This window comes from Rhizobium phaseoli, from assembly GCF_010668805.1.
GTDB lineage: Bacteria > Pseudomonadota > Alphaproteobacteria > Rhizobiales > Rhizobiaceae > Rhizobium > Rhizobium phaseoli_A.
The window spans coordinates 1-115343 of record NZ_WUFT01000012.1 but is presented as its reverse complement, the minus strand read 5'-3'; the positions used below and the strand labels follow the sequence as shown (position 1 = coordinate 115343).

General features: G+C 62.8%; 100 protein-coding genes and 3 pseudogenes (1 of these 103 running past the window's edge). 73 read left to right on the top strand and 30 right to left on the bottom strand.

Annotated features, from left to right (window positions below; translation table 11 throughout):
- The 4 genes from GR197_RS19655 to GR197_RS19640 form a co-directional block, all read right to left on the bottom strand.
- A protein-coding gene (locus tag GR197_RS19655; RefSeq protein WP_164012514.1) for a hybrid sensor histidine kinase/response regulator crosses the window boundary here: on the bottom strand, nt 1–1556 show its 5' portion. 373 nt of this gene lie to the left of the window's left edge; 1556 of the gene's 1929 nt are visible here — the first part of the coding sequence; it begins with the start codon at nt 1554–1556; its stop codon lies beyond the left edge, outside the window.
- Nucleotides 1557–1625: 69 nt separating this feature from the next.
- Entirely contained in the window at nt 1626–3032 is a 1407-nt protein-coding gene (locus GR197_RS19650; RefSeq protein WP_164012512.1) for an FAD/NAD(P)-binding protein, read from the bottom strand.
- A gap of 292 nt (nt 3033–3324) precedes the next feature.
- On the bottom strand, nt 3325–3942 hold the full coding sequence (locus GR197_RS19645; RefSeq protein ID WP_164012510.1) for a flavodoxin family protein: 618 nt from the start codon (nt 3940–3942) through the stop codon (nt 3325–3327).
- Nucleotides 3933–4118 (bottom strand): hypothetical protein, encoded by a 186-nt coding sequence (locus GR197_RS19640; RefSeq protein ID WP_164012507.1) that lies wholly within the window; start codon nt 4116–4118, stop codon nt 3933–3935. Before GR197_RS19640 ends, GR197_RS19645 begins: the two co-directional genes overlap by 10 nt.
- Here GR197_RS19640 and GR197_RS19635 point away from each other — a divergent pair.
- From GR197_RS19635 to GR197_RS19620, 4 genes are all read left to right on the top strand, one after another.
- Nucleotides 4067–6028, top strand: coding sequence for an ABC transporter ATP-binding protein (locus tag GR197_RS19635; RefSeq protein ID WP_204330300.1), 1962 nt, complete (start codon nt 4067–4069; stop codon nt 6026–6028). The two genes, GR197_RS19640 and GR197_RS19635, sit on opposite strands and share 52 nt — an antisense overlap.
- A 219-nt stretch (nt 6029–6247) precedes the next feature.
- Nucleotides 6248–8146 (top strand): ABC transporter ATP-binding protein, encoded by a 1899-nt coding sequence (locus tag GR197_RS19630; RefSeq protein ID WP_164012505.1) that lies wholly within the window; start codon nt 6248–6250, stop codon nt 8144–8146.
- 112 nt (nt 8147–8258) lie between these two features.
- Nucleotides 8259–8582 carry a hypothetical protein gene (locus tag GR197_RS19625; RefSeq protein ID WP_164012503.1) on the top strand — a complete coding sequence of 108 codons (324 nt, stop codon included), beginning with the start codon at nt 8259–8261 and terminating at the stop codon, nt 8580–8582.
- Nucleotides 8583–8933: 351 nt separating this feature from the next.
- Nucleotides 8934–9971, top strand: coding sequence for a LacI family DNA-binding transcriptional regulator (locus GR197_RS19620; protein WP_164012500.1), 1038 nt, complete (start codon nt 8934–8936; stop codon nt 9969–9971).
- Nucleotides 9972–9978: 7 nt separating this feature from the next.
- Here the strand turns inward: GR197_RS19620 and GR197_RS19615 are convergent, their stop codons facing one another.
- Nucleotides 9979–11271: an MFS transporter gene (locus tag GR197_RS19615; protein WP_164012498.1), complete on the bottom strand. Its 1293-nt coding sequence runs from the start codon at nt 11269–11271 to the stop codon at nt 9979–9981.
- Between the two features lie 252 nt (nt 11272–11523).
- Complete coding sequence (locus GR197_RS19610) at nt 11524–12723, bottom strand: multidrug effflux MFS transporter (RefSeq protein ID WP_164012496.1); 1200 nt, start codon at nt 12721–12723, stop codon at nt 11524–11526.
- 173 nt (nt 12724–12896) lie between these two features.
- Between GR197_RS19610 and GR197_RS19605 the strand changes: the two genes are divergently transcribed.
- Entirely contained in the window at nt 12897–13637 is a 741-nt protein-coding gene (locus GR197_RS19605; protein ID WP_164012494.1) for a TetR/AcrR family transcriptional regulator, read from the top strand.
- A gap of 23 nt (nt 13638–13660) precedes the next feature.
- Here the strand turns inward: GR197_RS19605 and GR197_RS19600 are convergent, their stop codons facing one another.
- Nucleotides 13661–14107: a response regulator gene (locus GR197_RS19600; RefSeq protein ID WP_164012492.1), complete on the bottom strand. Its 447-nt coding sequence runs from the start codon at nt 14105–14107 to the stop codon at nt 13661–13663.
- Nucleotides 14108–14389: 282 nt separating this feature from the next.
- On the opposite strand from GR197_RS19600, the gene GR197_RS19595 reads away from it, so the two are divergent.
- Nucleotides 14390–14929, top strand: a complete 540-nt coding sequence (locus GR197_RS19595; protein WP_164012489.1) for a L,D-transpeptidase family protein — start codon at nt 14390–14392, stop codon at nt 14927–14929.
- 79 nt (nt 14930–15008) lie between these two features.
- On the opposite strand, the gene GR197_RS19590 is transcribed toward GR197_RS19595, so the two are convergent.
- On the bottom strand, nt 15009–15470 hold the full coding sequence (locus GR197_RS19590; RefSeq protein ID WP_164012487.1) for an anthrone oxygenase family protein: 462 nt from the start codon (nt 15468–15470) through the stop codon (nt 15009–15011).
- A gap of 59 nt (nt 15471–15529) precedes the next feature.
- Nucleotides 15530–15898: an antibiotic biosynthesis monooxygenase family protein gene (locus GR197_RS19585; protein ID WP_164012485.1), complete on the bottom strand. Its 369-nt coding sequence runs from the start codon at nt 15896–15898 to the stop codon at nt 15530–15532.
- A gap of 97 nt (nt 15899–15995) precedes the next feature.
- Between GR197_RS19585 and GR197_RS19580 the strand changes: the two genes are divergently transcribed.
- Both GR197_RS19580 and GR197_RS19575 read left to right on the top strand, forming a co-directional pair.
- Nucleotides 15996–16472, top strand: coding sequence for a MarR family winged helix-turn-helix transcriptional regulator (locus GR197_RS19580; RefSeq protein ID WP_164012483.1), 477 nt, complete (start codon nt 15996–15998; stop codon nt 16470–16472).
- Complete coding sequence (locus GR197_RS19575; RefSeq protein WP_164012481.1) at nt 16453–16983, top strand: cytochrome b; 531 nt, start codon at nt 16453–16455, stop codon at nt 16981–16983. Before GR197_RS19580 ends, GR197_RS19575 begins: the two co-directional genes overlap by 20 nt.
- Before the next feature lie 150 nt (nt 16984–17133).
- On the opposite strand, the gene msrA is transcribed toward GR197_RS19575, so the two are convergent.
- Nucleotides 17134–17838, bottom strand: coding sequence for a peptide-methionine (S)-S-oxide reductase MsrA (gene msrA, locus GR197_RS19570; RefSeq protein ID WP_164012479.1), 705 nt, complete (start codon nt 17836–17838; stop codon nt 17134–17136).
- Nucleotides 17839–18038: 200 nt separating this feature from the next.
- Between msrA and GR197_RS19565 the strand changes: the two genes are divergently transcribed.
- The 5 genes from GR197_RS19565 to cueR all read left to right on the top strand — a co-directional run bounded on the left by GR197_RS19565 (nt 18039) and on the right by cueR (nt 31296).
- Complete coding sequence (locus GR197_RS19565; protein ID WP_164012477.1) at nt 18039–23504, top strand: alpha-2-macroglobulin family protein; 5466 nt, start codon at nt 18039–18041, stop codon at nt 23502–23504.
- On the top strand, nt 23504–25585 hold the full coding sequence (pbpC, locus tag GR197_RS19560; protein ID WP_164012475.1) for a penicillin-binding protein 1C: 2082 nt from the start codon (nt 23504–23506) through the stop codon (nt 25583–25585). Before GR197_RS19565 ends, pbpC begins: the two co-directional genes overlap by 1 nt.
- A gap of 58 nt (nt 25586–25643) precedes the next feature.
- The gene (gene treY / locus GR197_RS19555) at nt 25644–28253 is read left to right on the top strand and encodes a malto-oligosyltrehalose synthase (RefSeq protein WP_164012473.1); all 2610 of its coding nucleotides are present in this window, start codon (nt 25644–25646) and stop codon (nt 28251–28253) included.
- A gap of 121 nt (nt 28254–28374) precedes the next feature.
- Entirely contained in the window at nt 28375–30897 is a 2523-nt protein-coding gene (locus tag GR197_RS19550) for a heavy metal translocating P-type ATPase (protein WP_164012471.1), read from the top strand.
- A 9-nt stretch (nt 30898–30906) separates the two neighbouring features.
- Nucleotides 30907–31296 carry a Cu(I)-responsive transcriptional regulator gene (gene cueR / locus GR197_RS19545; protein ID WP_164012469.1) on the top strand — a complete coding sequence of 130 codons (390 nt, stop codon included), beginning with the start codon at nt 30907–30909 and terminating at the stop codon, nt 31294–31296.
- Nucleotides 31297–31319: 23 nt separating this feature from the next.
- Here the strand turns inward: cueR and GR197_RS19540 are convergent, their stop codons facing one another.
- Complete coding sequence (locus tag GR197_RS19540) at nt 31320–31625, bottom strand: hypothetical protein (protein ID WP_164012466.1); 306 nt, start codon at nt 31623–31625, stop codon at nt 31320–31322.
- Nucleotides 31626–31779: 154 nt separating this feature from the next.
- Here GR197_RS19540 and GR197_RS19535 point away from each other — a divergent pair, with 154 nt between their 5' ends.
- Genes GR197_RS19535 through GR197_RS19525 form a run of 3 tightly spaced genes read left to right on the top strand, consistent with a single transcriptional unit; the run spans nt 31780 to nt 33804 of the window.
- On the top strand, nt 31780–32319 hold the full coding sequence (locus GR197_RS19535) for a sigma-70 family RNA polymerase sigma factor (protein WP_164012465.1): 540 nt from the start codon (nt 31780–31782) through the stop codon (nt 32317–32319).
- Complete coding sequence (locus GR197_RS19530; RefSeq protein ID WP_164012463.1) at nt 32306–33073, top strand: anti-sigma factor family protein; 768 nt, start codon at nt 32306–32308, stop codon at nt 33071–33073. Before GR197_RS19535 ends, GR197_RS19530 begins: the two co-directional genes overlap by 14 nt.
- 20 nt (nt 33074–33093) lie before the next feature.
- On the top strand, nt 33094–33804 hold the full coding sequence (locus GR197_RS19525) for a Bax inhibitor-1/YccA family protein (protein ID WP_164012461.1): 711 nt from the start codon (nt 33094–33096) through the stop codon (nt 33802–33804).
- A 178-nt stretch (nt 33805–33982) separates the two neighbouring features.
- On the opposite strand, the gene GR197_RS19520 is transcribed toward GR197_RS19525, so the two are convergent.
- The 4 genes from GR197_RS19520 to repA form a co-directional block, all read right to left on the bottom strand.
- On the bottom strand, nt 33983–35116 hold the full coding sequence (locus tag GR197_RS19520) for an RHE_PE00001 family protein (protein ID WP_164012459.1): 1134 nt from the start codon (nt 35114–35116) through the stop codon (nt 33983–33985).
- A gap of 179 nt (nt 35117–35295) precedes the next feature.
- Entirely contained in the window at nt 35296–36510 is a 1215-nt protein-coding gene (repC, locus tag GR197_RS19515; RefSeq protein ID WP_164012457.1) for a plasmid replication protein RepC, read from the bottom strand.
- Nucleotides 36511–36663: 153 nt separating this feature from the next.
- Complete coding sequence (repB, locus tag GR197_RS19510; RefSeq protein ID WP_164012455.1) at nt 36664–37659, bottom strand: plasmid partitioning protein RepB; 996 nt, start codon at nt 37657–37659, stop codon at nt 36664–36666.
- A complete protein-coding gene (gene repA, locus GR197_RS19505) occupies nt 37656–38852 on the bottom strand; it encodes a plasmid partitioning protein RepA (protein ID WP_164012453.1) in 1197 nt (398 codons plus the stop codon). The genes repB and repA overlap by 4 nt, the downstream gene beginning before the upstream one ends.
- A gap of 202 nt (nt 38853–39054) precedes the next feature.
- On the opposite strand from repA, the gene cobF reads away from it, so the two are divergent.
- The 5 genes from cobF (at nt 39055) to GR197_RS19480 (ending at nt 43397) form a co-directional block, all read left to right on the top strand.
- Nucleotides 39055–39819, top strand: a complete 765-nt coding sequence (cobF, locus tag GR197_RS19500; protein ID WP_164012451.1) for a precorrin-6A synthase (deacetylating) — start codon at nt 39055–39057, stop codon at nt 39817–39819.
- Between the two features lie 71 nt (nt 39820–39890).
- Nucleotides 39891–41273 (top strand): precorrin-3B synthase, encoded by a 1383-nt coding sequence (cobG, locus tag GR197_RS19495; protein ID WP_164012449.1) that lies wholly within the window; start codon nt 39891–39893, stop codon nt 41271–41273.
- A 2-nt stretch (nt 41274–41275) separates the two neighbouring features.
- Nucleotides 41276–41908: a precorrin-8X methylmutase gene (locus GR197_RS19490; RefSeq protein ID WP_164012447.1), complete on the top strand. Its 633-nt coding sequence runs from the start codon at nt 41276–41278 to the stop codon at nt 41906–41908.
- Nucleotides 41905–42636: a precorrin-2 C(20)-methyltransferase gene (locus GR197_RS19485; protein WP_164012445.1), complete on the top strand. Its 732-nt coding sequence runs from the start codon at nt 41905–41907 to the stop codon at nt 42634–42636. The genes GR197_RS19490 and GR197_RS19485 overlap by 4 nt, the downstream gene beginning before the upstream one ends.
- The gene (locus GR197_RS19480) at nt 42633–43397 is read left to right on the top strand and encodes a precorrin-3B C(17)-methyltransferase (RefSeq protein WP_164012443.1); all 765 of its coding nucleotides are present in this window, start codon (nt 42633–42635) and stop codon (nt 43395–43397) included. The genes GR197_RS19485 and GR197_RS19480 overlap by 4 nt, the downstream gene beginning before the upstream one ends.
- Here the strand turns inward: GR197_RS19480 and GR197_RS19475 are convergent.
- Nucleotides 43361–44131 (bottom strand): cobalt-precorrin-6A reductase, encoded by a 771-nt coding sequence (locus tag GR197_RS19475; protein WP_164012441.1) that lies wholly within the window; start codon nt 44129–44131, stop codon nt 43361–43363. The two genes, GR197_RS19480 and GR197_RS19475, sit on opposite strands and share 37 nt — an antisense overlap.
- Between GR197_RS19475 and cbiE the strand changes: the two genes are divergently transcribed.
- Both cbiE and cobM read left to right on the top strand, forming a co-directional pair.
- Complete coding sequence (gene cbiE, locus GR197_RS19470) at nt 44130–45362, top strand: precorrin-6y C5,15-methyltransferase (decarboxylating) subunit CbiE (RefSeq protein WP_164012439.1); 1233 nt, start codon at nt 44130–44132, stop codon at nt 45360–45362. The genes GR197_RS19475 and cbiE overlap by 2 nt on opposite strands.
- A 4-nt stretch (nt 45363–45366) precedes the next feature.
- Nucleotides 45367–46125 carry a precorrin-4 C(11)-methyltransferase gene (gene cobM / locus GR197_RS19465; RefSeq protein ID WP_164012437.1) on the top strand — a complete coding sequence of 253 codons (759 nt, stop codon included), beginning with the start codon at nt 45367–45369 and terminating at the stop codon, nt 46123–46125.
- Between the two features lie 47 nt (nt 46126–46172).
- Here the strand turns inward: cobM and GR197_RS19460 are convergent, their stop codons facing one another.
- Both GR197_RS19460 and GR197_RS19455 read right to left on the bottom strand, forming a co-directional pair.
- The gene (locus tag GR197_RS19460; protein ID WP_164012435.1) at nt 46173–46985 is read right to left on the bottom strand and encodes a TIM barrel protein; all 813 of its coding nucleotides are present in this window, start codon (nt 46983–46985) and stop codon (nt 46173–46175) included.
- A 163-nt stretch (nt 46986–47148) separates the two neighbouring features.
- Nucleotides 47149–48177 carry a LacI family DNA-binding transcriptional regulator gene (locus GR197_RS19455; RefSeq protein WP_164012433.1) on the bottom strand — a complete coding sequence of 343 codons (1029 nt, stop codon included), beginning with the start codon at nt 48175–48177 and terminating at the stop codon, nt 47149–47151.
- Nucleotides 48178–48310: 133 nt separating this feature from the next.
- Between GR197_RS19455 and GR197_RS19450 the strand changes: the two genes are divergently transcribed.
- The 13 genes from GR197_RS19450 to GR197_RS19395 all read left to right on the top strand — a co-directional run bounded on the left by GR197_RS19450 (nt 48311) and on the right by GR197_RS19395 (nt 61411).
- Nucleotides 48311–49399 (top strand): fatty acid desaturase family protein, encoded by a 1089-nt coding sequence (locus tag GR197_RS19450; RefSeq protein ID WP_164012431.1) that lies wholly within the window; start codon nt 48311–48313, stop codon nt 49397–49399.
- A gap of 21 nt (nt 49400–49420) precedes the next feature.
- A complete protein-coding gene (locus tag GR197_RS19445) occupies nt 49421–49735 on the top strand; it encodes a MocE family 2Fe-2S type ferredoxin (RefSeq protein ID WP_028758296.1) in 315 nt (104 codons plus the stop codon).
- An 11-nt stretch (nt 49736–49746) separates the two neighbouring features.
- Nucleotides 49747–50973, top strand: coding sequence for an FAD-dependent oxidoreductase (locus GR197_RS19440; RefSeq protein ID WP_164012429.1), 1227 nt, complete (start codon nt 49747–49749; stop codon nt 50971–50973).
- Between the two features lie 42 nt (nt 50974–51015).
- On the top strand, nt 51016–51828 hold the full coding sequence (locus GR197_RS19435) for a 3-methyl-2-oxobutanoate hydroxymethyltransferase (protein ID WP_164012427.1): 813 nt from the start codon (nt 51016–51018) through the stop codon (nt 51826–51828).
- A 197-nt stretch (nt 51829–52025) separates the two neighbouring features.
- Nucleotides 52026–52922, top strand: a complete 897-nt coding sequence (locus GR197_RS19430; RefSeq protein ID WP_164012425.1) for an NrtR DNA-binding winged helix domain-containing protein — start codon at nt 52026–52028, stop codon at nt 52920–52922.
- A 69-nt stretch (nt 52923–52991) separates the two neighbouring features.
- The gene (gene nadA / locus GR197_RS19425) at nt 52992–53963 is read left to right on the top strand and encodes a quinolinate synthase NadA (protein WP_164012422.1); all 972 of its coding nucleotides are present in this window, start codon (nt 52992–52994) and stop codon (nt 53961–53963) included.
- Complete coding sequence (locus GR197_RS19420) at nt 53960–55501, top strand: L-aspartate oxidase (RefSeq protein ID WP_164012420.1); 1542 nt, start codon at nt 53960–53962, stop codon at nt 55499–55501. Before nadA ends, GR197_RS19420 begins: the two co-directional genes overlap by 4 nt.
- Nucleotides 55479–56402, top strand: a complete 924-nt coding sequence (nadC, locus tag GR197_RS19415) for a carboxylating nicotinate-nucleotide diphosphorylase (RefSeq protein ID WP_204330299.1) — start codon at nt 55479–55481, stop codon at nt 56400–56402. The genes GR197_RS19420 and nadC overlap by 23 nt, the downstream gene beginning before the upstream one ends.
- Before the next feature lie 358 nt (nt 56403–56760).
- Nucleotides 56761–58713, top strand: coding sequence for a BTAD domain-containing putative transcriptional regulator (locus GR197_RS19410; protein WP_164012415.1), 1953 nt, complete (start codon nt 56761–56763; stop codon nt 58711–58713).
- 103 nt (nt 58714–58816) lie between these two features.
- Nucleotides 58817–58960: a hypothetical protein gene (locus GR197_RS32065; protein WP_165504814.1), complete on the top strand. Its 144-nt coding sequence runs from the start codon at nt 58817–58819 to the stop codon at nt 58958–58960.
- 13 nt (nt 58961–58973) lie between these two features.
- Entirely contained in the window at nt 58974–60338 is a 1365-nt protein-coding gene (locus GR197_RS19405; RefSeq protein WP_246724632.1) for a YcaO-like family protein, read from the top strand.
- On the top strand, nt 60335–61078 hold the full coding sequence (locus GR197_RS19400; RefSeq protein WP_164012412.1) for a TfuA-like protein: 744 nt from the start codon (nt 60335–60337) through the stop codon (nt 61076–61078). Before GR197_RS19405 ends, GR197_RS19400 begins: the two co-directional genes overlap by 4 nt.
- A 66-nt stretch (nt 61079–61144) precedes the next feature.
- Nucleotides 61145–61411, top strand: coding sequence for a hypothetical protein (locus GR197_RS19395; protein WP_164012410.1), 267 nt, complete (start codon nt 61145–61147; stop codon nt 61409–61411).
- Nucleotides 61412–61442: 31 nt separating this feature from the next.
- On the opposite strand, the gene GR197_RS19390 is transcribed toward GR197_RS19395, so the two are convergent.
- From GR197_RS19390 to GR197_RS19380, 3 genes are all read right to left on the bottom strand, one after another.
- Nucleotides 61443–61847, bottom strand: a complete 405-nt coding sequence (locus GR197_RS19390) for a helix-turn-helix domain-containing protein (protein ID WP_003594961.1) — start codon at nt 61845–61847, stop codon at nt 61443–61445.
- A gap of 202 nt (nt 61848–62049) precedes the next feature.
- Nucleotides 62050–62886, bottom strand: coding sequence for an amidohydrolase family protein (locus GR197_RS19385; RefSeq protein WP_164012408.1), 837 nt, complete (start codon nt 62884–62886; stop codon nt 62050–62052).
- A 75-nt stretch (nt 62887–62961) separates the two neighbouring features.
- Nucleotides 62962–63747, bottom strand: a complete 786-nt coding sequence (locus tag GR197_RS19380; protein ID WP_164012406.1) for an IclR family transcriptional regulator — start codon at nt 63745–63747, stop codon at nt 62962–62964.
- A 309-nt stretch (nt 63748–64056) separates the two neighbouring features.
- Here GR197_RS19380 and GR197_RS19375 point away from each other — a divergent pair, with 309 nt between their 5' ends.
- The 15 genes from GR197_RS19375 (at nt 64057) to GR197_RS19305 (ending at nt 80552) form a co-directional block, all read left to right on the top strand.
- Nucleotides 64057–64791, top strand: a complete 735-nt coding sequence (locus GR197_RS19375; protein ID WP_164012404.1) for an SDR family oxidoreductase — start codon at nt 64057–64059, stop codon at nt 64789–64791.
- Nucleotides 64792–64869: 78 nt separating this feature from the next.
- Entirely contained in the window at nt 64870–66147 is a 1278-nt protein-coding gene (locus tag GR197_RS19370; RefSeq protein WP_164012402.1) for an L-fuconate dehydratase, read from the top strand.
- Nucleotides 66148–66393: 246 nt separating this feature from the next.
- A complete protein-coding gene (locus GR197_RS19365; protein ID WP_164012400.1) occupies nt 66394–68973 on the top strand; it encodes a caspase family protein in 2580 nt (859 codons plus the stop codon).
- The gene (locus tag GR197_RS32405; RefSeq protein WP_348643290.1) at nt 68937–69635 is read left to right on the top strand and encodes a tail fiber domain-containing protein; all 699 of its coding nucleotides are present in this window, start codon (nt 68937–68939) and stop codon (nt 69633–69635) included. The genes GR197_RS19365 and GR197_RS32405 overlap by 37 nt, the downstream gene beginning before the upstream one ends.
- Nucleotides 69636–69652: 17 nt before the next feature.
- Nucleotides 69653–70915 (top strand): isoprenylcysteine carboxylmethyltransferase family protein, encoded by a 1263-nt coding sequence (locus GR197_RS19355; RefSeq protein WP_164012398.1) that lies wholly within the window; start codon nt 69653–69655, stop codon nt 70913–70915.
- Between the two features lie 245 nt (nt 70916–71160).
- On the top strand, nt 71161–71979 hold the full coding sequence (locus tag GR197_RS19350) for an SDR family NAD(P)-dependent oxidoreductase (protein ID WP_164012396.1): 819 nt from the start codon (nt 71161–71163) through the stop codon (nt 71977–71979).
- Between the two features lie 81 nt (nt 71980–72060).
- Nucleotides 72061–73359, top strand: coding sequence for an ABC transporter substrate-binding protein (locus GR197_RS19345; protein ID WP_348643289.1), 1299 nt, complete (start codon nt 72061–72063; stop codon nt 73357–73359).
- A 125-nt stretch (nt 73360–73484) separates the two neighbouring features.
- Nucleotides 73485–74216, top strand: coding sequence for an ABC transporter ATP-binding protein (locus GR197_RS19340; RefSeq protein ID WP_204330296.1), 732 nt, complete (start codon nt 73485–73487; stop codon nt 74214–74216).
- A complete protein-coding gene (locus GR197_RS19335) occupies nt 74213–74941 on the top strand; it encodes an ABC transporter ATP-binding protein (RefSeq protein ID WP_164012392.1) in 729 nt (242 codons plus the stop codon). The genes GR197_RS19340 and GR197_RS19335 overlap by 4 nt, the downstream gene beginning before the upstream one ends.
- Nucleotides 74928–75785, top strand: coding sequence for a branched-chain amino acid ABC transporter permease (locus GR197_RS19330; protein ID WP_164012389.1), 858 nt, complete (start codon nt 74928–74930; stop codon nt 75783–75785). Before GR197_RS19335 ends, GR197_RS19330 begins: the two co-directional genes overlap by 14 nt.
- Before the next feature lie 4 nt (nt 75786–75789).
- A complete protein-coding gene (locus GR197_RS19325; RefSeq protein ID WP_348643288.1) occupies nt 75790–76839 on the top strand; it encodes a branched-chain amino acid ABC transporter permease in 1050 nt (349 codons plus the stop codon).
- Complete coding sequence (locus GR197_RS19320) at nt 76836–77849, top strand: zinc-dependent alcohol dehydrogenase (RefSeq protein WP_164012387.1); 1014 nt, start codon at nt 76836–76838, stop codon at nt 77847–77849. Before GR197_RS19325 ends, GR197_RS19320 begins: the two co-directional genes overlap by 4 nt.
- A gap of 24 nt (nt 77850–77873) precedes the next feature.
- Nucleotides 77874–78653 (top strand): alpha/beta fold hydrolase, encoded by a 780-nt coding sequence (locus GR197_RS19315; protein ID WP_164012384.1) that lies wholly within the window; start codon nt 77874–77876, stop codon nt 78651–78653.
- A 61-nt stretch (nt 78654–78714) separates the two neighbouring features.
- Nucleotides 78715–79941, top strand: coding sequence for an acyl-CoA dehydrogenase family protein (locus GR197_RS19310; RefSeq protein WP_164012382.1), 1227 nt, complete (start codon nt 78715–78717; stop codon nt 79939–79941).
- Complete coding sequence (locus GR197_RS19305) at nt 79938–80552, top strand: flavin reductase family protein (protein ID WP_204330295.1); 615 nt, start codon at nt 79938–79940, stop codon at nt 80550–80552. The genes GR197_RS19310 and GR197_RS19305 overlap by 4 nt, the downstream gene beginning before the upstream one ends.
- A 36-nt stretch (nt 80553–80588) precedes the next feature.
- Here the strand turns inward: GR197_RS19305 and GR197_RS19300 are convergent, their stop codons facing one another.
- Nucleotides 80589–81539: a LysR family transcriptional regulator gene (locus GR197_RS19300; protein ID WP_164012380.1), complete on the bottom strand. Its 951-nt coding sequence runs from the start codon at nt 81537–81539 to the stop codon at nt 80589–80591.
- Between the two features lie 80 nt (nt 81540–81619).
- Between GR197_RS19300 and GR197_RS19295 the strand changes: the two genes are divergently transcribed.
- The 9 genes from GR197_RS19295 (at nt 81620) to GR197_RS19255 (ending at nt 90953) form a co-directional block, all read left to right on the top strand.
- Nucleotides 81620–82480 (top strand): dioxygenase, encoded by an 861-nt coding sequence (locus GR197_RS19295; RefSeq protein ID WP_164012378.1) that lies wholly within the window; start codon nt 81620–81622, stop codon nt 82478–82480.
- A complete protein-coding gene (locus GR197_RS19290; protein ID WP_164012376.1) occupies nt 82477–83541 on the top strand; it encodes a maleylacetate reductase in 1065 nt (354 codons plus the stop codon). The genes GR197_RS19295 and GR197_RS19290 overlap by 4 nt, the downstream gene beginning before the upstream one ends.
- A 24-nt stretch (nt 83542–83565) precedes the next feature.
- Entirely contained in the window at nt 83566–84843 is a 1278-nt protein-coding gene (locus tag GR197_RS19285; RefSeq protein WP_164012374.1) for an ABC transporter substrate-binding protein, read from the top strand.
- 91 nt (nt 84844–84934) lie between these two features.
- Nucleotides 84935–85654: an ABC transporter ATP-binding protein gene (locus GR197_RS19280; protein ID WP_164012372.1), complete on the top strand. Its 720-nt coding sequence runs from the start codon at nt 84935–84937 to the stop codon at nt 85652–85654.
- Nucleotides 85654–86364, top strand: coding sequence for an ABC transporter ATP-binding protein (locus GR197_RS19275; protein ID WP_164012370.1), 711 nt, complete (start codon nt 85654–85656; stop codon nt 86362–86364). The genes GR197_RS19280 and GR197_RS19275 overlap by 1 nt, the downstream gene beginning before the upstream one ends.
- Nucleotides 86361–87224: a branched-chain amino acid ABC transporter permease gene (locus tag GR197_RS19270; RefSeq protein WP_164012368.1), complete on the top strand. Its 864-nt coding sequence runs from the start codon at nt 86361–86363 to the stop codon at nt 87222–87224. The genes GR197_RS19275 and GR197_RS19270 overlap by 4 nt, the downstream gene beginning before the upstream one ends.
- Before the next feature lies 1 nt (nt 87225).
- Nucleotides 87226–88314 (top strand): branched-chain amino acid ABC transporter permease, encoded by a 1089-nt coding sequence (locus GR197_RS19265; RefSeq protein ID WP_164012366.1) that lies wholly within the window; start codon nt 87226–87228, stop codon nt 88312–88314.
- Nucleotides 88307–90061, top strand: a complete 1755-nt coding sequence (locus GR197_RS19260; RefSeq protein ID WP_164012364.1) for an FAD-dependent oxidoreductase — start codon at nt 88307–88309, stop codon at nt 90059–90061. The genes GR197_RS19265 and GR197_RS19260 overlap by 8 nt, the downstream gene beginning before the upstream one ends.
- Nucleotides 90062–90068: 7 nt before the next feature.
- The gene (locus GR197_RS19255) at nt 90069–90953 is read left to right on the top strand and encodes an intradiol ring-cleavage dioxygenase (protein WP_164012362.1); all 885 of its coding nucleotides are present in this window, start codon (nt 90069–90071) and stop codon (nt 90951–90953) included.
- Nucleotides 90954–91018: 65 nt separating this feature from the next.
- Here GR197_RS19255 and GR197_RS19250 read toward each other — a convergent pair whose 3' ends face one another.
- A complete protein-coding gene (locus tag GR197_RS19250; protein WP_164012360.1) occupies nt 91019–92011 on the bottom strand; it encodes a LysR family transcriptional regulator in 993 nt (330 codons plus the stop codon).
- Nucleotides 92012–92179: 168 nt separating this feature from the next.
- On the opposite strand from GR197_RS19250, the gene GR197_RS19245 reads away from it, so the two are divergent.
- Nucleotides 92180–93136 (top strand): VOC family protein, encoded by a 957-nt coding sequence (locus GR197_RS19245; RefSeq protein WP_164012358.1) that lies wholly within the window; start codon nt 92180–92182, stop codon nt 93134–93136.
- Between the two features lie 10 nt (nt 93137–93146).
- Nucleotides 93147–93791: an alpha/beta hydrolase gene (locus tag GR197_RS19240; protein WP_164012356.1), complete on the top strand. Its 645-nt coding sequence runs from the start codon at nt 93147–93149 to the stop codon at nt 93789–93791.
- 4 nt (nt 93792–93795) lie between these two features.
- Here GR197_RS19240 and GR197_RS19235 read toward each other — a convergent pair whose 3' ends face one another.
- Nucleotides 93796–95400, bottom strand: a complete 1605-nt coding sequence (locus tag GR197_RS19235) for a hypothetical protein (RefSeq protein ID WP_164012354.1) — start codon at nt 95398–95400, stop codon at nt 93796–93798.
- A gap of 180 nt (nt 95401–95580) precedes the next feature.
- Here GR197_RS19235 and GR197_RS19230 point away from each other — a divergent pair, with 180 nt between their 5' ends.
- From GR197_RS19230 to GR197_RS19195, 8 genes are all read left to right on the top strand, one after another.
- Nucleotides 95581–96171, top strand: a complete 591-nt coding sequence (locus tag GR197_RS19230) for a hypothetical protein (RefSeq protein ID WP_164012351.1) — start codon at nt 95581–95583, stop codon at nt 96169–96171.
- A 167-nt stretch (nt 96172–96338) separates the two neighbouring features.
- A complete protein-coding gene (locus GR197_RS19225) occupies nt 96339–96716 on the top strand; it encodes a hypothetical protein (RefSeq protein ID WP_204330294.1) in 378 nt (125 codons plus the stop codon).
- 211 nt (nt 96717–96927) lie between these two features.
- On the top strand, nt 96928–98880 hold the full coding sequence (locus GR197_RS19220) for a DUF4384 domain-containing protein (RefSeq protein ID WP_164012347.1): 1953 nt from the start codon (nt 96928–96930) through the stop codon (nt 98878–98880).
- Nucleotides 98881–98902: 22 nt separating this feature from the next.
- Nucleotides 98903–100519 carry a caspase family protein gene (locus GR197_RS19215; protein ID WP_164012345.1) on the top strand — a complete coding sequence of 539 codons (1617 nt, stop codon included), beginning with the start codon at nt 98903–98905 and terminating at the stop codon, nt 100517–100519.
- Nucleotides 100516–103086 carry a trypsin-like serine protease gene (locus tag GR197_RS19210; RefSeq protein WP_164012343.1) on the top strand — a complete coding sequence of 857 codons (2571 nt, stop codon included), beginning with the start codon at nt 100516–100518 and terminating at the stop codon, nt 103084–103086. Before GR197_RS19215 ends, GR197_RS19210 begins: the two co-directional genes overlap by 4 nt.
- Before the next feature lie 14 nt (nt 103087–103100).
- Nucleotides 103101–104285, top strand: a complete 1185-nt coding sequence (locus GR197_RS19205; protein WP_164012341.1) for a serpin family protein — start codon at nt 103101–103103, stop codon at nt 104283–104285.
- Nucleotides 104286–104315: 30 nt separating this feature from the next.
- Complete coding sequence (locus GR197_RS19200) at nt 104316–106721, top strand: protein kinase domain-containing protein (protein WP_164012339.1); 2406 nt, start codon at nt 104316–104318, stop codon at nt 106719–106721.
- 227 nt (nt 106722–106948) lie between these two features.
- Nucleotides 106949–107260: a DUF982 domain-containing protein gene (locus GR197_RS19195; protein ID WP_164012337.1), complete on the top strand. Its 312-nt coding sequence runs from the start codon at nt 106949–106951 to the stop codon at nt 107258–107260.
- A 999-nt stretch (nt 107261–108259) separates the two neighbouring features.
- On the opposite strand, the gene GR197_RS19190 is transcribed toward GR197_RS19195, so the two are convergent.
- The 6 genes and pseudogenes from GR197_RS19190 to GR197_RS19170 form a co-directional block, all read right to left on the bottom strand.
- The gene (locus GR197_RS19190) at nt 108260–108871 is read right to left on the bottom strand and encodes an ATP-dependent Clp protease proteolytic subunit (protein ID WP_164012335.1); all 612 of its coding nucleotides are present in this window, start codon (nt 108869–108871) and stop codon (nt 108260–108262) included.
- A 45-nt stretch (nt 108872–108916) separates the two neighbouring features.
- Entirely contained in the window at nt 108917–109276 is a 360-nt protein-coding gene (locus GR197_RS19185; RefSeq protein ID WP_164012333.1) for an SRPBCC family protein, read from the bottom strand.
- Nucleotides 109273–109587, bottom strand: a complete 315-nt coding sequence (locus GR197_RS32400) for an ArsR/SmtB family transcription factor (RefSeq protein ID WP_246724635.1) — start codon at nt 109585–109587, stop codon at nt 109273–109275. The genes GR197_RS19185 and GR197_RS32400 overlap by 4 nt, the downstream gene beginning before the upstream one ends.
- Nucleotides 109588–109662: 75 nt before the next feature.
- Nucleotides 109663–109761 (bottom strand): annotated as a pseudogene (locus GR197_RS32665) (tautomerase family protein); the annotation flags it as partial.
- Nucleotides 109762–109868: 107 nt separating this feature from the next.
- A complete protein-coding gene (locus tag GR197_RS19175; protein ID WP_164012329.1) occupies nt 109869–111638 on the bottom strand; it encodes an adenylate/guanylate cyclase domain-containing protein in 1770 nt (589 codons plus the stop codon).
- A 336-nt stretch (nt 111639–111974) separates the two neighbouring features.
- Nucleotides 111975–112175 (bottom strand): annotated as a pseudogene (locus GR197_RS19170) (4-oxalocrotonate tautomerase); the annotation flags it as partial.
- A 110-nt stretch (nt 112176–112285) separates the two neighbouring features.
- Between GR197_RS19170 and GR197_RS19165 the strand changes: the two are divergent.
- From GR197_RS19165 to GR197_RS32390, 3 genes and pseudogenes are all read left to right on the top strand, one after another.
- Nucleotides 112286–113170, top strand: a complete 885-nt coding sequence (locus GR197_RS19165; RefSeq protein WP_164012325.1) for a LysR family transcriptional regulator — start codon at nt 112286–112288, stop codon at nt 113168–113170.
- Nucleotides 113171–113522: 352 nt separating this feature from the next.
- Nucleotides 113523–114824 (top strand): hypothetical protein, encoded by a 1302-nt coding sequence (locus GR197_RS19160; protein ID WP_164012322.1) that lies wholly within the window; start codon nt 113523–113525, stop codon nt 114822–114824.
- Between the two features lie 386 nt (nt 114825–115210).
- Nucleotides 115211–115343 (top strand): annotated as a pseudogene (locus tag GR197_RS32390) (IS5/IS1182 family transposase); the annotation flags it as partial.

The window sequence follows — 115343 nt, the reverse complement described above, 5'->3', positions numbered from 1 at the left end:
GGCAGGCCGACAGCGACCTCGGCTGCCCGCTCGACAGCGACGACCGGGAACCACAATTCAGCCGTGGTGCCTTCGCCAAGACCGCTCTTCAGCATGAGGCGGCCGCCGGACTGGGACGCAAGGCCCTGCACCATGGAGAGCCCGAGACCGGTCCCCTTGCCGACGCCCTTGGTGGTGAAGAACGGCGTTGTTGCCTGCTCCACCGTCTTTGCATCCATGCCCTCGCCTTCATCGATCACTGCGATTCTTACATAGCGGCCAGGCGGCAGCGGACCCTTGCCTGACGGCACGGATTCCTCCGAAGCGCGAAGCACGATCCGGCCGCCGGACGGCATGGCGTCGCGGGCGTTGACGACGAGGTTGAGGATCGCCATCTCCAGCTGGTTCGGATCGGTAAGGATCGTCGGCAGCCTGACGGGGAAAGAGGTCTCGATCCTGGTGAGGGGGCCGAGCGAACGGCTCAGCATGTCCATCATGCCGCGCACCAGGCCGGAGACGTCGATCGGCTCCATGTGCAGTTCCTGCCGGCGGGAAAAGGCAAGCATACGCTGCGTCAACGCCGCACCGCGCTGAGCGCCCTGCATGGCATTGTCAACCAGCGATGTCAGCGACAGATCCTGCGGCATGCGTTTCTTCAGGATTTCGAGACTGCCGAGCACCGCCATCAGCAGATTGTTGAAGTCATGGGCGATACCACCGGTTAATTGCCCGATCGCCTCCATCTTCTGCGACTGGAAAAGTTCTTCGCGCGCCTGCTCGAGCGCCCGCTGGGTTTCCATCTTCTCGGTGATATCGCGAGTGATTTTGGCGAAACCGAGCACACCGCCTTCGTCGTCGCGGATGACATCGATGACGACGCTGGCCCAGAAACGGGTGCCGTCCTTGCGAACGCGCCAGCCTTCCCTCTCGAACCGGCCTTCGGCGCGCGCGATGGCGAGCGCCGTCTGCGGCACGCCGGCAGCGCGGTCCTCTGGGGTATAGAAGGTCGAGAAATGCCGGCCGATGATTTCTTTCGGTCGATAGCCCTTGATCCGCTCGGCGCCGAAATTCCAACTGCTGACATTGCCGTCGGGATCGAGCATATAGATCGCATAATCCGAGACGCCCTGAACCAGCCGGCGGAACTGTTCCTCGCTCTGGCGAATCGCATTTTCGGCGGCTCTGCGTTCGGTCAGGTCACGGGTGATCTTGGCATAGCCGATCAACTCGCCGGAGGGATGCCGGATCGGATCGATGATCACATGCGCCCAGAAGCGGGTTCCATCCTTGCGCTGGCGCCAGCCTTCGCCCTCGAATCGGCCGTGCTCCTTCGCGGTCGCGAGCGCGCGCTCCGGAATACCCGCAGCGCGGTCCTCTTCCAGATAGAAACGCGAAAAGTGCTCGCCGAGAATTTCGGAAGGTTTGTAACCTTTGAAGCGCTGGGCGCCGGTATTCCAGCTGGTGACGATGCCTTCGGGACTGAGCATATAGATGGCGTAGTCGGTGATGGCACCGACCAGTAGACGAAAGCGCCCCTCGTCGTTAAGGGGCGTATCTTGTCGATTCAGCACTTCCATCTGCCCCTCTTACTCACCAGCGCTATATAACGCAGTGGGGGCCGGATGGTTCCGAAGCACCTCGAATATTCAAACGGCCTTGACCTGCGGATAGAATTGCGCGCCGACACTCTCGGCAGCGGCGTAGGCCTGCGAGACGATCTCCGGCACCAGATCGATATCGGGCAGGCTGCCGAGGCCGAGGGGGCCGACGGCAAAGAGCCCGGCGACGGTCGAACCGTCCTCGAGGAAGGGCTCGCCGCGCGCATTGACCGCCAGCCCAAGCGAGAGTTCGTCGGGCATGGCGAGGCCGGCGGAAAACAGGCTCTCAATCAGCGGCGCCGAAAGATCCGGCGCCTGACAGCGGCAATCGATGATGCGCTCGGCATGGATGACCTCTTCGACAGAGGAACCGGCTGGCGTGAAGAACAGGCCGCTCAGGCCCCGGCGGCCGGCCCGCCCGCGGCGCAGCACCGTGCGGCCCTCGGCAAGCTCGCGTTTCAGGCGCAGGTGCATCGCCTCCGGCAGGCGGTTGCGATGGCTGTCGTAGATCGCCCTTAAATGCCGGTTGAACTGATGTTTGTCGCGTGCCGGCAGCGAGCGCCAGAGCGAGCGGGCATGTTTCCTGAGCCCGTTCATCACCGATTGCCAGCTTCGGCCCTCATCCTCCGCCTCGCGACAGGCCTGGCGGATGAAGCGCACGATCTCCGGCAGGCTCTCGGGCAGCGCTTCGGCGGGGAACAGCGGATCGGCGGAATTCGGCGTATGGCTCTGGGGCAGGAAGCCGCGCCGGGAAATGACCGTCACCTGGCCGGCATAACCGGCATCGCGCAGCTGCAGCAACTGGTCGACGACGCGGATGCCGCTGCCGAGCAGCACCGCATGCGGCCGTGCCAGGAGGCGCTGGGCCCTCACCGGCGAAACCTCCTCAACGCCGGTATCCTGATCGTTCAGGCCGTAGCCGGTGGCCAGCATCACGGTATCGAACAGCGGATTTGCGGGATTGGCGCTTTCGAGCAGGAAACGGTTGCCGTGGCTTCTGCGGATCGCCACCACCGGATCGTTGCAGACCTGGACGGTAATGTCTCTGCGCGCGGCAAGCGCTTCCGAAAACCGCTGGTAGACATAATCGCTGAAGATTTCCTTCGGCACGAAGATCTGCCTGAAACCGGGAATGGCGGCCGGCACGGCGGCGCGAAAGGCGGCGTTGCTGCAGAGCCAATCATTGAAATCGTCGCTGTCGCCGACCGAGACCGAGAGATCGCGCACGCGGGTGTTGAGGATCGTCGAGGCGCGCACTGACGCCAGCGCCTGCCCGCCGCTGACCGACGAATTCGGATCGAACAGCTGCAGATGGAACGGCGCGCGCAGCGTCTTCATCAGCGCGATCGCCGTCATCATCCCGGAAAAACCGCGCCCGACGATGGCGATACGCGGCACCGCCGATATCTGCGCCGCCGCATTGGCGCGCGCCGAAAAAAGTCCCTGAACCGTCATCGCAACTCCTTTGCGGTTTCATCCGCACCGTGGGTCGATCGAGGTTTCAACGCATAAAACAGCGGATCATGCGTTGATGAGGTTCATGCGGCCATTCACGACAGCTGCCGCAGGATTGAGGTCCGAGCCGGAAGCCCCGGACATGCACAAGCGGAACAATCACGCTTGTCTATAGTCTATTAAACTAGTCGTGTATGAAAGCGCTAAAAAGCGGACATGGCAAGAGGTTTATTGCCACGGCAATTCAAGCCATTGAAAGATAAGTTGGTTTAGAACGTCGATGCGGTGCGCTTCAGTCACCCTCGCCCGGATATTGCTTCGCCTTCAGCAGGCCGGCCAGATGCGCGGTGTTGCGCGCCAGCATGTCGACGGCTGTCGTCACCACCTTCGGAACCTTGTCGAGGTCGACGAAATTGGTGGAACCCATCGCCTCGCCGACCCAATAGGCGACGGCGCTGGCCGGAATGGTGAAGCCGACATCGTTCAGCGCCTGGAAAAGCTCGGCCGACACATGATGGGCGCCGTCCTCATTGCCGACGACGGCAACGGCCGCGACCCTGCCATAGGAAACCATGCGGCCCTGATCGTCGGTCTCGTCGAGGAAGGCATCCATACGCTCCAGCGCCCGCTTGCAGACGCTGGAGGGCTGGCCGAGCCAGATCGGCGTCGCCATCAGCAGGATATCGGCGGCAAGCACCTTGGCGCGGATATCAGGCCAGTCATCGCCTGCGCCTTCGTCGGAGGTGACGCCTGGCTTGACGTTGAAATCGGCAAGCCGGAGCACTTCGGTCTTGACGTCATAGGCCGACAGCGCCTTGTCGATGAGAGCGATCATCCGGCCGGTCGAAGACGCCTCCTTGGCATCGCTGGTCTTCAGTGTGGCGTTAAGAGCGAGGGCTTTCAGCGGCATGGTTTTTCTCCGGTAACGGTTGCCCGATAGGGTTTTGCCTGCAGCAACCAACCCACGCGGCGATTGTTCCCGCCGGCGCGCGAGGAGACCTCACGTAAAAATAACCAGTTGGTGAATTCTTTACTTGAACCCCCAATTGGAATCGGCAAAAGTGAAGGTGCAATCAATCCCTTCATGGATTTGCCGTCTTTTCGGGCCAGCGTCCGACCACACATCTATTGGAAAAAATACCGTGAGCAGCGATGCGTTAACACGCGCGACGAAGCCTTCGGCTTCGATGGCGCTTGCAACTGCGGCAGGCTGGGGCCGAGGCCTCTTCACATTGGTGCGTATCACCATGATGGCCTTCCGCCACCCCTGGCAATCCGGCTTTGCGATCGGCGCCACGCTGGTCGCTTCCACCTTCCAGCTGATGATCCCCCGCCTTCTCGGCCAGGCGGTCGACCACACACAGATGGCGATGAGCGGTGGCGCGGCGGGCCAAGCGGCGCAGGACGCGCTTTTGACCACGGCGCTGCTCCTGCTCGGCGCCAGCGTGCTGCGCGGCCTCTTCACCATGGTCCAGAACTATTACAGCGAAGCCGTCGGCCATCACATCGGCTACGAATTGCGGCTCGCCTGCTATGAGAAGATCCAGCGGCTCTCCTTCAGCTTCCATGACACCGTACATTCCGGCGACCTGATCACCATCGGCCTGCTCGATCTCGAAGGGGTGCGGATGTATTTTTCCACGGCACTCGTCAGGATGATCCTGCTGTCGATCCTGATTGGCATCGGCGCCTATATGCTGCTGTCGACAGATATAGTGCTCGGCCTGCTGGCGCTCTCCTTCGTGCCCTTCGTCGGCTGGCGCTCGTCGGCGACGCAGCTCAGGCTGCGGGCCACCTGGCTCGACCTGCAGGAGCGGCTGTCGGTTCTGACCCGCATCATGGAGGAAAATCTCGGCGGCATCCGCGTCGTGCGCGCCTTTGCCGCACAGGATCACGAGCTGTCGAAATTCGAGGCGGCCTCGAAGAATGCATTGGCGCTCGCGCATCAACGCGTCGGCATCCGCGTCCTCAATACCAGCGCCATGACCTTCTCCTTCTTCCTGGCGATGGGCCTCGTGCTCTTTGTCGGCGGCGGCAAGGTGACCTCGGGCGAGATCACTGTCGGCACGCTCGCCTCCTTCCTGACCTTCATGACCATTTTGCAGATGCCGGTGCGCCAGCTCGGCCTGATGGTCAATGCCTTTGCCCGCGCTTCCACCTGCGGCTCACGCCTCTTCAGCCTGCTCGACCTCGACATCGCGATCAAGGACGCACCGGATGCCAGGGAATTGGCGGTGACCGACGGCGTGCTGCGCTTCGAGAATGTCAGCTTCGCCTATCCCGGCTCGGAAAAACGCACCGTGCTCCACGATGTCTCCTTCGAAGCCAGGCGCGGCCAGACGATCGGCATCGTCGGGCCTCCCGGCAGCGGCAAGTCGACGATCGCCCATCTCATTCCCCGCTTCTACGACGTTAGCGGCGGCAAGATCACCATCGACGGCCAGGATATCCGCAAGGCGACGCTGCAATCGCTGCGCCGGGCGGTTGCCGTCGTGCAGCAGGATTCCTTCCTGTTCACGACGACGATCGAAAACAACATCGCCTATGGCGACCCCTGGGCAAAGGAAGGCCGCATCGAACGCGCCAGCGAAAGCGCCCAGCTGCACAATTATGTGCTCGGCCTGCCCACCGGCTACGACACCGTCGTCGGCGAGCGCGGGGTTTCGCTGTCCGGCGGCCAGCGGCAACGTCTGTCGATCGCCCGGGCGCTGATGCTGAAGCCGGCGGTGATGGTGTTCGACGATTCGACGGCGGCGATCGACGCGGCCACCGAGCAGCGCATCCGCAGCGCCATGCGCCGCTATGCCGCCGACCGGGTGACGATCATCGTCGCCCATCGCCTGAGTTCGCTGATGCATGCCGACCAGATCCTGTTCGTCGAAGACGGCCGGATCGTCGAGCGCGGAACACATCAGGCGCTGCTGTCGCTCGGCGGGCGCTACAAGGCGCTCTACGACCTGCAGGTCCGGCCGGGCGACGAGGTGCTGAGCGCCTAACTCCCCTCTTCTCCCCATCGGGGAGAAGTGCCGAGCAAGACGAGGCGATGAGGGGGCGCGGCGCGGTGGCGACGAGTGTGCTGAGCGGAAGCGAAGGGCAAATAGGGCGTGCCGTGTGGCCCCCTCATCCGCCCTTCGGGCACCTTCTCCCCGCTGGGGAGAAGCGGACAAAGAATTCACGCGCGGACCACCCCAAGTGATGGCCGCAGGAGGAACGAGATGGCCGAGGAACTGGAAACCGAGCGTTCTGACGTTCGCGAGGATGGGCGCCGCCCGCCGCGGGCGGTGGTCGGCTCGCATCGCGTCGAGGAGGAGATGTTCGGCAAGGCCTTCGACGGCAATATCGTCAAGCGTATCTGGGCTTTCGTGCGTCCCTATCGCCGCCAAGTCCTCTTCTCGGTCGTCGCCGTCCTGACCTTCACGATGATGCAGCTGCTGATCCCGCTGATCATCCGCTATGCCATCGACCACGGCATGTCGCCGGGCGGCAACTCTTCGGCCTTGCTCTGGTCGATCGGCGCCTTCGCGATCGCCATATCAATCAACTATGCGGCAAGCTACGCGCAGGAGACGCTGGTCGGCGGCGTGGCGGAAGACGTGCTCTTCGATATCCGCCGGGCGATGTTTTCGCATCTGCAGCGCGTTTCGCTCTCCTTCATGGACAAGACCGAGGTGGGCCGGCTGATGTCGCGCCTGCAGGGTGACGTCAACTCGATGCAGGAATTCCTCGAAACCTCGGTTCTCTCGGTCGGCGACATCGTGCTGCTCTTCGGCATCGTCTTCGTCATGCTCTATCTCGATTTCAAGCTGGGGCTGCTGACGCTTTCGGTGCTGCCGGTGCTGTTCATCGTCCGGCTGTTCTGGCTGCCGCTCGCCCGCAAATCCTTCATGGCCGCGCACGAGACCAATTCGGTGGCCAACGGTGCCCTTGCCGAAGCCATCCACGGGGTGCGCGCCGTCCAGAGTATGGACCGGCAAGGTGTCAACTTCACGCTTTACGACGACAAGGCGCATGCGAACCTCAGAACACATCTGACGGCGGCGCGTTATGCGCAGGTGATGGTGCCGATCGTCGACAGCCTGACCGGCGTCGCGATGGCGCTCGTCATCGTCGTCGGCGGCGCCCGCGTTCTCAACCAGGCGCTCGATGTCGGCGTTCTCGTCGCCTTCCTGTTTTACATCCAGCGCTTCTTCGACCCGATCCGTTCGCTGACGCTGCAATATTCGGTTATGCAGCGCGCCATGGCCTCCGGCCAGCGGCTGACCGAGGTGCTCGACGTGCCTGTTGATATCAAAGACGCGCCGAATGCCAAAGCGCTGTCGCGCGATATGGACGGCTCGGTCGAATTCAACGACGTCGTCTTCGGCTACAATCCGAAACATCCGGTGCTGAAACATGTGAGTTTCAAGGTCAATCCCGGCGAGACGGTGGCGCTGGTCGGACCGACCGGTTCCGGCAAATCAAGCTGCATGTCGCTGATCCACCGCTTCTACGACGTGCAGCAGGGCCAGGTGCTGGTCGGCGGCCACGATGTGCGTGACCTGACGCAGGATTCACTTGGAGCCCAGATCGCCATGGTGCTGCAGGAACCCTTCCTCTTCACCGGCACCGTCTTCGAAAACATCCGCTACCACAAGGCGGAAGCGACGCGCGAACAGGTGATCGAGGCGGCGAAAGCCGTCGGCGCGCATGAATTCGTCATGCGCCTGCCCGATGGTTACGACAGCATCCTCGGCGAGCGCGGCGGCAATCTTTCGCTCGGCCAGCGCCAGCTTTTGAGCTTTGCCCGCGCGCTTGTGGCGGACGCGAAGATCCTCGTCCTCGATGAGGCGACCGCCAATATCGACAGCTACACCGAGATGCTGATCCAGAAGGCGCTGGTGAAGCTGCTCGAAAATCGCACCGGCCTCGTCATCGCCCACCGCCTGGCGACCATCCGCGAAGCTGACCGCATCATCGTGCTGCAGAACGGCGAAATCATCGAGAGCGGCAACCACCGCCAGCTGATGAAAAACGGCAAACTCTATTCCAAGCTCTATAACCTCAATTACTCCTCCTTCGACGATATTCCCGAAGACGTCCTGGAAGAGACGACGGCGACGCAGTCGGCGACCTGACCCACGGGGGAAAATGGCATCAATTAACGCCTGTCGCAAAGATTGATCGAACAAACGATTTGCTGCCGCATTTCTCTCTTATCGGGGGACGAGTGCCACTGAGGAGAATGACATGAAGAGAATTATTAGCAGCCTGTTGATCGCGACGGCCCTTGTTGGATCGGCTATTCAGCCTGCTGCCGCGCGTGACCACCATCATCATCACGATAATACCGGCCGCATCATCGCCGGCGGCGTTGCCGCGGGTGTCGTCGGCGGTCTGATCGGCGGCGCACTCGTCAATGGCGGTGGCCCTCGCTACGTTGATGAAGGCCCTCGTTATGTCGAGAGCCCCCGTTATGTCGAACCCCAGCCGAGATGCTGGTATGAGGACCGGGACGTGCGCAACCGCTATGACGGCGGCTACCACGCCGAAACCGTCCGGGTCTGCGAATAGGCCTGGGCATTTTGCAGTGGTCGTCAGTACCGCTCAAACGTCAGCCGAGGCTGCGGTCCGTAGCTTCGGCTTTCTTGTTTTAATATCAATGACTTGCCTGCCGGGAGAGAGCCCCTCATCCGGCTGCCGCCACCGACCGGGGTCGAGACCAGCGGTTCGACCCCGGTTGCGTTAGGGTGAGGGTCAGCATTCGACGCCAACGGGGTACCAACGCCCAGTCCTCTTCGATCAAGCGCGTCAATCCCAAACCGGTCATCAACCGCAACCTCTACCACGGCTTTTCGCAGGCGCTGTCCTGTGGCAAGAAGGGTTGTGACGCGCGGCGCTGAACGGGGAGGAAGATCGATAACGATGAAGGGAATTCGCCAGCTCGCCGAGCATCTCGACATTTCGATCGGCACCGTGTCCCGTGCGCTGAACGGCAAGCCCGACGTCAACGAAGAAACGCGCCGGCGCGTGCTCGCTGCTGCCGAGGAGCTCGGTTACGTCGCCAACCAGTCGGGCCGCAGCCTCCGCCAGGGCATGACCAACGTCATCGGGCTGATGCTTGAGGTCAGCCGCGAGACGGTCGAAAACAGCGATGACTTCTTCCTCGGTGTCACCGACGGGCTGCAGAGCGTCTTTTCCCGTCACAAGCTCGATCTGGTCATGCTGCCCTGCCCCGATGACGAGGATCCGCACGAATATTTAAAGCGCATGGTGGCGCGCCGCCTTGTCGACGCGATGATCATTTCAGCGACCCGACGCACCGACCGGCGCATCGAACTGTTGGAAAAGGTCCGAATCCCATTTGTGGCGCTCGGCCGCAGCGCCTCCGGCGGCAGCTATACGTGGATGGATCTTGATTTCGAAGGCGTGGCGGCGCGCGGCGTCGACCGGCTGGTCGCCAAGGGTCACCGGCGGATCGCGGTGGCGGCCCCCTCTTCCGACATTAATCTCGGCTATATCTTCCTCGACAGTTACCGCCAGGCGCTGAAACGCCACGGTATTGCCTTCGACCCGGCCCTCGTTATCCGGGTCAAGTCGAGCGAACAAGGCGGTTATCAGGCTGGGCACGAACTGCTGATGATTAAAGAGCGGCCGACGGCGATCATCCTGATCCACGAACTGATGGCGATCGGTCTCTACCGGCGGCTTGCCGAGGCCGGCATCGTTCCCGGCCGCGACCTCGCCGTCGTCGGTTTCCGCGAGGAGCCGCGCACGCATTTCCTGCAGCCGTCGCTGACCTCCTTCCGGATGTCGCTGCGCGATCTCGGCGCCCAGCTCGGCGAAACCCTGCTCGCCACCATGCCGACCTATGCCGAGCATTATCCGCAAGGAGCCCGCAGCCGGATCTGGCCGCTGGAACTTGTTCCCGGCGAAAGCGATGCTTTCACGCTGACGGGCTGAGCTTCCCTCACACCCGGCTCGGCGCCGCCGGCGGCTCCCGGCTCGACAGTTGACGCGTGACGAAGAAGACCAGCAGGGCGCCGACAGCAAGGCAGGCGGCGAGGAAGAATATCGGCGCGATCGTGCTGCCGCTCGCCTCCTTGATCCAGGGCACGACATTCTGGGCGACGAAGCCGCCGAGATTTCCAACCGAATTGATGGCGGCAAGGCCGGCGGCGGCACCGGCCCCTTTCAGGAAACGTGAGGGCAGGCTCCAGAACACCGGCTGCGGTGCGAAGATGCCGGCAGCGGCGACGCAGAGGAAGGCGAATTGCAAGGCGTGGTTCGGGATCAGCGCCGACAGCAGCAGGCAGGCGGCGCCGATCAAGGCCGGAATGACGATATAGGGCGTCTTCGACTGTGCCTTGTCGGCCATGGTGGGAACGGCATAGAGCGCGACCGCAACCAGCAGCCAGGGAATGATGTTGAGGAAACCGTTCACCGTATTGCTGACGCCGAAGGCTTGGACGATGGTCGGCAGCCAATAGCTCAGGCCATAGGCCGAGAGCGGAAAGGCGATATAGCAAAGCGCCATCAGCAGGACGCGCGGGTCGATCAGCGCCTTGAAGCCGTTTCCCGCATTTTCGCCCATGCCGGCATTTTCCGAGGCGAGCCTTCGTTCGAGCCAGTCCTTCTCCTCGCCATTCAGGAAACTTGCGTTTTCAGGCCGGCCGGGAAGATAAAAGAAGGTGACGATGCCGGCGATAACGGCTGGAATGCCGGTCGCCAGGAAGACCCACTCCCAGCCGGCAAGGCCGTAAAGACCGTCGAGGTCGAGCAGCACGCCGCCGAGCGGTGCGCCGACGGCATTGGCGATGGCGCTGAAGATCATGAACAGCCCGACCATCCGGCCGCGATAGGCCGAGGGGAACCACAGCGTCAGCAGATAGAGCACGCCCGGAAAGAAGCCGGCCTCGCAGACGCCGAGCAGGAAGCGCAGGATATAGAACATCGTCGCATTCTGCGTGAAGGCGAGCGCGACGGTGACGAGGCCCCAGGAGACCAGGATGCGGGCGAACCAGACACGGGCGCCGAGCCTCTCGAGGAAGAGGTTGCTCGGTACCTCGAAGAGAAAATAGCCGATGAAGAACAGCGAGGCGCCGAGGCCGTAGGCATATTCGCTCATGCCAAGGGCATCGACCATCTGCAGCTTGGCAAAGCTGACATTCTGCCGGTCGATATAGGCGATGAGATAAAGGATGCCGAGAAACGGCATCAGCTTCCAGGTGATTTTCGAGATCAGCCGCTTCTCATCGACCATGCATATTCTCCGGAATGACCATGATTTGGTCAAAGGATAGATAGCGCCGCTCGCCAATATTCAATTGCGCGAGGTATTTTCTCCGATGCCGCAACCCTGATTGGTGGCCGCACCCGGAAACCGGTGCGGCTTAGAACAGGATGATTTTAGGCCGGTTGGCCTAAAATCTGAATCCTGTTCTAAATTAAAGAGTTAGAGCATGATGTCGTCCGAAAACCGCTCACACTTTTCGGCATCAGGCTCTAGCCTTGATCATTCGGCAGCGGCAACGGCGGCGCGGCGGCCGATCGTTGCCTGGGTCAGCACGAAGGCGAAGAAGGCGCAGAGCGCAATGCCGGCGGCCATCGGAACGGCGGTGCCGTCGAAGAACAGGCTCGATATCACCATGGCGACGGCGGCGATGACGAAATGCAGCGTGCCCATCAGCGATGAGGCGGTGCCGGCAATCGCGCCGTGATCCTCAAGCGCCAGCACGGCGCTCGTCGGGATGACGAGGCCGAGGAAGCCGTAGCCGATGAACAGGAAGGTTGCCATGACGGGCAGCTGGTTGAAGCCTGAAGCCATCACCACCGCCATGACCACCATGGCAAGCGCGAAGGCGCTGACCGCGATCCGCATGACGCGCACCAGGCCGAAACGCTCGCCGAGCCAGCCGGTCGCCTGCGACACCGCGAAGAAGGAGACGGCGTTGATCGAGAAGGCGAAGCTGTATTCGGTCGGCGTCAGCCCGTAATGCTGGATCAGCACAAAAGGCGAGTTGGCGAGATAGACGAGGAAGCTCGAAATGCCGAGGCCGCCGATGAAGGTCAGCGTGAGGAAATTGCGGTCGGAAAGCAGCAGCCGGTAGGCCGTCATGGCGCTCTTGAGGCCGCTGCCGCTACGCTCCTTGGCCGGCCGGGTTTCCTCGAGCTGGGTGGCAAGCAGGACAAGGCCGATGAAGGCGGCAATCGTCACCGCCCAGAATACGCCGCGCCAGCCGTAGAATTCGATGACGGCGCTGCCCGTCAGCGGCGCCAGGATCGGCGAGATCGAGAAGACCAGCATCAGCAGCGACATCAGGCGTGCGGCCTGCACGCCGGTATGCATGTCGCGGACGATGGCGCGCGGAATGACCATGCCGGCAGCACCGCCGATGCCCTGGACGAAACGGAAGGCGATCAGCGTTTCGATATCGGTCGCCAGCGCGCAGCCGATCGAGGCGACGGCGAAAACGCCGATGCCGAGATAGAGCGGCAGCTTGCGGCCCCACATATCCGACAGCGGACCGTAGACTAGCTGGGCAAGCGCAAAGGAGATGAAGAAGGCGAGAAGGGTCAGCTGGGTGACGTTGTTATCCGCATGCAGATCCTGGCCGATCGACGGCAGCGCGGGAAGATACATGTCGATGGCGAAGGGCCCGATGGCCGAGAGTAGGCCGAGAATGAGGGCCATGCGAAAGAAGGAAGCCGTCATAAGGGTGATCTTTCATAAAAGCGCGGCGAAGGCGCCGGGATGGTCGCTTCGCCGCATGGCTCTTAAGGGGGTAATGATGATCGTTCGCGCGAAGACGAAGTTGGGAGCTCATATCTCCAGCGGCGGAACCAGACGTGTCAATAAATTTGGACAGTGATGTAAACTAGGCGCCATTGTCTAAAACGTCAAGACGCCTTATCTTCGCTGTCATGAAAGATCGCATGACACCGGCAGCCCGGATGAAGGGGCATACGCAGCGCGGACAATGCGCCAAGCGCATGTCGATCCTCGATGCCGCCGCCGACGTCTTCTGCCGCCAGGGTTTTGCCGGCGCCAGCATCGACGAGATTGCGGCTGTCGCCTGCGTTTCCCGCCAGACGATCTACAATCACTACCGCGAGAAGGAAACCCTGTTCGTCGCCGTCGTCGAGGACGTCATGAACCGCGCCAACGCCATGCTCTTCTCTGTGTTGTCGAGCTTTCCCGACAGCGCCGACAGTCTGGAGGACGGGCTGACGGCGTTTGCCGTGCGCCTCAACAAGAACTGCATCTGCAATCACGACGGAAAATTCCTGCGCAAGCTGGTGCAGACGGAGGGTGAGCGATATCCGCACCTCTTTGAAGGCTGGCGCCAGCAGGGGCCAGGCAAGCTGACCACCGCCCTTTCCGCACTTCTGGCGCGGCTCGCCCATAAAGGCGCACTCGTCATCGACGATTTCGACGTCGCCGCCCGGCAGTTCGTGGCGCTCGCCAATGCCGACCTGCAGATGATGACGCTCTTCGGTGGCACGCCCACCGATGAAGAGCTTGAGAAGGCGGCGCGCAATGCCGTCCGTACCTTTCTCAAGGCCTATGGCAGACCGGTCATGGAAAAGGACGAGCGTCAGCCGCAGCTTGCTGCCATAGCGGGCTGATCAGGCCCGTCCGATCAGGCCCCCTATGATCCGGCAAAGACCGTCATCTGCGAGGGCACGACAGCAAACATGCCGACGCGGCGTGCAGCAAGATATTTCACCAACTGCTGGACGACGGAAGGCATGACCGGCTTCTGCACCACGCCGACCGCGCCCTTGACGCCATCGGCGACAACTTCGGGATTGCCGGTCATGAACACGACGGCAATGCCGTGCTCTTGCGCCAGCCGCCGGCCGATCTCAGGCCCGGTCGGCCCGTCGGCGAGATTGACGTCGACGAAGGCGATATCGGCAAGCGGCGCCAGCCGCAGCGCCTGTTCGCGATCGCTCGCAAGACCTGCGACCTGCATACCCATGTCTTCCACCGTTGCCCCGAGATCCAGGGCAATGAGGAATTCATCTTCGACAATCAATACTCTCTGTCTCATGAGGTCATCTCGCTGCCAGCGCCGCACGACATTTGTGGCCATGATACGTCCCCTTGTTACGCATTTACTTCGGAAGAGGTATCCGCTCCGGCAGCCATCCCTGCACGAAACTCCCAGCCGAAACGGCCAAGTTGAAGATATGTTCCGCGGTGGAACGCGATTTCTTATATTTAAGGCATTGTTAACGTTGATAAATTCTTAACAAGAAAGCCGGCGAAGCAAAAAACGGCGCTAAATTGTGCTCAATCTCAAGCGCGCACCTTCTGGATGAAGGCGTGATGACGCGATATGATTATTCCGTTGGCATGAAGATCGAGGCTCACGTTGAAAACCAAACTTATCGTCTTGGCCACGGTCGTCGTCAGCCTTTTCGCCTATACCAAATTGATGGCCAGAATCGGCTCGGGCTCGCCGCCTCCGGATGCGCCGCTCGCGCAGCAGGCCGACCTCATCCGCGTTTATAAATCCGAACGCCGCCTGGTCCTTCTCAAAGGGGATGTTCCGATCTCGACATATCGGATTTCCCTTGGGCAGGCTGCCGATGCCGGTCCTAAGCAACGGGAAGGTGACGAAAAAACGCCGGAAGGGCGCTATGAAATCGACTGGCGCAATCCCAAGTCCATGGCGCATCTGAGCCTGCACATTTCCTATCCGAGCCCCGACGACCAGCGCAATGCCGCAGCCGGGGGCTTTCCGCCCGGCGGCAACATCATGATCCACGGGCTGCCCAACGGCTGGGGCCTGTTCCAGGAGGCCCATCGGCTATGGGATTGGACGGATGGCTGTATTGCCGTCACCAATGCGGAGATGCGCGATATCTGGGCCCGCGTCCCCGATCATACGCCCATCGACATCATGCCCTGAGGGTTAATCACCCCTTGTCCTTCCTGACGAGCACCGGCTTGCTGCGGTAATCGGCAGGAAACAGCGATTTCAGAATACATCAGCACGTATACCGAGTGACGGCGAGCACGGCGATAACAGAGGCGACAAGTCCAAGCATGGTGCGGACAGCGTGGAACGTTAGCCACGTATTCAGCGCTGCAGCAACCCGATCAGGGGGAATGGACTTGCTGGCGAATTGGCTGTTCATCGGCCCGTTGTAGATCGAAGTAATGACAAGATGACCAACAATGCAGACCAGCGCGACACCCCAGAGGTAGCGCTGTTCCGGGTTGGACCAACCAAGCCAGAGCGAACCCACCAAGCCAAGAAGCATCGCGGTCAGGCAGACAGGCAGCGTGCGGCCAATGAAACGAAGATTCTTTGCGAACCCGTCAAGGAATTCCGCCGGCGGCAGACTTTTCCAGTGCGATCCAAGCGTCAGGCCAATGGTCAGCAGGACCCCTGTAAAGATACAGGTGCCACACACCGCGAGAATGTTGAATATCAATCTTAGTGTCACGTCGTATTACTCCTTCACGGCGATAACCCACCAATGGAAAGGTTTATCAGGCTTGACCCCTACGCCACGCAGATGCCGGGTACGGCGACCCTCTGGAAAAGATGCGGCATGGCGACGGCCGAAGACGGATAGGCTGAGAGCTTTGCGACGAATTCCGGGTGGGTGAACGCAGCCTGGAAATCCCTGGTCAATTCCCAAACTGCGTAGTTCAGATGCGCCGGACTCTCGCCGATCGCCCGGTGAAGCTGGGTCGAAATGAAGCCAGGCTGAGCCTTCATGAAAGCCGCATCCGCCTTCCAGGCTTCAAGGAAGGCCGCCTCGTCGTCCTTGCTGAGCGTGAAAATGTTGACGAGCACGACCGGCGAGGCGTCGACGCCGATCTGGAATTCAATCGGGAAAGCCGGATCGATTGGGCGCCTGAGCGGCATAGCCAGCTCCTTTCAATTTGGTCATATGATGTCAATTGGGTTCGATAGTGCAATATAGCGTTGACATCATGATGTCAACAAGACCATATGGTGGCAAATGAGTGATATAGAGCAAACCGCAGTTGCTGAAGCCTTGACCGATTTCATCCTCACGATGTTTCGGACGAATAACCTGACCCTGGCATGGGGGGACCGTCTCGTCGCCCCCCTCGGGCTGACGAGCGCTCGTTGGCAGATCTTGGGAGCGATTGTCGCGACGGAACGTCCGCAACCCGTCGCGTGGCTGGCTCGCGACTTAGGCGCAAGCCGCCAGAATATTCAGCGCATCGTCAAAGATCTGGTGAAAGAGGGGTTGGTCGTGCTCGCCGCCAATCCACATCACCGCCGGGCGCAACTGGTGGTGCTGACGGATAAGGGAAGGCAGACCTTCAACGCTGCCATCCGTCTGTACAACCCCAGAATCAATGAACTCTCGGATGGACTTTCGATTGAGGACATTCAAACGGCGCACCTGCTCATGAGCGAGTTGCGGCGCAGGCTTGAAGGAGAAGAGAATGTTGAAGAGCAGGGCTGATCGCTACGGCGCCGTCGCGGTATCCATACATTGGCTGAGCGCCATTCTCATTATAGCGCTCCTCGGATCGGGCTTTCGGGCTGCCAATGCCGGGGATGCGGCCGCCAAGGCGGGGATCCTGCGTTTCCACATTCCAGTGGCGATCGTCGTCTTGCTTCTGACCGCTCTTCGCATTGCCTGGTGGCGTTTCGATCGGAAGCCGCTGCCCGTGCAGGGATCGCCCCGCTGGCAGGAGCGCATCGCGCGCTGGATTCACCTCGCCTTCTACGTCGTCATTCTCGGTATGGTCGCCAGCGGCATCGGAATGATGGTCCTCAGCGGCGCGGCGCCTGCGGTCTTTGGCGCGCCCGGCGCGATCTTGCCGAACTTTACCCAGTATCCACCACGCGTTCCCCATGGCATTGGCGGCTTCTTGATCGTCGGGCTGCTGATACTTCACGCCGGAGCAGCCCTCTACCATCAGTTCGTGCGCCGCGACCGGCTTCTCCGGCGGATGTGGTATAGCGGCTGATTGGAAAGGAAGTGGGCCGCTGATGACTCGGCCCACTCGCCAGGTACGAAGATCATCGCGCAACGCGACGGTGTTCCCCCGCGGAAACCAACTCTATCTGGGCCTGCGTTCCCAATCATACGCCTATCGACATCATGCCCTGAGGGGTAATCACCCCTTGGCCTTCCTGACGAGCACCGGCTGGCTGCGGTAATCGGCGGGAAACAGCGATTTCAGATTATCGATTTTCGGCAGGTCGTTGTAGACGATATAGGGGTAGGTCGGATTGAGCGTCAGAAAATCCTGATGATAGGCTTCGGCGGGATAGAAGCCGGCGCTATCGGAGACCTTGGTGACGATCGGCTGGGCGAAGACATGCGCCTTGTCGAGCTGGCCAATATAGCGCTCGGCGACCTTGCGCTGCTCGGGACCGACGACGAACAGCGCAGAGCGGTATTGCGTGCCCTGATCCGGGCCCTGGAAATTCAGCTGCGTCGGGTTGTGCGCCACCGAGAAGAAGATCTGCAGCAGCTTACCGTAGCTGACCTTGCTCGGATCGAACGTCACCTCGACGGATTCGGCATGACCTGTCGAGCCGCTGCTGACGGTTTCATACTGCGCCGTTCCGGCCTTGCCGCCGGCATAGCCGGAAACGGCGCTTTTGACGCCCTTGACGTGCTGAAAAACGCCTTGGACACCCCAGAAGCAGCCGCCGGCGAAAATAGCGGTCTCGGTGCCCGGTCCGGGAGCCTCGTCGACATCAGGCGGCGGGATGACGACGGCATCTTCAGCCGCGCTTGCGGCACCCGCAGCGATTGAGAAAATCGTGACGGCCAGGAGCGCGGCAAGGCTCCGGCGGCGGTAAGACATGGACATGGCGCTACTCCCTGCGATTGTCCAAATCCTTGCCTATTCCTTGAGAGGCCGCAAATCACAAGGCGATCACTCACGCCGATGTGACAGCCGGACGAAAGCGCCTGTGTGAAGATGAAACAGCATGCAACCTGAGTTGACAATCTCGCGAGGAGTGAGGAGAGTGCCCGCCGGTCAGAGCCAGCATTTCCGGGGGGAATTTTATGTCCATGCGCTCGTTTTTCGCTTTCGCGACAATCGCGTTTTCCACCATGGTCGTCAGCTTTCCCGCCGCCGCTGCGGAGACCAAGCGCGACATCCAGACGATCAAGGACGCCGATTTCTTCGGCTTCGATCTTCGCACCGAGCAGAATGTCTCGCTCGATCAGTGCAAGACCTCCTGCATCGGCGATAAGAGCTGCAAGGCCTTTACCTACAATCCCAAGGTGAAATGGTGCTTCCTGAAGTCCGATTTCAAGACGATGAACGCCTTCCCCGGCGCCATTGCCGGCAAGATCGTCGAAACCACCGCCCAGAAGGAGCAGGATCTCGGCGCCGCGCCGCGCCTGACCTTCCTGACCAACGATCTGATCCAGCAGGCCCACGACTTCAAGGACAATCTTGAGCTGACCGACGACCAGCAGGGCCAGGGCGTCGACAGCCTGACCGCCAATGCCCGTCTCGACCTCACCGCCAATAATCTTGCCGACGCGCTCAAGTCCTTCCATGGCGCGCTGTCGATCACCCCTGACGACGCCGATCTCTGGCTCGAAACCGCCCGCGCCGCAGCTTCGCTCGGCACCGCCGAGAGCGGTACGAGCGGCCAAGCCGTGCTCGACGCGCTGAACGGCTACGAGTTGACGCGCACCAAGCCCAAGCGCGCCGAGGCGCTCGCCGTCCTCGCCGACGCCCTGGACCGAAACGCCAATTACCGCCCGGCGCTCGACGCCTACAAGGCGAGCCTGGCGCTGGTTGCCTCCGAGGATGTGCAGACAGCCTACCTGCAGCTGAAGGCGACGCAGGGCTTCCGCATCACCGAACACACGGTCGATGCCGACAGCGCCACGCCGCGCGCCTGCGTCACCTTCTCCGAGGCACTCATCAAGACCACCGACTATACGCCCTTCGTGACGCTGAACGGTGCAGCGCCCAAGGCGCTGGAAACCAAGGACAAGCAGATCTGCGTCGAGGGGCTGACGCATGGCGAAACCTATAAGCTCGGTTTCCGCACCGGCCTGCCGTCATCCGTCGACGAGGCGCTCGAAGCGCCCGTCAGCATCGACGTCTATATCAAGGACCGCAGCCAGATGGTGCGTTTCACCGGCGACAGCTTCGTGCTGCCCTCGACGGCGCGCCGCGGCATTCCGATCGTCTCGGTCAACATGGCCTCTGCCAACCTCAAGCTCTACCGCATCGGCGATCGCGCCATCGCGCCGCTCTTGACCAACTCTCAATTCCTGACCCAGCTCGACGGCTACAGCGCCCAGAACATCCAGGATCAGAACGGCGAACTCGTCTGGCAGGGCTCGATCGAGATTGCCGACGAGCTCAACAAGGACATCGTCACCAGCTTCCCGGTCGATGAAGCGCTGCCCGAGCGCAAGCCCGGCGTCTACGTGATGACGGCAACGGGGCCAAACGGCCCGGCGCAGGAGTGGGACTCGCAGGCGACGCAATGGTTCCTCGTCTCCGATATCGGCATCACCACCTATGCCGGCACGGACGGGCTCAACATCTTTACCCGTTCGCTTGCCTCGGCAAAGCCGATATCGGGCGTCGAGCTGCAGCTGCTTGCCAAGAACAATGAAGTGCTCGGCACCGCCAAGACCGACGAGAACGGCCGCGCCACTTTCACCGCCGGCCTGATCCGCGGCACGGCGGCGCTGACACCGGCCGTCATCACCGCAAAGAACGGTACCTCGGACTATGTTTTCCTCGACATGACGCGGGCCGGCTTCGATCTCTCCGACCGCGGCGTGACCGGCCGCGCCGCACCCGGCGCGATCGACGTCCTGACCTTCACCGAGCGCGGCATCTATCGCGCCGGCGAAACGGTGCATGCCCAGGCGCTTGCCCGCGACACCGATGGCAACGCCATCGAGAACCTGCCGCTGACCTTCATCTTCAGCCGTCCCGACGGTGTCGAAGATCGGCGGATCGTCAGCCAGACCAGCAATCTTGGCGGTTACAGCGTCGACTTCCCGACCCAGGAAAACGCCATGCGCGGCACCTGGACGATGAACATCTATACCGATCCCAAGGGCAGTGCGATCGCCAGCAAGAGTTTCCTGGTCGACGATTTCGTGCCGGACCGCACCGACCTGGAGATCAAGACCGAGGCCAAGGAAATCGGCCCGGATACGCCGGCGACGATTAATGTTTCCGGCAAATATCTCTATGGCGCACCGGCCGCCGGCCTGACGCTCGAGGGCAATGTCGTCGTCAAGCCGACACGCGAGAGCGCCGCCTATAAGGGCTTCCTCTTCGGGCTTGCCGACGAGGAGGCGAGCGAGGATTCGCGCCTGCCGATCGACGGCCTGCCGGAACTCGACGAGAACGGCGAAGCCTCGACCGATCTGACCGTCGGCGACCTGCCGGCAACGACCCAGCTGCTCAACGCCACCGTCTATATCAGCATGCAGGAGGCCGGCGGCCGTGCCATCGAGCGTTCGCTGACCCTGCCGGTGAAGAATGAGCGCGCTTCGATCGGCATCAAGCCGGAATTTTCCGACGATCTGCCCGAGAATTCGATCGCCAACTTCACGGTGATCGGCGTCAACGCCGGCGGCGAGAGGCAGGAGGCCAAAGGCCTGCGCTGGAAATTCTACAGCCTCAACCGCGAGTACCAATGGTATCGCGAGGGAACGGCATGGAAATACGAGCCGGTCTACACCGCCGAACAGATCGCCAATGGCAGCGTCGACGCGACGACGGACGGCGGCAAGATCTCCGTGCCGGTGAAATGGGGCCGCTATCGCCTTGAAGTGGAAAGCCCGGATGCCGACGGCCCGACCTCCAGCGTCGAATTCGACGCCGGCTGGTTCGTGGCCTCCACCTCGACCGAAACACCGGACGGGCTGGAAATCGCCCTCGACAAGGACAGCTACAAGGTCGGCGACACCGCCAAGCTGAAAGTCACCTCGCGCTATGGCGGCGAGCTGACGGTCATGGCCGGAACCGAAAAGCTGGTTGCCGTGCAGAATGCGACGATGGGAGAAACCGGCGGCGAGGTCGATATCCCCGTCACCGCGGACTGGGGCGCCGGCGCTTACGTGACCGCCACCCTCTTCCGCCCCGGCGATGCCCAGGACAGTCACATGCCGATGCGTTCGATCGGCATCAAATGGCTGAAGGTCGATCCCGAGCAGCGGGCGCTGCAGGTCAAGCTCGACACGCCGGAAAAGATGCTGCCGCGCGGACCGTTGAATATCGGCCTGCAGGTTGCCGGCGCCGGCGCCAATGAAGATGCCTATGTCACGGTTGCCGCCGTCGATGTCGGTATTCTCAACCTGACGCGTTACGAACCGCCGAACCCGGAAGACTGGTATTTCGGCCAGCGGCAGCTTGGCCTTGAAATCCGCGACCTCTATGGCCGGCTGATCGACGGCTCGCTGGGTACAACCGGCAAGCTTAGAACCGGCGGCGACGGCGGCGCCATTGCGCTGCAGGCAAGCCCGCCGACGCAGAAACTCGTCGCCTTCTTCTCCGGACCGGTGAAGCTCGACGCCGACGGCAAGGCCAATGTCTCCTTCGACATTCCGCAATTCAACGGCACGGCGCGCGTCATGGCGGTGGCATGGTCGAAGACCGGTGTCGGCCACGGCGTCAAGGATGTCATCATCCGCGATCCCGTCGTCGTCACCGCGAGCCTGCCGAAATTCCTCGCCCCCGGCGACAAAGCCAATCTGCGCCTCGACATCGCCAATACCGATGCGCCGGCCGGCGACTACAAGCTGCAGCTGACCGGCAATGACGCGGTCGGCATCGACCAAGCCTCCGCCGCGCAGACGATCCGGCTGGAGGCCGGCGCCAAATCCGAGCTGACGCTCTCGCTCATCGGCAAACAGCCGGGCGCCGGCAGCGTCTCGATCAACCTCTCCGACGCCTCCGGCCTTTCGCTCGACCAGACCGTCGACGTGCCGGTGCGCCCGTCATCCCTGCCGATCACCGAACGCAGGGTGCTGGCGCTGAAGCCCGGAGCAAAGCTTACCGTTGACAAGAACCTGCTTGCCGACAGCGTGCTGCCCGGTGCCTCGATCAGCGTCAACGTCACCCGTTCGGCCGCCTTCGACATCCCGGCGCTGCTGATGACGCTCGACCGCTATCCCTTGGGCTGCGCCGAGCAGACCACCAGCCGGGCGCTGCCGCTGCTCTATCTCGCCGAAGTGGCGAAGCAGGCCGGCATCGAAAATGACGACGATGTGCACAAGCGCGTGCAGGATGCGATCTACCGCGTGCTCTCCTACCAGGCCTCGGCCGGCAGCTTCGGCCTCTGGGGACCGGATTCAGGCGACGTCTGGCTCGATAGCTACGTCACCGATTTCCTGACGCGGGCCCGCGAAATGAAATATGACGTGCCGGAAAAGGCCTTCGTTCAGGCGCTCGAAAACCTGCAGAACACGCTCTCCTACACCACCGACATCAAGGGCCAGGGCGACCAGATCGCCTATGCCATCTATGTGCTCGCCCGCAACAAGAAGGCGGCGATCAGCGATCTGCGTTATTATGCCGATACGATGATCAACGACTTCCCGACGCCGCTTGCCAAGGCGCATATCGCCGCCGCACTGGCGCTCTATGGCGACGCCCAGCGTTCGAAGAACATCTTCGTCGACGCGCTGCAGATGTCCGAGCAGTCGATGGTGTCGCGGGTGAACCTGTCGCACACCGACTACGGCACGATCCTGCGCGATGGCGCGGCGATCCTGGCGCTCGCCGCGGAAAGCCGGCCGGTGCCGCCCGTCATCCCGGATCTTGCCAAGGCCGTCGCCAAGGAATGGGGTCGCAGCAAATATAAGAGCACCCAGGAAGAGACCTGGATGCTGCTTGCCGCTCGCGCCATTCAGGGCGGCGATGACGGATCGAAGGTCGACGTCAACGGCGCGGCCCATACCGGGGCCTATATGGCCCGCATGAGCGGCGATGCGCTCGCCGACCATCCGCTGACGCTGACCAACCAGACGAGCGACGCAGTCTCGGCTGTCGTCACCACCGTTGCCGCCCCGACCGTGCCGCTGCCGGCCGGCGGCGACGGCTTCATGATCGAGCGCAGCTATTACACGCTCGACGGCGAAGAGGCGAATGTCAGCGAAGCCAAGCAGAACGAACGCTACGTCGTCGTCATCCATGTGCGCGAGACCAACGACTGGCCGTCGCGCATCGTCATCACCGACCTTCTGCCGGCTGGTTTCGAGATCGACAATCCGAACCTGGTCGACAGCGCCCAGATGACGAATTTCGATTGGATTGGCGAAATTTCCGCCGCCCATACCGAATTCCGTTACGACCGCTTCGTCGCCGCCTTCAACCGCGCCCAGGGCGACGAGCGCGAATTCAACGTCGCCTATGTCGTGCGCGCCGTCACCCCCGGCACCTACGACCATCCGGCCGCCAGCGTCGAGGATATGTACCGGCCAGAACTTTCGGCCCGTACAGCGACCGGCAAGATGGAGGTCGTTGCAGCACAATAATGAGCCTGTGGCGCAAGTTTGCGATCGGGTCTGCCGCCGGCATCCTTCTTGCCGGCGCGGCTCTTCTTGCGCTCGACGCCGCCGACAAGGCCTTTCCGCCGCCGCTGGATAGAGCGGACCTGGTTTCCGCCGAGGTGCTGGACGCCGACGGCCAGTTGCTGCGCGCCTTTGCAACGACGGAAGGCCGCTGGCGGCTAAAGACGACGGTTGCCGACGTCGATCCACAATTCCTGCGCATGCTGATTGCCTATGAGGATCAGCGTTTCTACGATCACAATGGTGTCGACCCCTGGGCGCTCGGACGGGCAGCCACGCAATTCGTCCGCAACGGTCGCATCGTTTCCGGCGCCTCGACGCTGTCGATGCAGGTGGCGCGGCTGATCGAGCCGCGGGCGGGACGTTCGCTTTCGGCAAAACTGCTGCAGCTCGCGCGTGCCGTGCAGATCGAGCGGCGGCTGTCGAAGGAACAGATCCTCGATCTTTATCTCACCCATGCGCCCTATGGCGGCAATCTCGAAGGCGTGCGCGCCGCAAGCCTTGCCTATTTCGGCAAGGAGCCGCGTCGCATGACAATCGCCGAGGCGGCCCTGCTCGTCGCCCTGCCGCAATTGCCCGAACGGCGTCGGCCGGACCGCAATCTGAAGGCGGCGCAAGAGGCGCGCAAGCGTGTGCTTGAGCGTGTCGCCGTGACTGAGGCCGTCGGCGATGGCGAGGCGGAGCGCGCCGAGGGTGTCGCTGTCCCCATGCGACGCATGCAATTGCCGGCGCTGGCCGCTCATGTCGCCGAAGCTGCACTGCGCAAGGAGCCTGATGTCCTCAAGCACCAGACGACGCTGAAGAAACAGGTGCAGCAGGGGCTGGAGGCGGTCGCCCGGGCGGCGGCGATGAAACTCGGGCCGAAGCTTTCGCTCGCCATGGTGATGGCGGATGCGCAGACCGGCGCGATCGTCGGCGAGGTCGGCTCGGCCGATTATTTCGACGCCAGCCGCTCCGGCTGGATCGACATGACACGCGTCAACCGTTCTCCCGGCTCGACGCTAAAGCCCTTCATTTACGGGCTCGCCTTCGAGCAGGGCCTCGTCTCCCAGGAGACGATCATCGAGGACCGGCCGGCTGATTTCTTCGGCTACCGGCCGCGCAATTTCGACATGAGCTATCAGGGCGACGTCACCGTGCGCGAGGCCTTGCAACTCTCCTTGAATGTGCCGGCCGTCAAACTGCTCGACGCCGTCGGGCCGTCACGGCTGCTGGTCCGCTTCCGCCGCGCCGAGGTGCGCCCGGTCCTGCCGCCGAACGAGACGCCGGGACTGGCGATCGGTCTTGGCGGCATCGGCATCACGCTGAAAGATCTGGTGCAGCTCTATACGGCGCTCGCCAATCGCGGCCAGCCGGCAAGGCTCGGCGACGGCATCACCGGTGAACCGGGCAAACTCGACGGCGAACCGCTTTTGGAGCCGGTGGCGGTCTGGAACGTCGCCGATATTCTCTCCGGCGTCATTCCCCCCGCCGGCGCGCCGCAGCGCGGCATCGCCTACAAAACCGGCACAAGCTACGGCTACCGCGACGCCTGGTCGGTCGGTTATGACGGGCGTTATGTGCTCGGCGTCTGGGTCGGACGGCCGGATAACAGCGCCGTGCCGGGACTGACCGGCTATGGCACCGCAGCACCCATCCTGTTTGAGGGTTTCGCCAAATCCGGCATCGCGACGACGCCCTTGCCCCGCCCGCCGGCCGGCGCCGTGCGCATCGCCCAGTCCGAACTGCCGATCAGCCAACGGCGTTTCGCGCTGAATGCCAGCGGCCTCCTCGTCGCCTCCGGCCGCGAACCCGCGCCTCAGATCGTCTATCCACCCGAGGGCGCCCATATCGATCTCGGCGCCGGCGCAGGCGACCCGTCGCCGCTGATGCTGAAGCTGCACGGCGGCCGCGCGCCCTTCCGCTGGCTTGCCAACGGCAAGCCGCTGCCCGATCTTTCCCGCCGGCGCACCCAGCAATGGCTGCCCGATGGCGGCGGTTACTCGAAACTGACCGTCATCGACTCGACCGGACGCGCCGCAAGTGTTGGCGTTTTTATCGACTGAGGGAACAAAAGCCGGCCACAACCGTTGGGAACGATCTCTTTCCAAAATCAGCGGCCTCATGACACTCCCGACAGCGACCTACCGGATACAATTCCGCAACGGCATGACCTTCGATCGCGCCTGCGGTCTTGTCCCCTATCTCAAGACGCTCGGTATCAGCCATCTCTACGCCTCGCCGATCTTCACCGCCGTCAGCGGCTCGACCCACGGTTATGACCTCACCGACGCCAACGAGATCGACCCGGCGCTCGGCGGCCGCGCGGGGTTCGACCGGCTGACGGAGAGCCTCGCTTCGGCCGGCATGGGGCTGATCCTCGACATCGTCCCGAACCACATGGCCGCTTCGCCTGAGAACGGCTGGTGGCGCGACGTGCTGATATTCGGCCGGCAGAGCGCCTATGCCGGCCACTTCGACATCGACTGGAACGAGCCGTTGACCCTGCCTCAGCTCGGCCAGGATTTCGAGGCGGCGCTTGCTGGTAACGAGCTGCGCATTACGCTCGACGAAACGCATGGCAATTTCGCCTTCGGTTATTTCGAGACGCTGCTGCCGCTCAACCCCAGCAGTTACGGCGCGATCGCCAACCGGCTCGACGATCCGGTGGCAACGAAAATGGCGGAGGCTGCGGCCGTCACCTCCGGTGAGAACTTCAACCGCGCGATACGCGACATCCTTTTCGAAGGCGGCGATCGCGCAGTCCTTCGGCAAAAACTTGAGGAGGTCTCGTCCGATCGGGATTTTCTCAAAAGTCTGCATGAGACACAGCATTGGCGGCTCACCCATTGGAAGGAAGCGGCGCAGCATCTGAGTTATCGCCGTTTTTTCGAGGTCACCGGGCTTGTGGGAACCCGCGTCGAAAATCCCTCCGTGTTCGAGGACATGCACCGGCTGACGATCGAGCTGGTGCACCATGGCAAGGTGCAGGGCCTGCGCATCGACCATGTCGACGGGCTCGCCGAGCCCAAGGCCTATCTCGACCGGCTCAGGGACGCGGTTGGGCCGGACACCTATATCGTCGTGGAAAAGATCCTCGGGGCCGGCGAAGCGCTGCCGGAGAGCTGGCCGGTCTCGGGCACAACGGGATATGAATTCATCGCTGCACTCAGCGAACTCTTCGTCGATGGCAGCGGCCTGCGCAGATTGGACGATGCCTATCGCAACGTCGCCCGAGAGACAGGCGATCTCGAGGAAGGCCGGCGGCTTGCCAAGCGGCTGATGGTCGAGCGCAACTTTGCCGGCGAGACCGGCAGACTGGCAGCGATCGCCGCGGGGATTTTTCCCGAGATAAACAAAGACGAGATCGCCACGGCGCTGAGCGAACTGCTGATCGCCTTCCCGGTCTACCGCACCTATGGCGACGGCGGTCCGCTCGCTTGGCAGGATTCAGCCGTCCTTGCCGCAACCGCATCGCAAACCATGGCCCGGCTCGATGATCGGCGTGCGCTCGATCATGTGCTGCGGCTTCTCGAAGGCAAGGTCGAAGGGGATGCCGCCCATGAGTTCCGGATCCGCTTTCAACAATTGAGCGGGCCGGTGATGGCGAAGGCGACTGAGGATACGCTGTTCTACCGCTATAACAGGCTGCTTGCCGTAAACGAAGTCGGCGGTGAACCCGGCAAGGCGCCCGATGGCCCGGAGGGATTTCATCGCCGCATGGCCGAGCGGGCGCGGCTGCAGCCGCACGGGCTGTCGGCAAGCGCCACCCATGACACCAAACGCGGCGAGGATGCACGCGCCAGGCTTTATGCGCTGAGCGAGGGGGCGGATGTTTTCGCGCAGGCGGTGGCGTGCTGGCGTGAGATGAACCGGCCATGGCTGACGGAGCTGACGGAGGGCGCCGCACCGGAGCCGAATGTCGAATGGATGCTCTATCAGGCGCTGGCCGGCATCTGGCCGGAGGATTTAGACCGAGGGCGGACGGCCGAGCTTGCCGAGCGCTTCACCGATTACGCGGTCAAGGCGGTGCGCGAGGCGAAACTCCACACCGGCTGGATCGAACAGAATGCCGCCTATGAAGACGCGGTGAGGGCCTATGCGGCGGCGCTGGTTTCACCCGAGAATGACGCCTTCCTCGAGGATTTCGAAAGGGCGCTGCAGCCCTTCATCGCCGCCGGTTACCTCAACAGCCTGTCGCAAACGCTCCTCAAGCTGACGGCGCCTGGCATTCCCGACATCTATCAGGGCTCCGAGGGTTTCGATTTCAGCCTCGTCGATCCCGACAACCGACGCCCGGCCGATCACGAACGGCTCACCGCCTGGCTTGATGAAGCCGGACCGATCGCCAAGCTTCAGGCGGCCGCGTTGAAGCAGCGCATCGTTGCCATCGGCCTGCAGCTGCGCCAGCGGCAGCCGGGGCTCTTTGCCAAGGGTGACTATCTGCCGCTGAAGGTGACGGGCAGCCGGCGCGAGCACGTGCTGGCGTTTGCCCGGGTGCAAAAGGACAATTTTGCGATCGTCGCCGCACCCCGGCTGATGTTCGGCTGGCTCGACCCTGGCGTGCTCTTTTCCGGCCCGGAATTCTGGGAGGATACGGCGATCGCCGTCCCCTCCCCTCTTCACGGGCTGAAGGCGGATCTGGTGACCGGCAAGACGATCGAACCCGGCGGCAGCATTGCGGTCGCCGCCCTGCTCGGCAGTCAGCCGGTCGGGCTGATCAGCCCGATCTGAGGATCGGGCGATAGAGCGACGGCCTTCGAAAAATCGGCCTTGTTAAAATTAGCGCTTGACCTTCCAGTTGCTGGAAGGTGGATAAGCCTCTCCAACTGCCCCTGGGGCATCGGAGATAGTCATGAATATCAAACACGATCACGATCATCATCACGGCCACGCCTATAACGGCGATCACAGCTGTTGCGGCCATGGCCCGGAAAAGACTGCCGGCGCCATGATTCGTGACGCCGTCTGCGGCATGACCGTTGATCCAGAGGCCGGCAGGCCTTCGCTCGATCATGCCGGCCGCCCCTATCATTTCTGCTCCGAGAGTTGCCGGACGAAATTTGCGGCCGCACCGCAGGATTACCTGACGGCGAAGGATCCGGTCTGCGGCATGACTGTCGATCGCTCGACGGCGAAACATTTTCTGAAAGTCGAGGGCGAGAAATTCTATTTCTGCTCGGCCAACTGCCAGACAAAATTCGAAGCCAATCCCTCCGCCTATCGCGACGGCAACCGCCCGGCGGCAAAGCCGGCGCCGCAGGGCACGCTCTATACCTGCCCGATGCATCCGGAAGTCGTCAGCGACCGGCCTGGCGATTGCCCGAAATGCGGCATGGCGCTGGAGCCGATGGGCATTCCGCCTGATGGCGGCCCGAACCAGGAACTTGTCGACTTCACCAGACGGCTTTGGGTCAGCGCCATCCTGGCTCTGCCGCTGCTCGCCCTCGGCATGGGTCCGATGCTCGGCCTGCCGCTCCGGGAAACGATCGGCGAGCCGCAGGCGACCTATGTCGAACTGTTGCTGGCAACGCCTGTTGTGCTGTGGGCGGCCCTGCCCTTCTTCCGCCGCGCCTGGGCATCTGTCGTCAACCGCAGCCCGAACATGTGGACGCTGATCGGTCTCGGCGTTGGCACCGCCTATGTCTACAGCCTCGTTGCCACGCTTGCACCCGGCATTTTCCCGATGAGCTTTCGTGGCCATGGTGCGGCCGTGCCCGTCTACTTCGAGGCAGCGGCCGTCATCGTCGCCCTGGTTTTCGTCGGCCAAGTGCTGGAATTGAAAGCACGCGAACGCACCGGTTCGGCGATCCGCGCTTTGCTCGACCTCGCACCGAAGACGGCGCGGCGCATCGATGCCGATGGCGGCGAAAGCGACGTGCCGGTGGACGAGATTGAGGCCGGCGACCGGCTGCGGGTGCGCCCGGGCGAACGGGTTCCGGTGGACGGTTCCGTCCTAGAGGGTCAGTCGACCGTCGACGAATCGATGATCTCAGGCGAACCCATGCCCGTGGAGAAATCGACGGGCGACGGTCTGACCGGCGGCACGATCAACAAGAACGGTTCGCTCGTCATGTCGGCCGAGCAGGTCGGCGCCGACATGGTCCTGTCGCGCATCGTCGACATGGTCGCCAAGGCGCAGCGCTCGCGGGCGCCGATCCAGGGGGCGGTCGACCGGGTGTCGGCCTTCTTCGTGCCGGCGGTCGTCGCAGCAGCTATCCTTGCCTTTATCGTCTGGGCGGCGGTCGGGCCGGAGCCGAGCCTGGCGAATGGCCTGCTTGCCGCCGTCGCCGTTCTGATCATCGCCTGCCCCTGCGCACTCGGTCTCGCGACACCAATGTCGATCATGATCGCGACGGGGCGCGGCGCCGGAGAAGGCGTGCTGATCAAGGACGCCGAAGCGCTGGAACGTTTCTCCAAGGTCGATACGCTGATCGTCGACAAAACAGGCACGCTGACCGAGGGAAAGCCGAAGCTTACCGACATCGTCGCCTTGGGTGGGACCGACGAAAACCGGCTGCTGTCGCTGGCGGCCAGCCTGGAGCGCGGCTCCGAACATCCGCTCGCCGAGGCGATCGTTTCAGGCGCCGAAGAGCGCGGCGTCGCCTTCGTCGAGGTCACCGGCTTCGAGGCAAAGACCGGCAAAGGCGTTCAGGGCCTTGCCGATGGCGCGATGATCGCGCTCGGCAATGCGGCGATGCTCGCCGATCTCGGCATCGATCCTTCGGCGTTGGCCGGTAAGACCGAAGCCCTGCGCAGCGAGGGCAAGACGGTGATGTTCGTGGTGGTCGACGGCGCCCTTGCCGGTCTCGTCGCCGTTGCCGACCGGATCAAGCCCACGACATCAGCCGCCATCAAGGCACTGCACGACAGCGGCCTGAAGATCATCATGGCGACGGGCGACAATGAGCTGACGGCGCGGGCCGTGGCAAGAAGCCTCGGGATCGACGAGGTTCGCGCCGACATGCTGCCGGAAGGCAAGAAAGCGCTGATCGACGAGCTGCGCGCCAAGGGCGCGGTCATCGCCATGGCCGGCGACGGCGTCAACGACGCGCCGGCGCTCGCCGCCGCCGATGTCGGCATCGCCATGGGCACCGGCGCCGACGTTGCGATGGAAAGCGCCGGCATTACCCTGGTGAAGGGCGATCTCAACGGTATCGTCAGGGCGCGGCGGTTAGCCGAGGCGACGATGCGCAACATCCGCCAGAATCTCGGCTTCGCCTTCGGCTATAATGCGCTCGGAGTACCGGTCGCTGCCGGCGTGCTCTACCCGATCTTCGGGCTGCTGCTGTCGCCGATGATCGCGGCGGCGGCGATGAGCCTGTCGTCCGTCTCGGTGATTTCAAATGCGCTGAGACTGCGCTTTGCAAAATTATAGGAGGTGATGATGAATATCGGCGAAGCATCCGAGCGTTCCGGCCTGCCGTCAAAGACCATCCGCTATTACGAGGATATCGGCCTGATCCGCCCCGAAAGGGGCGGAAACGGCTACCGCGACTATGCCGCGACCGACGTTCACAAGCTGCGCTTCCTGCAGCGCTCGCGCGGTCTCGGCTTTTCCGTCGAGGAATGCCGCCAGTTGCTGGCGCTCTATGAGGACAAAAGCCGGGCAAGCGCCGACGTCAAGGATATCGCCGAGACCAAGCTTGCCGAGATCGACCGCAAGATCCGCGATCTCTCGAATCTACGCCGCACGCTTGTGCATCTCGTGCATGCCTGTCGCGGCAATGACAGGCCGGACTGTCCGATCCTCGAAGAACTTTCGGACGGCGGCTGACCATGTCGGCGCAGACGGCGCGCTCAGGAAAGCTGCGGCATGTTCTGATTGGCCGCCAGCGCGGATGGTAGCCGCTCGTCGGGCTCGTCTTCGCCGTCATCCAGCACGCCGTCATCCAGCCGATGCTTGATCGCAAGCGCATAGATCACGTCGAGGATATTGCGGTCTCTCAGATGAGGATCGGTCAGGGCGAGAAGCGAGGCCCGGACGATCTTCTTGCTGGTGGCCTTCGGACAACGCGCCTTGACAAAATCATAGAGCGCCTGATCCGTCAGCCCTTCCATGGCGCCGTCTACGAGAGCTTCGTAGACCCGCTTCTTATCTTTCATTCTTTATTTTCCCCTCAAATCAGCGGCGTCATGATCTGTCATGTAATTGTCATAAACAATCGCGGATTTGAGATGCGGCGACGGCATATTCGACCCGCACGATTTTTTTAGCTGCGCCAGGAATAAAATCGGCCGTGCTTGCGTATACTCAATCATGGAACGCAAAGAACGCCCCTTCGACGTCATCGGACAGCTTGCAGCGCTGAGGCGCTATGCTCGCTCGCTGGTGCGCAATTCGGACGAGGCGGAGGATCTGGTGCACGATGCGCTGGTGCGGGCGCTGGAGAAGAAGAAGAGCTTCCGCAGCGGCGGCAATCTGCGCACCTGGCTGCTCTCCATCCTGCACAACGCTCATATCGATCGTCTGCGCCAGAACCGGTCGCTGACGCGCCGACATGACGAAGCGGCTGTCGAAGCCGAGCAGTCGCTGCCGGCCGGCCAGGAACATGCCGTTCGGCTGCGGCAGGTGCGCAACGCCTTCTTCGGCCTGCCGGAGGAACAGCGCGAGGCCCTTCATCTCGTTGCGATCGAAGACCTGTCCTACCAGGAAGCCGCCAATGCGCTCGGCATTCCTGTGGGGACGCTGATGTCGCGTATCTCCCGCGCCCGCGCGCAATTGCGCGAATTCGAGGAGAAGACGCCGCGTGTTTCACATCTGAGACTGATCGGAGGGGACGACAATGAAAGCAATTGATCCGATCCTCGATGCCGATCTCAACGCCTATGTGGATGGCGAGCTCGATGTCGCCCGCCGCATCCAGGTAGAATCCTATCTTTCCGACCACCCGGCGATTGCCGCCAAGGTCATGGCCGACCTCAGCGTCAAGGGCGAACTGCGCCTGGCGCTTGCCGGCGAAAGTGTCTTCGGCCGCCCCGAGATCCGCGATGCCGCCCGCCGGCTGGAACGTGGCCTTTCCTATGGCCGCATCTTTCATTCGATGCAGCGCATTGCTGCTGTCGGTATTCTGGTGACCGCCGGCTGGGTGGCGCATAATTCCTTCGGCGCGTTCTCGGCAACCGAGGTATCGGCCTCCGTGCCGGCACCCGCCTATGTCGAGGATGCTGTCCGCGCCTATCAGACCGCGGCTCTGCGCCAATCGATGCCACCGCAGACGCCGGCAACCTATCGCGCTGACGATATTCGCGCCGCCACTGCGATCGTGATGCCTGAACTGCCTAAGGACTGGAAGGTCGCCGACGTGCAGATCTTCCCGTCCGAATTCGGCCCCAGCGTCGAGATGGCGATCGAGGTGCCGCAGGGAAAGCGGCTGTCGCTTTTCGCAGTCCGTCCGGGCGCCTTCGAGGTAAAGCCGGTCAGCCATCTTGCACTTGAGAAAGCAGAAGCCGCCTATTGGCAGATCGGCGAGGTCGCCTACGCGCTGATCGCCGACGAAAGCGGTCTCAATCTCGACCAGGCGGCCGAACGGCTCGCCCGCTCACTCTATTAGTTCAAACCGAGGAGATCAGCATGAACCCGATCAATCCCCGCTACGGCGCCGTGGCCGGCACCCAGGCCGTCTTCGACGAAGGCCTACGCCAGCACATGCTGCGCGTCTACAATTACATGTCTCTCGGCCTGGTCATCACCGGCCTCGTCGCCTTCGTCGTCGGCTCGACGCCGGCCCTCTACGTGCCGATCTTCGGCTCGCCGCTGAAGTGGGTGGTGATGCTGGCGCCGCTCGCCTTCGTGTTCTTCTTCTCGTTCCGCATCCAGACGATGTCGGCCAGCACCGCGCAGATCACCTTCTGGGCCTTCTGCGCCGTGATGGGCCTGTCGCTTGCCTCCGTCTTCCTGGTGTTCACCGGAATGAGCATCGCGCGGACCTTCTTCATCACCGCCACGATGTTCGGCGCCACCAGCCTTTACGGCTATGCGACCAAGCGTGACCTGTCGCGCATGGGCTCGTTCCTGATGATGGGCCTGTTCGGCGTTATCATCGCCAGCGTCGTCAACATCTTCCTGGGTTCGAGCGCGCTGCAGTTCGCCATCTCCGTGATCGGCATCGTCGTCTTCGTCGGCCTCACCGCCTACGACACGCAGAACATCAAGGAACAATATTCGGAAAACTTCGATCAAGAATCGAACCAGAAGCTCGCCGTCTTCGGCGCACTCTCGCTCTACCTGAACTTCGTCAACATCTTCCAGCTTCTGCTCAACTTCACGGGCGAGCGGGAATAGGACCGCGCTTCTGGGGGCAAAGGAAGCGCAAGAGCACCCGATCTGCACTCTGTGATAGGATGGCAGATCGGGTGTTCACTTTAAATACATGTCGCCCGGAAGTGTGCAGCGGTTCCGGAATAACGACATGGATAAACAAAGAACCATAACGGCCGGGCCACTCCGGCCGTTCTTATTTTCAGATGATGCCCCAAGCGCGGTAGCGGCCGCGGCCGGTGATTTCACGAATGCCGATCTCGTTGACGAGGTTCAGAGCGCCGCGTGGCGTGATGCGCAGATGGCGGGCAACCATCGCCGCCGAGACCATCGGCCGCGACAGAATGAAGTCGGCAAGGTCCGGCATGCTGCTGTTCGAACGGCGGTCGCGAAAGCGCAGTTCCATCTGTGTGCGGGCGAGCGACAACCGGTCGAGTTCCTTCAACCCGGCCGCAGCCCCCAGATGCATCGCCTCCAAAAAGGCCTGCAGCCGTGTGGCTCGGTCGCGCGCCCGGCGACGTTCATGGCGCACCAGCTTCAGCCCGCCGTAAAATGAGAAGAGATGCGAGGTGACCTTGCCGCGGGCGCGCAGATGGCTCGCGACCAGAAGCCCGCCGAGCCAGTGCTGACGCCGCAATGGCTCGATCCTTTCCCAGGCTTCGAAAAGGATGACGGCGCCAAGAACCGGCGGCAAGCTATCGGCCAAGGGCTGTACGCTCCGCCACTCCGCAAGCCGCTGTTCCTCGTCCCATTCGTCGTCACCGAGCAAGCCGAGAGGATCGTCATTGCGCCTTGCCGGGGCGACAGCGGCCGTCTCGCTTGCCGGTGCTTTGCCCGTGTGGATATCGAGCAGCTTCTGCGAGCGGGCAAGAAGCGCATCGATCTCGGCCATCTCGGCTGCGAGCGGCCCGTCCTCATCGCCACCCTCTTCGTCGGTCTCGAGCGGAACGTCGAGGCTGGTTACCTCCGGCACTTTCCCCTCCCCTTCCCCGAGCGTCGCGGTCAGCGTCGCAAGTCCAGCGGCTCCCAGCGCCCAGGCCGGGTCGCCGGTCCAGATGCGCCGGCGTGCGCGCAGCACCGAGTGAGCGATCGTCAGTTCGTGGCTGGGTGCCCGGCTATCCATATGCGCATCGTGCAAGACCAGATCCTCGACATGCACAAGTTCGCCGGCCACCCAGAGCGCGCCGGCGGCATCGAAGAAATGGCTGCGTTCGGCAAAGCCCTCACCGACCGGCGCGCGCAGCACCCGTTCGTCCAGGCGTGCCACCGCGTCCTCGGCTGCAGCAAGGGACGGAAGCAGGGTTTGAAGCATCACACCGTCGATGTCGTAGCGCATTGTTAAGCTTTACGGTTTTTCACAAATGGAAGCAAAGGAGACGTTTCCTTCCGCCATCTATGACATGGTTAACGGCGCATTTCAACAAAATGGTCAGGGAAGGAAGCGGTCGAGACGGCTGAGCGACGCGCCGCATATGTTCTAGCTGTCGCAGCTGGCGCGAAACTTTTCGTCGCCGTTCATCCGGTTTTCCTCGCTGCCGGGCCATTTGCCCGCATCAGCGCCATCAACATCGGCCCAAGCGAGAACTCACCGCGCTCGGCTCGCCGTGTCAGGTCACGCAGGTAGCCGCCGGCCGAGTTGATATGGCCGCCCCTTTCCAGGATGCAGGCGATCACCGTCGCGGCGTTTTCCGGCCCCATCACATCGCAGGCCAGTTGATAGGCGCTTGGGCTGACGCCCAGCGTCGAACGGACGATGACGGCCGCCGCCATCAGATCCCGCCAACTGCCGATGCCGCCGCCTGGCCCATAAGCGACGATCTCCGGGCAGGCCTGCAGCACCATGGCAAGCGGAAAGGATTTTGGCGGCTCCCGCCACGGCTGCGGTTCTTCCTCCGGCTTTGCTCCCTGCTTCGGTTCGAAGCTTGGTTCAAGTTCAGATATGGGGTGTGGGTTTGAATTATGTATGTGCCGACCGTTTTGGCCATCATTGGCGTCTGTTTTTTGTGATTTCGTCTTGAATTCCAGCGTCTTGAGAATCATTTCGCGGAAGGCTTCGAGGTCGCCCAGCAGGCTCTCCATCTCGGCGACCGACGGACGCCGCGGCAGGCTTGCCGAGAGAAGATTGAAATGCCTCTGCATCTCGATCCATTCGCCGGCAATTTCCTCTTCCAGGGCGATCTCGATGAGCTTGCCGATGTCACGCCGGCACAGTGTCAGACGCTCGCGCAGACGCTTCCATTCGAGCTTTCCGGCAAGCACCTGAGCCGCCTGCGCCTCGATCTCGCCAGCGCGCACCAGGAGCGGCGCCAGGCTGAAGCCAAACGCCTCTCCAAGGCCACCCTGGCCGTTACGGCGGGCATAACGTTTGCCGTTCGGGCTATCCCGCCGGATAATCAGGCCGGCTTCCACCAGCGCCGCCAGGTTCCGTCGCAACGTCGTGCCGGCCATGCCATGCGTGCGCAGCGACAGCTGCTCGTTCGACGGAAAGACGACGAAACCGTTGGCCTCGGCAATCTCGTTCTTCGGATAAAAGGTCAGCAGCGCGTTGAGAACAGCGAGCGCACGGTCCGATACGCCGACCATGTCCTTTGCTTCGCAGAGCGCGCGAAAGATCTTCCACTTGTCGACCGATGCGTCCGGATCGACCTTGCTGGCATTTTCCTGGCTTGCCAGCATGCCAAGCGTCATCGATCGCCGCCCAAAGGGCGTCGATACATATTGAGGCTCCATGTCCCTTACCTTTTCTCAAGGCAAAAGAAATCTGCCACCCAAAAGGATGCCGAAGGTGCTTGACAGCGATTCGAGGAAGTGCGATTCTCAGATTGTCCAGATATGAGAAAGGCTTCCGCGACGGCAACGTTCGGAGGCTTTTTCTTTTGCGGCCTACTCTCCTGCTTCTAACCTGCCGGCCCGATAGGCTTCGTAAAGCTCATCGAGACGACGTGAAATGTAGGCGCCGAAATCCGGCGCATCGCCGGTTTTCAACGCGATCGTGAAGGAATTGCCGGCGCTCTTGATTCGGCCGGCAATTTTGCCGCCGCTCTTCGGCTTCCAGTCATATTCCGTAGGTTCGGGCTTCGCCTCTTTCCTGGCGAGCTCGGCAACCAAAAGCTCGAAGCGGCGGTCGCTTTCCTCAGCCGTGAACCGTTGCGAACCGACGAGCTTGGCGAGCCGCGCCGCTGTCATTCCGTTCCAGTCCTGGGCAAGCGCCATCCATTTACGACGCCCGATACCAGGTGCAGCGCCGACCGAGCTGACGATATCGGCCGGGATCGCTTTGGCGACGGAGATCAGCTTCGACAGCTCGGTCTTGTCAGTCGACAGCGCCTTCATGATAACGGGACGCTCAAAACCCTTGAGCTCGAGATTGAGGGCAAAGACCGCCCGCTCGATATAGGAAAGGTTCCGGCGCGCCGAATTTTCGATGCCCTGGGCGATGACCACATCGGTATCGTCGAGCTTGCGGACGATCGCCTGCACTTTGCGCCCGAGCAGCTTGACGGCCTGCAGGCGGCGGTGACCGTAAGCGACCTGATAGCGCTCGTCATCATCGGGATGGCGGCGAACGAGAATCGGCACTTCCTGGCCGTTCTCGGCAATCGACTGCACCAGTTCATCCTCGATATCGAGCGGCTGATCGGCAAGGCGATCGCGGACGAAGGATGAATCGATCAGGCCGGGATCGAGCTCGACGATGCGTTCGCCGGAGAGCAAAGCCTCCTGCATCGCCCTGCTCTCTTCCTCCATGCGTCCAAGCGTTAACGCCATCGTCCGAACCGGTCCGGCCGATCCGCGCAAAGAGGTCTCGTCGTAGTTGGCCGCGGCCAACTCCTGCGCCGTATCGTCGAAGAGACCTTTCAGGCGATCGCGTCTGCTCATGTGCGGCCCCAGGCTTTGTGAATACCGGCGAGAACTTCGCCGTTAGCGGCATTGACCGATTCCAGCGCCCGATCATAGGTCGAGCGGCGCACCTGCCCCTTCTCAATCTCGAAGAGCGTCTGCTTGGTCAGGCCGGCATCGGCGATCGCCGTCGATTTGAGAATGGTCGCCGTCAACACGTCATCGCTGAACAGGCTGCGCAACAGCGCGACGATCTGCGACTGCGGGGCATCGAAAGGTTCGTGACGGGTGACGACATATTTGATGAAATCGTGCTGCAGATCGCCGCCGGCCTTGCGCACGACCGAAAGGAGATCCGAGGTCATCAGCAGGAATTGCGACATGGAGGCGACATCGACCATCTGCGGATGGATGGTGATAAGCAGCGACGTGGCGGCACAGACGGCGCCGAGCGTCAGGTAACCGAGCTGCGGCGGGCAGTCGATCACCACGACATCGTAATCGGCCTCGACCTCGGCAATCGCCATGCCGACGCGGCGGAAAAACAGTTCGCCCGGCCGCTGGCGATCACTGAGCGCGCGCGGCGTCTCATGCTCGAATTCCATCAATTCAAGATTGCCCGGCACCAGATCGAGACCATCGAAATAAGTCTTGCGGACAATGTCCTTCAGCGGCTTGCGATCGGCATCATAGCGAATTGCGCCATAAAGCGTATCGCCATCGGAAAGATCGAATTCGGGCTGCACGCCGAGCATGGACGAAAGTGAGGCCTGCGGATCGAGATCGATGGCCAGCACCCGATAACCCGCCAGCGCCAGATACTGCGCCAGATAAAGCGTGGTCGTGGTCTTGGCCGAGCCGCCCTTGAAATTGGTGACGGCAACCGTCTGCAGCTTCTCGCCGGGGCGCCGCCAGGGAAGGTAGGACAGCGCATCCTTCGGCTTCAGCTTTGCCATATAATGGCGCAATTCATTGATCTGGCCGAGCGTATAAGAGCGCCGGCCATTCTGGGAAAGCTCCGGCTGCGGCCCCTTGCCATCCAGCGAAAGCTGGCGAAGATAGCCGTCCGAGACGCCGATCATCTGGGCTGCCTCGCCTGAGGAAAATGTGCGCAGCGTCTTTTGCGACAGCGGCGGAAACAGCTTCTCGCGCAACAGCTTCAGTTGCCGCGAAAGCTGGTTCGCATGCCGCTCGATCCGCACATCTGTCGTCGATACGCTAATGTTGTCCAAAACACTCATTCCTTTTCGATGCGCTTTTTCGTCAACATAGCGTCAAAAAGCGTATTGAAGGTGACACGATTCGCAATTTGCGGCAACAATAGGGGCCGAGAAGCCATTCCCGCCCGGTTGGCCGCGGCCAACTCTCTGCCATCGCCCTTGCGGAACACCGGCTTTTTCGGCAAGACCGCCGGGACTCACGGGGACTATCGGCTTGAAGCACATCCATATCATCGGTATCGGCACAGGCAATCCGGAGCACGTCACCATACAGGCGATCAACGCGATGAACGCTGCCGACGTGGTCTTCCTGCCTGTCAAAGGGACTGGCAAAGAAGAGCTTGCCGAGATCCGCCGCGAGATCTGCGAGCGATATATAACGCGGCCGGGCAGTAGGGTTTGCGAATTCGCCGTGCCGCAAAGGCAGACGGCAGACAGAACCTACACGCAAAGCGTCGATGTCTGGCACGGTGAGGTCGCCCGGATCTATAGAGAGCTGATCTCCGGCCTGCCGGAAAATGGTGGCGGCGCCTTCCTCGTCTGGGGTGATCCCAGCCTCTATGACAGCACGATCCGCATCATCGAACGCGTGCGGCAGGAAACCGGCCTGGATTTCGATTACAGCGTCATTCCCGGCATCACCAGCATTCAGGCCTTGGCGGCCAGCCACAAAATCCCGGTCAACCTCGTCGGCAAGCCGATCGAGATCACCACAGGGCGCAAGCTGGCGCGGGACGGGCTTTTGACCGACAGCACGATCGTCATGCTCGACGGCGAACAGGCTTTTGCAAAGATTGACGATCCCGACGCGGAAATCTTCTGGGGCGCCTATCTCGGCACCAAGGACGAGATCGTCAGATCGGGACGGCTTGGGGATATCGCCACCGAGATTCAGGCGCTCCGCGCCGAGGCCAGGCAAAGGCAGGGCTGGATCATGGATATCTATCTGCTGCGCAAAGGACGGGATTTCGAGGAATAGCCGGCCGGCCGTTTTCCACATGTTTTGCCGCGCCGGCTGCGATCATGTAAGAAATGGTCAGAGGATCACGAATGAGCAGTGAGGCTGCAACGACGATCGACGGGACAGGCGAGGCGGATCTGCACGGCCGCACGGCGGTGGCGCTGCGCAGGCGCGGCGCCTGCCCCGCTCTGGCCACGCCGATGCCGACCGGCGACGGTCTGCTGGTGCGGCTGCGGCCGGCCGGCGGCGCGCTGACGCTGCCGCAATTTACTGCACTCGCCCGCTCAGCCGCTGCGCATGGAAATGGCATTCTGGAAATCACCGCCCGCGGCAATCTGCAGATCCGCGGACTGCGGGCCGAGACCGTCGGGCAGCTTGCCGCCGATATCGATGCCGCCGGGATCACCGTGCCGGGCGGGCCGGCGATCGAGATTTCGCCGCTGCACGGTATCGACCCGCAAGAGCGGAGCGATCCGGCCGCAATGGAAATGGCCTTGCGCCGCACGCTTCACGATCTCATCGCCTCGCCGCGGCTCGCGCCAAAACTGTCGATCGTCGTCGACGGCGGTGGAGCATTCGGGCTGTCGGCACTTTCCGCAGATATCCGCATCGTCGCGCGATCCAACGCAGATTGGCTCGTCGCGATCAATGGCGACGGTGAAACTGCAATGCCGGTGGCAACGGGTCCAGCCGCGGCCGCGGTATCAGCCGTCGGCAATATTCTGAGCCTGCTGGCAGCCCTCGGGCAGGGCAGCCGGACACGGGATATCGACCCGGCGCGTCTGAGGGCGCATTTTCCGGCTGTGGATAACATTCGCTTCATTCCGTCACGCGCAGCAAGCATACCGCTTTCCGGCCTCCATCGGCTGGCAGACGGCAAAACCGTACTCGGCGTCAGGCCCGAATTCGGACAGATGTGGGCGTCCGATCTAATCGCTCTGCTCGATCTCGCCGACGCCCACGGCGCGACGGCCATTCGGCTGGCGCCCGGTCGCGGTTTCTTTTTCATCGGTCTTCCCGAAGATAGAGTGCCGGCTATGCAGATCGCCGCAGCCAAATATGGCTTCAGCGCGCAGCCCGGGGAGAACAGCGAACACATCGCCGCCTGCGCCGGTGCCGGCGCCTGCGGTTCCGCCTTCTACGAGACCCGAAGCCTAGCGCGCCAAATCCTTGCCGTAGCGCCTGCCCTTTTCGACGGCTCGCTGACGCTGCATCTCTCCGGCTGTGCCAAGGGCTGCGCACATGCGCGGCCGGCACTGACGCTGACGGGCACGGCTGAAGGTTACGACCTCATCCTCAACGGGTCAGCGGCAGATCGGCCGGACGAACGGATCGCTGGCGGTCGGATCGATTTCGCTATAGAGAGGCTCGCCCGGTCCATCGAAGACAACAGAGGCGCTGGCGAATCGGCTGCTGCCTGCCTTACACGGCTTGGCGCAACCGGCGTTTCGAAGGCGCTGCGACAGGAATAGGAATGCCAGACTACGATTATATCCGCAGCGGCGACGCGATCTACGAGCGATCCTTTGCGATCATCCGCGCCGAAGCCGATCTTTCGCGCTTCACCGAAGATCAGGCCGAAATAGCCGTGCGCATGATCCATGCCTGCGGGCTGGTCGAGGCGGCCGAACATTTCCTGTTCGCCGCCGATCTTGTCGGTGCCGCGCGCAACGCGCTGAAGGGCGGGGCGCCGATCTTCTGCGACGCCGAAATGGTATCCCAGGGCGTGACCCGGGCGCGGCTCCCGGCGCTGAACGAGGTGATCTGCACGCTGCGCGATCCCGCCACCCCGGAACTGGCGCGCGAAACCGGCAATACGCGATCGGCCGCCGCCATACATCTCTGGCTCGATCGGCTCGGCGGCAGCGTCGTCGCGATCGGCAATGCCCCGACCGCGCTCTTCCATCTGCTCGAACTCCTGCGCGACGGCGCCCCGAAACCTGCAGCAATCCTCGGCATGCCTGTCGGCTTTGTCGGCGCGGCGGAATCGAAGGATGCGCTGGCGGAGAATTCCTACGGCGTACCCTTTGCCATCGTGCGCGGCCGGCTCGGTGGCAGCGCCATGACGGCAGCCGCCATCAATGCATTGGCGAGGCCGGGCCTATGACGACAAGCGGCCGTCTCATCGGCGTCGGCACGGGTCCCGGTGATCCGGAGCTTTTGACCCTCAAGGCCGTGCGCGCCATCGAAAGCGCTGACGTGATTGCCTATTTCGCCAAGCATGGCAGGGGCGGCAACGGCAAGGCGATCGTCGAACCATTGCTGAAACCCGGCGTGACGCTGCTGCCGCTTTATTATCCCGTCACCACCGAGATCGACAAGAACGACGCGCGCTACCAGAACCTGATCACCGAATTCTACGACCGGTCGGCCAGGTCAGTCGCCTTCCATCTCGATGCCGGGCTCACCGTCGCCGTGCTCAGCGAAGGCGATCCGCTGTTTTACGGCTCCTATATGCATCTGCATATCCGGCTTTCGCAGCGCTACCCAACCGAGGTGATCCCCGGCATCAGCGCCATGTCGGGCTGCTGGTCCCTGGCGGGCATGCCGATCGTCCAGGGCGACGATGTGCTTTCCGTACTGCCGGGTACGATGACGGAGACCGAGCTGACGCGTCGTCTTGCCGATACGCAAGCCGCCGTCATCATGAAGGTCGGCCGCAATCTGCCGAAGATCCGCCGGGCCTTGGCGGCAGCCGGCCGGCTTGCCGAAGCCGTCTATGTCGAGCGCGGCACCATGGCGAATGCGGCAATGGAAAAGCTTGCCGACCGGGCCGATGGCGACGCGCCATATTTTTCGCTGGTGCTGGTGCCGGGCTGGGAGAACAGCCGATGAGCGGCCAGCTTTTCGTGATCGGCACCGGTCCCGGCAACCCGGAACAGATGACACCGGAAGCGCTGGCCGCCGTCGAAGCGGCAACGGATTTCTTCGGTTACGGCCCCTATCTCGACAGGCTGCAGCTCCGCGACGATCAGCTGCGGCATGCCTCGGACAATCGCGAGGAACTGGACAGGGCAGGGGCGGCACTTTCGATGGCAGCAGACGGCGCGAAAGTCTGCGTCGTCTCCGGCGGCGACCCCGGTGTCTTCGCCATGGCTGCCGCCGTCTGCGAGGCGATCGAGAATGGGCCGGGAGCATGGCGGGCGGTCGATCTCACCATCCTGCCCGGCATCACCGCGATGCTGGCGGTGGCGGCAAGAGCCGGGGCGCCGCTTGGCCACGACTTCTGCGCCATATCGCTATCCGACAATTTAAAGCCTTGGAATATAATAGAAAACCGTCTTGAACTGGCAGCCAAGGCCGGTTTCGTCATCGCCCTCTATAACCCGATCAGCCGGGCGCGGCCCTGGCAGCTCGGCGAAGCCTTCAATCTGTTGCGCGACCATCTGCCCGCAACGACGCCGGTTATTTTCGGGCGGGCGGCCGGGCGGCCGGACGAGCGCATCGCCGTACAGAACCTGTCGCAGGCCGATGCGTCGATGGCCGATATGGCAACCTGCATCATCATCGGCTCTGCCGAGACGCGGATCGTCACGCGGCCCGGCAGGCTGGACCTTGTCTATACCCCGCGTTTCATGGCGGGGCAAACGAGGTGATCGATCGTCGCCAGCACCGCCTCGACAGTGTCGACCGCCCTGACAGCGGAGGCTGGCGCGCGTGCCACCATCATTACCTCGATGCCGAGCAGTCTGGCTGCCTCGATCTTCGCATAGGTGGCGGCCCCGCCGCTGTTCTTGGCAACGACGGCGTCGATGCGATGCTGCTTCAGCAACGCGCATTCGCCTTCCAGCGTGAACGGGCCACGATCGAGGAGATAGTCGACATTGGCAAGGGCCAGCGGCGGCTCGACGGTCTCGACGCTGCGGATGAGATAGAAATTTTGCGGCGCCGCCTCCGCGTGATGCGCACCCTGCCGACCGGTCGCCAGGAAGACATGGCGGGGGGAGGGGCCGAGCGCTTCGATGGCAGCCGGGATGCTCCGCACCTCGCGCCAGCGATCGCCAGGCTGGCGTTGCCATTCGGGACGGCGCAGAGCGATTGCGGTTATGCCGGTGGTCTCGGCGGCAAAGGCGGCATTGGCGGAAATGCGCTCGGCGAAGGGATGCGTGGCGTCGATCAGCAGGTCATATCCGCCGGCCTTCAGAAAATCCGCAAGCGCTGCAGCCCCGCCGAAACCGCCGATGCGAACTGGAACCGGCTGCGCGGCCGGTTTTTCGGTACGCCCGGCCAGCGACAGAAGAACATCGCAATTTCCCCGTGCCGCCAGGTCTGCGGCGAGCAGCCGCGCCTCGCTGGTGCCGCCGAGGATCAGAATGCGAGGTCTTCCCATGCCTGATGTCTCTCCTCCGTGTGGCCCGCGCTGGCTGACTATTATCGGCATCGGCGAAGATGGTCCAGAAGGGCTCGGCGAAGAGGCGAGGCGGCTGATCGCCATCGCACCTGCGGTCTTCGGCGGCGCGCGCCACCATGCGCTTGCAGCGCCGCTGATATTGGGCGAGAAGCTTTCCTGGCAGAGCCCGTTCGAGCGCTCGGTCGACGCCATCCTTCAAAGGCGTGGCACGCCGGTCGTGGTACTCGCCTCCGGCGACCCGTTTCTCTACGGCGTCGGCGCAACGCTTTCCCGCCATGTCGCGGCGGAAGAGATGCGCACCATCGCGGCGCCCTCGGCCTTCAGCCTTGCCGCGTCGCGTCTCGGCTGGCCGCTGCAGGACGTCGCGACGATTTCGCTGCATGGCAGGCCGATCGACCTGATCCGGCCGCATCTGCACCCCGGGCGGCGCATCATCGCGCTGACCTCGGACGAGAACGGGCCTGGTGATCTGGCTGACCTGCTCGCCACCACCGGCTTCGGTCAGTCGCAGCTTACCGTGCTCGAGGCACTTGGCGGTGATCGTGAACGGCGGAGAAGCACCGTGGCAGCGCAATTCGATCTCGCGGACGTCGATCCGCTGAACGTCTGTGCGCTTGAAATCGCAGCGGGGGAGGGGGCTCGCATTCAGCCTTTCGCCGCAGGATTAGACGATGCGCTGTTCGAACATGACGGACAGATCACCAAACGCGAAATCCGGGCGGTGACTCTGTCGGCGCTGACGCCGCGTCACAGCGAACTGCTCTGGGATATCGGCGCCGGCTCAGGATCGATCGGTATCGAATGGATGCTGGCCGATCCGTCGCTAAAGGCAATCGCCATCGAGCAATCGCCAGAGCGGGCCGCCCGCGTCGCCCGCAACGCCTCCGCCTTCGGTGTGCCGCATCTTGCCGTCGTCGAAGGCACCGCGCCCGGCGCACTGACGGGCTTGCCGGAACCGGATGCGATTTTCCTCGGCGGCGGAGGCAGCGAGCCTGGAGTCATCGATGCCGCAGTTGCCGCGCTGAAGCGTGGAGGGCGGCTCGTCGCCAATGCAGTGACGCTGGAGATGGAAGCCGTGCTGCTCACCGAACATGCAAAACGCGGCGGCTCGCTGACACGGATCGAAATATCGCGCGCCGAGCCCATCGGCGGCATGAACGGCTGGCGGCCGGCGATGCCGGTGACGCAATGGCGCTGGACGAAAGGATAACGGGATGACGGTGCATTTCATCGGCGCGGGGCCGGGGGCTGCGGATCTGATCACGGTGCGCGGCCGCGATCTTATCGCTAGATGCCCGGTCTGCCTCTATGCCGGCTCGATCGTCTCGCCGGAACTGCTGCAATATTGCCCGGCGGATGCGCGCATCGTCGATACCGCGCCGATGTCGCTCGACGAGATCGAGGCGGAATATCTCAGCGCCGCTGCGGCCGGCCAGGATGTCGCCCGGCTGCATTCCGGCGATCTCTCGGTCTGGAGCGCCGTCGCCGAGCAGGTACGCCGGCTGGAAAAACATGGCATCGCCTATACGATGACGCCGGGTGTTCCGGCCTTTGCCGCCGCAGCCTCGGCGCTCGGGCGCGAGCTGACCATCCCGGCGGTGGCCCAAAGCCTGGTGCTCACCCGCGTTTCCGGCCGCGCCTCACCGATGCCGAACGACGAAACGCTGGCGAAATTCGGCGCGACGGGCGCCACACTCGCGATCCATCTGGCAATCCACGCGCTGAAGCAGGTTGTGGCGGAATTGACGCCGCTCTATGGCGCCGATTGCCCGGTGGCGATCGTCGTCAAAGCCTCCTGGCCGGACGAGCGCATCCTGCACGGCACACTTTCCGATATCGAGGCGAAGGTTGCAGCCGAACCGATCGAACGCACGGCGATCATCTTCGTCGGACCCTCGCTCGCAGCAGAGGATTTCCGCGAGAGTTCGCTCTATGATCCCGCCTATCAGCGCCGGTTCCGAGGCCGGGAATAATTTGTCACAATCGGCCGCCTCGGCGACCGATTGTGAATGCGCTAATCTCAAACGCGCGCTGTCAGATACTCCATGCTGGCGCGAAGCGCGCCTTCCGGGTCCTTGACCGCATGAACTTCGGCGGCGAAGGGCTCGAAGGAGAACGGACCCTTATAACCCGCCTGCAGCAGCGCCTTGATCTGCCCGGCATTGTCGAGCCGGTCGGCGCCGTCGACGAGCACGCGATGGGAATCGCGCATATCGGCAACCGAAACGGCAGGATCGCTGACGCCCGAAATGTGCACGAGGCCGGAAAACTCCGGGAAGGTCGCGGCTTCGCCGGCAAGGTGATGGTGGAAAGTGTCGTGGACGAGCTTGAAGGTCGATTGCGCGCCGAGTTCCTTGATCGCCTCGGCCGCCTCGGTCTTCGAGCGCAGCGAGCAGATCTCGAAGCCGAGCGGCTCGACGAGGCCGATGATGCCGGCTTTTTCAAGCATCGGCTTCAGTGCCGTCAGAGCCTGGCGCAGATTGGCCTGGCGTTCGCCGTCGGCGCAGCCGGTGCCGTCGTTCTTCGGAACGAGGACCAGCGCCTTGGCGCCGCAGGCGCTGGCATAATCGATCAGCGCCTGCGCTTCGCTCGCGCGAGCTTCATTCCACTCGTTGAAGCGCTGTAGCGCGTTGATCGAGATGATCGTCAGCCCGTGGCGGCTGGCTGCGTCCTTGATCGCTTCGGGTTTGGTGCCGTCGAGAATTGCATTGCCGGATAGGTCGTTGCGGATCTCGACCGAACCGATGCCGAGCGACTTTGTCAGCGCGAAGAAATCATCGATGGCGAGCGACGGCGCCGCCATATGGTTGAGCGCAAAGCGGATCGAAGTCATGACGAATATATCCTCCTCGTCTCCGCGATATAAGCGGAGCAGTTCCTCGTGAATGGGCGAGCGAATCTCTATCGGAATTCGGAGGGCAATCCATCCGCGATCGCCGGCGCCCGCCCTCATTGCTGAAAGAATTTCAGCCGCAATGATAGAATTCCATCATTCCTCAGATATTCTCCGAGATGTAGATGTCGAAAGGCAGGAAGGATTGGCCGGGAACGGCGGCCTCCCCATGCTCGATCGCGCCGACCATCAGTGACAAAAGCTCTTTGCAGAGAGCGGGCAGCGGCGTCGCGACCACCATGGTGACGATATCGTCGGCAAGGCCGGCTTTGCTCTCCGGCGTCAGCTCGTTGACGACAAGCACGATCCGGCCATCGACATTCTCTTCGCGGAACGCGGAAATCGCCCCCTCCATGCCGCCGCCGCAGACATAGAGGCCGACGAGATCGGGACGTTTCTGCAGCAGCGTCAGCGTCGCCTCATGGGTGATCTCGGCGGTCTCGAGGTTGATCAACGTATCCAGAACGTCGAATTCCGGCGCATTCTCGCGGAAATAGGAGCGAAAACCGATCTCCCGCAATTCATGGCCGTGGAAACGGTGGCTGCCGACGAAACAGGCGACCTTGCCGGGCTTGCGCGCCGTTCGCGCAATCGTCCAGGCGGCGGTGCGCCCGACCTTGCGGTTGTTGACGCCGACATAGGCATCGCGCACACCCGTGGCGAGATCGGAAAGCAGCGAGAAGACGGGAATGCCGCGCTCCTTCAATTCCTCGACCGCCGTCGTCACCGCCGGATAATCCGGGCCGACGAGAGCAACGGCCTGATTGCGGGCGGCAAGCGTCCTGATCTTTTCGACGATCGCCGCCGGTGTTGCGGCGGAGGGAAAGTCGATCTGCGTCTGGATGCGGGCGGTCGTCACCGCACGCGCTGCGGTTTCGATCTCGCGCACGAAGCTCTGGTAGAAAGACTGCGTCGGTTTCTGCAGCAGGAAAGCCAGCTTATATTGGGGCAGATCCTCGAAGACACGTTGCCGGATCAGGCCGACGGCGTGATAGCCGATCGACTGCGCCGCGTCATAGACCCGCCGCGCCGTTTCCTCCCGCACGCGGTGGCGGGCGTTGAGCACCCGGTCGACGGTGGCGACGCTGACGCCGGAAGCGCGGGCGAGATCGGAAATGGTCGGACGGCGCATGGGCGTTCCTGATGGATTCAATCATTTATGCAAGCCATTCTTGATGGCTTTTGATAGATTGCATCAAGCCTGCATTGAGTGCCTTCCAAAGTCAACCTATCCTCCCCAGCAACAGCATAACGGGAGGCGGATGATGGCGACCCAGACAAAAAAACGGGACTACGGCCTGCTCGGCGAAAGCGGCCGCACCGCCGTCGAGACGGGGCTGGCGGCGGCAGAATGGTATCACACCGATATTCCGCGTAAGGAGATGAAGGCGCTGATGCAGCGCTCCGATGCGCCGGCGATCCGTGACACGGTCATCTGGCTCGGCAGCATGGCGGTTCTTGCCGGGCTCGGCGTCTATTTCTGGGGCTCGTGGGTCGCGCTGCCCTTCTTCCTCGCCTATGGCGTGCTCTACGGCTCGGCTTCCGACAGCCGCTGGCACGAATGCGGCCACGGTACCGCCTTCAAGACGCGCTGGATGAACGATGCCGTCTATCAGATCGCCTGCTTCATGATCATGCGCAATCCGGTGACCTGGCGCTGGAGCCATGCGCGCCATCACACCGATACCGTCATCGTCGGCCGCGATCCCGAAATCGCCGTCATGCGGCCGCCGGATCTTTTCCGGGTCGCCCTCAATTTCTTCGGCATCCTCGACGTCTGGCATGCGCTGGTCGACATGCTGCGCAACGCCTGCGGCATCGTCAGCGCGGCGGAAAAAACCTTCATTCCGGCGATGGAGCAGCCGAATGCGATCCGCATCGCCCGCATCTGGCTGGCGATCTATCTCGCGACGTTCGCCGCCGCGATCGCCATGGGGTCGATCCTGCCGTTGATGCTGGTCGGCCTGCCGCGCCTTTACGGCGCCTGGCACCATGTGCTGACCGGCCTGCTGCAGCATGGCGGCCTGGCCGACAATGTCATCGACCATCGGCTGAACAGTCGCACGGTCTACATGAACCCGATCAGCCGCTTCATCTACTGGAACATGAACTATCACGTCGAACATCACATGTTCCCAATGGTGCCCTACCACGCGCTGCCCCGCCTGCACGCGATGATCAAACACGACCTGCCGGCGCCGAACCCGTCGATCCTGTCGGGCTACCGCGAGATGATCCCGGCCTTCCTGCGCCAGTTGCGCAACGAGGATTATTTCCTGAAGCGCGAACTGCCGGCCACCGCGCGGCCCTATCGCGAAGAATTCCACAACGAGTTGGCCCCGGCCGCGCAATAATCACAATTACGGGAGGACAAGATGAGCGGAAATTGGATCCAGGTCTGCGGCAAGGACGAGATCGACGAAGAGGATGTCATCCGCTTCGATCATGACGGGCGCACCTTCGCGGTCTATCGCAGCCCGGACGACGAATTCTTCGCGACCGACGGGCTTTGCACCCATGAGCATATCCACCTCGCTGACGGCTTGGTGATGGACGAGATCATCGAATGTCCGAAGCATAACGGGCGCTTCAACTACAAGACCGGTGAAGCCAAGGGCGCGCCGGTCTGCGTCAATCTCAAGACCTATCCGGTCAAGATCGAAGACGGTGCCGTCTTCATCTCGCTCTGAGGGAGGCCTGCGTGGCTCATTTCGTCATTCTGGGAGCCGGCGAATGCGGAGCGCGCGCCGCCTTCGCCTTGCGGGAAAAAGGTTTTGACGGCGAGATAACGCTTGTCGGCGCCGAACCCCTTCATCCCTACGAGCGGCCGCCGCTCTCGAAGGCGGGGTCTGCCGATGCCGGCGATCCGAAATTCATCGCTGCGCTGGAAAAATACGCGGAAAACGGCATCCGGCTGCGGACCGGCCTTGAGGCCAAGGCTTTCGACACAGCCTCCAAGAGCGTGACGCTTTCGGACGGGACGACGCTCTTCTACGACAGACTTCTGCTGGCGACCGGCGCAGCGGCGCGTTCGTTTCCTGGCGCCCCGGAAGGCAGCAGCCATATTCGCTCGCTGCGAACCCATCACGATGCGGCGGCACTGCGCGTTGCGATGAAGCCTGGGAAACATATCGCTATCATCGGCGGCGGCTTCATCGGGCTGGAGCTTGCGGCGACGGCGCGCCTGCTCGGCGCCGAGGTTACCGTCGTCGAAGGACTGGAACGCGTGCTGAAACGCGGCGTGCCGGAAGAGATCGCCGATCTCCTGACCGAGCGCCACCGCGCCGAGGGTGTCGATATCCGCTGTGGCGTCTCGATCGCGGCGCTGACCGAGGAGGGCGGGAAGGCCCTGATCCGATTGTCGGGCGGCGAAGTGATCGAAGCCGACCTCGCGCTTGTCGGCATCGGCGCGCGGCCGAATGTGGAGATCGCCGAAAAAGCGGGGCTGACGATCGAAAACGGCATTGCAGTCGACACCTATCTCCAGACATCGGCCTCTGATGTCTTTGCCGCCGGCGACTGCTGCTCCTTCCCGCTGTCGATCTATGGCGGCCGGCGGGTGCGGCTTGAATCCTGGCGGAATGCCCAGGAGCAAGGCACATTGGCCGCGGCCAACATGCTCGGGCTCAACGAAGCCGTCTCCTCCGTGCCGTGGTTCTGGTCGGACCAATATGACATGACGCTGCAAATTGCCGGCCTTGCCGAAGGCGCTGTCACGCATCAGCGCCGCGATCTCGGCGCAGGCGCCTTCATTCTGTTCCATCTCGATGCCGACGGACGATTGATCGCCGCAAGCGGCATCGGACCGGGCAATACGGTGGCGCGCGACATCCGCCTCGCCGAAATGCTGATCGCCGCGCGCGCCCATCCCGATCCGGCAGCACTCGCAGCCAGCAACGTCAAACTGAAATCCCTGCTGGCCGCCTGAGCCGCCCGATAATTTCACCCGATATATTCAAAGGAATTGACGATGAAGAAACATAAGCGCGCGACGGTCGCCGATCTGCTGGCGAAAAAGGGCAAGCGCCAGCTCACCATGCTGCGCGTCACCTCGCTGGAAGAGGCGGATGCTGCCGAAAAGGCAGGGATCGACATCGTCTCGGTGCCGCCGTCGCTGCTTGGCCCGGTCTTTCGCGAAATCGCTCCTACCCCCTTTGCCATTCCGGGGCTCGAATATGGCGATCTTGTCTCGGCCGAAGATTATCTGCGTGCCGCCTTTACGGCGCTGAAGGCCGGCGGCGATGCGGTCTATTGCGCCGCCAGCCTGCAGACGATCCGACGCATGCGCGAAGAGGGCATTCCCGTCTGCGGCCATCTCGGGCTGATCCCGTCGAAGGCAACCTGGACCGGCGGTTTCCGCGCCGTCGGCAAGACGGCGGCAAGTGCGGCCGAGATCTGGCGGCAGACCAAGGCGCTGGAAGAGGCCGGCGCCTTCGCCGCCGAAATCGAAGTCGTGCCGGGTGATGTCGCCGCCGCCATCAGCAGCAACACCTCGATGCTGATGATCTCCATGGGCGCCGGCAGCGGCTGCGACGCCCAATATCTGTTCGCCGACGACGTGCTCGGCGCCAATCGCAACCACTATCCCCGCCATGCCAAGGTCTATCGCGACTTCGCCGCCGAATACGACCGGCTGCAGCGCGAACGCATCGCCGCCTTCACGGAATTCGCCGAGGATGTCCGAACCGGCACCTATCCGGAAAAACGCCATCTCGTCGGCATCGACGAAACAGAGCTGAAGATTTTCCTGGATGGGCTGGCCGGCGAGACGGGAAATAGGTGAAGGCAGATATCCGTCGCTTGAGCGCCAGCGACGAACGCCTTGAGCGGTCAGCGAAAGGCATCTTCGCCAGAAACAAGAGGCAGCGCGCCGTATTGCCTTGATGATGTGGGAAGTGCCGCGAAGTCGCTTCCGCTCCATTGGCTTCCGTCCTGGCCTGTGTCAGGAATGACCATTCGGAACGGAGTATTCGGTCCCCTGTGACGATCGGCTTTGCGCATGCGGAATTGATTGCGGTGCTCGTCGCGGTGACGGGGGATGAGCCGCGCGTGATGACCATCCGCTCCGGCAATGCGCTACCATCAGGCCCTTTCGAAATGGGCCATCGCACCCTGCAATCGGGCCTGCGCGAATGGGTGCAGGAGCAGACCGAGCATCCCGTCGGCTATCTCGAACAGCTCTATACTTTCGCCGACCGCGACCGGAACAACGACATCCCGGGCGGGCGGACGATCTCGATCAGCTATCTCGGCCTGGTCAACGAGCAGTCGGGCGCCGGCCGGCCGGGATGGCACGGCTGGTATGAATATTTCCCCTGGGAAGACCATCGGCAGGGCCGCCCAGTCGTGCTTGACGAGATCATGGCGCGTCTAAAGATCTGGGCCGATGCCGATTCTTTCAGGCGCGACCATCGCCATCGCCGGGCCGATTTCACCTTCGGCCTCGACGGCGGCGGCTGGAATGAGGATCTCGCCTTGCAGCGCTACGAACTGCTCTATGAAGCCGGGCTCGTTTCCGAAGCCGGATGTGCTGGCGAAGCCAATCTCGGCCGGGCGATGTTTGCCGATCACCGCCGCATTCTGGCGACCGGGATCGCCAGGCTGCGCGCCAAGATCAAATACCGCCCGGTCGTCTTCGAGCTGATGCCGGAGAGTTTTACGCTTCTGCGGCTGCAGCGCACCATCGAGGCCTTGGCGGGTCTGACGCTGCACAAGCAGAACTTCCGCCGCCTCATCGAACAGCAGGAACTGGTCGAGGAAACCGGCGGCACGGAAAGCGAAACCGGCGGCCGGCCGGCCAAGCTCTTCTGCTTCCGCCACACGGTGCTCGAAGAACGGGCGTTGGCCGGAACGAAATTACCGCTCTCCCGCAATTGACATATGCTCATGGTGAGAATATCTATTTGCCTACGATATGCTCAAATAGAGCATAATTAGGAGCCGGTCATGAACCACCCTGTTTCCGCATCCTCGCTCTATGAGCGCGTCAGCCGCGTCATTCCCAAAGCCGAATGGATGTCGTTCGAAAACGATGTCGACGCCATCCTCGAGCTGAAGCGCCGCCGCAACGCCGTCATTCTGGCGCACAACTATCAGACCCCGGAGATCTTCCACGGTGTGGCCGATATCGTCGGCGACAGCCTGGCGCTTGCCCGCAAGGCGATCGAGGTCGATGCCGACGTGATCGTGCTGGCCGGCGTGCACTTCATGGCCGAGACCGCCAAACTGCTGAATCCTAAGAAAACCGTGCTGATCCCGGATCTCGGCGCCGGCTGTTCGCTGGCGGATTCGATTACGCCTGAGGATATCGCCCTCTTGCGTCAGGCCCATCCCGGCGTGCCTATCATCACCTATGTCAACACCTCGGCGGCGGTGAAGGCTGCCTCCGACATCTGCTGCACCTCGGGCAATGCAAGACAAGTGGTGGAATCGCTCGGCGTGCCGAAGGTGCTGATGATCCCGGACGAATATCTGGCGCGCAACGTCGCCCGTGAGACCGATGTCGAGATCATCGCCTGGCACGGGCATTGCGAAGTGCATGAACTCTTCACTGCCGAGGACGTGCGCCAGCTGCGCGAAAACCATCCCGGCGTAACGGTGCTCGCCCATCCCGAATGCCCGCCCGAGGTGGTGGCTGAGGCCGATTTTGCCGGCTCCACCGCTGTGATGTCGGATTATGTCGGCAGCCGGAAGCCGGCGCGCGTCGTGCTGCTCACCGAATGTTCGATGAGCGACAATGTCGCCGTGCATCATCCCGAGGTCGAATTCATTCGCCCCTGCAATCTCTGCCCGCACATGAAGCGGATCACGCTTGGCAATATCCGCGCGGCGCTTGAGGAAAACCGCTACGAAGTGACGGTCGATCCGGCGATTGCGGTTGCCGCGCGCCGCGCCGTCGAAAGGATGCTGGCGATATGACCGAGCGTCTCCACAATCTTGCCGGACGCACGGTGATCGTCGGCAGCGGCCTTGCCGGGCTGATGACCGCATTGACATTGGCGCCTGAACCCTGCGTCATCCTCACCTGCGCCGCCCTTGGCGCGGAGACATCGAGCGCCTGGGCACAGGGCGGCATCGCCGCCAGCATGGGCGCCGACGACAGCGCGGCGCTGCACCTTGGCGACACGCTTGTCGCCGGCGACGGCGTCTGCGATCCCTCAGTCGCCGCCGGCATCATTGCCGATGCACCCGCGGCAATTGCCGCGCTGGAGCAAGCCGGGGTGCGTTTCGACCGCAATGCCGCCGGCGAGCTCTCGCTCGGGTTGGAGGCCGCCCATAGCCGCCGCCGCATCGTCCACGCCGAAGGCGACGGCTCGGGGGCCGCGATTATCGCCGCGCTGGTGCGGGCGGTGAAGCAGACACCTTCCATCACTGTGCTCGAAGGTTTTGAGGCGCGGCGGATCATGATGGATGGCGAGTGTGTTGCCGGCCTGCTCTCAGCGACCGCCAACGGCGCCGCCATCCTGCCGACGTCGAAGCTGGTGCTCGCCACCGGCGGCATCGGCGGGCTTTATGATGCGACCACCAACCCGATGGGCAATTTCGGCCAGGGCATCGCGCTCGCCGCAAGGGCAGGTGCTGATCTCGCCGATATGGAATTCGTCCAGTTCCATCCGACGGCGCTCGATTCCCGCCGCAGGCCGTTAGCGCTCGTCAGCGAGGCGGTGCGCGGCGAGGGGGCTCTGCTCCTCAACGAACGCGGCGAACGGTTCATGGCCCGCATTCCAGGCGCAGAGCTTGCGCCGCGCGACGTGGTGGCGCGCGCCATCAGCGCCGAAATCGCCCGCGGCGGCAGGGTCTTTCTCGATGCCCGCGATGCGCTCGGCAGCCGCTTTGCCGCACGCTTTCCCGTCATCTCGACCCTTTGCGGCGAGGCCGGCATCAATCCGGCAAAAGACCTCATTCCGGTGCGCCCAGCCGTTCACTATCACATGGGCGGCGTTGCCACCGATGCGAACGGCCGCAGCTCGGTTGCCGGACTCTGGGTCGCTGGCGAAGCCGCCTCAACCGGCCTGCACGGCGCCAACCGGCTTGCTAGCAATTCACTGCTGGAGGCAGCAGTGATGGGCATGCGGGCGGCGCGCGACATCTCGACCATGCCGGGGCGCGCCGCCGGCACCCTCTTGGCCGAGAAGCTGCCGGCGCCGGCCGATGCATCGCTCGTCCGGCCGATCGTCTCACGCCATCTCGGCGTGCTGCGCAATGCCGGCGCCGTTGAGGGCGCAATCGCCGCCTTGCTGCCGCTTGCCGAAGGCGACGGCCCTGCCGCCGATCCTGCTATCGTCGCGCTGCTGATCGCCGTCTTTGCCAGCCTGCGGACGGAATCGCGCGGCGCCCATGCCCGCACCGATTTTCCGCTGAAGCTCGGCGATGCAAACCGGCGCTGCATGCGCCTTTCCCAGGCGCTGGAGATCGCCCGCGCCACGCCGTCCTATGCCCTTGCCAGGAGTGCCTGAGATGAGCCTTGTTCCGCTTCCGCGCCTGATCGTCGAACCGCTGGTCCGGGCAGCCCTGCTCGAAGATCTCGGTCTTGCCGGCGATATCACCTCGGCATCGGTCATTCCCCACGACCATCGCTCGACCGTCGTCATGGCCGCCCGCCAGCCGGGCGTCATCGCCGGCCTCGATGCGGCCGAACTCGCCTTCACCCTCGTCGATCCGGAGATCACCTTGCGCCGGCATCTCCAGGACGGCGATGCGGTCAAACCCGGCAGCGTGATCGCCACCATCGAAGGTCCCTCACGCGGCCTGCTGACGGCCGAGCGCACAGCGCTGAATTTCCTCGGCCATCTCTCCGGTATCGCGACGGTGACGGCAGAGATTGCCGCCGCCATCCGCGGCAGCAAAGCCTCCGTCGCCTGCACGCGCAAGACCACGCCGGGCCTGCGGGTGCTGGAAAAATATGCGGTGCGGGCCGGCGGCGGCATGAACCACCGCTTCGCGCTCTATGACGCGGTGCTGATCAAGGACAATCACGTCGCCATTTCAGGCGGCGTCGCCGAGGCGATCCGCCGGGCACGCGCCGGCGTCGGCCATCTGGTGAAGGTCGAGGTCGAAGTGGACACGCTTGATCAGCTGCGCGAAGCGATGGAGACTGGCGTCGACGCCGTTCTGCTTGACAATATGACGCCCGCGCAACTGCGCGACGCCGTCGCCATCGTCGCCGGCCGGGCGATCACCGAGGCCTCCGGCCGGGTCACGCCGGCAACGGCTGCCGCAATCGCGGCTTCCGGCGTCGATCTCATCTCCGTCGGCTGGCTGACGCACAGCGCCCCGGTGCTGGATATCGGGCTCGATTTCGTCGAGGCCGCAACCGCGACGGAAACGAGCCCGAAACGGGTTGCGCAGATACGGTGATCCCTGGAGCATGATCCCGAAAAGCATGAGTGGCTTTCTTACGACATCATGCTCTAACTATTTATTTTGGAACAGGATTCAGTCTTTGGCAGATCCGGCCGGAAATCATCCTGTTCTGGCCTGCCAACCATCGAGGTCTGCGGCGGTTCAAACAACTCCCCGTCACAGAAGGCAAAACGCGTCCGTCGGAAAATATCGGCTAAGCATCTTCTCGGCGAGCGACACGCGAAAATGCAAATATTCGCTGAAAATTCTTCTTTTTATAGCAAAACCGCTATGCGCGGCGCCCTTATAGCTCTAACATGATTTCTGCGGCGGCTACGTTTGCGCGCCTTGGCTTTCAGGGGTGAGAACCGGGATGCAACGGACATCGGGACAGATGTCAACGAACAGGCTCTGCCTGCTCGGAAGACCGAGGCTGCTGGCAGCGGGGAGGGAACTCCCCTTGCCGGAGAAGTCTTATTTTCTCCTCGCCATGCTCGCCGCCGAAGCCAATCTCGAACTGGACCGCGAAACCGTCAGGCGGCAGCTCTGGCAATCGGAACTGCCGGAAAAACGCGCGGGTAGCCTGCGCCAGCTGCTGTCGCGTATCGAACAGAGCATTCCCGCCGATCTTCCGCCGCTGCTTGCAGCGACCCGAACCCATATCGGGCTTGCGGGCGGCTGGGAGGTCGACGTTCATATCCTCAAGCAGAAAGCGCCGCTCGCCCCCGAAGACAGCGATATGCTGAGCGGCGAACTGCTGGAAGGCGCCAAATCGCCGACGCAGGGCGCCGAGGACTGGCTGACCTTCGAGCGCCAGCGTATCGACGAATTGCGCTCTGCCCATCTCACCCGGCTGATCGAGACGTCGGAAGACAGGTCGGACGAGGAGCAGGTTACACTTGCCAGAAGGCTGCTGGAACTCGATCCTGCCAGTGAGACGGCCTATCGCGCCCTGATGCGCACCTATGTCAGGATGAACGATCCGGCTGCGGCCCGCCAGGCCTATCTGAAGTGCAAGAGCCAGCTGAAGGACGACTTCGACACCGAGCCGGAGGAAAACACCACAGCGCTCGCCCGCGAGCTCTGCCTGATCCCCCCAGCACAAGTCGCAGTGCCGGAGCGCCCATCGGCGCCTGGAATGTTTGGCGATCTGCTTGGCCAGCCGCGCATCATCATCCTGCCCCCGGAAAGCATCTTCACCGATCCGCTGATGGAGCGCGTCGGCAGGGCGCTTCTCGAAGACGTCACCATCGGCCTCAGCCAGCAGCGTGGATTCAAGGTGATCGCGGCACATACGAGCCTGGAGATCCTCAGCCGCTCGATCGATCCTGCCCGTGCCGTGCCCGGCCCGCTCGACCTCCGCTTCGACTATGCGGTCTACGTCACCATTCAGGGCCGCGACGAGGATGTCTTTGCGACCTGCCGGCTGAACCGGACGACAACGTCGGAGGTGATCTGGGCGCTGGAACTGCCGCTGGTGATGCAGAAGATCAGCGAGTCCTTCGCCCATCTGACGCGGCGGATCGTCTCCTCGCTCGCCGACACGATCGAGCGCCACGAACTGGCAATGCCGATCGGCGATGCGCCGGCTTCCGCCTATCGCCTTTATCTCGAAGGCAAGCGGCTGATCGCCCAGACCGACCTGCAGCATCTGCGCCAGGCACGCAAATGGTTCAAATCCTCGCTCAATCGTTATGAACATTTCTCGGCTGCCCATGCCGGCGTGTCGCGCGCACTCGGCATGGAATGGCTGATCCGCGGCATGCGGGACAAGGAACTGCTCGACGAGGCGAATGGTGCTGCCCGCCTTGCGCAGCAGTCCGACCCGAACAGCGGCCGGGCCTATCGCGAGCTCGGTTTTGTGGCGCTTTATCGCCGCCGCTTCGACGAAAGCCTGGAATATTTCCAGCAGGCCCAGGATCTCAATCCCAACGATGCCGACATCCTCGCCGATTTCGCCGACGCGCTTTCCCATGACGGCGATTTCGATCGGGCGCTGGAGCTCAGCCGCGCGGCCTTCAAACTCAATCCACTGCCGCCGGACTATTATTACTGGAACCTCGGCGGCATCCACTTCATGCGCGAAGAGTATGAAAAGGCGATCGACGCGCTGGAACCGGTGAAGACCAAACAGGCGACGGCGCGTCTGCTTGCCGCTTCGCATGCGATGGCGGGTGATACCGGCAAGGCTCAGAACTATGCCCGGACGGTGCTGGAAAACTTCCCCGATTTCCGCAGCGAGGACATCCGTCATTTCGTCCCCGATCGCGATCCCGCCTTCACGGAACCGCTGATAAAAGGCCTGCAACTCGCCGGTCTTCCTTGATTGCACCGCCTTTTAACGAAGCCTGTAACGCTTAAATGACGCAGGCAATGTTTCCCTCCGATGGTTAACGGCAGCGAGCTGCCCGACCAATCGGAGATGGAACATGAAGACGAATGCTGAAACCACCGCAGTTCAGACACAGTCCCTGCGCTTCTCTGCAGCTGCCAGAGCAGCGATGAAACAAGACGAACTCAACGTTTCCGCCAATGCGCTCGAGAGCCTGACGCATGCGCTGAGGTTCCGCTAAGGAACAGATCGGTATGTCTGTTTTCACCGATCTAGAGCAATTCCAGCAAAAGTGTGAAGCGGTTTTGCGTCCGGAATTGCGTGAAAAGAAAGAGATAGAGCATTTTCGTGATTCGAAGAAAAACGGAGATGCTCTTGAAACGCTTGCCGGTGACCTCAAACGATCATCGGCCGGCGTCAGCGATTATCATGACCGCGCCGTCACGCCGGCGCAGACCTTGGCGGCCATCAGGCCGCATCTGCGCGAATTCGGCATCACGCGCGTCGGCCTGCTGACCGCTCTCGACGTCTTGAACATCCCTGTCGCCTTCGCGACGCGGCCCAATAGCCATACGCTCTCGGTCTTCCAAGGCAAGGGTATAGACAATGATGCCGCCATGACCTCGGCCGCCATGGAAGCGATCGAGACCCGGATCGCCGAAATCCCGCCGGCCGACCTGACGCTGGCGACGACCGCGAGCATGCGGGCGGAACATGCCGCCATGATCGATCTCGACAATGTCGCCCGCTGCGCGCCAGACGAGATCGGCAGCGGTCTTATTCCCTGGTGCTCCGGGCTCGACATCCTTTCCGGTAGCAGCGTCTTCGTGCCCTGGTGGCTCGTCGGCCTCGACCATCGCGGCGAAAGGCCGCCGGGCTTCGAGCAGTCGAGCGATGGGCTCGCCTCCGGCAACACACCATCGGAAGCCGTCCTGCATGGGCTGTGCGAGTTGGTGGAGCGTGACGCCTGGGCCTTGACCCAGCTGAAATCGCCTGAGCGGCTGAAGGAAAGCCGCATCGACCCCGCCTGCTTCGGCGATGCGGTCATCGATGTCATGACCGACCGGATTGCGCGCGCCGGCATGCGGCTGCTGCTGCTCGACATGACCACTGATATCGGCGTTCCCGCCTTTCTCGCCGTTATCATGCCCGGCAATCTTTCCGACCGCGTCGATGCACGCTGGGCTCATGTCTGCGGCGGCTGCGGCTGCCATCCCGACCCCGTGCGCGCCGCGCTGCGCGCCATCACCGAAGCGGCGCAGAGCCGGCTGACTGCAATTGCCGGCAGCCGCGACGATTTTTCGCCGCGCGTCTATCAGCGGCTCGACCGGAGCGAGGCGATGCAGCAGGTGGTCGAACTCTGCGAAGGCGGCGGCCGCATGCGCGCCTTCCAGCCGCGTCAAAGCCGCCCGGCGACGATCCAGGAAACCATCGGTCATATCGCCGACCGGCTGGCAGCGACCGGCATCGAGCAGATCGTCGTCGTGCCGTTTGCGCACCGGGCTCTGCCGGTCTCCGTCGTCAGGGTCATCGTGCCCGGCCTGGAGGTCGATATCTCCGGCCAGTACATCCAGCTCGGCATGCGGGCGGTCAACACCATGAGAGGAGCCCAGTCATGAAGGTGCTGTTCGTCGGCCCGAGCCTTGGCAGCGATCTCACTGCTGCGAGAGCCATGTCTCCTCGCATCGATTTCCGGCCGCCGGCTGCCTGCGGCGACATCCTGAAGGCTGTTCACGACGGCGCCACCGCCATCGGCCTCGTCGACGGCTATTTCGGCGATCTGCCGTCGGTCTGGCACAAGGAAATTCTATTCGCCCTCGAACACGATGTCGCCGTTGCCGGCGGCGCCAGCATGGGCGCGTTGCGGGCGGCCGAATGTGCGCCCTTCGGCATGGTCGGGCTCGGCTCGGTCTTCGAAGATTACGAGTCCGGGCGGCTGCTCGACGACGAAGCCGTCGCGCTGGTGCATGCGCCGCAGGCGCTCGGTTGGCTGCCGCTCTCGGTGCCCTGGGTCGATTTCGAGCCGACGATCGATGCGCTTCTTGCCGGTGGCGAGATCTCGTCGGGCGAACGCAAGAAACTGCTGCTTGCCGGCCGTTTCCTGCATTTTTCCGAGCGCACCTATACCAAGGTCGTCGACGAGTGCCATTTCCGCAAGCCGCGCCGCGACCAGATCCTCGCCGCGATCCGCGGAAGCCGCGTCGAGCGCAAGCGCCACGACGCCCGGCTGGTGCTTGAATGGCTGCGCCGGGACGAATTCCTGCCCGTCAACCGTGACTGGCGCTTTGCCGCGACCTCGCATTGGGAGCTGCTGCACGCCGAAGTCACGCGCAATGCGGTTCCTGTAACGCTTGAATAACGGTCACGGCAGAAAGATGCAGTGGTAATGGAATCGTAGGGTTTCACGGCCAAAGGGGCGGGAACAATGTTTGAACAAGGCAACGAAGCTACAGGCAGCGAATACGCAAGGATCTTCCGGCTGCTGTCGGCAGCCAAGGAGGAGGCTGAAAATCTTCAGCTGCGGAATTTGATGCACCTGACGAACATGGCGCTGCTGCAGGTCGTCATCGATTGGGACGGCATAGATCCCGACAGGGAGCTAGACGTCAATCTCGAGAAACTGCTCGGCAGCAAAGCCAAGATCGCAATGAAGGACGCCAGCGAGAATCTGATCCTGATCGATCGCCACTGACCCTCATGCGGATCGCCTGAAGGACAACGGCCTATTCCGCCGCTTCGCCGTCCAGCTGTTCGGTGTGGGCAATCGCCTGGACGAGCTTCAGGATCTTCTTGCGAAGAGCTTCGTTCTTGATCGAAAAGAACGCCGCATTGAGAAGCACGCCTTCGCGCGAAATAATGAATTCTTCGCTCGGAGCCGGGTTGTCGTTGGCCGTATCGGGGGCCGACAGATCGTCGAAAAATGTCCTGACGTCGACCTTCAGCGCGCCGGCGATTTCAACCAGCATGCTGGCGGAAACGCGGTTGGAACCCTTTTCGTATTTCTGGATCTGCTGGAACGTTACACCAACCCGATCGCCCAGCTCCGTCTGAGAAACTTTCCTTAGCAGACGCTGAATACGGATAGTCTTTCCGACGTGAACGTCGACGGAATGCGGTTCTTCTTTCATTTTTTCCCTCCTGAGGACACGGACTGAAGTTATTCGCCAAATCCGTGTCTGACAACTTTTACCTGAGATGGCTAAAGCTAGCAATTGCTCGGCGGTAAGTCGTCCCAAACCGATACACTGCGTCGCTTCATCCTTACAGAAGCAAAAGACATGCCAAAGTAGCACTTTTAAAAGGCACAGCACATCACGTGATTTCGTGACGTCAAAGCGACCAGAGACGCTGTGCGTTGGCGAAAAGCAGCTTGGACCGCTCCGTCTCGCTGCTGCCGGATAGCACGGCGTGGGTCGCTGCGACCCAGGTAGAGAGGCCGCCGCCGAGCGTGCAGACCGGCCAGTCGCTGCCCCAGACGACACGATCCCAGCCGAAACTGGCAATCACATGTTCGATATAGGGCTTGAGAGTTTGCGCCGTCCATGTCGTGGCGTCGGCATAGGCCACGACGCCGGAGACCTTGCAGACGACGTTCGGCCGCCGGGCAATCTCCGATAGGCCGGCCTTCCATGGCTCGAAGGCATCGGAGCGGATATCCGGCACCCCGCAATGGTCAAGCACGAACTGCACATCCGGGGCGAGATCGACGAGGGCGTTCACGCGGCCTGCCTGGTGCGGCAATGTGCAAAGGTCGAAGGTCAGGCCGCTGCCGCCGATGCGGCGAATATTTTCGCGAAAGAGGGCGCCTTCCGACACGTCGTCGGGCACGACATGCAGCACGCGGCGGAATCCCTTGACGAAGGGATCGGCCTTCTGCCGCTCGAGATAGGCGGCAAAACCTTGCTCTTCCGGCCGGCAGGAGACGATGGCGCCGGCAATCAGGCTGCCGTCCTTCCTAGCGATGCCGGCGATGTGGTCGGTCTCGCCCTGCATGGCGGCGGGATCGACGTCGACCTCCATGTGCAGCACCGTGGTGATGCCGCAGCGCCGCGCCTCGGCCGCATAGGTCTCATAGAGAAAATCATGGTCGAGATCGGCCACCTGGGAGAGCCAGGGATAAGGCAGCGCTGAGCGATCGATGATGTGCAGATGGGTGTCGATGAGCACGCTTTTCTCCTCCAAGTCAGCCTGCGCCGCAACTTATTTCTGGTGAATGGATTATTCAAATAAAAATTCGCCGCATCAGGCCGAGTTGGCGACATCAGCCCCGGCAAGCAGCGAAAGCTGGGCGGCGGTCTTTTGCACCTGCATGATCGCCTGGGTGATATCGGGAGCCGCGGGCGCGTTGACAAGCGCGATGAAGGGGCAGGTGAGGGCGGCGATGCAGCGCCCATCCGGCCCGAGAACGGGCGCGGAGAGATTGTAGACGCCGGATGTCTGGGCGCTCGCCATCATCTCGTAGCCGCGCTCGCGGATCTGGTCGAGACGATCGTAGAAATCGGCGCCGAGTTCCATGTCGGCGCGGCTGCGCACATGTTCAGAGATCATCATCTCCCGCTCTTCATCACTGCGGAAGGCGAGCAGCACATGCCCCGAACCGGTGTCGAACAGGCTGATATGGGCGCCGATGCGGATCGAGAACCCCCAGTAGTCCGGCGCCTCCTGCTGGGCAATGACAACGGCCGCACCACGGTCGAAGACGGCAAGGTGATTGGCCTGGCGCGTGCGCTGGGCGAGATCGCGCATCAGCGGCGTGGCGTAGGAGGCAAGCCGGCGCACCGGCGTGTGCAGTTGCGCAAGACCGAAAAGCTTCAGCGTCAGCGAATAACGGTCGCCATCCAGCCGGGTGACGTAACCGCGGCGCACCAGGCGGTCGAGCATGCGGTAGAATTCGTTGGGGCTGCGGTCGAGCCGCTTGGCGATTTCCGCCTGGGTGAGGCCGCTGTCGACGCTGGCGAGCAATTCCAGGATATCGAGGCCCTTGTCGAGCGCAGGAGCGCGGTAGCGGTCTGACTCGTCGGTCTCCATTCCTTCCTCCTGTGAATATCATTCTGCATATACGCAGAACCACAGCCGGAAAAGCAAAAGTTTGCGCTTGACGCTTGGCCAATCGTCTGTTTGTCTATAAAAAGACAAATCATCACTGAAGAGGCCGCTCGGTATCACGTGAGATACCGAACGCTTCCGCAACCCGAACCAGACGGCAGGCTGCCGGCACTATCTTGCCGGAGGGTGGTCAGAGCGCGCAAAGTGGGAAAAGCGTGTATGCCCGAGCCGTCGCCAAGACAAACGGCATTCCATCGTCCAGCTTAGACACGTCCAGAAAAGGCCCGTGACATGACAAACAGACTTTCCGGCAAGACCGTCCTCATCACCGCCGCCGGCCAGGGCATCGGCCGGGCGACGGCGGCAGCCTTTGCCGCGATCGGCGCCAAGGTCCATGCGACCGACATCAACACCGAGGCGCTGGCAACGCTTGCGGCAGAAACCGGCGTTTCCACCCATCAGCTGAACGTGCTCGATGAGGATGCGGTCAAGGCTGTCGTTGCCGAGATCGGCGCTGTCGACGTGCTGTTCAACTGCGCCGGCTTCGTTCATGCCGGCTCCATCCTCGAGATGAAGGATTCCGATTTCGAATTTGCGCTCGACCTCAACGTCAAGGCAATGATCCGCACCATCCGCGCCGTGCTGCCCGGCATGCGTGAACGCAAGGACGGGTCGATCATCAACATGGCCTCCGTCGCTTCCAGCATCAAGGGCGTCCCAAACCGCTTCGCCTATGGCGTCACCAAGGCGGCGGTGATCGGGCTGACCAAATCCGTTGCCGCCGATTACGTCGCCGAGGGCATCCGCTGCAACGCCATCTGCCCCGGCACGGTGGAAAGCCCGTCGCTGCAGGACCGCATGCGCGCCCAGGGCGATTATGACGCCGCCCGCGCCGCCTTCATCGCCCGCCAGCCGATGGGCCGGCTCGGCTCGCCGGAGGAGATCGCCGATCTCGCCGTCTATCTCGCCGGCGCCACCTACACCTCGGGCCAGGCAATCGCCATCGACGGCGGCTGGACGATCTGAGCTCATTGAGCGATATGGCCGGCGCCCGCCGGCCGATCCGGCCCTCATGCAGCCGACCCCGTTAACGGAGAATACACCATGACCCGCATCACCGACCTTCGTGTCTTCGATCTCCGCTTTCCCACGTCGCAAAGCCTTGATGGGTCGGATGCGATGAACCCCGATCCGGATTATTCGGCCGCTTACGTCATTCTTGATACGGATACGCCCGATCTTGCCGGCCACGGCCTGACCTTCACCATCGGCCGCGGCAACGACATCTGCTGCATGGCGATCGAAGCGATGCGCCATCTCGTCGTCGGCGCCGACCTCGGCGACGTGCTCGCCCATCCCGGCAAATTCTGGCGGCATCTGACCAGCGACAGCCAGCTGCGCTGGATCGGCCCGGAAAAGGGCGCCATTCATCTGGCGACCGGCGCCGTCGTCAACGCCGTCTGGGATCTGCTTGCCAAACAGGCGGGAAAGCCGGTCTGGCGACTGGTCGCCGAGATGTCGCCCGAGGAGATCGCCGATATCGTCGATTACCGCTATCTCACCGACGTGCTGACGCGTGAGGAGGCGATCGAGATCCTCAAACGCGCCGAGGCAGGCAAGGCCGAACGCATCGCCATCCTCGAAAAAGACGGTTACGCCTGCTACACCACCTCGGCCGGCTGGCTGGGTTATGAAGACGAAAAGCTGCGCCGCCTCTGCAAGGAGGCGATCGACGCCGGCTTCAACCATATCAAGATGAAGGTCGGCCGCGACCTGGACGACGATATCCGCCGCCTCCGGATCGCCCGCGAGGTGATCGGCCCGGATCGTTACCTGATGATCGACGCCAACCAGGTGTGGGATGTCGGCCAGGCGATCGACTGGGTCAAGGCGCTTGCCCCGGCCAAGCCCTTCTTCATCGAGGAACCGACAAGCCCCGACGATATCGCCGGCCACCGCAAGATCCGCCAGGCGATCGCGCCGGTGAAGGTCGCGACCGGCGAGATGTGCCAGAACCGCATCATGTTCAAGCAGTTCATCGCCGAAGGCGCAATCGACATCGTCCAGATCGATTCCTGCCGCATGGGCGGGCTGAACGAGGTTCTCTCCGTGCTGCTGATCGCCGCCAAGTTCGGCCTGCCGGTCTGGCCGCATGCCGGCGGCGTCGGCCTCTGCGAATATGTGCAGCACCTGTCGATGATCGACTACATCGCGGTATCCGGCACCAAGGAAGGCCGCGTCATCGAATATGTCGATCACCTGCACGAACACTTCCTCGACCCCTGCCGGATCGAGAACGCGGCCTACATGCCGCCGACCTTGCCGGGCTTCTCCATCGAGATGAAACCAGCCTCGATCAGCAACTATACGTTTCGAAGCTAAGGAAACTTCGCCGGTGCTGACGTATCCGCTGCCCGCGGCAGGATAAAATTCCTGATTTCGACAGTCTTTCCTGCCGATAATGGGCTTCCAATCTGAGAGGACTGCTCCAATTCACTTGGAGGCGGGCGAAGCTTGCTTTTTTTAACAGTGAGGAATATTTTCAAACGGTGAATGCGGAGGGGGCCTAGCACCAGCGGGCCAGCAAATTTTATTGAACTTAAACAATAGAATGTCTGCGATCGAGCCATGCCCAAGTTCCACAATGCCTGGAGACTATGTGCTTATCTGCTGACGGCGGCGGCAATACTGCTGTCGATCGGCGTCGCCCATGCCGCCATCACGCAAGAGAGCAGCCGCCGCGTCGCCCTGGTCATCGGCAACTCGGTCTATAAGACGCTGCCTTCGCTTCCCAATCCCGCCAATGATGTCGAAGAGGTCGCGGCCACGCTGCGGGCGGCCGGTTTCGACGTGACGATCGGCATCAATGTCGATCGCATCGGGCTCGAGGATACGGTGCGCCGCTTCCTGCGTTCGACCAGCAATGCCGATGCCGGCCTGATCTATTATTCGGGCCACGGCATCCAGGTGGGCGGGCAGAATTTCATCGTGCCGGTCGATGCGACGCTGGAGACGCCCTATGACGTCGAGACGCAGACCATGCCGCTCGACCTCATCCTGAACCATCTCAAGCAGAATTCGCGGGTGCAGCTGATCTTCCTCGACGCCTGCCGCAACAATCCGTTCAACGCCCAGAAATTCTGGATGGCGGAAAAACTGGAACCGGTCGGCGCCACCCGCGGGCTTGCGCGCATCGACAGCGATCTCGGCAGCCTGATCGCCTTTTCCACGGAACCCGGCCAGGTGGCGCTCGATGGCACCGGGGCGCTCAGCCCCTATTCCGAATCCTTCATCAAACGCGCCAGCGAACCCAATAAGGAAATCCGCCAGGTGCTGACCGATGTGCGCCGCGACGTGATCGCCATGACCGGCGGCAAGCAGGTCCCCTGGGAAAACTCCTCGCTGATGGACAGCTTCTATTTCATTCCGGCGCCGCCGCCGCCAAGCGTCGAGTCGATGCAGCAGGTGAGCGTGCCGGAGGGTGCTGCCGCCACCAAGCTGCCGATAGCCCCGCCGCATGACGAGACCGGCTCGGCGCTGCTCGTCACACTGACCCAGCTTCCCCAGACCGGCAAACTCACCTTCGACGGCAAGCCGGTCGAGCAGGGCGCCAAGATGCCCGCCGCGGCGCTGACGGCGCTGACCTATGATTCCTCAGGCGTTGCCGCCGGAACCGTCGGCCTGATCGGTTATTCCGTCAGCGATCCCTATGGCCAGGCGACGCAGGGCGTCGTCGCGATCACCGTCTCGGCGGATGCCGGCGCGAAGCTTGCCCAGCTCGAACAGCAAAAACAGGTGCGGCTTGCCGATGCCGACGCCTATCTGAAGTCCCTGTCGCGCGACGTCGGCACCACGATCGGCGTCGGCCCCGTCGCGGCCGGCCTGCCGGTCGTGCCGGCATCGGCGGCGGAGATGACCTTCAAGGTTGCAGCCCTGCCCGACAAGGGCACGCTGCGCGCCGGAGACCGGGTCATCGGGCTCGGCCATGTGCTTGAGGCAGCCGATATTCCGGGCCTCTCCTACGAGCCGCAGATCGGCACCGAAAACCAGCCTTTCGCCCTGACGCTGCAGGCCGCCAACGACAATCTGCCGCCGGCAACCATCACCTTCAAGCCGGCGCTCGACGCCTGCGACACCGCAGCCGCAGCACCGCTGGACCTGCAGGGCGTTACCGCAGGCAAGCTGCCGAACGAGATCGACCCGAATGTGGCGCTGCCTGCCTGCACCGAGGCAATAAAGGCCTATCCCGAGGTGGCCCGCTTCGTCTACCAGCTCGGCCGCGCCCAGCTTGCCAACCGCGACACCAAAACGGCTTTCGCAACGATCAAGAAGGCGATGGATGCCGGGCATGTCCGAGCGATCTACGAAGTGTCGAGCCTTTACGAGTCCGGCGCCTCCGTTCCGCGCGATGCAACCAAGGCTAGCGACATCGCCAAGGCTGGTGCGGCCAAGGGCGATCCCTTTGCCCTGCACAGCTACGGCAAGGCTCTCTACTATGGCCGCGGCACCAAGGCCGATCAGCAGCTGGGATTACGCTTGATGCTGCAGGCCGCCGATCTCGGCCATACCTATGCGATGAACGAACTCGGCTATATCTTCCTAAACGGCGTCAACGTCCCGGCCGATCCGGAGCGCGGCATCCGCTTCTACGAAGCCGGCGTCCAGCGCAACGACATCTATTCGCTGAACAATCTTGCGCTCGTCTACCGTTTCGGAAAAGGCGCCCCGGAGGATCTCCCGAAAGCACTAGACCTTTTCACGCGGGCGTCTGAGGGCGGTCAGCCCTATGCCCCGACTAATCTCGGGCGCATGTACCGCGACGGCATCGGCGTTGCCGCGGACAAGGCGGAAGCTGCGAAGTGGCTGGAGATGGGCGCCGAACGTGGCGACTATTGGGGTGCGCTCGACCGCGCGATACTGGCGAAGGAAGACGCTGCAGACGCTGACAGCCTGGTAACGGCGGCCCGTTATTTCGCGCTGGCGACCGCCGTCAACATGCCAGGCAGTGGCGATCCGAAGAACCAGGCAAAGGCGGCGCTCAAAGCCTTGCCGAATGCCGCCAAGAAGAAAGTGGAGGAGACCTTAGCCGCCGAGCTGACCGCTCAAGAGCAAAAGGCGCTTCCAAAAACCAAATCGCTTGATGACAGGCTCGTTCAGCTCGCCAAGGCGACATGGGTAAAACGAAATCCGAGGTACGATCTCTTCTAAACGGCGATCCGGGGGCGCCCTACATGACAAGAAAGCTCATCATCCGTGTTCTGCTTTGCTCGACCTTCCTTGCAGGTTCAGGCGCAATCTTGCAGAGTTGCATCTTCGATCCTGGCGCCAAGACGCTATTTTCCAGTGAAGAGCCGGCCAGAAACGTTACGCCCGGCAGGAGAACTACGCCCGCCATTAAAAAAGTGGCCGTCAGTAGCAATCAACCGGCTTTCGCCCGCTCTGAGAATAGTTCCAGCGGGAATTCCAGCTCCGGCGGCGGCATGGGCGGCGGCTCTGGTTCCAGCGGCTCTTCCAGTTCCAGCAGCTCGTCCAGCTCAAGCAGTTCATCGAGCTCCTCGGGTACCTCGTGGTCTGATCGCCGCCTGAAGACCGATATCCGCCGCCTTGGTACCTCGGCTGAGGGTATTCCGATCTATGCTTTCCGTTACATCTGGGGCGGGCCGATGTTCGTCGGCACGATGGCGCAGGATCTGCTGGCGATCAGACCCGATGCGGTCATCGCGACCGGATCGGGCTATTACATGGTCGATTATGACAAGCTCGATATTGCGATGATCTCGGTGCCGGATCTGTCACCACTGACAGCCGAAGCAGCGATGGCGCAGGCGGTGAAGGCGGCGCGGAAACGCTCCGTCCAGCCGGCGATTTGATCGAGAAAGCCGAGCGCGTGCCCATATCGCAGGACAGGGATACCCTCGCCGGGAGCCCCTTGGTCACTCAGGCTGCGACCCTTGCCGGCGTTCTCGTCGGCATTGCGCTCGCGACCTATATGCGGCTCGAGCCCGGCAAGGCGATGGCGCTTGCCGTCCTCTGTCTTCTCCTCGCGTGGATCGTCGTCGACGGCACACCGGCTGCGCGCCGGGCCTGGGCATTGCGGGAGAGGCGGCATGAGGCTCCCGCCGCTTCCTGGCGGCGCATCGGGACCAAGCTTGTCGGCATCGCCGCGCTTTTGGGTGCGGTCGTCATCGCCTGTTCCGTCTTTCCGTTTTTCACGCAGTCGTCGGCGGTCCGATGGTTCATCGAGGCCGGCCATACCACCATCCCCATCTCCATCGCTCTTGTCGGCGCCACCATTCTCTACGTCGCGGTCACCGATCTCGTCGCCGAGGAACCCGACGATTATCTCAATCAGGTCGGCCGTGCGGTGCTGATGCAGGATTTTCGCGAAGAAGACGTGCTGTTCGCCTTGCGGCTGCTGGCGATCAAATGCTTCTTCCTCGTGCTGATGTTCTCAAGCGGCATAGCCGCGCTTTCCGATCTTGCCGAAAAGCCGGCCTGGCTGTTTCCCTCACTTTCGGCCGCCTGGTTCGAAGGCTTGCTGCGGCTCGTCTTGCTTCTCGACGTCATCCTGGCGGCCGGCGGCTACATCGCCACCTTCAAGCTTTTTGGATGGCATATCCGGGCGACGGAGACGACGGCGCTCGGCTGGCTCGTCTGCCTGATCTGCTATGAGCCGTTCTTCCCGGTGATTTCGCATGCCTTCGTGCCTTATGGCGACGGGCCGGGTTGGGAGAGCGTTATCCAGGAGGGATCGCTGGTCTTCATCCTCTGGAGCGTCGCGACGCTGTCCTGCACGATTATCTATGTCTGGGCAACCGTCGCCTTCGGGCCGCGATTTTCCAACCTGACCCATCGCGGCATCGTCACATCGGGCCCCTACCGCTTCATCAAACATCCGGCCTATGTCTCGAAGAACATCGCCTGGTGGCTGTTTGCGTTTCCAAGCTTCATCGCCAGTGGCCTGGCCGAAGGCCTGGCGCGGGCCGGCATGCTGGCGATCATCAGTCTTATCTATCTCATGCGCGCCCGCGCCGAAGAGCGCATGCTCAGCCGGGATCCCGCCTATCGGCAATATGCCGAGAACGTCGCCGCACATGGGCTTCTAGCGATGGCCAAGCGTCGGCTGGCGCCTGCGGCGCCGCGCGTCTGAAAGACGCGCAAAGGACGTAGGCCTGGGCGAGATCGGCAAGCTCTGCCCCTTGCATGTTCAAAGCGAAATCTCCGCGGCAACAATCGGCCGGTTACAAATTCTCATTGCTTTTTTCAGCGGATAACCCGCCGTAAACCTCACTCTAGACTCCCGAACTTCATAACACATAGACATATTAAACTTGAAAAGAATTATTAAAGCACGGGTCGTTCGCTGTTAGCCTTCTCGAAGTGGGAGGAGACAGAATGGCGACATTGCAAGAAATGTTCGACGTTCGTGGCAAGTCGGTGATTGTCACCGGCGGTGCCAGCGGCATCGGCCGTGCATATGCGGAGGTCATGGCGGACAATGGCGCGCGCGTCTGCATCTTCGACCTGAACGCGGCAACGCTGGAAACGGTGGTTGCCGAAATCAAAGCCAATGGCGGTGACGTCTGGGGGCAGGTCGTCGACGTTTCCGACAGACCCGGAATGAGCGACGCTTTCGACGCTGTGGCGAAACGGCATGGGCGGATTGACGTGGTCTTCGCCAATGCCGGCATCGACCCCGGCCCGGGCTTCCTGTCGACCGAAGGCGGACGCATTCCGGAAGGCGCGATCGACGCGCTGGACGACGCGCAATGGGATCGTGGCATCGAGGTCAACCTCACATCGGTCTACACGACAGTCAAGAATTCTGCCCGGCACATGAAGAAATCGGGCGGCGGCAGGATCATCGTCACGTCCTCGATCGCGGCACAGATCAACGAGGCGATCGTCGGCACGTCCTATATGCCCGCCAAGGCGGGCGTCGACCATTTCGTCCGCCAGATGGCAATGGAACTGGGCATGTTCGGCATCCTCGTCAACTGCATATCGCCTGGGCCCTTCATGACCAACATCGCCGGCGGCCGGCTAAAGATTCCCGCGGACCGCAAGGCTTTCGAGGAGCAATCGCTGATCGGGAGGATCGGCGACACTGAGGACATCAAGGGCCTTGCACTCTATCTGGCATCGCCATGCTCGTCTTACGTCACCGGCAGCCAGATCGTCATCGATGGCGGCGCGATGAACCGCATCAAGTGATGTGACAGCTGGCCAGCGAGGAACGGTCGGCCGTCGCCAATACGCATGCAGACGACAAATCACCAAAGGGAGGAGCCGAAGGTGGACCTGAATACGAAAATCATAAGACCATCACGCCGGACCGTGCTGAAGGGCATCGGTGCCGGCTTGGCCGCATCGGCGCTCGGAGCACCCATGATTGCCCGCGCGCAATCGGCCGGCACGATCAAACTCGGCTTCGTAACGCCGGCGACCGGTCCGCTTGCGCTGTTCGGCGAAACCGACGGCTGGGCGGCGGACAAAGTCAAGGCCCTGCTCAAGGATGGCCTGGAGACGGCAGCCGGCAAGTTCGATGTCGAAATCCTGATCCGTGACAGCCAGTCCGATCCGAACCGCGCGGCCGAAGTCGCTGGCGACCTCATCCTGAACGATGGCGTGCATCTGCTGTTGCCCGCATCGACCACCGACACCGTCAGCCCTTCCGCCGACCAGGCGGAACTTAACGAGTGCCCCTGCCTTTCGACCGGCGCGCCGTGGCAGGCGGTGATCTTCCCGCGTGGCGGCCAGAAGACGCCGTTCAATTGGACCTATCATTTCTTCTGGGGCCTCGATGAGGCGCTCAACACCTTCGTTGGCCTGTGGAATACGCTTGATACCAACCGCAAGGTCGGCCTGCTGTTTCCACAGAATGCGGACGGCGAGACCTGGGGTAACAACGATTACGGTCTGCCGGTGCCGACCAAGAAGGCCGGCTTCGAGATCACCGTCCCGGGCTTCTTCCAGCCGCGTACCAACGACTATTCCGCACAAATCGCCGCCTTCAAGGCTGCCGGATGCGAGATCGTCGGCGGCATCACCTATCCTGACGACCTCAAGACCTTCATCAACCAGTGCGCCCAGCAAGGATACAAGCCCAAGGCCGTCACCGTCGCGGCGGCACTGCTTTTCCCGGGCGGCGTGCAGGCACTCGGCCCACTCGGCGACGGCATGTCGTCGGAAGTGTGGTGGGCGCCTGCCTTCCCCTTCAAATCGACGTTGACCGGACAAGTGAGCCGCGACATCGCCGACCAATGGGAGAGCGAAACCAAGAAGCAGTGGACGCAGCCGCTCGGCTACAGTCATGCGATCTGGGAAGTCGCGATCGATATTCTCAAACGCTCGTCCAACCCCCTCGATCGCACCGCCAACCGTGATGCCATGGTGGCAACGAAACTCGACACGCTGATCGGCAAGGTCGATTTCTCCAGCGGCCCGCACAAGAACGTCTCGACGACGCCGATCTTCGGCGGCCAGTGGGTCAAAGGTGAGAAATGGCCCTATGACCTGAAGATCGTCGACAACACCGTCAACAAACTGTTCGAACCCGAACAGAAAATAAAGGTGATCCCCTGGGCGAGCTAAGCCTGGACACGTCGGGCGGGCCACATTGACCACGAGGTCGCCCGGCGATCTGCAAGACCAGGCTGAATGCATGAAAACCGGACGGGCGGGCGTGTTCCTACGCTTGCTCCAACCGGGAGCGGAGGATGCTATTGGACGGCGTATTGCTGGAAGCGAGAGGATTGAGCAAATCCTTCGGCGCCTTGCGCGTCCTGCAGGACATCAGCTTTGATGTCCGGCGTGGCGAGGTGCTGGGCATACTCGGCCCCAACGGGGCGGGAAAGACCACGCTTTTCAATCTGATCAGCGGTGACCTCAGGAACGATGCCGGCGAGCTCGTGTTCGCCGGACAGCGCCTCGTCGGCCAGCCGCCTCATGTGCGCTGCAAGATCGGCATCGGCCGCACATACCAGATCCCGCGCCCCTATGTCGGCATGTCGACATTCGAAAACCTGCTCGTCGCGGCGACATTTGGCGGCGGCCGCACCGAGGCCCAGAGCTATGCGCTTTGTGCCCAGATTCTCAGCGACTGCGAGCTTTCCGACAAGGCCAACCGTTCGGCGGGCTCGTTGACGCTGCTCGACCGCAAGCGGCTGGAGCTGGCCCGGGCGCTGGCGTCGAGTCCGAGTTTGCTGCTGCTCGACGAAATCGCCGGCGGGTTGACCGACGAGGAGGGCAAGGCGCTGGTGCAACTGATCCGACGCATCCGCGACCGTGGCGTGACGATCGTCTGGATCGAGCATGTGCTGCATGCGCTGCTCGCGGTGGCCGACCGGATCATGGTGCTGAATTTTGGCGAGAAGATCGCTGAGGGCCTGCCGGACGAGGTCATCAAGAACCCCGAAGTTCGCCGTGTCTACATGGGGATCGAGGCATGACCCAAACGCTTCTGTCCACGCACCAGCTCAAGGCCCGCTATGGTGATTTCCAGGCGCTCTACGGCGTGGATCTCGAAATCGCCGAGGGAGAGATCGTCGCCCTGATCGGCGCGAACGGCGCCGGCAAATCCACCCTGCTGAAATCGATCATGGGCCTCATCAAAGTGGCACCCGACATGGTGTATCTCGACGGCCGCCCGGTTGGTGGCAGCAAGCCGCATAGCATGGTGGCCGATGGCGTGGCGATCGTGCCCGAGGGTCGCCGGCTCTTCGCCGGAATGTCTGTCCTCGACAATCTGCGCGTGGCGATCGACCATGCCGCGCCGGGACATGGCGAGGTCTGGACGATCGAGCGCGTCTACGCGCTGTTTCCGATCCTCAAGGAAAAGCAAGCAGTGCCTGTGCAATCCTTGTCCGGCGGTCAACAGCAGATGGTCGCCATAGGGCGTGCGCTGCTCAACCAACCTCGCTTGCTGCTTTGCGACGAGATCAGTCTTGGCCTGGCGCCGAAGGTCGTCAAGGAAATCTATCAATCCATCCCCGCGATCTCGAGGAATGGCACCGCCGTCGTGCTGGTCGAGCAGGATGTCGGTCTGGCCAAATCGGCCTCCGACCGGCTCTACTGCATGCTGGAGGGCCGCATGACCCTGACCGGCCGGTCGGCGGATATGTCCCGCGAGGAGATCGGCGAAGCCTATTTCGGAGCATCCCATGCAGTGGCTTGACGGACTGGTCCAGGGCATTCTGCTTGGCGGCCTCTATGCGCAATATGCGCTCGGCATGGCGCTGATGTTCGGCGTTATGCGCGTGGTAAACATCACGCATGGCGACCTGATGATCCTGCTGGCATTGATCGGGATCAGCCTCGCCTCGACCTTCGGGCTCGGCCCGTGGGTGGTGCTGGTGGTGCTGGTGGCGCTCGGCGGCATCATCGGCCTAATCCTGCAGCGGCTCATTCTCGATCGGGTGGTCGGCGCAGACCCGCTGCCGTCGCTGATCGCGACCTTCGGCCTGTCGACCGCGCTGCAGAATGCGATGTTGCAGCTGTGGTCGGCGGACACCCGCTCGCTGCCGAGCGGCGGCATTGCCCAGGCCTCCTTCCAACTCGGGCCGCTCTTCGTCGGCGTGCTGCCCGTTATCGTGCTGATCACCGCGACCGTACTGACGGCGGGGTTGGCAACGACGATGCAATATACCCGTTTCGGCCGTTCCCTGCGCGCGGCGTCGGCCGATGTCGAGGCAGCGGCAATGACCGGCGTCAACCCAAAAAACGTTTATGCCGGCGCCACCGCGCTGGCGGTCGCCATACTTGGCTTCGCCGCCGTGTTTCAGTCGATGCGCTCGACGGTGTCGCCCGCCGATGGCGCCTTCCAACTGATCTACGCCTTCGAAGCGGTGATCATCGGCGGCATGGGCTCGATCTGGGGTGCCTTCATCGGTGCCATGGTGCTCGGCATCAGCCAGTCGTTCGGTTTCCGCATCGATCCCGGCTTCGGCATCCTGGCCGGCCATCTCGTCTTCCTGCTCATTCTCGCGTTGCGGCCGCAGGGCCTTCTCGGAAAGGATTGAGACCGTGACCCAAGCGATCGCAATCGCTCCCGCTCCAGGCCCGATCGATGCCATGGATCTTCCGCCGGTCCGGGTCCAGCGTCAGACCATGTCGGGCATCATCGCGATGGGCCTCGGCATCGCAGTGCTCTTTGCTGTTGCCTCGATGCCGCTTTGGGCCAGCCAGGGCCTGATCCGAGACGTGGTGGAGCTGTGCTGCTACATCGCCGTGGCGCAGATGTGGAACCTGCTGGGAGGGTATGCCGGCCTGGTGTCGGTCGGCCAACAGGTCTTTGTCGGCGTCGCCGCCTACATGATGTTCGTAATGGCCCAGCTCTGGGGCATCAATCCCTTTGTTGCCGTTGTGCTGGCGATGATCGCGCCGGCCTTGCTCGCCATCCCCACCTATGGCCTGCTGCACCGGCTCGACGGACCCTATTTCGCGATCGGCACCTGGGTCGTGGCCGAGGTGGTGCGGCTGGCGACCTCCGTATTCGGTTACGTCAATGCCGGCGCTGGCATGAGCCTGCGCGTCATGACCACCTATTCCCCGACCGAACGCGCCGTGGGTGTATCCCTGCTCTGCGCGCTGATGCTGCTGATGACGGTCGGCGGCAGCTACCTGCTGCTGCGCTCGCGTTACGGCTTGGCTTTGATCGCCATGCGCGACAATCCTGTCGCGGCAGCAAGCCAGGGCGTCAATGTCAGCCGGTTGCGCTTCCTGATCTGGGTGGCTGCAGCCGTCGGTACGGGCCTTGCGGGCGCCATCTATTTCATGGCCCAGCTGCGCATAACACCACCCTCGGCCTATGATCCCAACTGGGCCAATATCGCCATTTTCATCGTCATGGTCGGCGGGCTGGGATCGCTGGAAGGCGTGCTGATCGGCGCGCTGATCTACTTCTTCGCCGAGCGTTGGTTCGGCGAATACGGCGCGACCTATCTCGTGGTCCTCGGTCTTATGACCCTGTTCATGGCGCTCTTCGCCCGCGGCGGCATCTGGGGCCTGATCTGCAAGGTCGTCGACGCACCCTGGTTCCCAACACGACGGCGCCTGATGGAGGACCGGACATGAAGGCTGTGCTTTTCGATCGTGTCGGACTGCCTTTAACAGTCGGCGAACGCCCGGTGCCGGAGCCGGCTGATGATGAGGTCCTGCTCAAGATCGCCGCCTGCGGCATCTGCGGCTCCGATCTCCACATGACCGAGGACCCCAAAACCTTCGGCCTCAAGCAATATGACGTACTCGGCCATGAATTTGCCGGCGAGGTCGTCAGTTGCGGCAGCGCCGTCGCCACGCTCAGGCCGGGCGACCGGGTGGCCGTGGCGCCGATGCGTGGCTGCGGCCATTGCGACAGCTGCAAGCGTGGCGAGCCGGCCTGGTGCGCCGAGATGCGGCTGATCGGCGGCGGCTATGCCGAATTCACCACCGTGGCGGCGCGCCAGTGCCGCATACTTCCCGACGACCTGCCGATATCGGAGGGCGCGCTGGCAGAGCCGGTCGCCGTGGCGCTTCATTGCGTCATGCGGTCCGGCCTGAAACCCGGCGACCGCGTGCTGATCCTTGGCGCGGGGCCGATCGGCCTGCTCGTCGCCTTCTGGGCGCGCCGGCATGGTGCGCGCGAGGTCATTGTCGCCGATATCAACCGACATCAGGAAGAGCGGGCGGCGGCCATCGGCGCGACTGGTTTTGCCCTGTCTGGTCCCGGTCTCGCGGAGGAGTTCCGGAGCAAAAGCAGCGGCGCGCCCGACATTGTCTTCGAATGCGTGGGCAAACGCGGCCTGATCGATTTCGCCTGCAAACTGGTCCGGGTCCACGGAACTGTGGTCGGCGTCGGCCTCTGCGTCGGCGGTGACGACTGGGATCCGTTCGCGGCGCTGTCGAAGGAAATCCAAAGCATCTTCGCGGTGTTCTTCAACATGACCGAGTTCGAAACCGCGCTCGCGGCACTCGGGCCGGGCCGTTATCGCCCGCAAGCGTTGATCACCGACCGGATCGGTTTCGGCGAAGTGCCCGAGACCTTCGAGGCACTCAAGCGCCGGACGACGCAGTGCAAGGTGCTGATCGCCGCCGACGCGGCCTGACAGATTGTATGAGGAGGATATTCAATGGAATTTGAAACTCTTACCCAGGATATCAACGGCGTCCGAACGGTGGTGAAGGCGATCGGACGCGGCCCCGCGGTGCTGGCGCTGCACGGCGCGGCCACGCTCGAGGGCCATGAATGGGCGCGCGAGCTGGCGGATCGGTTCCGCGTTTACCTTCCCTTCCATCCCGGATTCGGCGAGAGCGGCGAGGCGCCGCATATTGCCGGCATGCAGGACATGGTGGTCCATAACCTCCATCTCGTCAAAGCGCTCGGCCTCGACCGGCCGCATCTGGTCGGACATTCCATGGGTGGCTGGATGGCGGCCGAGATCGCCGCCGTCGCTGGCGAGCAGTTTGGCAAGCTGGTGCTGAACGCCCCGGCCGGCCTCAATCACCCGGACCATCCCGGCGCCGATCTCGGCGCGGTCCCGCCGCAGGAATTGCCTGGATACCTGGCCCACAATGCCGAAGTCGCGGCGCGCTATTTCCCCGGCGGTTCGGAATGCCCCTCGGTCGAGGATTTCGTCGCGGCACGCGAAAAGGAAGGCCCGGCGCTCGGCAACATTCTCAAGGCGCATGGTTTCGGTCACCCCAATCTCGGCCGTTGGCTGAGCCGGATTCCGAATGAGACACTTATCGTCTGGGGCGACAAGGACCGCATGCTGCCGGCCTCGCAGGCGCCGATCTGGGAAAAGAGCATTCCCAATGCGCTGACACTGATCATCAAGGAGGTCGGCCATTTCGCTATGCAGGAAGATCCGCGCACCGTCACTGCCATCGGCGACTTCCTCGCCCGGTGAAACCAAAGAAGCGGCGCCGTCAGGCGAACTGTATGATCAGGTCAATCAAGGAGGAATTGTCATGAACGCACTAATCAAGCACGCATCAGGCTACTGGGGCACGAAGACGGACTTCGCGTCCCTCCTGGCCCATGTCGACGAGGTCGGCCCGATCCTCGACAAGAATTCCGAGGACAATGAAAAGCTCGGCCGCCTCAACGAGGAGACCTTCGAGGCGCTCAAGCCGCTGCGGATGAGCCATGTCTTCGCCGGCGAGGATATCGGTGGTGCGCAGCTCTCGCCGACCCAGGGACTTCAGCTCATTGAAGCCATCACCTATCACAGCGGCGCGGCCGGCTGGATCTCGATGGTGCACACCTGCATCGGCGCGATGTCGGCGGCCTTCCTGCCCGATACGGCGATCGGCCGTCTGTTCGACGGCAAGACCGACAACCGGTTTTCCGGCCAGGGCACGCCGACGGGCATGCTGAAGAAGGTTGATGGCGGTTATCGGCTGAACGGCAAGTGGGCCTATGCGAGCGGTATCTACCACGCCACCTATACCCATACGGCAGCGCTGCTCGACGATGGAAACGGTCAACCCGCGAAGGACGAGAAGGGCAACGTGATCGTGCTCTGCGCCCATGCGCCAGTCGGAGAGCACGAGTTGCTCGGGAACTGGAATTCCCTTGGCCTGCAGGCGACCGGCAGCATCGACTATGCCGCCAACGATGTCTTCATCCCTGACGACATGGTGTTCCCGATCCTGACCGCCGAGCCGCAGCGTATGAAGGAATTCTTCAGCCTCGGCGTCGTCGGCCTCGCTGCCATCGGCCATTCCGGGTGGGCGATCGGTGCGGCGCGTCGCATGCTTGACGAAGCCGCCAAATATGCCAAGACCAAGACTGGCCGTGCCGGCATGCTCGGCGAGAGCGATAAGTTCTGGTTTGATTTCGGCCGCGCGGAAGCCCGAGTCCGCGCCGCGCGCGCCCTTCTATTCGAGGTCTGGCGCGACGTGGAGGCCTCGATCGAAGCCGGCAACCGCATGACGACCCGGCAGATAAGCCTTGTGCATCTCGCCAAATCCGAAGTGCATGAGGCCGGCGTCGATGCCTGCCATTTCGTCTACCGCGCGCTCGGCGGCGCGTCGTTGCGTTACGGCGTGATGCAGCGGATCTATCGCGAGATGCTGACGGCGGCGAACCATTTCACGATCAATCCCAACATCGTCGCCGCCGCCGGCCGCGACATTGCCGGCGTGTGGAGCGATCGGGTCTGGCAGTTCTACGACCTGATCGAGAAGAAATGAGCGCGGCCGCGAGAGGCATGCCGGGCAAGGTGGCGGCGGCCGAAACGGGTGCCGCCGGCGGTGGCCAGGGCATCACCGAAGCCTTCATGGCAGCGTTCCGGCATCACCCGTCGGGCGTAGCGATCATCACGGCCGATGCGGGCGAAGGTCCGGTGGCGCTGACGGTGAGCTCGCTGATCTCGATCAGCGCGGTGCCGCCCATGGTCGCCTTTTCGCTCTCGGCATCCTCGTCGAGTGCGAAAGTGGTGGAGCGGGCGGCATCGGTGGTCGTCCACTTCGTTCGCCGCGCCGACATGCAGCTCGCCCGGCTCTGCGCGACATCGGGCAGCGATCGCTTCGGGCCAGATGTTCAATGGGCTCGGCTCGACGGCGGCGAGCCCTATTATCCTCAGGTCGAGCTCTGGTTCCGGGCCGAACTTCGAGGCCGGCTGGAGACGCCGGGGGCATGTCTGGTCACGGCGGAGCTGACATCGGTCTCGCCCGGGGCACATGCCACGCGGCAGGCCGAGGCCCTGGTCTACACCAACCGTGCCTGGCACGGCCTCGGTCCGGTGGTCGACACCGTCGCGGCACCGGTCATGCTGTGGCCGGACGATTCGGCGACATTCTGACATTCGGCGTGGCGGCACCCGCCGCCAGCCACGAATTCACATCCCCCAGATCACGGACTGTTCGTGGCGCTTGATCAGATGCCTCAGATTCTCGAAACTTTTGCGAATATGCGTCGAGAACGCCTCGATAGCCGGTGCGCCCACGTCTCCTGTGCGCCTGAGCAAGCCGAGCGCGCGTTCCGGATGCGGGATGTTGACCGGCAGGGCGGTGATCGCCTTGTCGTTGCGATAGGCGAAAACCACGCTGTGCGGCAGGATGGTGAGCGCGTCGCTCTCCTTCATGTAGTTGATCGCGCTGGTCAGCGACCCGCCGGCATAGCGGATCTTGGTCTCAGTTGCGCCGAGCGAGAGAACGAGGCTGCGCAGGTCGGCAAGCAGCGGACTGCCGGGCGGCGGCGCTATCCAGGGATACTCAAGCAAGTCGGGCCCGGTCAGCTTGCGCTTGAGCAAAAGCGGATGGGTAAGGCGGCAGGCCACGACGTTCCGGCCCGGCAGCAATTCCTGGAAACGCATCCCCGATCCCTCGTCGAGCATATCGATCGGGCAGATGGCGAGGTCGATGCGGTCGGCGACGATCGCCGCGCGCAACTCGGGAAGATAGTCATAACTCTGTTCGATACGGACTTCGGGAAAATCGTTCTGGAAACCGGCGATCATGCCTGCGATGAGCGCGTCCATGAAGAACGGCGTGCCGCCAACGCGCACGAGCCCTGTCCGGCCGTGCCGGAAGCCTTCGACCAAGGCGGACGCCTTGCGCGACGCCATGAGCATGGCTTGGCCGTGGTCTGCCAGGGCCCGGCCGAGCGGCGTCGGCTGCAGTGGCCTTCGGCCTTTGATGAACAGGGGCTCGCCGAGCCGCTTTTCCAGCATGGCAAGGGTGCGCGACACTCCCGGCTGGCTAAGCCCCAGCAGCGTCGCACCTTCGGTCACGCCTCCTGCCTGGACGACCGCCGCAAGTTGCACCAGATGTCGCTCGTCGATCTTCATAACAAATACGCATACAAATCACGAAAAAAATTATCAAGCATTCAGTTCCGGGCTGCTAAATTATCGTCATGGGAGGAGTCATGCCAGATATAACGTTCAGCGAGCGCAATTCTGCGCAGCTTGTGGCCGAGCGGCTCGACAAGCATGCGGAGGGGCCTCTGCAAGCTTTCATGGTATCCTTCATAGAACACCTGCACGAGCTCATCCGCGAGACGCGTCCGACCCATGCCGACTGGCGACGGACGGTGGAATTCCTCACCGAGGTTGGTCACGCCAGTGACGGACGGCGGCAGGAATGGGTGCTGCTTTCGGACCTTTTGGGGGTCACCGCGCTCATCGAGGAGATCAATACCCGCCGGCCGAAGAGCGCAACGCCCAATACGGTGCGCGGGCCGTTCTATCGTGCCGACGCACCCCGATTGGCGCTCGACTCCAATATCTCGCTCGACGGCGTCGGCCCCGTTCTGGCGGTGGCCGGCCATGTACAGGATCTCGATGGGCAGCCCGTCGCGGGCGCCACGATCGAGACCTGGCAAGCCAACAATGAAGGCTACTACGAGAACCAGCAACCGGACCAACAACCCGAATTCAATCTTCGCGGCGTATTCACGGCCGACACCAAGGGCGATTTCCGCTACAAGACAGTCCGGCCGGGCGGCTATGCCGTGCCCTGCGACGGGCCGGTTGGCCAGATGCTTGGCGGCCTTGGCTTTCCACTCCGGCGCCCCGCACATCTGCACTTCCTGATCAAGGCGGATGGCTTCGAGACGATCAGCACGCATGTCTATGACGGCGGCGATGCAAACCTCGCCCGGGATGCCCTGTTTGGCGTCAAAGAAGAGCTGATCGGCGAGTTCAAGCCATCAGGCAAAGGCGAGAGTTCGACACTCGACTTTACCTTCGTCATGGTGAGGGCGAAGAAAGGACGTGGCGCGACATGACGCTGTCGTTCAGCTACCAGGGAAGTCCTGCCCGCATCGTCTTCGGCAACGGAGCGAGTGCCGATGTGGGCAAATGGGTCGAGGCGTTAAACTGCCGGCGCGCGCTGGTGCTGTCGACGCCGCACCAGGCGGCGGATGCGCAGGCCCTGTCGGCGCGGCTGGGTTCGCTCTCGGTCGGCACCTTCACCGATGCGACCATGCATACGCCGGTCGAGGTTACCGAGCGCGCCGTCTCGCGCGCGGCCGAGGTCGGCGCGGATTGCGTCGTATCGCTCGGCGGCGGTTCGACCACCGGGCTCGGCAAGGCGATGGCCTATCGCACCGATATCCAGCAAATCGTCGTGCCGACGACGTATGCCGGTTCCGAAGTGACCCCGATCCTTGGCCAGACGGAAAACGGCGTCAAGACCACCGTGCGCAGCCCGAAAATCACACCCGAGGTCGTCATCTACGACCCGGAGCTAACACTCGGCTTGCCCGTCGACATGAGCATCACCAGCGGCCTGAACGCCATCGCGCACGCCGCCGAAGGGCTCTATGCGCCGGACCGCAACCCGATCACGTCAATGATGGCCATCGACGGGATGCGGGCGCTCAAGGAAGCGCTGCCTGTTATCATCGAAAGCCCGCGTGACAGTTCAGCCCGCGAGAAAGCACTTTATGGTGCGTGGCTTTGCGGCACGGTGCTCGGCCAGATCTCGATGTCGCTGCATCACAAGATCTGCCACACATTGGGCGGCAGTTTCGACACGCCGCATGCGGAGACGCATTCGATCATGCTGCCGCACACGATCGGCTTCAACGCATCGGCCGTGCCGGAACTGATGAAGCCGATCTCGGACATTTTCGGTGGCGGCACGCCCGGGCAGGCGCTTTACGACTTCGCGAAGTCCATCGGCTCGCCGAAGGCGCTCAGGGATTTCGGCCTCAGCGAGGCTGATCTGGACCGCGCAGCCGAGATCGCCAACAGCAATCCCTACGCGAACCCGCGGCCGATCGATCATGGGTCGATCCGCGCGCTCTTGCAGGACGCATGGAGCGGACGCCGTCCGCCATATTGAATTCTTTTGGGAGGAGGAAGGCATATGTTTACGAGACGTGATTTGCTGAAGTCTGCGGCCGCCACTGGAGCCGTGGCGGCGACCTCGGGGCTGACCATGCCGGCCATCGCCCAGGGTACCGCCATCAAGCTTGGTTATGTCAGCCCGCAGAGCGGCCCGCTGGCCGCCTTCGCCGAAGCCGACAAGTTCATCATTGACGGCTTCATGGCGGCGACCAAGGCCGCCGGACTGAATTACGAAGTCGTGGTAAAGGACAGCCAGTCCAACCCGAACCGCGCCGCCGAAGTCGCTAAGGAACTGATCGTCACCGACAAGGTGCATGCGGTGCTGGTCGCGTCGACGCCCGAGACGACCAACCCGGTGGCGACGACCTGCGAAGCCGAGGAAGTGCCCTGCATCTCGACCATGGCGCCGTGGCAGCCCTGGTTCATCGGCCAGCAGGCCAATCCGGGTGACCCGTCGTCGTGGAAGCCGTTCAACAGCGCCTTCCACTTCTTCTGGGGCCTTGAAGACGTCATCGCCGTCTATACCAACATGTGGGGCCAGGTGACGACCAACAAGAAGGTCGGTGGCCTATTCCCCAATGACGGCGACGGCAATGCCTGGGGTGACAAGCAGGTTGGCTTCCCGCCGGTCCTGGACAAGCTCGGCTATACGCTCAACGACCCCGGCCGCTACCAGAACCTGACTGACGATTTTTCCGCGCAGATCAACGCCTTCAAGTCGGCTGGCGACGAGATCATCACCGGCGTGATGATCCCGCCGGACTTCACCACCTTCTGGAACCAGGCGCAGCAGCAGGGCTTCAAGCCGAAGGTCGCCTCCATCGGTAAGGCTATCCTGTTCCCTCAGGCGGTCGAGGCGCTCGGCAAGAACGGCCACAACCTCTCGAGCGAAGTCTGGTGGTCGGCAACCCATCCGTTCAAGTCATCGCTGACCGGCCAGAACTCCAAGGATCTTGCGGACGGCTTCACAGCGGCGACAAGTCGTCCCTGGACCCAGCCAATCGGCTTCATCCATGCGCTGTTCGAAGTGGCGGCCGACGTGATGAAGCGGGCCGATCCGAACGACAGCGCGGCCGTGATTTCGGCCATCGCCGCCACGAACCTCGAGACGATCGTCGGCAAGGTCGCCTGGGACGGCGCAAACCTACCGCCTTTCGCCACCAAGAACATCGCCAAGACTCCGCTTGTCGGCGGCCAGTGGCGCCTAAAGGACGGCGGCGGCTACGACCTCATCATCGTCGACAACCAGACGGCGCCGAATATCCCGACGGGCGGCAAGATGGAAGCCATCGCCTGAGCCAGCGCCCAGGCGGTGGAGCTACCGCCTGATCGGCTCGGCGCTCAACCCCGGGCCGCCGTTCAACGGAAGCCTGTAACCCGAGACCCTGATGCCCATACTCGTGCTTGACCAGCTATCGAAAAGCTTCGGCGCCCTGAAAGTCGCCGACCAGGTTTCGTTTGCGCTGGAAAGTGGCGAAGCGCTCGGGGTGATCGGCCCGAACGGAGCCGGCAAATCTACCCTCTTCAACCTGATAACGGGCAACATTCGTGTCGACGCAGGCAGCATCCGGCTCGATGGCGTCGACGTGACGCGGCAGCCGCCGATGGCGCGATGTCTTGCCGGCATCGGCCGGACATTCCAGATCCCGCAGCCGTTCGAAAAGCTGACGGTCTTCGAGAACCTGCTGGTTGCAGCCGCCTTCGGCTCACGCAAGACCGAGCGCGAAGTCAGCGATCGATGCGCCGACATTCTCGTCAGGATCGGGCTTTACCCGAAGGCGAACCAGCCGGCGGGGACGCTTGGGCTGCTGCAGCGCAAGCGACTCGAACTCGCCCGGGCGCTAGCCACCGACCCCAGGATCCTGCTGCTCGACGAGATCGCCGGCGGCCTGACGGAAGGAGAATGTCAGGAGCTCGTCGAGACGATTCGGGTGATCCACGGCCGTGGCGTGTCGATCATCTGGGTCGAACATGTGCTGCATGCTCTGACTTCCGTGGTCAGCCGGCTCGTCGTGCTGCATTTCGGTCGGGTGATCGGGATCGGCGATCCCGACACCATCATGGCTTCGAAAGAGGTACGCGAAATCTATCTCGGGATCGAGGTCTGATGGCGGTGCTCGAGACACACGGCCTGACGGCCTTCTATGGCGACTTCCAGGCGCTGTTCGGTGTCGACATGATGCTGGACGAAGGCGAGACGGTGGCCGTGATCGGCGCCAATGGCGCCGGCAAGTCGACGCTGCTGCGCTCGATCTCCGGGCTGATTCGCAATGCGCCGAACCATATCCGCTTTGCCGGCGCCGAGATCGGCGCGCTGTCGGCGCCCGACGTCGTGCGGCTCGGCATCGCCATGGTGCCGGAAGGCAGGCGCCTTTTTCCCTCGCTGTCGGTCGAGGAGAATTTGCTGATCGGCAAATACGGCCGCAGCGGCGACGGCACCTGGACACTGGATGCCATCTACCAGCTCTTTCCCGTGCTGAAGGAGCGGCGGCACAAGCCCGGCACCGCGCTTTCGGGCGGCCAGCAGCAAATGGTGGCGATCGGCCGGGGACTGATGTCCAATCCGCGGGTCCTGCTCTGTGACGAGGTGAGCCTCGGCCTCGCGCCCGTCGTGGTCAAGGACATCTATGCGGCCTTTCCCAAGATCCGCGCGACCGGCGCGGCAATCGTCATTGTCGAGCAGGATATCGGCCAGGCTCTGAAGGTGGCCGACCGGGTCTATTGCATGATGGAGGGACGGGTGACGCTGACGGGCACGCCGGCAACACTCAGCCGCGAGGATATCCACGCGGCCTATTTCGGAGCGCATGCGCGATGAACTGGCTCGACACGATCATCCAGGGCATTCTGCTCGGCGGCCTGTACGCGCTTTTCGCGGCGGGACTGAGCCTCGTCTTCGGCATCATGCGGCTGGTAAATCTCGCGCATGGCGATCTGATCGTGCTGGCCGCCTTCCTGGTGCTGTTGCTGGTCTCCGCGCTTGGGCTCAATCCATTCCTTGCCGCGGTGGTGGCGCTGCCCGTGATGTTCGCACTCGGCTGGGCGCTGCAATTCCTCGTACTTAACCGCACACTTGGCGACGATATTCTGCCGCCGCTGCTGGTGACTTTCGGCTTTTCGGTCGTCATCCAGAACGGGCTTCTCCAAGGCTTTTCGGCCGACAGCCGTCGCATCTCGGCAGGTGCGCTGGAAACGGCCTCGTTGCAGGTCGGGCCGATCAGCATCGGCACGATGCCGCTGCTCACCTTCCTTTCCGCCGTTGGCGTCATCGTGGCTCTCAACCTTCTGTTCTATCGCACCTCGCTCGGCCGCGCCTTCCGCGCCACGTCCGACGACAGCGCCACTGCTGGTCTGATGGGCATCCGGGCCGAACGGATTTTCGCGACCGCAACCGGCATCGCGATGATGGTCGTGACGATCGCCGCGCTCTATCTCGGCACTCGTGCGAATTTCGATCCGACCATGGGGCCGGCGCGGTTGATCTATGCCTTCGAGGCCGTGATCATCGGCGGGCTGGGGTCGTTCTGGGGCACGCTGGCCGGTGGCATCATCATCGGCGTGGCGCAGACGATGGGTGCGGCGGTCGATCCGGAATGGCAGATTCTCGCCGGGCATGTCGCCTTCCTGCTGGTGTTGATCGTCCGGCCCCGCGGCCTCTTCCCTCGGGCGGTGGACTGAGATGGCAGACAATGTTTCCACATCCTGGTCCGTCTCGACGCGCACGCGCGGTTCCTTGGTTTCCATCCTGCTGATCCTCGCGGTGGTGGCTTTCGCCTCCGCAACGCCGCTCTTTGCGCCGCGTGCCGTGATCCAGGACCTGTTCTCCATCCTGACCATGCTGGTGCTGGCGCAGTGCTGGAACCTGCTCGCGGGGTATGCCGGCCTCGTCTCCGTCGGCCAGCAAGCTTTCGTCGGCTTCGGCGCTTATGCGATGTTCGGCGGCGTCAGCCTGCTTGGAATGGATCCGATGGCGGCCATCGTGCTCGGGGGGCTTGCGGCGCTCGCGCTCTCCATACCGACCGCCTTCTTCGTGTTCCGCCTGCAAGGAGCCTATTTCGCGATCGGCACCTGGGTGATCGCCGAGATCGTGCGGCTCTCGCTCGCACAGTGGAAGGCGCTGGGCGGCGGCACCGGCACCTCGCTGCCCGCAGGCGCTGCGCGTGACATGGTCGGCGTCCGCTTCGTCGCCGATCTGCTGGGCGTGCGTGGGCCGCAGGCGACCGACATCGTCTGCTACTGGCTGGCGCTGCTCCTGGCGATGCTTACCATCGGCTCGATCTACAAGCTGCTGCGATCCAAGCAGGGACTTGGCCTTGCTGCCGTACGCGACAACCGCGAGGCGGCGCGCTCCGTCGGCGTCGACCCGCTCTGGACCAAATCCTTCGTCTATCTGGTCGCAGCGCTGGCGACCGGCCTCACCGGTGCACTGATCTACGTGCAGAAGGCGCGCATCTCGCCGGACGCCGCCTTCTCGGTCCCGGACTGGACGGCTTACGTGATCTTCATCGTCGTGATCGGCGGCATCGGCACGATCGAAGGGCCGATCGTCGGGGTGATCGTCTTCTACATCCTGCAGAACCTGCTTGCCGACTACGGCTCCTGGTATCTGCTGATCCTCGGCCTGATCGGCATTCTGATCATGCTGTTTGCGCCGCGCGGCCTGTGGGGCCTATTCACCGACCGCACCGGAATCCAGCTCTTTCCCGTCCGCCGCATCCTGGCGGGCCGGCCAAAAATAAAGACGAACGAGGGAGTGCCTGATGGCTGACATCGAAACCGACGTATTGATCATTGGAACCGGCCCGGCGGGCTCGGCCACTGCGGCGCTGCTCGCCACCTATGGTGTCGAGAACATGGCGATCAACCGCTATCGCTGGCTCGCCAACACGCCGCGTGCCCACATCACCAACCAACGGGCCATGGAGGTGTTGCGCGACCTCGGCCGCGAGGTCGAGGCCGAGGCCTATCTCCATTGCAGCCCGCAGGAGATCATGGGCGAGAACGTGTTCTGCACATCCATTGCCGGCGAGGAGCTGGGCCGGCTTAAGACCTGGGGCAACCATCCGAAGTCCAAGGCGGAGCATCTGCTGTCTTCGCCGACGGAGATGAACGACTTGCCGCAGACCTTCATGGAGCCGCTTTTGTTCAAGACCGCCTGCTCGCGTGGCACGCAGGCCAGGATGTCGACGGAATATGTCAGCCACGTGCAGGATGGCGACGGCGTGACGGCGACCTGCCGCGACCGGCTGACCGGCAAGGACTTCACCATCCGCTCGAAATATCTTGTTGGAGCCGATGGCGGCAACTCGCTGGTGGCGCAGCATATCGGCCTGCCGTTCGAGGGGAAGATGGGCGTCGCCGGCTCGATGAACATCGTGTTTAAGGCCGATCTTACGCGCTATGTGGCCCACCGCCCCTCGGTGCTCTATTGGGTGCTGCAGCCGGGCTCGAATGTCGGCGGCATCGGCATGGGTCTCGTCCGCATGATCCGGCCGTGGAACGAGTGGCTGATCAACTGGGGTTACGATATCACCCAGGGCGTGCCAGATGTCGACAATGCCTTTGCCGAGGGCGTGGCCCGCGACCTGATCGGCGATCCCGATATCGACATCGAAGTCACTTCGGTCTCGACCTGGACGGTCAACAATTGTTATGCCGCGCGCGCCCACAAGGGCCGGGTCTTCTGCATAGGTGACGCGATCCACCGCCATCCGCCGTCGAACGGGCTCGGCTCCAACACCTCGATCCAGGACGGCTTCAACCTCGCCTGGAAGCTCGCCATGGTCGTCCGGGGCCAGGCCGGCCCCGGCCTGCTCGAGACCTATACCGAGGAGCGCGCGCCTGTCGCCAAGCAGATCGTCACCCGTGCCAACCAGTCGATCGAAGAATTCGGCCCGATCTTCGGCGCGCTTGGCCTGCTCGATTCCATCGATCCGGTGAAGATGCAGGAGAATATGGACCGTCGCTGCGACGACACGCCCGCCGCCGAGACCCAGCGGGCCGCTCTGCGCGAAGCGATCGCCTTCAAGGTCTACGAATTCGACGCCCACGGCGTCGAGATGAACCATCGTTACAAGTCGGCGGCAGTCGCAGTTGAAGGCCAGCCCGAGCCCGCCTTCATACAGGACAACGAACTGCATTTCGAGCAGACGACCTGGCCCGGCGCGCGCCTGCCGCATGCCTGGCTGTTCGGCGACGGCAACAAGAAAGCCTCGACGCTCGATCTCTGCGGCCATGGCAGGTTCACCATCCTGACCGGCATCGGCGGCCGCGGCTGGGTCGATGCGGCTGAGGCCTTGTCTGCCGAGCTCAATCTGCCGATCATCACCCATATCATCGGGCCTCGGCAACAATGGCAGGATCATTATGGCGATTGGGCGCGCGCCCGCGAAGTCGGCGATGCCGGCGTCATCCTGGTGCGGCCCGACCACCACGTCGCCTGGCGTTCGGAAGGCCTGGCGGCCGATCCCGCCGGCGAACTGCGCCGCGTGTTGAAAACAATCCTGGACCGGTGAGGCGAACATGGAAGCGCATGAGAAGGGCTATTTCACCGAGGAGAACTCGGTCGAGGTCGTGACCGGCCGTAATGCCGGCGCCAAGGACGAGCGGCTGAAGCAGGTGATGGACGTCATCACCCGCAAGCTGCACGAGGCGGTGAAGGAACTGGAGCCGACGCAGGACGAATGGATGCAGGCCATCCTGTTCCTCACCCGCACCGGCCAGATGTGCAACGAATGGCGGCAGGAATTCATCCTGCTGTCCGACGTGCTTGGCGTTTCGATGCTGGTCGACGCGATCAACAACAGAAAACCCTCGGGCGCCTCCGAGAGCACGGTGCTCGGCCCCTTCCACGTGGCCGATGCGCCGGAACTGCCGATGGGTGCCAATATCTGCCTCGACAGCAAGGGCGAGGACATGGTGATCGAGGGCCGCATCCTCGACACGGAAGGCAGGCCGATCGCCAATGCCGTGATCGATGTCTGGCAGGCCAATGACGAGGGTTTTTACGACGTGCAGCAGAAGGGTATCCAGCCCGACTTTAACCTGCGCGGCATTTTCCGAACCGGGCCGGACGGACATTACTGGTTCCGTGCCGTGAAGCCGAAATACTACCCGATCCCGGACGATGGCCCTGTCGGCCAGTTGCTCGGTAATCTCGGCCGCCACCCCTATCGTCCGGCGCATCTTCACTACATCATCAGCGCCGATGGCTTCGAGACGCTGACGACCCATATCTTCGACCCCGACGATCCCTATATCCATTCGGACGCGGTCTTCGGGGTCAAGGAAAGCCTGCTCGCCAAGTTTGATAAAGTGCATGATCACGAACGTGCCAGGACCTATGAATTCGCCGACGACTTCTGGGATGTGACGCACGATTTCGTGCTGTCCCGCAGCAAGGCCTGATAGCTTTAGTCACAAGACATCGTAGGAGGACGCGGTCGCCGCGTCCTTGTTTTTGCGCGCGAATTCTATTCCGTGGCTGCCTTGCGCTCGCGCTCGCCCATGAACGGTCCCTGGACCCAGTGGATCGTCTTTTCATGCTTCTCGACCGCGCGGCGCAGTTCTGAAAACTCCCGCCTGAGATGGCCCAGGAACTTGCGGCCGGCGGGGTTCGAATAGGGCTTCTTGCGGGTCATGATCCCCAGCACCCTTTCGGGCTGCGGAATGTCGAGCGGAATGATGGTGATCTTGTTTTCGCCGCGAAAGGCATAGGCCACGGATTGCGGCAGGATCGCCAGCGCGTCGGTGCCGGCAAGATAGTTCACGACGCTGAGCAGCGAGCCGCCGGCATAGCGCAGGCCGACTTCCTCAAGCCCGAGGGTCAGCAGGATATTGTGCAGGTCGAGCACCAGAGGCGAGCCTGGCAGCGGTGCGACCCAGGGGTAGTTGACGATATCCTCCGTCGCGACGCTGCGCTTGCGTACCAGCGGATGGCCGGCGCCGCAGGCGAGCACGTTGCGTGCCGGCAGGATCGACTCGAAATGAAGATCGGCGCGCATGTCGACCGACCCGGTCGGCGTGACCGCAAGATCGATCTGGCCAGAATCCAGTTCGGCGACGAGGTCGGGATAATTGCCATAGGACTGGTGCACCATGATGCCCGGCTCGCCGCGCTGGAACGAGGCGATCATCGGCGAGACGACGGCATCCATGAAGAAGGGCACGCCGCCGATGCGCACCCGGCCGGACGATCCCGACTTGAAGCTGCGGATGATCTCCATCGCCTTGCGCGACGATGCCAGGATCGACTTGCCCTGCTGGCCCAGTTGCTCGCCGAGCGGGGTGGGCTGCATCGGCCGGCGGCCAGAGACGAAAAGCGGCTCGCCGATGCGCTTTTCCAGGATGGAGACGGTGCGTGACACCGCCGACTGTGTCATGCCGAGCATCGCGGCGGCTTCGGTCACGCCACCGGTTTCGATCACGGCGGCCAGCTGGACGAGATGAGCTTCGACGATCTTCATAGCAATTTGCTATAGCTCCTATGAAAAATGTCAATCAACAGGCGATTGCATCGGCTATAGTCGTGACGATCACGATGCGCGGCTCGACCTGCCGGCAATCGTGGCTCCGGATGAACGCGGGGGAGGATCCGCGTCCGGAATTGGAGACCGTTTCCGGAGGAGGAAAACATGGCCCTTATCAGCGGATATCATCATCTGACGCTTTGCACCGACGGTGCGCAGGAAGATTACGACTTCTACACCAAAGTGCTCGGCCTCCATTCGGTCAAGCGTACCGTGCTGTTTGACGGCACGATCCCCGTCTACCACCTCTATTACGGCTCTCGGAACGGCGATGCCTCCACCATCATCACCACCTTCCCGTTCCGGAAACCCGGTGTTTTCGGCCGGCGTGGCACCAATCAGTCCAAGATCATCCAGATGGCCATTCCCGTCGGCTCCGCCGGCTACTGGATCGACCGGCTGAACGGCAAGGGCGTCGAAGCAGCCAAGATTTCGCGCTTCGGCATCACCCGCGTTGCCTTCAAGCATCCCTGCGGCATCCCGCACGAACTGGTCGAGAGCCCTGCGGACAACCGCGCCTCGATCGTCAACGAGGCGCAGGGCGTTGTTGCCGCGCATGGCATCAAGGGCATCTACGGCGCGGCGATCGCCGTCTTCGACCGCACCGCGATGGATGATTTCCTCGGCGTCGGAATGTCGATGACGAAGGAAGCAGACAGCGACGAAGGCCTGATGTTCTCGGTGCCCAATCCCGGCGGACCGACCAGCATGGTCGAAGTGCTGCACGAGTCGAACGGCCCCCAGGGCACGTGGACGCTGGCGGGTGGAACGATCCACCATCTCGCCCTCAACACCGGCAACGAGGAAAACCAGCTCAAGCTCAAGGCGCACATCGAAGGCCTGGGCTTCACCGACGTGTCGGACCAGAAGGACCGCAATTATTTCAAGTCTTGCTATGTCCGTTCGCCGGGCGGCGCGCTGTTCGAAATCGCATGGTCCGTCGAGGGTGGCTGGGCACTCGACGAACCCGCCGACCAGATCGGCACCACGCTGGTTTTCCCCCCATGGTTCGAAGACCGCAAGCAGGAACTGATCGCCGGACTAGAACCGGCGAATTTTTGAGCCAATGCCGATGTCGCACCACGACGAACCGCTCCTCCTCGGCGTGCCACCCGAGGAGGCCCTGGTTCACTGCGTCTTCATCCATGGGCGAACCCAGTCGCCCGAGGACATGCAGGAGCAGGTGATTTCCAGGTTGAGGACGAAGGGCATCGCCTACCTTCTGCCCCGCGCGCGCGCCAACAGCTGGTACGACGCCCGCGCCACCGACGTGCTGACGGACCGGACCCGCAAGCAGCTGGAACAGTCGATCGGCTATATCAGGGATCTGGTCAAAGGGCTGTCGAACGGCCATGCCCATCCGAAGCCGCTCGTTATCGGCGGCTTCAGCCAAGGCGCCTGCCTGGCGCTGGAATATGCCATGCAGCACGGGCCCTGGCATGGCGCAATGGCCGCCCTGACCGGTTGCCGCGTCGGCACGCAGACATGCGACCGCCCCTTCGCCGACCTCGACAGGCTGCCGGTCTATCTGACGGGCTCCGACAAGGATCCATGGATCCCCGTCGATGCCTTCGCCGATGCGGCGGCGGCACTGGCAAGGGCGCGCGCGCGGCTGCATTGCGACATCCTGCCCGACAGGTCCCACGAAGTTTCCGCGCCCGAGATCGCGCAGCTGGAGAAGATAATCTATGGGCTGACGCAGCAAAGCTGGTGGTAGGCCTTTACCCATCCAGCCCCTTGAAGCGCACCGGCTGGTAGCCGCGCATCAGCAGGCTGCCGAGCGAATAGGTGTTGCGGCAGACGCGGCCCTTGCAGGCGTTCGGCGAGGCCTCCATCACCTCCACCTTGCGGTCGTCGGTGAAGCGCATGAACAAGAGCACATGCGAGCCAGGCTTGTTCAGCGCGTCGCCCGGCCGCATCGACCAGGGGTCGGAGACGCGCTTGGTAATATCGGGAATGGCGCGCGTCGAGACATGCATCTTCAGGCCCCAGGCGTCGCTGACGAAGCCGGAGCAGTCGACGCCGAGGATATTGGATTGCGGCGCGCTCTTGGTGCAGACATTGCCGGCGGTCTGGCCCTTTTCGACGCCGTCCATGAAATCCTCGAGCCGCGTCTTGCAGCCCCAGCAATAGGGAACGCCCTTGACCGTCTGTCCGCGCTTGCCGATCAGGTAGATCGGCCGGCGCAGCCGGTTCATGTTGAGGCAGCCGGGGCCCGGGTCCTTGCCATAGGCTGATGATGTCACCAGCCAGTTCATCGTCTCGAAGCCGATCGCCCGCTCGATGACGTCGCTGCGCGACTTCGGCACGATCGCCACCTTCGGCGCCTTGCCCGGCTTGCCGGCATTCAGCGGCTTTGCCGGCCTGATAACGGCAAGCTTGCGGCCAGGGTCGCGGCCGTCGAGCCGCAGCACCTGCGCCCGGCTTTCCTGCGATTTGAGATAGAGCACGTCGCCGCGCGGGCCGATCGCCACGAAGCGCCTGGAAAACACCGTGCCGGGGTCGATCGGCAGGTCGTAGACCCGGTCCACCACCCCGTTCGGCGTGAAGCGCACCACCAGCATGCCGGTCCGCTCCGGCCGGTCCGCGGGCACCAGTTCGACCAGCGCATAGGGCCTGCCCGTCGTGTCGATGTCGAGAAGTTCGACGGTGCCGATCCTGGCCTCCGAGGTCAGCGGCAGCGACAAGAAATTCTCCTCCGAGCTGCTGCGCCGCAGCAGGATTTCGGCCTTGTCGTTTGCAGCCGAGACCTCGGCGACGATATCGCCGAGCCCGCGGCTCGGCACATATTGAATGACCGGCGGGCGAGCCTCTGGACGGCTGGTGCTGCGGCCGATCTCATCGACGATGCTGTTCAGCGGTCCCGGCGGCACCGAGCCCATCGAGGCAAAGACCGAGCGGGTGTAATCGTCGGCATCGCCGCCATCGACGGCGCGCAGCGTCTGCGACCTTCCGTCGGCTTCGGTGGAGCGCTCGAGCGGCACGACGCCGTCCGACCAGAGGTAGAGCTCGTTGTGGACGACGGCGAGATCTTCGGGCGTCGCATTGTCCGGCAGCGGCAGGATCTCGGGCTCGGCCTGCGAGCGCTCGGCATCGACGGCGAGCACGCGGCCGTTATTCTGGTCGAGAATATAGATGGTGCCGTCGTCGCCGACGGTGATCGCCGCGGGTCCCGATGCCTCGACTTCCTCGCCGGCGGAAATAATGCCGACCGAACGGCCGCCATCGCCGCTGCGAAGCTCAATAATCGTCGTGTCTTTGGCAAAAACCGGCGAAGCGACCGCAAGTGCCGCGGCAATCAGAATATGCGACCCAAAACTACGCATGTCCTCGACCCCCGAACAGGACGATGTCAGGCCGGCTCGGCCTTCTCTGACCGTCAAGTCTTCGAAATGGTAAGATAGATGCGCCTCCTCAGCAAGCCGTTGCTTTCCAAACGATTTGGAGATCGGCGTCGGCGATAGTACAAGATCATCGTCTCGAAGATTTGCGGGCGGGAAATGCTTATGCTGGAATGGAACGGTGACGAACTGGCGCTCGACATCAGCCTGCTGGAGCAGGTCCGCGCCGCAAGGATAGGCTTCTCCGATCGCGTCTGCGCCGCCTCGCAAAGCACCGACGACAAGCATCTGGCGCAGCTGCGCTCCGAGCCGACCTATCTGATGGCCGAGTTCCTCTATTCGATGAAAGTGTTCGGCATCAACACGGCCGAGGATATCGAGCGCTTCGCCGATCTGCACAATGATTACGTGGTGTCGCTGACCCGCGATCCGGCCAAGCTGCAGCGGCTCGGGCTGTCGCAGGATCGGGCGCTCGCCTCGATGTTCACCGCCGACACCAAGCCGCGGCTGATCCAGAACTGGGCGGATAAATCAGGGGCGATCGACCAGTCCAATCTCGCCCGTTTCCTGGTGGCGGTGATGTCGAGCGAGACCTGCCGCAAGACGCTGATCGATTTCGAGACGGCCGGCTTCATGCAGCGCAAGCGCTCGCCCTACGGCACCATGGTGGTCTGGTCGACGGGACAGATCGAGGAGATCTTCGGCGAAATGCTGCGCGATCTCCGCCTCGGCCTGCAGCAGTTGAAGATCCTCTGACCACAGCAGCTTCAACGCTCGCATCGTGCTGCCAGCCGATTTCACCCCTCCCAATCGATTGGCACTGAGCGCCGTTGCCATCTTTCCGGCCTCTGCCTATTGTCGGGACGCCAGTTATCCAAGCACTGGTCGTGCGCGGTAGCGCCCATAAGACGGATATGACGACGATGACGAAATCCCGGCTCATAGCCCTGTCGATCGGCCTGCTGCTGGCGTTGCAGATGCCTCAGCTTGGCCATGCCGGCCCGGCCGAGGATGCGCTGGCGGCGCGCAACCCCGCGCTTGCCGCGCTGCGCCAGCATGACGAGAAGGCCTTTGCCGCAGCGACCGCAATCATCACAGAACACGAAAGCGCCAAGGGGCTGACACCCGGTCAAGGCAAACTCCCGGACGCGACCTCGCCCGGCCGCGACATGGGCTCAGGCCCCGGCAAGGAATTCACGGTCGATAATCCGGATATTCTCTGGCTCTATAACTCCTCGCCCGAGGGGATGAGCGACCTGATCTCGATTTTGAAATCAGCCGGGCAAAAACCCAAGAACTAAGCAGCGCTCCAAAGTCAAAAAAACTAGATCTGGCGGCGGATATTGCCGATCCCGAGTCTTGCTCACGGCCTTTCCGGGACGGTTTCTTGCAGGTTCCAAATAATTTGTAACCCTCCCTCAAGCAAGACAGGCAAAGCCATCCCAATTTCGCCGGTCAGTGCTATTCTCATCTTCAACACAGTGTGAGATTGTTCGAAGAGGAGGTTTTCCAATGCTCAACCGCAAAGCCATCCTGGCCGCAGCCACCTTTCTGTCGCTCTTTTCGGTGGTTCCCGCCGTCGAGGCGCAGAACGAACGCACATTGACCGAAGCGCCGGCGCAAACCGGGCCTGTCAGCATCACCTTCGATCGCGCCGAGGCCAAATACGCCATCGGCGAAGTTGTCGGCCTGTTCATCCAGTCGACCGAGAACAGCTACGTCACCGTGCTGAACGTCTCCCCGAACGGTTCCGTCGTCAAACTCTTTCCGAACAAGTATCAGACCGACGCCCTCGTCGGCCCAGGCAAGCGCGTGCAGGTGCCCGATCCGGCCAGCGGCGCCCGGCTGCAGGTCTCCGGTCCTGTGGGACAGGAGCAGATCAAGGTTTTCTATTCCTCCAAGCCGCTGAACATCTTCGCCGATCTCGGCGGCAGCGGCAGCGGCATGTTCCGCTCGGTCGACGGCGGCATGGATGCCGTCTCCCGCAGCCTTGAAGAAGCCCGCAGCCTCGGCACCAAGATCAGCAGCAAGACGCTGATGCTGACGACGGTCGATAGCCCGGCGGCCCTGCCGCCCGTGGCCGCCCCGCCGGTTGCAGCCGCCCCCGCAGCAAAACCCGCACCGGTCGAACAGGCTGCAAAGCCGCCCGTTGCCCCGAAACCGAAGCCGGTGATCAAACAGGAAGTCGCCAAGAAGCCGGAAACGGTGGTGGAAAAACCGAAGCCAGTCACCCCGAAAAATGTTGCCCCGAAGCCGGTCGAGCAGGCCGCACAACAGCCGCCAAAGAAATACAAGATCGTCACCAATCTGGCGCCCGGCCAGGAGCTTGCCGCCGATGAGCTGCAATTGATCGGCCCCGCCGACACCACCTCGTCCACCCGGCCGACCCAATACACGCAGTCAAAGCAGTATAAGCAGCCAACCCAGTCGTCCCAGACCCAGATGCCGAAGCTGCCGATGCCGCAGCTCAAGATGCCACAGTTCAAGCTTCCCGGCGGTTTCAGCATCAAGATGCCGCAGCTGAACCTCGGCCGCTCGGCCGAGCCCGAGCAGGCCGGCGAAGAGATCGAGGTGGCGAATGCCGATACGCCTGCCTGCACCGCCCTTCTCGACAAGCTGAACACCGCCGTTGCCGCCAAGGACATCACGGCTGCCGCCGCTGAAGCCGATACGATTGCCGTCAGCGCCGATTGCGGCCAGTTCCAGGTCAATGCCCAGCGCCGCGTCGCAGCCCTCAGGCTCGCCGCTGCCCAGGAGATGATGGCCGCCAACCAGCCGGTCACCGATTACGAACCGCTGCTTGTCGCTGCCGACAGCCCGCAGGTGCTCTGGCAGGCCTCCGCCACGCTCGGCGAGATCTACTTCTCCGCCCGCCGCTTCGCCGATGCCGCCGCCGATTACCAGCAGGCGATCGAGATCATCAAGAACGAGACCCGCACGCCGAAGGCGCCGCCGGCCGACACGATCTCCGATCTCATCCAACGCGCCGCCCAGGCCCGCATCCTTGCCGCCAACCCGACGAGCGACAATCCTCAGGGCAGCTTCGTGCCGGCTGAGAAGGATCACCGCAGCGGCGTGCTCGGCGGCATCTATTCCGAAAATGTCCGCGGCATCGTGCCGGTCTCCATTCCGGTGCCGATCACCTTCGATTTCAACAAGTCGAGCTTCACCTCGATCGGCACCGAGGCCGCCCAGGAATTGCTCGAAGCCTTGAAGGAGCAGAAACCCGGCCGCGTCATCCTCATCGGCCACACCGACCGGCGCGGCGGTGACGACTATAATCAGAAACTGTCAGAGCGCCGGGCCCAGGCCGTCGCCGATTTCCTCAAGAGCCACGGCATCGATGCCTCGATCGACGCCGAAGGCCGCGGCGCCTCCGAGCCGGTGGATGTGACGGCAACCGCAAACCTCACCGAAGACGATGTCGATGCGCTGAACCGCCGCGTCGAATGGCGCCGCGAATAGCCGGGGCGAGGGGAGTTTGGCCATGTCCGCATCCATTTCCATGGCCGCCGCATTTGCCCTCCTCGCGCTGGCGGCCACTGACAGCCTGGCAAGGACGATCGAAGCGCCCGATCGCGGTGCCGTCCGAGCCGTGCTGATCGGCATCGACCTCTACCGCAATGTTCCGCCGCTGCATGGCGCCGTCGCCGATGCCGAGGACCTTTCGCTTTCGCTGCGTTCGGTCGGCGTCGAGGACATGACGCTGCTGAAGAATGGCGAGGCCGACCGCGAGGGCATCTTCCATGCGATCGAAGCCGTCACCGAGCGGGCAGGGGCCGGCGATCTCGTCGTGCTCGGCATCGCCGGCCACGGGTCGAGCGAGCCGGAGCGCGTCAAGGGCTCGAAACCGAGCGGCCGCGACGAGGTCTATGTGCTTGCCGGCTTCGATACTCGGCTGCCGGGCTCGCGCGAGCGCATCTTCGGCGACGAGTTCAAGGTGCTGATCCACAAGCTGGAGGCCAAGGGCGCCGATGTCGTCTTCATCGCCGACACCTGCCATGCCGGCGGCCTGACCCGCGATGTCGATCCGCGCGGCGCCGAGATCACCTGGCGCCAGGCGCCGTCCTATACGATCGAGGAGGACGATCTGGCGCCGATCTCGACGACGGCGGATGCGCTTTCCACCGGCTTCGATTTCAAGCGGCTGACTTTCCTCGCCGCCGTCGACGACAACACCAAATCGCCCGAAATCTCCATTCCCGGCATTCCGCAGAAACGCGGCGCGCTGAGCTATGCCACCGCCCGCGCTTTCGAAGGGGCGGCCGATCGCAACGGCGACGGCGCCGTTAGCCGCCGCGAACTCTTCGAATATGTGCGCCAGTCGGTCTATCAGTTCACCGACCAGCGGCAGAACATTTTTACCGAAAGCCCGCCGGGAACCGATCTCGACCGCGCTGTGGTCTATAATTACCAAGGGGCGGTGGCGCAGGCGGCGGCGGAGAAATCGAACGCTCCGCCGCCCGCCGAGCCCGCGCCGATCAGCGTTGCCGCCCTCGGCGCCGAGCCGGTGCTGCAGGGCGTTGCATCAGCCATCACGCCGTTCAAGCTGACGGAGGGTACCAATGCCGACATTGTCTTCGATCCGGAAAAACGCGAAGCGATTGCCGGCGGCGATGTCGTCGCCTCCGGCATCGGCGCCGGCGACATGCCGTTCGTCGTCGACCGGATGGCCGCACTCGATACGCTGAAGCGGCTGTCGCAAGCCAATCCGCAGACCGTGCGGGTGACGCCGTCCGACACCGTCCATCGCGAAGGCGAGCGTGTCGGCGCCGCCGTTTCCGAACTAGCGGGCCGCAAGCTGGTGCTCTTCGACGTCACCGGCGATGGCACCGTGCAGTTCCTCTATCCCGGCGAGAAGGATGGCGAGGCTGAGATGCCGGCGAGTTTCGATCTCGATCTTTCCGTCGTCGCCCCGTTCGGCACCGATCTGCTCGTCGCCGTCACCTCGGAAAAACCGATGCCCGAGCTTATCGAGTTCCTGAAGCAGAATGACAGGCGCCGCACCGCCGGCAATATCGCCAGGCGGCTCGGCGAATTCCTGCCCGAGGGCGCCCGCCTCGGATTTACGGTCCTCTATACCTCCGCCGGAGCCAAGCTATGAGCGCGTCGATCAGCAGGATCCTGACTATTGCCTCCGTCATGCTGCTTCTGGCGGCGCCTGCGCTGGGCCAGCAGGATACCGATTTCGCCGGCGAGGATGGCGGCCGTGTCATCGGCGGCCAGGCGGCAAAGAAGGGCGAATGGCCGTGGCAGGTCAAAATCCTGGCGCCCGATCCCGAACAGCGCGGCCGCTTCGGCGGCCATTGCGGCGGCTCGCTGATTGCGCCGCGCTGGATCCTGACCGCCGCCCATTGCGTCACCAGCGGCCGCTCCGGCAAGCAGGATCTGTTCGCCCGCGACCTGCTGATCGTCGAGGGCAAGTCGAAGATCGACAAGGTGATCTCCGTCGACGGGCCGGATAAACCCGGCCTTGCCGTCGAAGACGTGGTCATTCATGAGGATTTCGACCGCAAGGTCTTTGCCAACGACATCGCGCTCATCAAGCTTGCCGAACCCGCCGTCTCCAGGCCTGCAACCCTCGCCTCGGCGGGGGATGACGCGGTCGAGGCCGCCGGCCACATGGCTGTCGTCACCGGCTGGGGTTACACCAAGGCCGATCACGGCTGGGACGACAAATACCTGCCGACCGAGCTGCAGGAAGTCGAGCTGCCGATCGTTCCGCGTGAGGATTGCCGCGCCGCCTATCGCGACAGCTCGATGCGGATGAACCCGATCGACGAGCGCAATGTCTGCGCCGGTTACGCCGAAGGCGGCAAGGATGCCTGCCAGGGCGACAGCGGCGGCCCGCTGGTGGCCCAGCGCCCCGACAAGAGCTGGATCCAGCTCGGCATCGTCAGCTGGGGTGCCGGCTGCGCCGAGGCGAAACATTACGGCGTCTATACCCGCGTCGCCGCCTTCCGCGACTGGATCGCAGCCAAGACCGAGGGCGACGTGCCGAATGTCGAAGCTTCCGCCGGCGATCAGGTCGCCTCGACCACCACCGATGCCGCGACCAAGCTGAGACAGTCAGGCCAGAAACTCGCCAACCTCGCCATCACCACCCCGCCCGCCGGCGATAACGCCCCTGCCGCCACGACCGAAACGCCAGACGCCCCCACCAGCGAACCCGCACCGGCTGCCAAACCCGCCGCCAATGAACCCGCCGTCCGGCCGCCTGTGGTCCAGACGCCTGCGGTCCAGACACCCGTTGCTCAGGCGCCCGCCGTCCAAACACCTGGGATCGAAAGCTCTCCCGGCGATCGTGTGCTGCTGATCGGCATCGACGATTACGAGATGCGCGAGGCGAAACTGACCGGCTCTGCCAGCGATGTGAAGGCGATGCAGCTCTTCCTGGTGAAGACGCTCGCCTACCGCCCGGAACAGATCCACACGCTGACCAACCGCAAGGCCAGCCGCGAGGCGATCCTTGCCGAAATCGACGACTGGCTGGTGCGCCAGTCGACGCCGGGAAGCCGGGTCTTCCTCTATTTCAGCGGCCAGGGCTCGGAGGAAATGGGCGCCGAGGCGACGACCAGCCCGACCCTTGTTGCGGCCGATGCCAAGCTGGTGCGCGAGGCCGGCAAGGTGACGGTCACCAACCAGATCCGCGAAACCGAGATCGCCGCACGGCTGAACAGCCTCAAGGACCGCCGCGTCACCCTGCTGATCGATGCCTGCCATGTCGGGCCGGGCAGCCGCAGCGCGGTGGCAGCACCCAGCGGCGGCAACGTCCGTTGCCTCGGTCCGGCGCTGGCAGGGCTCGAACCGCCGAACAAATCCGGCACGGAAGCGAAATTCTCCTTCGGCGGCGAAAACGCCATGGTTTGGTCGGCGGTCAATTCAGGCCAATGGGCGCTGGTCGACCGCGAAGCCAAGCCGCCGGGCGGCGTCTTCACCCGCCGCTTCATCGAAGGCGTCGAGGATGGCGTGGCGCGCGCCGCCGACAAGCCGAATGTCAGCAATGCCGCCCTGCTCGATTACGTAAGGCGCAAATCCGACGAATATTGCCGGACGCATGCCGAGGATTGCCGCTTCACGCCGGTGCCGCAATTTTATGGCCAGCCGGACGCGCTCGGCCGCGATGTCATCACCGGCGAGGAGGCAAAAACCCCGCTCGCCGCCGTCGAGAATACACTGAAGAGCGACAATGAGGCCGGCGTTGCCGTCGACGTGCTGCCCGGCACCTCGGTCGGCATCGGCGACAAGGTGGCGATGCGGGTCTCGACCAAGAAATCCGGCTACCTGATCCTGGTCGATATCGATGCCTCCGGCAAGCTGACCCAGCTTTTCCCGAACAAGCGCTCGATGGGGCTGAAACCATCCGCCAAGAGCGGCGACAACCGGCTCGATCCGGCGCGGCCGGTCGTCGTGCCGGATGCGCGCAATCCCTATACCGGTTTCGAATATGTGGTGGAGGGACCTGCCGGCGTCGGCATGGTCGTCGCCATCCTCAGCGACAAGCCGATCGAAGTGCTCGACCTGCCGGATGTGCCGACCCCGCTGGTCGGCCAGCGCGCCGCCTTCAACTATGTCTACGATCTCGCCCGCAGTCTGAGGATCGTCGGCGACGACGAGACCGGCGGCCAGGGAAAGTGGTCGTTCGATTCCAAATTCTACCGCATCCGCTGAAGAGGAGGGAACCCATGCCGAAATCCACCCTGCTGGCGGGTCTTGCCGCTTCCCTGCTGACGCTCGCCTCAGCCGCCCATGCCGACAACTCCGGCGACGGCAAGGCGATGCTCGCCGCCCAGGCCGGGCTTGCCGCCGAACTCATCGACCGCACGCTGGCAAAGGAGGGTGCTGCCAATATCATGGTGTCGCCGGCAAGCCTTGCCGCCGCCCTTGGCCTTGCCAGCCTCGGCGCCTCGGCCGAAGGCAAGGCCGCAATCGCCAAAGGCCTCGGCTTCGGCAGCGAGGTGAAGGGGCCGGAGACGGTGCTCGACGCCATGTCGCCGGAAAAGCCGGCAGTCGCGGATGCACCTTTGGCGACGGCGGTTGCGATCGTCTTCGACGACAAGCTGGTGCTCGCCCCCGACGCGCTCTCGATGCTCGCCACCCACCGGATCAAACCGTCGATCGAGGATCTCGACGGACCGGCATCGGTCGAGCACATCAACCTCTGGGTCAAGGAGACGACGCGCGGCGCCATCCCCGTCATCCTTGACGCGCCGCCCGGCGGCGGCTTCGTCAGCCTGGGCGCGCTGTCCTTCAAGGCGCGCTGGAAGACCTCTTTCGAGAGGGAAAGCCCGGCAAGCCCCTTTAAGCGGCCGGACGGCTCGACGATCTCGGTGCCGATGATGCATCTCACAGGCGATGGGCAGAAATTCCGCGTCGACGACAAATTCGCCGCCGTCGACCTTGCCTATACAGGCGAAGGCTACAGCATGGTCGTGGTGGCGGCGCGCTCCGGCAAGGGTGTCAGTGGCGCCGACCTGAAGGCGCTCACCTCCTGGCTGCAGGGGGAAAAATTCGAAGCGGCCAAGGGTGAAATCTTCCTGCCCCGCTTTTCCCTGAACGACGGGCGTGATTTGATGCCGGTGCTGAACGCGATGGGACTTATGCCCGAAAAGGCACGGCATGCCACTTTCCCGGGTTTCACCAAGGAAAACATTCGCTTGTCGCGCGTTCTTCAGAAGACGATGATCAAAATTGACGAAAACGGCACGGAGGCAGCGGCAGCCACGGCAGCGATCACGGAACGCAGCATCGATCCCAAGCTCGTTCGCGTCGTCGCCGATGCCCGTTTTGCCTTTGCGCTGAGGGATACCAAGACAGGCCTGCTCTTGGCCGCCGGCCTTATCGGCGATCCACTTCTGGCCGGCGAATAGAAATGCCAATGATTGCAGGGGGACACGTGCATGAGAAGTGATCTGATCGCCCGCTACACGATCGGCGAGCCGGTCTATGAGAACGAGTTCATCGTCTATCCCGCCCAGGACAAGCGGATGGACCATGCGGTCTTCATCGTTGCCCCCGATGTGGCGTTGAAACTCGACAAGGCGCGTTTCGAGCGGGTCTGGACCTCGATCAACGAGGCGAAATCGCTGACCGCACGCCGCTTCGTCGAAATCGAGGACCTGATCCCGCCATCGCCGGAAGACGACAATTTTTATATCGTCGAGAAGCGGCCGTCGAAAACGCTGCACCAGTATCTCGACGAAACCGAAATGGTGGCCTATGAGCGCGCCGCCGAGATCGGCCGCCACATCCTTGAGGGCCTGGCGACGCTGCACGGCGCCGGTTACGCCCATAACGCGCTGACGGACCAGTGCATCTACGTGTCCGAGGATTATTCCGGCCTGTCGGTCCGGATCGGCAACCTGCACCTGATCTCGAAAATCGGCGAACACATTATTCCGCCCTATGTGCCGGAATTCGGCGCGCCGGAAATCTATGCCAGCGGCACGTTCTCGGCCTCATCAGCCCTCGACATCTATGCAATGGGCATGATCGCCTACAAGCTCTTCCTGCCGCGCCAGACCTATAACAGCGTCTTCGACAGCGTCATGGTCTGGGAAGACGAGCACCAGCGCGAGCAGAGCTGGAAAAACATCCATCTCGATCCTTCCAACATCTTTCCCCGCCTCGACGTGCTGATCCCCGGCTTTCCCGAGGGGCTTGCAAGCCTGATCGAAAGAATGCTGAGCCGCGACCCGGCCCAGCGTCCGCGCACCGGCGCCGATGCGCTTGGCGAATACACAAGGGTGACGACGGGCATCCAGCCGATGTCCTGGGATCCGCGCGGCGGCATGCAGCAGCAACAGGAAGCGCCGAAGCCGAAAAAGTGGACGCCAATCAAAATCTCCATGATCGCGGCGCTGCTGTTGATCTGCATCGGCGTCGGCGTCGTCACCATTCCGAAACTCCTGCGCCCGGATCCGAAACTCGTTGCCGATGTCGGCACCTGGAAGAAGGAGGCCGAAAGCCGCAAACAGCAGGCGATCGCCGCCAAGGCGCCGGAGCGGCCGGCCAGTGACCAGGCGAAGCTTTCCTATGACACCGGTGCGGCCGCGCTGACCTCTGCCGATGTCCTGCTCAAGGACGAGGACTACGAAAAGGCCCTTCCGGGCTACCAGTCTGCTGCGATCAATCTCGGCAATGCGCTGATCGCCATATCAAAGGAGAATGCCGAAAAGGCGAAAGCCGCCGCTTCGGCTGCAGGCGGCGACAAGGCGCCGGCTTTTGCCGAGGCCGATGCCAAGATGAAGACTGCCGCCGACAGCGCCGCCGCCAAGCAGATGCACGGCGCCATCGACAATTACGACGCATCGAAAACCGCTTTCGACGATCTCGCCAAGGCGCTGACCGCGCTGACATCAGCCGAAAAGAACGCAGCGGCAAAACGCGAGACCGTTAATCGCATCGGCGCCGGCGATAGCCCCGATGTCGCCAAGGCGAGCGGGTTGATGACCGACGCCAAGGCCAAGGCCGAGCAATGGCAGATGCCGGCGGCGACATCGGGCTATGGCGACGCCGCCAAGCTTTTCGACGCCCTCATCGCCGATGTCATGGCCTCGAAGGACGAGGCGACGGCGCTGAAGCAGAAGGTCGCCGATCTCAACGCCTCGATCGCGACGCGCGCCGGCGCGGCCGATCCGACGCTTGCCGCACTCGCGCCGAAGATCGGCGAGGCCGATGGCCGCTATACAGCCGAGGCCTATAAAATAGCGGTGGTCGCCTACAAACCGATCCTTGCCGATCTCGAGGCGCTGTCGGCGCGCGGCTTCTGCCCGGTTTCGCCGACCCTTGCCTTCGAGACCGTGCCGGCGGGAAGTTATTCGCTCGACAATGTCCGGCTGATGACCGCCTCGATGAAGGAGCTCGGCGGCATGCTCGGCGTTGGCAATGGCGCCGTGAAGGTCGAAAAATCCTTCTGCATGCAGGCGAAGGCCGTCACCCGCGCCGAGATGGCGGCCTATTACACCGCCAATTCCGATCCCGCCTCGGCCCAGGCCTATGCCGACAATCCGCAGCAGCCGGCCGACGACGTGCCGCTTGCCGTGGCGCAGACCTATACCGCCTGGTTGTCGAAGCAGTTGAACACCCCCGTCCACCTGCCGTCGGCAACGGAATGGATGGCCAGTGCGACGAAGATCGCGACGGAAAAACTGCCCGACAATGGCGACATCATCCTGCAATGGAGCGCCACTCCATGCGAGGCCGGCGGCAACGTCGCCTTCATGGCGCAGGAAGGCTCGACCTTCGTCGTCTGCTCGGACGCTTCGGCCGGCGGGGTCTTTCGGGTGACTGCTGAGTTGCGGTGAGTGAACCGGAGCGTCGAGATCGAAAGGAAGAAATCCCGCATGCCTCCATCGGTGCAACACGTGTCGACGCAGCGCTTGAAAATAGGTCGCAAAGCGCCCTTTTTTCTGCATTCGGCAGCCTCGCGCTCAAGCGGTACACCTCACGAAATTTCAATTCCAACTTTCATAAAATGCGCGTATATTGAAAGCGGGGATTGCAGTATTCCCGCCTTGAGGGGTCGAGGATAATGTGCTGGAACACATCAGCAGCATTTACGCCGGTCGGTTTTGCTTTGCGAGGTCCGGCATCTCGCAAGATCGTATGGACACTTGGAGACGCGGCGCGTCTCCTGATGAACGACTGGCCTTGCGATGACGGCGAGGAATACGTCGCTGCCGTGAAAGCCTGCGTCGACGCCATCAGCGGCAAAATCGCCCCGGAACAATTCCGCGAAGCGCTTCTGCGTGCGGCCGACGAGGCGGGTATCGCCGCTCTCAGCCTCGTCCCGCAGGCCGTGGCAGCCCGACGACCAGACCGGCCGTCGAAGGCGCAAAGATAGCCCGAATTTCAAGAGCTACCCGCCTTTTCATGTCAAATCGTCGTTGGTGCCTGCGGCTCCCTCATCCGACCCTGCGGGCCACCTTCTCCCCGCTGGGGAGAAGAGGGGAGCGAGGTGCGTCGATACTGCCAAACGAATCCACCTACCAAAGGCACTCCATCCAATGGAGTCTTTGGCGAACCGGCAATCTCCCTCTTCTCCCCAGCGGGGGTCCGAAGGACGGGTTGAGACCCGTGGCTCAACCCCGGGCGGTGCCCGTAGGGCGGATGAGGGGGCCACACGGCACGCCTGTCACGATTGCCCTTCGCTTGCGCTCAGTGTGCCACCTCCAGCGATCTTAGCTCCATCCCTCACATTCCAGGCCTTGAGCCTGGAATCCACGCCTCATGCTCCAGCAGTCGTGGCGTGGGTCCTCGGCTCAAGGCCGAGGACGACGGAGAGTGGGGGTGGCTTCTCGCCAACTTGGCCCGATTTTCCCAGCCGCATCGAGGATTGGGCGCGGTGAGGCACCCTGGGGGGCCGAAGGACGGGTTGAGACCGGTGGCTCAACCCCGGGCAGTGGCCCGCAGGGTCGGATGAGAGCGCCACACGGCACGCCTTTACCATCGCCCTTCGCTCCTTCCATCGCCTTGCTTCGCAAATATGCAATGCGCGAGCCAAGGACCGCTTCGGGCCAAAAGGCGACAAGGCTGCTCGGCCGCTTCGCACCAGCAGCAGTCGTCTATGGATAGACTAATCGTCGTTGGTGCCGAGCCACACGGCAAGCCTTTCACGCTTGCCCTTCGCTTGCGCTCAGTGTGAGCGATCTCCAGCGATCTTAGCTCCATCCCTCACATTCCAGGCCTTGAACCTGGAATCCACGCCACATCCGCCAGCAGTCGTAGCGTGGGTCCTCGGCTCAAGGCCGAGGACGACGGAGAGTGGGGCTGGCTTCTCGGCAACTCGGCCCGGCTTTCCCAGCCGCATCGAGGATTAAATCGCGATTTGGGGCCATATCCCTTACTGATCGGCCGGGGCTTCGCGGACCTGCATGATCTTGTCGATCAAGCCCCATTCCAATGCTTCTTGCGGCGTCATGAAGCGGTCGCGGTCCATCGCGCGTTCAAAATCCTCATAGGAGCGCCCGCAATGTTCCGCGTAGAGCCGTGTCATACGCTGCTTTGTTTTCAGGATTTCCTCGGCGTGAATTTGCATATCGGACGCCTGCCCCTGAAAGCCGCCTGACGGCTGGTGGATCAGGATACTTGCATTTGGCAGGGTGGCCCGTTCGCCCGGCTCGCCCGCCATCAGCAGAAACGATCCCATGGAGCGGGCCGTACCCATGCAGAGCGTGTGAACCGGCGCGCGGATGTAGCGCATGGTGTCATACATGGCGAGGCCGCTGGTCACGACGCCGCCCGGCGAATTGATATAGAGGTTGATAGGCTTTTTGGGATTTTCTGCTTCCAGAAACAGCAGCTGCGCGCAGACGAGGGCCGAAACGGTGTCGTTCACCTCGCCATTGAGAAAGATAATCCGCTCGCGCAGAAGCCGGGAATAAATATCGAATGATCGTTCTCCCCGGCTGGACTGTTCTACGACCATAGGGACGAGTTGCATCGCTTCGCGCATCGGCGACCTCCAAACTTCCAGAGTTTTAGGGTGAGGCTCGCCGCGTCAGGCGGCGAGCATGAGGAGCGGGCTGTTGCTGTTCGCAGCCGCCCTCGCCATCCGGTCGAGCCTTCCGTCCGTCAGATCGTGGACGATCCGAAGGCAGGTGCCGCCCGTTGCGTTCGGTGTGATCGTGAACGTCACGGTACTTTCAAGGAATGGTGGGCTGTCGTCGCGCAGCCTGTAGCGGACTTCCTGGCCGGGAGTGACGGCGATCGCATCGGGATCGGCCAATGCCTGCTTTGGCAACCACCTTTCCCGAAATTCGGGAATACTAAGGGCGCGCCAGACCTTGTGCGGCGGATCGACCAAGTCAAATTCCAGCTCGACGCCGCTATTCTGCTCCTCGGTCTTTTGTTCGTTCATTGATCCATATCCTTCAGCAAGACCTTGAGAGCTGCGATGCGGTCGGGCCAATAGGCGCGATACTTCGCCAGCCATTGAGCGATGAGAGCTAGCCCCTCCGGATCGACTTCGTAGTTCACGAAACGCCCCTGTCGTTCTTCCCTCACGAGCTTTGCACTGCGCAGAACTGCAAGGTGTTGCGACATTGCCGGCTGGCTGATCTCCATGCCTTCACGCAAGGCGCTGGCGTTCATGCTCCCCGCCGCCAGCTTCTCAAAGATCGCGCGGCGGGTCGGGTCTGCCAAAGCCCGGAAAAAGTCATTCTCGATCATGCCAACACATAAGCACACACTTATCTCTTTCGCAAGCCTGTTTTCGAGACGATTTTCTGGTGTCGCTGGCGGGCATGCCAGCGTTTCCACGGCGGCCTTGGTCGCTTCGCGGGCGAAGGCGCGTTTCTGATCGTCGGTTCGGCCGGGATGCATCTGCAGGTGAAGAATAGGCATGTTTTCTCGATGTTCGTTCGCACAATCTGAGGCGAACCAGATACAAGGCGGCGTGCGTTTGTGGAGCCGTACGGAAGCTCTGGGACGACTGCCGGCGATGGAATACATCACTCGATGAGGCCAGCTTTGCGCAGCCCGTCCACAATGCGCTCGAAATCGGCAGGGTTCTTGTAGGGCAGCACTTTGCGCCTGTGCTCCAGCGAATAATCGGGATTGATCCGGAACACTTCCTCCCACTGCCCGCGCGCCTCCGCCACGCAGCCCAAGTGACCATAGCTCGCCGCCAGCAACACACGTGAGATGTCGGTGGCCGGATTGCGGACCAGTCGTCGCTTCAGGAAGACAACGGCCTCCTCGTACCTGCCCAACTGGAACATCGCCTGCGCGTGGAAGTGCAGAAAAATGTCTGGATAATATGGATTCAAGGCGATCGCCCGCTCGAAGCAGACGAGGGCCTCGTCGGATCTGCCCGCATAGTGCAGCGCGTTTCCGAGGCTCTCGTGGCCCTCGACAAGGTTGGGAGCAAGCGCGATCGCGCGTTCAGCCTCGCGGATGGCCACGTCAAGTCGTCGCAGGTACAAGTTGACGACGGCCAGCGCCCAATGTGCGTACGGATACCGATCGTCGAGCGCCACCGCCAGCGTCGCAGCCTCGGTCGCCTGTTCCAGCGATTTCGACGGTGATCGGCTCCACTGGTTAACGTAGGCCAGCCCGTGCGTCACGGCGAGGAACGCGTGCGCCGGGGCGAATTTCGGGTCCAGGTCGACGGCGCGCTGCAGCAATTGCCGGCCCTGAATGTTCTGCTCTCTCGTCAGCCGCCACATGTGTTCACGGCCCCGCAAGAAGCAGTCATAGGCTTCCAGATTTTGAGTCTGCTCGGTCGCGAGCCGCTGCTGGTCTCCGGCCGTCAGCTTGAGTTCCAGAGCGCCTACGATCTGCTGCGTGACGTCATCCTGCACTGCGAAGATATCGGTCAGGTCGCGATCGAAACGCTCCGCCCACTGATGCCCGCCGGTGGTGGCATCAATCAGCTGCGCGGTGATCCTCACCTTGTTGCCTGATTTGCGAACGCTTCCTTCCAGCACGTAGCGCACTTTGAGGCTGTCGCCCACTTCCTGCACGTTCACGTTCCGGCCCTTGAAGCTAAACGACGAGTTGCGAGCGATGACAAACAGCTGCGACAGCTTCGATAGAGCTGTGATGATATCTTCGGAGATGCCGTCAGCGAAGTACTCCTGCTCGGCATCGCCGCTCATGTTGACGAATGGCAGCACGGCAATCGAGAGGTCCAACGGCAATGCGGCCGGCGCACGAGCAACGGCGGCGATCACTCCTGGCTTTACCTCCGCGGCGGTGCCGACCTGGAGCGAATAGATCCGGATCGGCTCGGCAATGTTCTTGAGCTGCGTGTTGCCGAGATCGCTGACGGAGAGATCGAGTCTCGCCCTGACCTGGCGATAGGCGTCCTCGGACAGGCAAATAGCGCCGGGGGCCGCGATACCCTCGAGACGCGAGGCGATGTTGACGCCGTCGCCCATCAGGTCGCCATCGAATTCCTCTACTACGTCCCCCAGATGGATGCCGATCCGGAACTCGATGCGCCGATCCTGCTGAACGCCGGCATTGCGGTCGACCATGCCGTTCTGCACCTCGATGGCGCAGCGCACGGCATCGACAACGCTGCGGAATTCGGCCAGCGCTCCGTCACCAGTGCGCTTGATGACACGGCCGTTGTGCACTGCGATGGTTGGATCGATCAGGTCGCTGCGCAGTGCCCGCAACCTTGCCAGGGTGCGATCTTCGTCCTCGCTGGCGAGCCGGCTGTATCCGACTACGTCCGCGGCCAGAATTGCGGCCAGCTTGCGATTCTCGCTCATAGAGCCGTCCCCCATCTCTACGATAGCAGGAAGACAGAGACAGGGGAACTTCTGCCCCGAGCGATCTCGGCTGAGATCAAGTTCTCTGGTGTATTTGCGACCTACAGCGTGTTCGTCGACGATGTCTGCTTTCGGGCAAACTCCGCCATGGCTCAGATGCCGAAAGCCTAAGTCCGGGCGAAGCCAGGTGGCCCCAGCTTGCGGGCGGTGGATTCGCAGCAGCCAGCAAGTCAACCGGTCGCCCGACGCGGTCAACACGGGAGGCGCGTGCCGGCTCCCTGCCCAATAGCATGGCGGCGTCCCGCAGCTCGAGCCTTCGATGCTGCGGGTCGTCTCTCAGGCCTCGGATTTCAGCTTGCCGCCGACCGCCCAGAAATCCTTGGCAATCTCCGTTATCAGGATTTCCACCGATTCCGGCGGGCATGCCAGCGTTTCGACGGCGGCCTTGGTCGCTTCGCGGGCGAAGGCGCGCTTCTGATCGTCGGTGCGGCCGGGATGCATCTGCAGGTGAAGAATAGGCATGTTTTCTCCTTGGTCATATCGGTTATATCCATCGCCTTGGCTCGGACGTGACCACTATGTTGTAAATGCTGAGGTTGATAAATAAGCTCCCGGTATCGTCATTCGAAACCAACAGGTAGGCAATCATGGACAAGCTGGCCGGCATGACGATGTTCGTTCGGGTCATCGACAACGGCAGTTTCGCGGCGGCGGCAGGGATCGCGCAAGTGTCGCCTGCCATGGTTGCCAAGCACATCAAGACCATCGAGACCCGGCTCGGGGCGAAGCTGATCCATCGCACCACGCGACGCCATCAGCTCACAGAGGTTGGCCAGCTTTATTACGAGCGCTGCAAACGTGCGCTTTCCGAAGTGGCGCTGGCCGAAGCTTCGGCCAGCGAGCTGCAATCGGCGCCTCGCGGCCGGCTTCGGCTGGTTGCACCCGTCAGCTTCGGGACGCAGATCCTGGTGCCGGCGCTGATCGATTACCAGAACGCCTATCCCGACGTCAGCATCGAGCTATCGCTCGACAATAATGTCCATGACCTCGTCGGCGAGGGGTTCGAGCTCGGCATCCACATCGGCCCGACATCCGACGACAGCCTGGTCGCCCGCCCGCTCACGCCCTATCGGCGGATTCTCGCTGCCTCGCTGGATTATCTTGCCCGCCATGGCCGGCCGGCCTCGCCTGAGGCTCTGACGAACCATCTCTGCCTCGGCCACTCCTATTGGCGCATGCAGGATCGCTGGCACCTGGTCGGGCCGGGAGGCGAAATGCGCGATGTGTTGATTTCCGGAAAATTCTCCACCAACCAGGGGGCAGCACTGCGAATGGCAGCGCTCAGCGGCGCGGGCATTGTGCTTCAGCCGGAATTGCTGCTCGCCGCCGATATCGCCGAAGGACGGCTTGAGCAGGTGCTGCCGGAATGGTCCTACAAGCCTGTTCCGATGTCCCTCGTCTATGCGCCAAACCGCCGGCCGACAGCGATGTTGCGGACGGTAATAGATTTCCTGGTGGAACGGTTTGGCTAGCGACGCTCGGCAGAGACCGACGGCCGCTACACCGCGGAGGCCGGCGGTTGGCATCGCCGCAGCTCTCGGAACTTCGAACGCAACAACTAAGCTGTGATCGACCGATACAATATATAAATCAGCTAGAGCGGTTCGGCCTTCCTTGTTTTCAATCGGATGCGCCGCAGAAATTTACTTACAGTCAATTACTGCAGGACGAGATCCGCCTTCTCCTGCGTAAGACCGTCCACACTCCCACAAATAGCTTACCGACGGCTGAGGCACTCTCATTACCCACAGCATAGCGATGGTTTACCCCTCGAATCTTGGCAACAAATCCTGATAACGTCGGCTAACTGGACTGGGGTAGTAAATGTCGAATCACGTAGTTACCAAGCTCAATGACCAAACAATCATTAAGCTGCTGTATGATCTAGAAGACCGGCTAGGAGGGAGCATCCAGGTCCACGTTGGCACCAACATCGATAGGGACAACATTGATAGACTGCGGGCCCGAAAAAGGGCGTCCTATTTCATCACGCGTGCAGTCTACAAAGCCCCCGATAACGCCCTCAACGTCCAAATTCCCCGTACACATGCTGGGCAAGCAAGCCCGTACTACGACGACATCACACTGCACATCGAACCTGGTCGCGGCGCGACGGCAAACCTGATTTTCCTCGTAAACGAAATTATAGAGAACAACGTCAAACTGATCTCTCCGCAGAGCGTCCGAAATCCATCGGACGAACTGACCGTCTTGCAGACGGAGATCGCCGGGCTGGCCGACCTACATCAAAAGATGGTCGCAGACACTTCAGAGCTGCGACAGAAGCTGGAAAGTGACTACACCGAACAGCGATCGATCCTGGAGCAGCGACGGACACGCGTCCTGGAGGAGCTTGCCGAAGTCGAAAGGGCGAGCGCCGAGCGGATCAGCGCTGAAGAAGCTAAGCTAGCCGAACGTATCGCCCAGGTTGACGCAAGCGATCACATGTTTGCGCGGCGGAAACTCCGTGAGGACATCACGCTAGAAGTCCGCGAATCGCTCGCGCGGCCAGTGTCGTCAACTCAGTCCTCATACAAGCTTCTTCTGGTAACTCTCTGCTCGATGGCGGCGATCGGTGGATGCGCCTATCTTGCCTTCGAGAGTTTTGAATCTTTCATCTCGCTTGCCGCCAGCAGTTCTGTTGACGTAGCCGACTTACTCGCGCGTGCCGGGGCGCAGGCAACCAATGTTCAGATGCCCGCCACGGTGCCAAAGGATAATACTTTTCTTCTTTGGTTAATGGCTGTCCGAGGTTTCCTCCTCTCTGCTGTAGCGGTTGGCTTTACCTGCTACATAGTTTCAATGTTCCGGACATCTTATGACGAGGACGTCCGCTCATTGCGGGAGCTACAGCGGTATGGGATGGACATTAACCGGGCGAGCTGGGTCATTGAAACCGCGATGGAGATGACTACGAAGGAAGGCGCGGCACTGCCCGAGCGATGGATCGAAGGCGCTACCGCAGGACTTTTCCAAGTCAGCAGCAATAAGGACTCCGAAGTGAATTCCCTCTCAGCTCTCGGTGCCGTTATGGGGCTCGGCCCGGAGGTTTCAGTCGGGCCAGAAGGTGCTCATTTTAAGCTGTCGCCCAAGGCGGCGAAGAAGGCGGCTGCAGATAGCGACTGACTTTCCCTCGGGATTTGGTCATCTGGCACCAACCTTACAGGCGCTGAGGCAACAGCGCGCCAGGGGCAGCTTGAGGTAACTTCCGCTTTGCGCCAGAAGCGGAAGTCGGCTCGCGCTCGATGAGGGACCGATTTGGGGCCGAGAGCAGTTCGCTTGCTGCAGGGCGCATCTAGCGAAGACCTTCCGTTCGGTAAGCGACGGCGCCAGTCGTCCAGTTCGGCCTGTAACGTGCTCCAAAGCAGACGCTCGGTGTAGGTATTGAAAGTAATCTCAATCGGTGGCGGATTCCGCTGCCGCATCCGGCTCAATCGTGAACCGCCGCCGGTAGTGATCAACGAAGACCTGTAAGGCCATCGCGAAGCGATCCCGAAGCGCGTCGGCATCAGTCGGTCGTGAGCGTCCGGCGAACGCATTTTCGCGCGCTCGATCGGCCGATTCTATGGGACGCGCTTCACCTCATCGACCATGACACGCTCGATCATCTCGGGATCGCATTGTTCATCGACGAGGAATTGGCGG

Coding starts and splice junctions, on each gene's coding strand:
- GR197_RS19225 (WP_204330294.1), top strand. CDS start 96,339: ATGACGAAATCCCGGCTCATAGCCCTGTCGATCGGCCTGCTGCTGGCG.
- GR197_RS19250 (WP_164012360.1), bottom strand. CDS start 92,011: ATGAAGATCGTCGAAGCTCATCTCGTCCAGCTGGCCGCCGTGATCGAA.
- GR197_RS19275 (WP_164012370.1), top strand. CDS start 85,654: ATGGCGGTGCTCGAGACACACGGCCTGACGGCCTTCTATGGCGACTTC.
- GR197_RS19600 (WP_164012492.1), bottom strand. CDS start 14,107: ATGGCCACAAATGTCGTGCGGCGCTGGCAGCGAGATGACCTCATGAGA.
- nadA (WP_164012422.1), top strand. CDS start 52,992: ATGAACCACCCTGTTTCCGCATCCTCGCTCTATGAGCGCGTCAGCCGC.
- GR197_RS19200 (WP_164012339.1), top strand. CDS start 104,316: ATGAGAAGTGATCTGATCGCCCGCTACACGATCGGCGAGCCGGTCTAT.
- GR197_RS19310 (WP_164012382.1), top strand. CDS start 78,715: ATGAACGCACTAATCAAGCACGCATCAGGCTACTGGGGCACGAAGACG.
- GR197_RS19365 (WP_164012400.1), top strand. CDS start 66,394: ATGCCCAAGTTCCACAATGCCTGGAGACTATGTGCTTATCTGCTGACG.
- GR197_RS19240 (WP_164012356.1), top strand. CDS start 93,147: ATGTCGCACCACGACGAACCGCTCCTCCTCGGCGTGCCACCCGAGGAG.
- repC (WP_164012457.1), bottom strand. CDS start 36,510: ATGGAGCCTCAATATGTATCGACGCCCTTTGGGCGGCGATCGATGACG.
- GR197_RS19190 (WP_164012335.1), bottom strand. CDS start 108,871: ATGCGCGAAGCGATGCAACTCGTCCCTATGGTCGTAGAACAGTCCAGC.
- treY (WP_164012473.1), top strand. CDS start 25,644: ATGACACTCCCGACAGCGACCTACCGGATACAATTCCGCAACGGCATG.
- GR197_RS19215 (WP_164012345.1), top strand. CDS start 98,903: ATGTCCGCATCCATTTCCATGGCCGCCGCATTTGCCCTCCTCGCGCTG.
- GR197_RS19435 (WP_164012427.1), top strand. CDS start 51,016: ATGAAGAAACATAAGCGCGCGACGGTCGCCGATCTGCTGGCGAAAAAG.
- GR197_RS19205 (WP_164012341.1), top strand. CDS start 103,101: ATGCCGAAATCCACCCTGCTGGCGGGTCTTGCCGCTTCCCTGCTGACG.
- GR197_RS32400 (WP_246724635.1), bottom strand. CDS start 109,587: ATGATCGAGAATGACTTTTTCCGGGCTTTGGCAGACCCGACCCGCCGC.
- GR197_RS19160 (WP_164012322.1), top strand. CDS start 113,523: ATGTCGAATCACGTAGTTACCAAGCTCAATGACCAAACAATCATTAAG.
- GR197_RS19255 (WP_164012362.1), top strand. CDS start 90,069: ATGGAAGCGCATGAGAAGGGCTATTTCACCGAGGAGAACTCGGTCGAG.
- GR197_RS19485 (WP_164012445.1), top strand. CDS start 41,905: ATGACGACAAGCGGCCGTCTCATCGGCGTCGGCACGGGTCCCGGTGAT.
- GR197_RS19380 (WP_164012406.1), bottom strand. CDS start 63,747: ATGGAGACCGACGAGTCAGACCGCTACCGCGCTCCTGCGCTCGACAAG.
- GR197_RS19270 (WP_164012368.1), top strand. CDS start 86,361: ATGAACTGGCTCGACACGATCATCCAGGGCATTCTGCTCGGCGGCCTG.
- GR197_RS19630 (WP_164012505.1), top strand. CDS start 6,248: ATGGCCGAGGAACTGGAAACCGAGCGTTCTGACGTTCGCGAGGATGGG.
- GR197_RS19450 (WP_164012431.1), top strand. CDS start 48,311: ATGGCGACCCAGACAAAAAAACGGGACTACGGCCTGCTCGGCGAAAGC.
- GR197_RS19480 (WP_164012443.1), top strand. CDS start 42,633: ATGAGCGGCCAGCTTTTCGTGATCGGCACCGGTCCCGGCAACCCGGAA.
- cobG (WP_164012449.1), top strand. CDS start 39,891: ATGAGCAGTGAGGCTGCAACGACGATCGACGGGACAGGCGAGGCGGAT.
- GR197_RS19185 (WP_164012333.1), bottom strand. CDS start 109,276: ATGAACGAACAAAAGACCGAGGAGCAGAATAGCGGCGTCGAGCTGGAA.
- GR197_RS19375 (WP_164012404.1), top strand. CDS start 64,057: ATGACAAACAGACTTTCCGGCAAGACCGTCCTCATCACCGCCGCCGGC.
- GR197_RS19535 (WP_164012465.1), top strand. CDS start 31,780: ATGGAACGCAAAGAACGCCCCTTCGACGTCATCGGACAGCTTGCAGCG.
- GR197_RS19650 (WP_164012512.1), bottom strand. CDS start 3,032: ATGACGGTTCAGGGACTTTTTTCGGCGCGCGCCAATGCGGCGGCGCAG.
- GR197_RS19455 (WP_164012433.1), bottom strand. CDS start 48,177: ATGCGCCGTCCGACCATTTCCGATCTCGCCCGCGCTTCCGGCGTCAGC.
- GR197_RS19175 (WP_164012329.1), bottom strand. CDS start 111,638: ATGAGCGAGAATCGCAAGCTGGCCGCAATTCTGGCCGCGGACGTAGTC.
- GR197_RS19640 (WP_164012507.1), bottom strand. CDS start 4,118: ATGAAGGGATTGATTGCACCTTCACTTTTGCCGATTCCAATTGGGGGT.
- GR197_RS19550 (WP_164012471.1), top strand. CDS start 28,375: ATGAATATCAAACACGATCACGATCATCATCACGGCCACGCCTATAAC.
- GR197_RS32405 (WP_348643290.1), top strand. CDS start 68,937: ATGGGTAAAACGAAATCCGAGGTACGATCTCTTCTAAACGGCGATCCG.
- pbpC (WP_164012475.1), top strand. CDS start 23,504: ATGAGCCTGTGGCGCAAGTTTGCGATCGGGTCTGCCGCCGGCATCCTT.
- GR197_RS19335 (WP_164012392.1), top strand. CDS start 74,213: ATGACCCAAACGCTTCTGTCCACGCACCAGCTCAAGGCCCGCTATGGT.
- GR197_RS19475 (WP_164012441.1), bottom strand. CDS start 44,131: ATGGGAAGACCTCGCATTCTGATCCTCGGCGGCACCAGCGAGGCGCGG.
- GR197_RS19395 (WP_164012410.1), top strand. CDS start 61,145: ATGTTTGAACAAGGCAACGAAGCTACAGGCAGCGAATACGCAAGGATC.
- repB (WP_164012455.1), bottom strand. CDS start 37,659: ATGAGCAGACGCGATCGCCTGAAAGGTCTCTTCGACGATACGGCGCAG.
- GR197_RS19370 (WP_164012402.1), top strand. CDS start 64,870: ATGACCCGCATCACCGACCTTCGTGTCTTCGATCTCCGCTTTCCCACG.
- GR197_RS19575 (WP_164012481.1), top strand. CDS start 16,453: ATGTTGAAGAGCAGGGCTGATCGCTACGGCGCCGTCGCGGTATCCATA.
- GR197_RS19330 (WP_164012389.1), top strand. CDS start 74,928: ATGCAGTGGCTTGACGGACTGGTCCAGGGCATTCTGCTTGGCGGCCTC.
- GR197_RS32065 (WP_165504814.1), top strand. CDS start 58,817: ATGAAGACGAATGCTGAAACCACCGCAGTTCAGACACAGTCCCTGCGC.
- GR197_RS19445 (WP_028758296.1), top strand. CDS start 49,421: ATGAGCGGAAATTGGATCCAGGTCTGCGGCAAGGACGAGATCGACGAA.
- GR197_RS19280 (WP_164012372.1), top strand. CDS start 84,935: ATGCCCATACTCGTGCTTGACCAGCTATCGAAAAGCTTCGGCGCCCTG.
- GR197_RS19420 (WP_164012420.1), top strand. CDS start 53,960: ATGACCGAGCGTCTCCACAATCTTGCCGGACGCACGGTGATCGTCGGC.
- GR197_RS19405 (WP_246724632.1), top strand. CDS start 58,974: ATGTCTGTTTTCACCGATCTAGAGCAATTCCAGCAAAAGTGTGAAGCG.
- GR197_RS19220 (WP_164012347.1), top strand. CDS start 96,928: ATGCTCAACCGCAAAGCCATCCTGGCCGCAGCCACCTTTCTGTCGCTC.
- GR197_RS19300 (WP_164012380.1), bottom strand. CDS start 81,539: ATGAAGATCGACGAGCGACATCTGGTGCAACTTGCGGCGGTCGTCCAG.
- GR197_RS19565 (WP_164012477.1), top strand. CDS start 18,039: ATGTCCATGCGCTCGTTTTTCGCTTTCGCGACAATCGCGTTTTCCACC.
- GR197_RS19305 (WP_204330295.1), top strand. CDS start 79,938: ATGAGCGCGGCCGCGAGAGGCATGCCGGGCAAGGTGGCGGCGGCCGAA.
- GR197_RS19165 (WP_164012325.1), top strand. CDS start 112,286: ATGGACAAGCTGGCCGGCATGACGATGTTCGTTCGGGTCATCGACAAC.
- GR197_RS19520 (WP_164012459.1), bottom strand. CDS start 35,116: ATGCGCTACGACATCGACGGTGTGATGCTTCAAACCCTGCTTCCGTCC.
- GR197_RS19490 (WP_164012447.1), top strand. CDS start 41,276: ATGCCAGACTACGATTATATCCGCAGCGGCGACGCGATCTACGAGCGA.
- GR197_RS19525 (WP_164012461.1), top strand. CDS start 33,094: ATGAACCCGATCAATCCCCGCTACGGCGCCGTGGCCGGCACCCAGGCC.
- GR197_RS19350 (WP_164012396.1), top strand. CDS start 71,161: ATGGCGACATTGCAAGAAATGTTCGACGTTCGTGGCAAGTCGGTGATT.
- GR197_RS19235 (WP_164012354.1), bottom strand. CDS start 95,400: ATGCGTAGTTTTGGGTCGCATATTCTGATTGCCGCGGCACTTGCGGTC.
- cobM (WP_164012437.1), top strand. CDS start 45,367: ATGACGGTGCATTTCATCGGCGCGGGGCCGGGGGCTGCGGATCTGATC.
- GR197_RS19295 (WP_164012378.1), top strand. CDS start 81,620: ATGCCAGATATAACGTTCAGCGAGCGCAATTCTGCGCAGCTTGTGGCC.
- GR197_RS19340 (WP_204330296.1), top strand. CDS start 73,485: ATGCTATTGGACGGCGTATTGCTGGAAGCGAGAGGATTGAGCAAATCC.
- GR197_RS19460 (WP_164012435.1), bottom strand. CDS start 46,985: ATGACTTCGATCCGCTTTGCGCTCAACCATATGGCGGCGCCGTCGCTC.
- GR197_RS19580 (WP_164012483.1), top strand. CDS start 15,996: ATGAGTGATATAGAGCAAACCGCAGTTGCTGAAGCCTTGACCGATTTC.
- GR197_RS19245 (WP_164012358.1), top strand. CDS start 92,180: ATGGCCCTTATCAGCGGATATCATCATCTGACGCTTTGCACCGACGGT.
- GR197_RS19285 (WP_164012374.1), top strand. CDS start 83,566: ATGTTTACGAGACGTGATTTGCTGAAGTCTGCGGCCGCCACTGGAGCC.
- cueR (WP_164012469.1), top strand. CDS start 30,907: ATGAATATCGGCGAAGCATCCGAGCGTTCCGGCCTGCCGTCAAAGACC.
- nadC (WP_204330299.1), top strand. CDS start 55,479: ATGCCCTTGCCAGGAGTGCCTGAGATGAGCCTTGTTCCGCTTCCGCGC.
- GR197_RS19410 (WP_164012415.1), top strand. CDS start 56,761: ATGCAACGGACATCGGGACAGATGTCAACGAACAGGCTCTGCCTGCTC.
- GR197_RS19625 (WP_164012503.1), top strand. CDS start 8,259: ATGAAGAGAATTATTAGCAGCCTGTTGATCGCGACGGCCCTTGTTGGA.
- GR197_RS19290 (WP_164012376.1), top strand. CDS start 82,477: ATGACGCTGTCGTTCAGCTACCAGGGAAGTCCTGCCCGCATCGTCTTC.
- GR197_RS19645 (WP_164012510.1), bottom strand. CDS start 3,942: ATGCCGCTGAAAGCCCTCGCTCTTAACGCCACACTGAAGACCAGCGAT.
- GR197_RS19210 (WP_164012343.1), top strand. CDS start 100,516: ATGAGCGCGTCGATCAGCAGGATCCTGACTATTGCCTCCGTCATGCTG.
- GR197_RS19585 (WP_164012485.1), bottom strand. CDS start 15,898: ATGCCGCTCAGGCGCCCAATCGATCCGGCTTTCCCGATTGAATTCCAG.
- GR197_RS19260 (WP_164012364.1), top strand. CDS start 88,307: ATGGCTGACATCGAAACCGACGTATTGATCATTGGAACCGGCCCGGCG.
- GR197_RS19320 (WP_164012387.1), top strand. CDS start 76,836: ATGAAGGCTGTGCTTTTCGATCGTGTCGGACTGCCTTTAACAGTCGGC.
- msrA (WP_164012479.1), bottom strand. CDS start 17,838: ATGTCCATGTCTTACCGCCGCCGGAGCCTTGCCGCGCTCCTGGCCGTC.
- GR197_RS19265 (WP_164012366.1), top strand. CDS start 87,226: ATGGCAGACAATGTTTCCACATCCTGGTCCGTCTCGACGCGCACGCGC.
- GR197_RS19400 (WP_164012412.1), top strand. CDS start 60,335: ATGAAGGTGCTGTTCGTCGGCCCGAGCCTTGGCAGCGATCTCACTGCT.
- GR197_RS19195 (WP_164012337.1), top strand. CDS start 106,949: ATGTGCTGGAACACATCAGCAGCATTTACGCCGGTCGGTTTTGCTTTG.
- GR197_RS19540 (WP_164012466.1), bottom strand. CDS start 31,625: ATGAAAGATAAGAAGCGGGTCTACGAAGCTCTCGTAGACGGCGCCATG.
- GR197_RS19530 (WP_164012463.1), top strand. CDS start 32,306: ATGAAAGCAATTGATCCGATCCTCGATGCCGATCTCAACGCCTATGTG.
- GR197_RS19390 (WP_003594961.1), bottom strand. CDS start 61,847: ATGAAAGAAGAACCGCATTCCGTCGACGTTCACGTCGGAAAGACTATC.
- cbiE (WP_164012439.1), top strand. CDS start 44,130: ATGCCTGATGTCTCTCCTCCGTGTGGCCCGCGCTGGCTGACTATTATC.
- GR197_RS19620 (WP_164012500.1), top strand. CDS start 8,934: ATGAAGGGAATTCGCCAGCTCGCCGAGCATCTCGACATTTCGATCGGC.
- GR197_RS19615 (WP_164012498.1), bottom strand. CDS start 11,271: ATGGTCGATGAGAAGCGGCTGATCTCGAAAATCACCTGGAAGCTGATG.
- GR197_RS19230 (WP_164012351.1), top strand. CDS start 95,581: ATGCTGGAATGGAACGGTGACGAACTGGCGCTCGACATCAGCCTGCTG.
- GR197_RS19610 (WP_164012496.1), bottom strand. CDS start 12,723: ATGACGGCTTCCTTCTTTCGCATGGCCCTCATTCTCGGCCTACTCTCG.
- GR197_RS19315 (WP_164012384.1), top strand. CDS start 77,874: ATGGAATTTGAAACTCTTACCCAGGATATCAACGGCGTCCGAACGGTG.